The organism is Imperialibacter sp. (genome assembly GCF_040222815.1).
Lineage (GTDB): Bacteria > Bacteroidota > Bacteroidia > Cytophagales > Cyclobacteriaceae > Imperialibacter.
Genome location: NZ_JAVKCH010000009.1, coordinates 57,672 through 173,014, shown reverse-complemented (window position 1 = coordinate 173,014; position 115,343 = coordinate 57,672). Strand labels below are relative to the sequence as shown.

100 protein-coding genes, 1 tRNA gene and 1 other RNA gene (2 of these 102 cut by a window edge) are annotated in these 115,343 nt (G+C 47.3%); 43 read left to right on the top strand and 59 right to left on the bottom strand.

What is annotated here, in order from left to right; translation table 11 throughout:
• The 9 genes from RIF36_RS02430 to RIF36_RS02390 all read left to right on the top strand — a co-directional run.
• On the top strand, positions 1–397 hold the 3' portion of the coding sequence (locus tag RIF36_RS02430) for an HAD family hydrolase (RefSeq protein ID WP_350126694.1). 269 nt of this gene lie to the left of the window's left edge; 397 of the gene's 666 nt are visible here — the last part of the coding sequence; its start codon lies off the left edge, out of view; its stop codon occupies positions 395–397.
• A 119-nt stretch (positions 398–516) separates the two neighbouring features.
• On the top strand, positions 517–978 hold the full coding sequence (locus RIF36_RS02425) for a GNAT family N-acetyltransferase (RefSeq protein WP_350076761.1): 462 nt from the start codon (positions 517–519) through the stop codon (positions 976–978).
• A gap of 62 nt (positions 979–1,040) precedes the next feature.
• Positions 1,041–1,400 (top strand): SdpI family protein, encoded by a 360-nt coding sequence (locus tag RIF36_RS02420; RefSeq protein ID WP_350126697.1) that lies wholly within the window; start codon positions 1,041–1,043, stop codon positions 1,398–1,400.
• Position 1,401: 1 nt separating this feature from the next.
• On the top strand, positions 1,402–2,970 hold the full coding sequence (locus tag RIF36_RS02415; protein ID WP_350126700.1) for a sulfatase: 1,569 nt from the start codon (positions 1,402–1,404) through the stop codon (positions 2,968–2,970).
• A 73-nt stretch (positions 2,971–3,043) separates the two neighbouring features.
• The gene (locus RIF36_RS02410; protein ID WP_350126703.1) at positions 3,044–5,797 is read left to right on the top strand and encodes a family 78 glycoside hydrolase catalytic domain; all 2,754 of its coding nucleotides are present in this window, start codon (positions 3,044–3,046) and stop codon (positions 5,795–5,797) included.
• 41 nt (positions 5,798–5,838) lie between these two features.
• Positions 5,839–6,561, top strand: a complete 723-nt coding sequence (locus RIF36_RS02405) for a class I SAM-dependent methyltransferase (protein ID WP_350126706.1) — start codon at positions 5,839–5,841, stop codon at positions 6,559–6,561.
• 130 nt (positions 6,562–6,691) lie between these two features.
• The gene (locus tag RIF36_RS02400; RefSeq protein WP_350126709.1) at positions 6,692–7,336 is read left to right on the top strand and encodes a SatD family protein; all 645 of its coding nucleotides are present in this window, start codon (positions 6,692–6,694) and stop codon (positions 7,334–7,336) included.
• The gene (locus tag RIF36_RS02395) at positions 7,320–8,027 is read left to right on the top strand and encodes a DUF3307 domain-containing protein (RefSeq protein WP_350126712.1); all 708 of its coding nucleotides are present in this window, start codon (positions 7,320–7,322) and stop codon (positions 8,025–8,027) included. Before RIF36_RS02400 ends, RIF36_RS02395 begins: the two co-directional genes overlap by 17 nt.
• A gap of 55 nt (positions 8,028–8,082) precedes the next feature.
• The gene (locus tag RIF36_RS02390) at positions 8,083–8,997 is read left to right on the top strand and encodes a DMT family transporter (protein ID WP_350126715.1); all 915 of its coding nucleotides are present in this window, start codon (positions 8,083–8,085) and stop codon (positions 8,995–8,997) included.
• A 148-nt stretch (positions 8,998–9,145) separates the two neighbouring features.
• On the opposite strand, the gene RIF36_RS02385 is transcribed toward RIF36_RS02390, so the two are convergent.
• The 3 genes from RIF36_RS02385 to RIF36_RS02375 form a co-directional block, all read right to left on the bottom strand.
• The gene (locus RIF36_RS02385) at positions 9,146–10,822 is read right to left on the bottom strand and encodes an SLC13 family permease (RefSeq protein WP_350126718.1); all 1,677 of its coding nucleotides are present in this window, start codon (positions 10,820–10,822) and stop codon (positions 9,146–9,148) included.
• 88 nt (positions 10,823–10,910) lie between these two features.
• On the bottom strand, positions 10,911–12,434 hold the full coding sequence (locus RIF36_RS02380; RefSeq protein WP_350126721.1) for an FG-GAP repeat domain-containing protein: 1,524 nt from the start codon (positions 12,432–12,434) through the stop codon (positions 10,911–10,913).
• A gap of 110 nt (positions 12,435–12,544) precedes the next feature.
• Entirely contained in the window at positions 12,545–13,255 is a 711-nt protein-coding gene (locus RIF36_RS02375; RefSeq protein WP_350126724.1) for a hypothetical protein, read from the bottom strand.
• Positions 13,256–13,342: 87 nt separating this feature from the next.
• On the opposite strand from RIF36_RS02375, the gene RIF36_RS02370 reads away from it, so the two are divergent.
• From RIF36_RS02370 to RIF36_RS02360, 3 genes are all read left to right on the top strand, one after another.
• Complete coding sequence (locus RIF36_RS02370; RefSeq protein WP_350126727.1) at positions 13,343–13,912, top strand: Crp/Fnr family transcriptional regulator; 570 nt, start codon at positions 13,343–13,345, stop codon at positions 13,910–13,912.
• Positions 13,913–13,978: 66 nt separating this feature from the next.
• A complete protein-coding gene (locus RIF36_RS02365; protein WP_350126730.1) occupies positions 13,979–14,887 on the top strand; it encodes an alpha/beta fold hydrolase in 909 nt (302 codons plus the stop codon).
• A 216-nt stretch (positions 14,888–15,103) separates the two neighbouring features.
• On the top strand, positions 15,104–15,583 hold the full coding sequence (locus RIF36_RS02360) for a hypothetical protein (RefSeq protein ID WP_350076735.1): 480 nt from the start codon (positions 15,104–15,106) through the stop codon (positions 15,581–15,583).
• 33 nt (positions 15,584–15,616) lie between these two features.
• Here RIF36_RS02360 and RIF36_RS02355 read toward each other — a convergent pair whose 3' ends face one another.
• A complete protein-coding gene (locus tag RIF36_RS02355; RefSeq protein WP_350126733.1) occupies positions 15,617–16,267 on the bottom strand; it encodes an alpha/beta hydrolase in 651 nt (216 codons plus the stop codon).
• 183 nt (positions 16,268–16,450) lie between these two features.
• Between RIF36_RS02355 and RIF36_RS02350 the strand changes: the two genes are divergently transcribed.
• Together RIF36_RS02350 and RIF36_RS02345 are read left to right on the top strand one after the other, a co-directional pair.
• Positions 16,451–16,825, top strand: coding sequence for a YciI family protein (locus RIF36_RS02350; RefSeq protein WP_350126736.1), 375 nt, complete (start codon positions 16,451–16,453; stop codon positions 16,823–16,825).
• 74 nt (positions 16,826–16,899) lie between these two features.
• Complete coding sequence (locus tag RIF36_RS02345) at positions 16,900–17,760, top strand: glycoside hydrolase family 16 protein (protein WP_350126739.1); 861 nt, start codon at positions 16,900–16,902, stop codon at positions 17,758–17,760.
• 53 nt (positions 17,761–17,813) lie between these two features.
• Here the strand turns inward: RIF36_RS02345 and RIF36_RS02340 are convergent, their stop codons facing one another.
• Complete coding sequence (locus tag RIF36_RS02340; RefSeq protein WP_350149305.1) at positions 17,814–18,317, bottom strand: hypothetical protein; 504 nt, start codon at positions 18,315–18,317, stop codon at positions 17,814–17,816.
• Between the two features lie 145 nt (positions 18,318–18,462).
• Between RIF36_RS02340 and RIF36_RS02335 the strand changes: the two genes are divergently transcribed.
• The gene (locus RIF36_RS02335) at positions 18,463–18,876 is read left to right on the top strand and encodes an OsmC family protein (protein WP_350126745.1); all 414 of its coding nucleotides are present in this window, start codon (positions 18,463–18,465) and stop codon (positions 18,874–18,876) included.
• A 108-nt stretch (positions 18,877–18,984) separates the two neighbouring features.
• Here the strand turns inward: RIF36_RS02335 and RIF36_RS02330 are convergent, their stop codons facing one another.
• The 6 genes from RIF36_RS02330 to moaA all read right to left on the bottom strand — a co-directional run bounded on the left by RIF36_RS02330 (position 18,985) and on the right by moaA (position 24,049).
• Positions 18,985–19,482, bottom strand: a complete 498-nt coding sequence (locus RIF36_RS02330; RefSeq protein WP_350085925.1) for a cytochrome C — start codon at positions 19,480–19,482, stop codon at positions 18,985–18,987.
• On the bottom strand, positions 19,479–20,702 hold the full coding sequence (locus tag RIF36_RS02325; protein ID WP_350126748.1) for a sulfite oxidase: 1,224 nt from the start codon (positions 20,700–20,702) through the stop codon (positions 19,479–19,481). The genes RIF36_RS02330 and RIF36_RS02325 overlap by 4 nt, the downstream gene beginning before the upstream one ends.
• A gap of 87 nt (positions 20,703–20,789) precedes the next feature.
• Positions 20,790–21,506: an ABC transporter ATP-binding protein gene (locus tag RIF36_RS02320; RefSeq protein WP_350126751.1), complete on the bottom strand. Its 717-nt coding sequence runs from the start codon at positions 21,504–21,506 to the stop codon at positions 20,790–20,792.
• A complete protein-coding gene (gene modB, locus RIF36_RS02315; RefSeq protein WP_350126754.1) occupies positions 21,500–22,168 on the bottom strand; it encodes a molybdate ABC transporter permease subunit in 669 nt (222 codons plus the stop codon). The genes RIF36_RS02320 and modB overlap by 7 nt, the downstream gene beginning before the upstream one ends.
• A 2-nt stretch (positions 22,169–22,170) precedes the next feature.
• Complete coding sequence (gene modA / locus RIF36_RS02310) at positions 22,171–22,872, bottom strand: molybdate ABC transporter substrate-binding protein (RefSeq protein ID WP_350085913.1); 702 nt, start codon at positions 22,870–22,872, stop codon at positions 22,171–22,173.
• Between the two features lie 175 nt (positions 22,873–23,047).
• Complete coding sequence (gene moaA, locus RIF36_RS02305) at positions 23,048–24,049, bottom strand: GTP 3',8-cyclase MoaA (protein WP_350126757.1); 1,002 nt, start codon at positions 24,047–24,049, stop codon at positions 23,048–23,050.
• A gap of 134 nt (positions 24,050–24,183) precedes the next feature.
• Between moaA and RIF36_RS02300 the strand changes: the two genes are divergently transcribed.
• The 3 genes from RIF36_RS02300 to RIF36_RS02290 all read left to right on the top strand — a co-directional run bounded on the left by RIF36_RS02300 (position 24,184) and on the right by RIF36_RS02290 (position 25,518).
• Complete coding sequence (locus RIF36_RS02300) at positions 24,184–24,426, top strand: MoaD/ThiS family protein (RefSeq protein WP_350126760.1); 243 nt, start codon at positions 24,184–24,186, stop codon at positions 24,424–24,426.
• 290 nt (positions 24,427–24,716) lie between these two features.
• On the top strand, positions 24,717–25,127 hold the full coding sequence (locus tag RIF36_RS02295) for a molybdenum cofactor biosynthesis protein MoaE (protein ID WP_350126763.1): 411 nt from the start codon (positions 24,717–24,719) through the stop codon (positions 25,125–25,127).
• Between the two features lie 250 nt (positions 25,128–25,377).
• A complete protein-coding gene (locus tag RIF36_RS02290; protein WP_350076712.1) occupies positions 25,378–25,518 on the top strand; it encodes a hypothetical protein in 141 nt (46 codons plus the stop codon).
• A 69-nt stretch (positions 25,519–25,587) separates the two neighbouring features.
• On the opposite strand, the gene RIF36_RS02285 is transcribed toward RIF36_RS02290, so the two are convergent.
• The 4 genes from RIF36_RS02285 to RIF36_RS02270 form a co-directional block, all read right to left on the bottom strand.
• Positions 25,588–26,079, bottom strand: coding sequence for a PIN domain-containing protein (locus RIF36_RS02285; protein WP_350076710.1), 492 nt, complete (start codon positions 26,077–26,079; stop codon positions 25,588–25,590).
• A 3-nt stretch (positions 26,080–26,082) separates the two neighbouring features.
• The gene (locus RIF36_RS02280) at positions 26,083–26,349 is read right to left on the bottom strand and encodes a UPF0175 family protein (RefSeq protein WP_151998414.1); all 267 of its coding nucleotides are present in this window, start codon (positions 26,347–26,349) and stop codon (positions 26,083–26,085) included.
• Between the two features lie 206 nt (positions 26,350–26,555).
• Positions 26,556–27,809: a DUF819 family protein gene (locus RIF36_RS02275; RefSeq protein WP_350126766.1), complete on the bottom strand. Its 1,254-nt coding sequence runs from the start codon at positions 27,807–27,809 to the stop codon at positions 26,556–26,558.
• A 33-nt stretch (positions 27,810–27,842) separates the two neighbouring features.
• Positions 27,843–28,481, bottom strand: coding sequence for an NUDIX hydrolase (locus RIF36_RS02270; RefSeq protein ID WP_350126769.1), 639 nt, complete (start codon positions 28,479–28,481; stop codon positions 27,843–27,845).
• 76 nt (positions 28,482–28,557) lie between these two features.
• Between RIF36_RS02270 and RIF36_RS02265 the strand changes: the two genes are divergently transcribed.
• Positions 28,558–29,268 carry a DUF8737 domain-containing protein gene (locus tag RIF36_RS02265; RefSeq protein ID WP_350126772.1) on the top strand — a complete coding sequence of 237 codons (711 nt, stop codon included), beginning with the start codon at positions 28,558–28,560 and terminating at the stop codon, positions 29,266–29,268.
• 7 nt (positions 29,269–29,275) lie between these two features.
• Here RIF36_RS02265 and RIF36_RS02260 read toward each other — a convergent pair whose 3' ends face one another.
• Positions 29,276–30,337: a tetratricopeptide repeat protein gene (locus tag RIF36_RS02260; protein ID WP_350126775.1), complete on the bottom strand. Its 1,062-nt coding sequence runs from the start codon at positions 30,335–30,337 to the stop codon at positions 29,276–29,278.
• A 295-nt stretch (positions 30,338–30,632) separates the two neighbouring features.
• Between RIF36_RS02260 and ilvD the strand changes: the two genes are divergently transcribed.
• The 5 genes from ilvD to ilvA all read left to right on the top strand — a co-directional run bounded on the left by ilvD (position 30,633) and on the right by ilvA (position 37,075).
• Positions 30,633–32,309 (top strand): dihydroxy-acid dehydratase, encoded by a 1,677-nt coding sequence (gene ilvD / locus RIF36_RS02255; RefSeq protein ID WP_350126778.1) that lies wholly within the window; start codon positions 30,633–30,635, stop codon positions 32,307–32,309.
• Between the two features lie 10 nt (positions 32,310–32,319).
• Positions 32,320–34,053 (top strand): biosynthetic-type acetolactate synthase large subunit, encoded by a 1,734-nt coding sequence (gene ilvB, locus RIF36_RS02250; protein WP_350126781.1) that lies wholly within the window; start codon positions 32,320–32,322, stop codon positions 34,051–34,053.
• A 12-nt stretch (positions 34,054–34,065) separates the two neighbouring features.
• Complete coding sequence (gene ilvN, locus RIF36_RS02245; RefSeq protein ID WP_350076694.1) at positions 34,066–34,650, top strand: acetolactate synthase small subunit; 585 nt, start codon at positions 34,066–34,068, stop codon at positions 34,648–34,650.
• A 44-nt stretch (positions 34,651–34,694) separates the two neighbouring features.
• The gene (gene ilvC, locus RIF36_RS02240) at positions 34,695–35,738 is read left to right on the top strand and encodes a ketol-acid reductoisomerase (protein WP_350076690.1); all 1,044 of its coding nucleotides are present in this window, start codon (positions 34,695–34,697) and stop codon (positions 35,736–35,738) included.
• A gap of 74 nt (positions 35,739–35,812) precedes the next feature.
• Positions 35,813–37,075: a threonine ammonia-lyase gene (gene ilvA / locus RIF36_RS02235; protein WP_350126784.1), complete on the top strand. Its 1,263-nt coding sequence runs from the start codon at positions 35,813–35,815 to the stop codon at positions 37,073–37,075.
• A 67-nt stretch (positions 37,076–37,142) separates the two neighbouring features.
• Here ilvA and RIF36_RS02230 read toward each other — a convergent pair whose 3' ends face one another.
• The 6 genes from RIF36_RS02230 to RIF36_RS02205 form a co-directional block, all read right to left on the bottom strand.
• Positions 37,143–39,842 carry a T9SS type A sorting domain-containing protein gene (locus tag RIF36_RS02230; RefSeq protein ID WP_350126787.1) on the bottom strand — a complete coding sequence of 900 codons (2,700 nt, stop codon included), beginning with the start codon at positions 39,840–39,842 and terminating at the stop codon, positions 37,143–37,145.
• Positions 39,843–39,864: 22 nt separating this feature from the next.
• Positions 39,865–44,805, bottom strand: coding sequence for a fibronectin type III domain-containing protein (locus RIF36_RS02225; RefSeq protein ID WP_350126790.1), 4,941 nt, complete (start codon positions 44,803–44,805; stop codon positions 39,865–39,867).
• Between the two features lie 53 nt (positions 44,806–44,858).
• Positions 44,859–48,341: a tail fiber domain-containing protein gene (locus RIF36_RS02220; protein ID WP_350126793.1), complete on the bottom strand. Its 3,483-nt coding sequence runs from the start codon at positions 48,339–48,341 to the stop codon at positions 44,859–44,861.
• 421 nt (positions 48,342–48,762) lie between these two features.
• Positions 48,763–50,082 carry an ABC1 kinase family protein gene (locus RIF36_RS02215; protein WP_350126796.1) on the bottom strand — a complete coding sequence of 440 codons (1,320 nt, stop codon included), beginning with the start codon at positions 50,080–50,082 and terminating at the stop codon, positions 48,763–48,765.
• A 5-nt stretch (positions 50,083–50,087) separates the two neighbouring features.
• Complete coding sequence (locus tag RIF36_RS02210) at positions 50,088–50,771, bottom strand: TetR family transcriptional regulator C-terminal domain-containing protein (RefSeq protein WP_350126799.1); 684 nt, start codon at positions 50,769–50,771, stop codon at positions 50,088–50,090.
• 55 nt (positions 50,772–50,826) lie between these two features.
• Positions 50,827–53,154 carry a response regulator gene (locus tag RIF36_RS02205; protein ID WP_350126802.1) on the bottom strand — a complete coding sequence of 776 codons (2,328 nt, stop codon included), beginning with the start codon at positions 53,152–53,154 and terminating at the stop codon, positions 50,827–50,829.
• A 264-nt stretch (positions 53,155–53,418) separates the two neighbouring features.
• Between RIF36_RS02205 and RIF36_RS02200 the strand changes: the two genes are divergently transcribed.
• Complete coding sequence (locus RIF36_RS02200) at positions 53,419–54,024, top strand: GNAT family N-acetyltransferase (RefSeq protein WP_350076674.1); 606 nt, start codon at positions 53,419–53,421, stop codon at positions 54,022–54,024.
• 2 nt (positions 54,025–54,026) lie between these two features.
• Here the strand turns inward: RIF36_RS02200 and RIF36_RS02195 are convergent, their stop codons facing one another.
• Positions 54,027–56,435, bottom strand: a complete 2,409-nt coding sequence (locus RIF36_RS02195; protein ID WP_350126805.1) for a penicillin acylase family protein — start codon at positions 56,433–56,435, stop codon at positions 54,027–54,029.
• A gap of 93 nt (positions 56,436–56,528) precedes the next feature.
• Between RIF36_RS02195 and RIF36_RS02190 the strand changes: the two genes are divergently transcribed.
• Positions 56,529–57,218 carry a nitroreductase family protein gene (locus RIF36_RS02190; protein ID WP_350126808.1) on the top strand — a complete coding sequence of 230 codons (690 nt, stop codon included), beginning with the start codon at positions 56,529–56,531 and terminating at the stop codon, positions 57,216–57,218.
• On the opposite strand, the gene RIF36_RS02185 is transcribed toward RIF36_RS02190, so the two are convergent.
• The gene (locus tag RIF36_RS02185) at positions 57,212–57,730 is read right to left on the bottom strand and encodes a hypothetical protein (protein WP_350126811.1); all 519 of its coding nucleotides are present in this window, start codon (positions 57,728–57,730) and stop codon (positions 57,212–57,214) included. The genes RIF36_RS02190 and RIF36_RS02185 overlap by 7 nt on opposite strands.
• Before the next feature lie 144 nt (positions 57,731–57,874).
• On the opposite strand from RIF36_RS02185, the gene RIF36_RS02180 reads away from it, so the two are divergent.
• Positions 57,875–58,519 carry a hypothetical protein gene (locus tag RIF36_RS02180; protein ID WP_350126814.1) on the top strand — a complete coding sequence of 215 codons (645 nt, stop codon included), beginning with the start codon at positions 57,875–57,877 and terminating at the stop codon, positions 58,517–58,519.
• Here the strand turns inward: RIF36_RS02180 and RIF36_RS02175 are convergent.
• The 11 genes from RIF36_RS02175 to RIF36_RS02125 form a co-directional block, all read right to left on the bottom strand.
• Positions 58,479–59,201, bottom strand: a complete 723-nt coding sequence (locus RIF36_RS02175) for a lysoplasmalogenase (RefSeq protein ID WP_350126817.1) — start codon at positions 59,199–59,201, stop codon at positions 58,479–58,481. The genes RIF36_RS02180 and RIF36_RS02175 overlap by 41 nt on opposite strands.
• Before the next feature lie 30 nt (positions 59,202–59,231).
• On the bottom strand, positions 59,232–60,416 hold the full coding sequence (locus RIF36_RS02170; RefSeq protein WP_350126820.1) for an MFS transporter: 1,185 nt from the start codon (positions 60,414–60,416) through the stop codon (positions 59,232–59,234).
• A gap of 471 nt (positions 60,417–60,887) precedes the next feature.
• Positions 60,888–61,971, bottom strand: a protein-coding gene (gene prfB, locus RIF36_RS02165; protein ID WP_350126823.1) for a peptide chain release factor 2 whose coding sequence is annotated in 2 segments (ribosomal slippage) — positions 60,888–61,910 and positions 61,912–61,971 — 1,083 coding nt in all. Because the reading frame shifts where the segments join, the coding sequence is not laid out codon by codon here.
• Positions 61,972–62,188: 217 nt separating this feature from the next.
• On the bottom strand, positions 62,189–63,253 hold the full coding sequence (locus RIF36_RS02160) for a branched-chain amino acid aminotransferase (RefSeq protein ID WP_350126826.1): 1,065 nt from the start codon (positions 63,251–63,253) through the stop codon (positions 62,189–62,191).
• A 237-nt stretch (positions 63,254–63,490) separates the two neighbouring features.
• Entirely contained in the window at positions 63,491–65,632 is a 2,142-nt protein-coding gene (locus tag RIF36_RS02155; protein ID WP_350126829.1) for a TIM-barrel domain-containing protein, read from the bottom strand.
• Positions 65,633–65,804: 172 nt separating this feature from the next.
• Positions 65,805–67,118, bottom strand: coding sequence for a putative oxidoreductase C-terminal domain-containing protein (locus tag RIF36_RS02150; protein WP_350126832.1), 1,314 nt, complete (start codon positions 67,116–67,118; stop codon positions 65,805–65,807).
• A 76-nt stretch (positions 67,119–67,194) separates the two neighbouring features.
• The gene (locus tag RIF36_RS02145) at positions 67,195–68,571 is read right to left on the bottom strand and encodes a Gfo/Idh/MocA family protein (protein ID WP_350126835.1); all 1,377 of its coding nucleotides are present in this window, start codon (positions 68,569–68,571) and stop codon (positions 67,195–67,197) included.
• Between the two features lie 29 nt (positions 68,572–68,600).
• Positions 68,601–69,575 carry a DUF6807 domain-containing protein gene (locus RIF36_RS02140; protein ID WP_350126838.1) on the bottom strand — a complete coding sequence of 325 codons (975 nt, stop codon included), beginning with the start codon at positions 69,573–69,575 and terminating at the stop codon, positions 68,601–68,603.
• A 198-nt stretch (positions 69,576–69,773) separates the two neighbouring features.
• The gene (locus RIF36_RS02135; protein ID WP_350126841.1) at positions 69,774–70,976 is read right to left on the bottom strand and encodes a LamG-like jellyroll fold domain-containing protein; all 1,203 of its coding nucleotides are present in this window, start codon (positions 70,974–70,976) and stop codon (positions 69,774–69,776) included.
• A gap of 268 nt (positions 70,977–71,244) precedes the next feature.
• On the bottom strand, positions 71,245–71,799 hold the full coding sequence (locus RIF36_RS02130; RefSeq protein WP_350126844.1) for a cob(I)yrinic acid a,c-diamide adenosyltransferase: 555 nt from the start codon (positions 71,797–71,799) through the stop codon (positions 71,245–71,247).
• A gap of 6 nt (positions 71,800–71,805) precedes the next feature.
• Complete coding sequence (locus RIF36_RS02125) at positions 71,806–72,522, bottom strand: ABC transporter ATP-binding protein (protein WP_350076648.1); 717 nt, start codon at positions 72,520–72,522, stop codon at positions 71,806–71,808.
• Positions 72,523–72,823: 301 nt separating this feature from the next.
• Here RIF36_RS02125 and RIF36_RS02120 point away from each other — a divergent pair, with 301 nt between their 5' ends.
• The 7 genes from RIF36_RS02120 (at position 72,824) to RIF36_RS02090 (ending at position 80,385) form a co-directional block, all read left to right on the top strand.
• Positions 72,824–74,209 (top strand): M28 family peptidase, encoded by a 1,386-nt coding sequence (locus RIF36_RS02120; RefSeq protein WP_350126847.1) that lies wholly within the window; start codon positions 72,824–72,826, stop codon positions 74,207–74,209.
• Between the two features lie 21 nt (positions 74,210–74,230).
• Entirely contained in the window at positions 74,231–74,971 is a 741-nt protein-coding gene (gene bla / locus RIF36_RS02115; protein ID WP_350126850.1) for a subclass B1 metallo-beta-lactamase, read from the top strand.
• Between the two features lie 50 nt (positions 74,972–75,021).
• Positions 75,022–75,801: an agmatinase gene (speB, locus tag RIF36_RS02110; RefSeq protein WP_350126853.1), complete on the top strand. Its 780-nt coding sequence runs from the start codon at positions 75,022–75,024 to the stop codon at positions 75,799–75,801.
• Between the two features lie 84 nt (positions 75,802–75,885).
• Entirely contained in the window at positions 75,886–76,224 is a 339-nt protein-coding gene (locus tag RIF36_RS02105) for a YciI family protein (protein WP_350076634.1), read from the top strand.
• Positions 76,224–77,489, top strand: a complete 1,266-nt coding sequence (locus RIF36_RS02100) for an RNA polymerase sigma factor (RefSeq protein ID WP_350126856.1) — start codon at positions 76,224–76,226, stop codon at positions 77,487–77,489. Before RIF36_RS02105 ends, RIF36_RS02100 begins: the two co-directional genes overlap by 1 nt.
• 174 nt (positions 77,490–77,663) lie before the next feature.
• Complete coding sequence (locus tag RIF36_RS02095) at positions 77,664–79,052, top strand: sigma-54-dependent transcriptional regulator (protein ID WP_350126859.1); 1,389 nt, start codon at positions 77,664–77,666, stop codon at positions 79,050–79,052.
• Positions 79,042–80,385: a sensor histidine kinase gene (locus tag RIF36_RS02090; protein ID WP_350126862.1), complete on the top strand. Its 1,344-nt coding sequence runs from the start codon at positions 79,042–79,044 to the stop codon at positions 80,383–80,385. Before RIF36_RS02095 ends, RIF36_RS02090 begins: the two co-directional genes overlap by 11 nt.
• Positions 80,386–80,404: 19 nt before the next feature.
• On the opposite strand, the gene RIF36_RS02085 is transcribed toward RIF36_RS02090, so the two are convergent.
• The 7 genes from RIF36_RS02085 to tsaD form a co-directional block, all read right to left on the bottom strand.
• Entirely contained in the window at positions 80,405–82,900 is a 2,496-nt protein-coding gene (locus RIF36_RS02085; RefSeq protein WP_350126865.1) for a protein kinase domain-containing protein, read from the bottom strand.
• 16 nt (positions 82,901–82,916) lie between these two features.
• The gene (locus tag RIF36_RS02080) at positions 82,917–83,492 is read right to left on the bottom strand and encodes an ECF-type sigma factor (RefSeq protein WP_350126868.1); all 576 of its coding nucleotides are present in this window, start codon (positions 83,490–83,492) and stop codon (positions 82,917–82,919) included.
• Between the two features lie 171 nt (positions 83,493–83,663).
• Positions 83,664–86,282, bottom strand: a complete 2,619-nt coding sequence (locus RIF36_RS02075) for a right-handed parallel beta-helix repeat-containing protein (protein WP_350126871.1) — start codon at positions 86,280–86,282, stop codon at positions 83,664–83,666.
• A gap of 252 nt (positions 86,283–86,534) precedes the next feature.
• Positions 86,535–87,053 (bottom strand): HNH endonuclease, encoded by a 519-nt coding sequence (locus tag RIF36_RS02070; RefSeq protein WP_350096542.1) that lies wholly within the window; start codon positions 87,051–87,053, stop codon positions 86,535–86,537.
• 7 nt (positions 87,054–87,060) lie between these two features.
• Complete coding sequence (locus RIF36_RS02065; RefSeq protein ID WP_350126874.1) at positions 87,061–87,837, bottom strand: C40 family peptidase; 777 nt, start codon at positions 87,835–87,837, stop codon at positions 87,061–87,063.
• A gap of 5 nt (positions 87,838–87,842) precedes the next feature.
• On the bottom strand, positions 87,843–88,310 hold the full coding sequence (smpB, locus tag RIF36_RS02060) for an SsrA-binding protein SmpB (protein ID WP_317487401.1): 468 nt from the start codon (positions 88,308–88,310) through the stop codon (positions 87,843–87,845).
• 46 nt (positions 88,311–88,356) lie between these two features.
• On the bottom strand, positions 88,357–89,361 hold the full coding sequence (gene tsaD / locus RIF36_RS02055; RefSeq protein WP_350126877.1) for a tRNA (adenosine(37)-N6)-threonylcarbamoyltransferase complex transferase subunit TsaD: 1,005 nt from the start codon (positions 89,359–89,361) through the stop codon (positions 88,357–88,359).
• Positions 89,362–89,370: 9 nt separating this feature from the next.
• On the opposite strand from tsaD, the gene RIF36_RS02050 reads away from it, so the two are divergent.
• The 6 genes from RIF36_RS02050 (at position 89,371) to RIF36_RS02025 (ending at position 98,370) form a co-directional block, all read left to right on the top strand.
• Positions 89,371–93,984, top strand: coding sequence for a translocation/assembly module TamB domain-containing protein (locus RIF36_RS02050; RefSeq protein WP_350126880.1), 4,614 nt, complete (start codon positions 89,371–89,373; stop codon positions 93,982–93,984).
• A 40-nt stretch (positions 93,985–94,024) separates the two neighbouring features.
• Positions 94,025–95,332: a cryptochrome/photolyase family protein gene (locus RIF36_RS02045; RefSeq protein ID WP_350126883.1), complete on the top strand. Its 1,308-nt coding sequence runs from the start codon at positions 94,025–94,027 to the stop codon at positions 95,330–95,332.
• A 4-nt stretch (positions 95,333–95,336) separates the two neighbouring features.
• On the top strand, positions 95,337–96,302 hold the full coding sequence (locus RIF36_RS02040) for a Smr/MutS family protein (RefSeq protein WP_350126886.1): 966 nt from the start codon (positions 95,337–95,339) through the stop codon (positions 96,300–96,302).
• 36 nt (positions 96,303–96,338) lie between these two features.
• Positions 96,339–96,737: a hypothetical protein gene (locus tag RIF36_RS02035; protein ID WP_151998364.1), complete on the top strand. Its 399-nt coding sequence runs from the start codon at positions 96,339–96,341 to the stop codon at positions 96,735–96,737.
• A gap of 42 nt (positions 96,738–96,779) precedes the next feature.
• Positions 96,780–97,195, top strand: an RNA gene (gene rnpB, locus RIF36_RS02030) — RNase P RNA component class A.
• Between the two features lie 14 nt (positions 97,196–97,209).
• A complete protein-coding gene (locus tag RIF36_RS02025; RefSeq protein ID WP_350126889.1) occupies positions 97,210–98,370 on the top strand; it encodes a sigma-54-dependent transcriptional regulator in 1,161 nt (386 codons plus the stop codon).
• A 54-nt stretch (positions 98,371–98,424) separates the two neighbouring features.
• On the opposite strand, the gene RIF36_RS02020 is transcribed toward RIF36_RS02025, so the two are convergent.
• Both RIF36_RS02020 and RIF36_RS02015 read right to left on the bottom strand, forming a co-directional pair.
• Complete coding sequence (locus RIF36_RS02020; RefSeq protein WP_255471521.1) at positions 98,425–98,547, bottom strand: hypothetical protein; 123 nt, start codon at positions 98,545–98,547, stop codon at positions 98,425–98,427.
• Between the two features lie 95 nt (positions 98,548–98,642).
• Positions 98,643–99,635: a LuxE/PaaK family acyltransferase gene (locus RIF36_RS02015; protein WP_350126892.1), complete on the bottom strand. Its 993-nt coding sequence runs from the start codon at positions 99,633–99,635 to the stop codon at positions 98,643–98,645.
• 62 nt (positions 99,636–99,697) lie between these two features.
• Here RIF36_RS02015 and RIF36_RS02010 point away from each other — a divergent pair, with 62 nt between their 5' ends.
• Positions 99,698–100,483, top strand: a complete 786-nt coding sequence (locus RIF36_RS02010) for a hypothetical protein (protein WP_350126895.1) — start codon at positions 99,698–99,700, stop codon at positions 100,481–100,483.
• Here RIF36_RS02010 and RIF36_RS02005 read toward each other — a convergent pair.
• Positions 100,476–102,884, bottom strand: coding sequence for an alpha-ketoacid dehydrogenase subunit alpha/beta (locus RIF36_RS02005; RefSeq protein ID WP_350126898.1), 2,409 nt, complete (start codon positions 102,882–102,884; stop codon positions 100,476–100,478). The two genes, RIF36_RS02010 and RIF36_RS02005, sit on opposite strands and share 8 nt — an antisense overlap.
• Positions 102,885–103,239: 355 nt before the next feature.
• Here RIF36_RS02005 and ald point away from each other — a divergent pair, with 355 nt between their 5' ends.
• A complete protein-coding gene (ald, locus tag RIF36_RS02000; RefSeq protein ID WP_350126901.1) occupies positions 103,240–104,355 on the top strand; it encodes an alanine dehydrogenase in 1,116 nt (371 codons plus the stop codon).
• Between the two features lie 57 nt (positions 104,356–104,412).
• Here ald and RIF36_RS01995 read toward each other — a convergent pair whose 3' ends face one another.
• The 14 genes from RIF36_RS01995 to RIF36_RS01930 all read right to left on the bottom strand — a co-directional run bounded on the left by RIF36_RS01995 (position 104,413) and on the right by RIF36_RS01930 (position 114,968).
• The gene (locus RIF36_RS01995; RefSeq protein ID WP_350126904.1) at positions 104,413–104,844 is read right to left on the bottom strand and encodes a type I restriction enzyme HsdR N-terminal domain-containing protein; all 432 of its coding nucleotides are present in this window, start codon (positions 104,842–104,844) and stop codon (positions 104,413–104,415) included.
• Positions 104,841–106,157, bottom strand: a complete 1,317-nt coding sequence (locus RIF36_RS01990; RefSeq protein ID WP_350126907.1) for an MFS transporter — start codon at positions 106,155–106,157, stop codon at positions 104,841–104,843. Before RIF36_RS01990 ends, RIF36_RS01995 begins: the two co-directional genes overlap by 4 nt.
• A gap of 55 nt (positions 106,158–106,212) precedes the next feature.
• A complete protein-coding gene (locus RIF36_RS01985) occupies positions 106,213–106,677 on the bottom strand; it encodes an ExbD/TolR family protein (protein ID WP_151998357.1) in 465 nt (154 codons plus the stop codon).
• 2 nt (positions 106,678–106,679) lie between these two features.
• Complete coding sequence (locus RIF36_RS01980; protein WP_317487413.1) at positions 106,680–107,321, bottom strand: ExbD/TolR family protein; 642 nt, start codon at positions 107,319–107,321, stop codon at positions 106,680–106,682.
• A gap of 1 nt (position 107,322) precedes the next feature.
• A complete protein-coding gene (locus RIF36_RS01975; RefSeq protein ID WP_151998355.1) occupies positions 107,323–107,646 on the bottom strand; it encodes a hypothetical protein in 324 nt (107 codons plus the stop codon).
• A gap of 24 nt (positions 107,647–107,670) precedes the next feature.
• Positions 107,671–108,495: a MotA/TolQ/ExbB proton channel family protein gene (locus RIF36_RS01970; RefSeq protein WP_151998354.1), complete on the bottom strand. Its 825-nt coding sequence runs from the start codon at positions 108,493–108,495 to the stop codon at positions 107,671–107,673.
• A gap of 85 nt (positions 108,496–108,580) precedes the next feature.
• Positions 108,581–108,668: transfer RNA gene (locus RIF36_RS01965), tRNA-Ser, on the bottom strand.
• 91 nt (positions 108,669–108,759) lie between these two features.
• Complete coding sequence (locus tag RIF36_RS01960) at positions 108,760–109,824, bottom strand: asparaginase (protein WP_151998353.1); 1,065 nt, start codon at positions 109,822–109,824, stop codon at positions 108,760–108,762.
• Entirely contained in the window at positions 109,821–110,594 is a 774-nt protein-coding gene (locus RIF36_RS01955; protein WP_350126911.1) for a TatD family hydrolase, read from the bottom strand. The genes RIF36_RS01960 and RIF36_RS01955 overlap by 4 nt, the downstream gene beginning before the upstream one ends.
• A gap of 12 nt (positions 110,595–110,606) precedes the next feature.
• Positions 110,607–111,695: a glycosyltransferase gene (locus RIF36_RS01950; protein ID WP_350126914.1), complete on the bottom strand. Its 1,089-nt coding sequence runs from the start codon at positions 111,693–111,695 to the stop codon at positions 110,607–110,609.
• Between the two features lie 16 nt (positions 111,696–111,711).
• A complete protein-coding gene (locus RIF36_RS01945) occupies positions 111,712–112,347 on the bottom strand; it encodes a polysaccharide deacetylase family protein (RefSeq protein ID WP_350076589.1) in 636 nt (211 codons plus the stop codon).
• Between the two features lie 7 nt (positions 112,348–112,354).
• Positions 112,355–113,563 (bottom strand): GAF domain-containing SpoIIE family protein phosphatase, encoded by a 1,209-nt coding sequence (locus RIF36_RS01940; protein ID WP_350086708.1) that lies wholly within the window; start codon positions 113,561–113,563, stop codon positions 112,355–112,357.
• 11 nt (positions 113,564–113,574) lie between these two features.
• Positions 113,575–113,829 (bottom strand): transporter, encoded by a 255-nt coding sequence (locus tag RIF36_RS01935; protein ID WP_151998348.1) that lies wholly within the window; start codon positions 113,827–113,829, stop codon positions 113,575–113,577.
• Positions 113,826–114,968, bottom strand: coding sequence for a glycosyltransferase (locus tag RIF36_RS01930; protein WP_350126917.1), 1,143 nt, complete (start codon positions 114,966–114,968; stop codon positions 113,826–113,828). The genes RIF36_RS01935 and RIF36_RS01930 overlap by 4 nt, the downstream gene beginning before the upstream one ends.
• Positions 114,969–115,045: 77 nt before the next feature.
• Here RIF36_RS01930 and ruvC point away from each other — a divergent pair, with 77 nt between their 5' ends.
• Positions 115,046–115,343 carry the 5' portion of a crossover junction endodeoxyribonuclease RuvC gene (gene ruvC / locus RIF36_RS01925; protein WP_350126920.1) on the top strand. 263 nt of this gene lie beyond the right edge of the window, so only the first 298 of its 561 coding nucleotides appear in the window; its start codon is at positions 115,046–115,048; its stop codon lies beyond the right edge, outside the window.

The following is a 115,343-nucleotide window of genomic DNA, read 5'->3' as shown; positions in this document are numbered from 1 at the left end:
GATGCCTCACGCCAGAGAAACACTGGACTTCTTTCTTGCAAAAGACTATCCAATGGCCCTTGCCACAGGCAGCCCCCGGCCCGACGTCGACTTGCTCATGGAACGAATGGATTTGGCGAAGTATTTCAAAATCACCGTAACCAGAGACGACGTAAAAGTAAGCAAGCCTGACCCGGAAAGCTACCAGAAGTGCGTCGACTTCCTGGGTTTTCCCAAGGCAGACTATCTTGTTTTCGAAGACACTCCAAACGGTGCGCTGTCTGCGAAAAATGCTGGTCTCACCTGCTTTGCCGTGCAGCACGATGTGCGGGAGCATCACCGGCTGCAACATGCCGACAAGCTCTTCAATGACCTGAAGGCTGCTATGGACTTCCTTAGAGGAAATAAGTTGATTTAGGCAAAGCCGTTGTGTGTCAAGAAAACACATTTCATGTTGTTTTTTATTTCACATTTTGCAGTAAATTAATGGGACAATGGGAGTCGATTGTTTAAACATCAGGAGCAGACTTTTTTTAGATGATAAGAAACTACCTACCCGACGACTACGCCAAAGTAATGGAAGTGTTCAGACTGAATGTACCTCAGTTTTTTGCCAGTGAAGAAGAAGCTGACTTAACGGACTACCTGAAAGAACACGGTGAGAGCTACTATGTGATTGAAGTAAAAGGAGAAATAATTGGGGCCGGTGGCCATCATTATCCACTGCCTGGCGTCGGTCGGCTGTCGTGGGACTTCTTCCGACCCGAAGTACAAGGCAAAGGCTGGGGCCGCAAACTGATCAACCACTCACTCGATGAAATCCGAAGCAAAAAACATGTGAAGCGACTGGAGGTGTGGACTTCCCAGCAATCCTATCAGTTCTACGCCAAGTTTGGTTTCAATGTCCATCGGGTGGAAAAAGATTTTTGGGCCAAAGGTTTCGACCTTTATCACATGGAAATGATCGCCGATAAAATTCAGAGGCCAGCCTTCTTCTAAACCTTCCGAAATACTGGTTTGTCTATAGGGAATTTTGTAAACTGAGTGGCAAAAAACTACCTATGGAGAACCTGTTTTGGATGCATTTTATTCTTGGCCCCTTCTTTCTTGGTATTGCTTTTCTTTTCAAAATATTCCCTCCCAGGAGCATCAATTACCTCTACGGCTACCGCACCAGGCGGTCGATGAAATCAGATACTGCGTGGCAAGCAGCTAACAAGCTAAGTGCCAACCTGATGGTAGGTGTTGGTCTTGCGACTTGCCTGGCTCAGGGCATTTTCTACTCGGTCGGCATGGCCTTCGAGGCCTATGTTGGTTGGTCAAGTGGCGTATTGGTCGTCCTTCTGCTGGCAACGATTCCTGTTGTTGAGGCACACCTAAAGAAGAACTTTGACGAGCAGGGCAACCCTATATCAGAATAACATGAAAAAGTATTTGACCGCTTCCCTGCTACTATGCATCCTGTGCGTGAGCTGTGAACAAAAAGCTAAAAAGAAACCCAATATCCTATTCATTCTTGTCGATGATCTGGGGCACAAAGACCTAAGTTCCACGGGCAGCCAGTTTTACGAAACGCCCAATATCGACAAGATAGCCGCTGAGGGTATGGCGTTCACTCAGGGGTACGCAGCCAGCCGGGTGTGTAGTCCGTCAAGGGCCAGTATCATTTCGGGACGATTTACGGCACGGCATGGTATCACCGACTGGATCGGGGCCAAATACGGCGAAGACTGGCGCACACTCAACAGGTTCGACAAACTGCTGCCAGCCGACTACACGCACTACCTCCCTCACGAATACGTAACCCTGCCGGAAACCTTAAAGGAAAACGGATACAAAACCTTCTTTGCCGGCAAGTGGCACCTTGGCGACAGGGGGTCGTATCCCGAAAACCATGGTTTCGACATCAATGTGGGAGGTTGGGATAAAGGCAGCCCCATGGGTGGCTATTTTTCACCTTATGAAAACCCGAAGATATCAGACGGCCCTGGCGGAGAGAACCTCTCCATCCGTTTAGCGCAGGAAACAGCCCATTTTATCGAGAGCCACAAAGACTCAACTTTCCTTGCCTTTCTGTCCTTCTACGCCGTCCATGCCCCTATTCAAACGGAAGAGGAAAAATGGGCAAAGTACCGCAGCAAAGCTGAGCAAATGGGAATTGCTAAAAATGGCTTTGAAATGGAAAGCGTGCTTCCTATTCGGATAACGCAGGACAATCCGGTGTATGCGGGACTCGTTGAAACCATGGATGAGGCCGTCGGCATTGTGCTCGACAAACTCAAAGCACTTGGCCTGGACGAAAACACGATAGTGGTATTCACTTCCGATAACGGCGGGGTTTCCTCCGGCGACAACTTTTCCACTTCCAACCTGCCGCTGAGAGGCGGCAAAGGCTACCAATGGGAAGGCGGCACGAGAGAACCTTTCTTCATCAAAGTACCCTGGCTGCAAAGCAACGGTGCCAAAAGCAATGTACCTGTTATCAATACCGACTTCTATCCTACCTTGCTGGAGCTGGCGAAAATACCGCTGAAGCCCAGCGAGCATATCGACGGCGTAAGCCTGGTTCCACTGCTGGAAGGAAAATCAATCGCCGAAAGGCCTCTTTACTGGCACTACCCTCACTACGGCAATCAGGGTGGTGAACCCTCCTCTGTGATCAGACTTGGCGATTGGAAGCTCATACACTATTGGGAGGATGGCAGAGAGGAACTCTACAACCTGAAAAACGATGAGGCTGAAAGAAACAACTTGGCTTCGAAGGAAATAGATACACAAGAAAAGCTTAGCAAGCAACTACTGGGCTGGCTGAAAGAGGTCAATGCCAAGCTGCCAGTACCTGACCCTGAATATGAACCAGCAAAAACAATTCAACGTCACGGAGATATTTTGAATAACCTATGGCCAAGACTAGAACAACAGAGAAAGGCCATGCTTACCCCTGGCTGGTCGCCCAATGCCGACTGGTGGGGAAGCAAAACAATCGACTAACAGGACACCACAGTATGGAAATGACTTTGCCTGTTAACATATTTACCTTAGCATCAATGCTTAACCGATACCTATGAGACTACTACTCCTACTTTCGCTGGCTATTCTGGCGAGCTGCACTACGAATGGCAACGAACCTGGTAAAATATCTCCCAGCAACCTCACCTGCGAGTACCTCGAAAACCCATCGGTGGTTGACGTGGCCCACCCCCGGCTAGCCTGGATCAACACTTCCATCGGCAACGAAAGAGGGCAAAAGCAAACCGCCTGGCAGGTGCGGGTAGCCAGCTCAAAAGCAGGCCTTGAAAACCCCGATTTATGGGACAGTAAGAAAGTTGACTCTGAACAAACGGACAGGGTCGAATATCAGGGAACTACTCTGGCCAGCAGAACCGAATGTTGGTGGCAGGTGCGGGTGTGGGACAAAGACGGCAACCCGTCCGGCTGGAGTGAGCCGGGGCAATGGAGAATGGGCTTGCTGGCTGAATCCGACTGGAAAGCGCAGTGGATCGGAGCACCCTGGCAGGGCGAAGAGGCGCTGCCTAAACCCGATGGAGGGCCGGATGGCAGACCCAAGAAATTCGCTGGCCCGGCTCCTATGCTTCGGAAAGAGTTTGAGATCACAAAAGAAATTGACAAGGCCGTGGCTTACGTGACTGGCCTTGGCTACTTTGAATTCTATGCCAATGGCGAAAAAGTAGGCGACGATGTGCTGGTGCCTAACCAAACCAACTACGGCAAGCGCCCCGGCTTGAATACTTCTTATATCAACGTGCAGGACGATTTTAGACGGTACAAAGTGATGTACCTGGCCTATGATGTCAAAGAGCACTTAAAGCAGGGCAAGAATGCCATTGGCAGCATGCTCGGGAATGGCTTTTACAACCCCGCCAAGTTCTGGACAGAGGGCTATGGTTCGCCCCGCTTCCTTGGACAAGTGCATATCACTTACAAAGATGGTACGGAAGAGGTGATCGTTAGCGATGAGAGCTGGAAAGCCTCACAAAGCCCTATTCTCATGGATATGGTTTACTATGGAGAAGTATACGATGCCAGAAAAGAGCAACCGGGTTGGAGTACTGCCGACTTTGACCAGTCTTCCTGGGAGCCCGTAGTAAAGAGAAAAGCGCCTGAGGGGGAGCTGGTGGCACACACTGCCTACCCCGATAAAGTTACCGAAAAACTGGAGCCCGTTTCCATAGAGAAGCTGGACAACGGCAACTACAAAGTCGACTTTGGGGTCGAAATATCAGGCTGGGTACGATTCAATAAAATAGAAGGGCCGGAAGGCCATCAGATCGACATCTCATTCAATGGCAACCTCTACTCTGGCGACAACACCTACATTTTCAACGGAAAAGGCCCCACCTCGTATGCACCCAGGTTCAACTGGTTTGTGTTTAGTGGCATCGAAATCAAAAACTGGCCGGGAGAGTTAAAAAAAGAACACCTTACAGCAGAAGCAGTCAATACGTATGTAGAGGAATCGGCGGTTTTTGAAACTTCCAACCAGTTATTCAACGACATCAACAAAATATGGCGGCGCAGTCAGACAGACAATATGCACGGCGGCATTGCCAGCGACTGCCCGCACAGGGAGCGCTCGGGATACACCGGCGATGGCCAGGTAGCCTGCTCCATGGTCATGCACAACTTTGACACAAAGAACTTCTACTACAAGTGGATACAAGACATGTATGAAGCTCAAAATGTAGAAACGGGTTACGTACCCAACGGCGCCCCCTGGCAGCCAGGTTGCGGCGGTGGTGTGGCCTGGGGGGCAGCCATTTGCATCATGCCATGGGAGTTTTACACGCAATATGCAGCGCTGGATATGCTGGAAGACAACTACGATGGCATGCAGGGCTATATCCGCTACATGCAAACGTGGGTAGATGAGGACGGCATCATGTTCTCTCAACGCAGAAATGGCTCTGGCGAAATCCTCAAGTGGTTCAACCTCGGCGAATGGGTATCGCCCGGTGAGTTGATACCTGATGACATGGTACACACTTTCTACTTCTGGCGGTGCGTTGAAATTGCCTCCAAAACTGCCAGGATATTGGGTAAAAAAGGAGAAGCGGAGGCTTATGAGTCTTTAGCGCAAACGACCACGCAAGCATTTTACAAAAAGTTCTACAATTCAGAAACAGGCTCCTATGGAAAAGGAGGTGGCAATGTCCTGGCTTTGAGAATGGGCGTTCCAGCCGGGCAGTACGACCAGGTGAAAGCTGCATTAATAGCAGATATAAAGGCAGATAACGGACATCTCGACACAGGCATTTTCGGCACCAGGTTCTTCTTTGAAGTGCTAGCCAGCAATGGCCTCAATAACCTGGCCTATGAGGCATTGAACAAAACCGATGAACCAAGCTTTGGGCATTGGCTGGAGCTGGGCTCCACCACTACCCGGGAACACTGGAGCGAAGATGGTTCATTCAACCACCCGATGTTTGGCGGTGGGCTGGTGTGGCTTTACAAGAACCTGGCGGGCATGCAAACCGATATTGCCGACCCTGGCTATAAGCACATCATCTTCAGACCACAGCCTGTTGATGAGCTTGACTTTGTCACTTATTCCAACAACACCATATATGGGCAAGCTGGAATTACCTGGAAAAACCAACCAAATGACTTTCAAATGAACGTTACCGTTCCTGTAGGAAGCACTGCAACCGTCTATATTCCTGCGAGTGAAAAAGAGGCGGTGACCGAAGGCGGTGAAAAAGCCGAAAATTCTGCCAGCGTCAATTTTAAAGGCATGGAAGAAGGCTACGCTATTTTTGAGGTCGGAAGTGGAAACTATAATTTCGTTGCAAAGAAATAAAAGCCGGAACATTCTCTCAGGTTTCTACGTGTTGCTTGCTTGTGAACACGAAAAATCACTACGACCAACACCTGTCACATTTTTACAGCTGGATGGTTGGCGACTTCGAGCAGAAGGCGGCAGAGCAGCAAACATTCTTTGAGAAAAACGGCATCATTCCCGAGTCGTTCGGTCTGGCCATTGACCTTGGTGCCGGCCACGGGCTTCAGGCAATTCCGCTGGCGAGACTGGGCTTCAGTGTCACTGCTATCGACTTCAGTGCTACGCTACTGAAAGAACTTGAGGAGCGCAAAGGCCGCCTGGATATTACGACTATCGAAGCCGATATAACTGACACACACTGGCACGGATCCCTCAAACCGGAGCTTGTTATTTGCATGGGCGACACCATCAGCCATTTGGAAAGCTTTGAACAGTTGGAATCCCTTACCCTAACAATGGCTAATCTGCTGACCAGAGAAGGAAAGCTTATCTATTCCTTTCGTGACTATAGCCAGGCGCTTGAAGACACGCAGCGGTTCATCCCTGTTAAAAGTGATAGTAACAGAATACACACGTGCCTGCTGGAATACCTCGACAATACGGTGAGGGTGACTGACCTGCTACACGAGAAACAAGGCGATATTTGGCAGCAGCAAGTGAGTTCGTACACCAAGCTTCGCCTAACCTCCGACATGGTCAGCGCAATGATCAAGAAATGCGGACTGAATGTGATAAGCGAGGGTGTCCACAACAGAATGAGCTACCTGATTGCTCAAAAGTAGCTGTTGGGGTGCTATTCGAGTTCCGCATCCTATGACTAGCTATTATCTGCTCATAGACAGATAATACACTTTATCTGCTTTAGGACAGATAAATTTGATTATCTGCTTATAGGCAGATATATTTGCAGTAATGAAGAAGAACCTGACAAGCGTCATCACGGGCGACATTATCAACTCACGCAAGGACACAAATACTGCGAAATGGATGAGTGCTTTAACAAAAGCACTAAATAAAGGGGGCAAGGAGCACAAGGATTGGGAAATCTATCGGGGTGATAGTTTTCAACTTGAAGTCAAAAATATTGAAGACGCTTTTCTAACCTGCATTCGTATCAAAGCAGTCATAAAGCAGTTCGAAGATCTTGATGTGCGAATGGCGATAGGAATTGGCGAGAAAACGTACGAATCGCCAAAAATCACTCAATCCAACGGTTCGGCTTTCATTAATTCAGGTAAAACGTTTGAGAAGCTTAAAAAAGAAACGCTGATGCTCAAGTCACCATGGGCTGAGTTTGACCGGCAAATGAATTTGCTTTTTTCACTGATTTCTCAAATAATGGATCAATGGACAGCACATTCGGCTGAAATCGTTATGTTGTCACTGGAAATGCCCGAAGCTACGCAGCAGGAAATTGCCACAAAACTAAAAATTACGCAAGGGCGGGTCAGTGAGCGGCTCAAAAGAGCAGCCTGGGATCAGATTGTCAATGTTGATCAACGATTCAGGGAATTAATAAAAAGCAATAAACAGGCAGGCAATGGCACTTTTTCTTAAGTTTTTACTAGCCCACTTCATTGGCGACTTCTGTTTCCAGCCAGACTCCTGGGTAAAAGATAAAGAGCAGCGCAAACTCAAATCCACCAGATTATATATTCACCTGGTCATTCACCTGGCCGCCGTGCTTGCCGTGCTGGGCTTCGACTCCCATTATTGGTTGGGCATCGTAACTATTGTGTTTACCCATTTCATTATTGACGTTTTTAAAATTTACGCTCAGAAAGACGACAACAAACAGCTGCTGTTTTTCGCAGACCAGATTTTACACATATTAATTCTGCTCGCAGTGGCTCATTTTTATCAGCCCTTCGATATGGACATGAGTGTCCTGATGAATGAAACATTGCTCATTCTTCTGACCTCTCTGGTGTTTGTTACCTATGTTTCGGCAGTACTGATCAAAGTGACTATTTCAAAATGGGCACCAGTGACCGACAATGACAATCATTCATCTTTAGAGAAAGCAGGCCGGTTTATTGGCATTTTAGAGAGGCTTTTCGTTTTTGGTTTCATTGTCACCAATCACTGGGAGGCTATTGGCTTTCTGCTGGCAGCCAAATCGGTGTTCAGGTTTGGGGATCTGAAAGACGCACATGATAGGAAACTAACAGAGTATATACTCATAGGCACACTATTGAGCTTCGGTCTGGCTATCGTTGCAGGCCTGGCTTATTCCTACCTCACCTAGTTCATAGCTAGATTAACCAACTCTCTTTTACTTTTTCATCTACCTTCGTCCCTCTATGCAAGCCATTACTTTAACCGGAAAAGAAAAATGGGTCGCTCTCGGCCTGGCAGCACTTGGCGCTACCATGTTCAGTGCCAAGGCCGTGTTTATTAAGCTGGCCTATCAGTTCGATATTTCATCCATCGACCTTATGTCGCTGCGAATGCTCATGGCACTTCCCTTCTACGCAGGCATTTTGTGGTGGACTAACAGGAAGAAAGCACCAATGGTCATCACCCGCAGGGACATATGGCGCATTATCCTCTATGGTATCATGGGCTACTATATCGCCAGCTATTTCGACTTCTGGGGACTGGAATATGTCAGCGCCAGTATGGAGCGGCTCATTCTGTTCATTTACCCAACGCTGGTGGTGATATTGTCTGCCATTTTCACCAAAAAGAAAGTAACGAAGTGGGAAGTGCTGGCCATTGGCATTACCTACTCCGGCATGCTCCTTGCCTTTTTCGACAAAATCAAAATAGGTGGGGTACATGAAACGCTGATTGGAGGCAGTCTCATTTTTGTGAGTGCGCTTACCTATGCCATTTACCTGATTGGCAGCGGAAGGTTGATCCCCAAGTTTGGTACGGTTCGCTTCACCTCATTGTCAATGATAGTGGCTTGCATCGCTGTCATCTTCCACAACCTCATCGCCAATGGGCAATTGGCCTTGCTTGACTTCCCCTGGCAGATCTATACCCTGGCATTGATGATTGCCCTCATCTCAACGGTGATTCCATCCTTCCTGATATCGGAGGCCATCAAGCGCATAGGCTCTTCGGAGGTAGCCATTACCGGAAACATCGGCCCCATCTCCACCATTATCCTGTCCATGATTTTCCTTCACGAAGTCATCGGCCTCTGGCAATGGGCCGGCACGGCCATTGTGTTGTTTGGGGTAAGCCTGCTATCTAGAAAGAAGGGATAGTATTCTCAAAAACCACTTTATTTCGCCCAACCAGGCATTGCTTCGCTTGTTGTTGTTGTCCTGGCCTTGTGTCCTCACAAGCCACTTCTTCATTCATGACATTTGTTGTGGCCTTGTGTCTTCACACGCCACTTTTTCATTTGTGGTTTTATTTACCAAAAACGACCGCCTTCAGACTTAGCCTTCCCACAAATTGCTTTTGCGATGCTTTGCGAAGACACGAAACCATAACAAAAGCTGCCATTCGTTTTTGGCTCTGCGTCTCACGATGTTTGTGGTTCCGTGTCTCACGAACCATCTGGTCGTGGCCTTGTGTCCTCACAAGCCACCTCATTTCGCCCATCCTGGCACCGCCCCCCCCCATATCAAACACCGGCACAGCCACCAAATAAAGAACAATCGTCAACAACAGAATACTGATCAGGTTCAGCCAGAACCCCGCCCGGGCCATTTGCGGAATGGTCACCAGCTCACTGCCAAAAATGACCGTGTTGGTGCCCGTACCCGACGGCAACATAAAGGCAAATGAACAGGCAATGGTGGCTGGGATCATCAGCATGTAGGGATGTGTGCCACTGCTCACAGCCATGGTGGCCAGCACTGGCAGGAAGATATTGGCCGTAGCTGTATTGGAATTGATCTCTGTTAGAAAAGTCATCAGCGTGATCACACTCAGCAGCACCAGTAGTGGCGACCAGTTGGCTATAAACTGAAGCTCTGTGCCCAGCCACGCCGCCAGGCCAGTGGTTCCAAAGCTTTCTGCAATAGCATAGCCTCCGCCCACTATCATCACCGTGCCCCAGGGAATGGCCTCGGCTTGCTTCCAGGTAATCAGTCTTTTCCCAGATTCAGCCTTGTCGGGCAAAAAGAACAGGAGCAGGCAAGAAAAAACCGCCACCGTAGAATCATGCACCCAGTCGGACACGCCCAGCAGGCTGGCCCACCCTGGCAGCACAAAGTCATCAACCACAATGTCCCTGCGAAAAACCCAGGCAAGTGCGGTAAAGATGAATATCCCAAGCACCATTTTCTCGGCCGGTTTCATCGTGCCGAGTCCTTTGAGTTCTTTCTCTACGATCTCCTTACCCCCTTCAAACTTCCCTTCGATCTTAAAATACTTCACCAGATAAACCCAAATCAGCGGAAGGAAGATGACAATGAGCGGCACACCCAGCAGCATCCACTGGAAGAATGGAATCTCAGGAGCATCCGGGTAAAGTTTTTGAACCATGCCCGCAAAGACCATATTGGGCGGGGTGCCGATAAGGGTGCCTGTTCCGCCAATACTACAGGCGTAGGCAATTGCCAGCATCAGGGCAATTCCGAAGTCTTTGTTGTGTCCTGAGGCTTCATTTTCCCTGCTGATAATAGCCATAGCAATAGGCAGCATAAGCAGCGCCACCGCTACGTTCGCAATCCACATCGACAGGAGCGCCGAAGCCACCATAAAGCTGAACAGCAGCATACGGCGGCTACTTCCAATCAGGTTCATAATGGAAAGCGCAATGCGCCGGTGCAAATGATGAACCTCGATGGCCTTAGAAATAATGAAACCAGCCAGCAGCATCAGCACATAATTGTGACCATAGTTGGCGGCCGTAGTTTCAGCATCGAGAATGCCCAACAGCGGAAACAAGGCTAATGGGAGCAGCGCAGTGGCTGCAATGGGTATGGCTTCAGAAACCCAGAGTGACGTCATGAGCAGCGCTACTGCCGCCGCCCTCATGGCCTGGTGAGAAAGGCCCTCCGGTGTTGGTAAAAAGATTAACGCAGAGAAAATGAGGAGACCTACGATAAGGCCAATTCTCTTACCACTTATTTTCAATTGATCAGGTGTTGGTTAGCCTGATCAATATGCTAAAAAATGCTTAAATTTTTCCAGGTCTGTTGAGAATTCCTGGCTACCAGCTCGCCTACCTTAATTTATTCTCAAGGTACAGCACGTCATTTGATGACGCATTCCATTTGTCGATAAATGCCTTGGGTGTAAACGCCGGAGAATAGGTAAATGAACCCAATATAAGATCTATGTCACCGTCGAGGTCAATGTCACCTGATTCCATCACGATCCATCGTCCGTCGTCGGCATTGGCGAGCGTATGTGGTTGGAAAACAAAGTCGGCCGAAGAGGTATTCTCAAGGTAGATAAACGATTCTTTGGGGTTGTTCTCGAAATCAGGAAAGAAGCAGGAAATGGCAAAATCCACATCGCCATCCTGATCGAAGTCGGCAGCTTCCACCTGCGTGGCACCATACGCTGGGAAGAAAAATGCCTCTTCGAAATTATTCTTACCATCGTTAAGGAAGAGCCTCATGCCATGGTAGGGCTTCAATATGGGCGAATAGTCCGCATTGTCGCCATGAGCTACGGCTATGTCCATGTCGCCGTCGCCATCGTAGTCAAAAAGCTCAAGGTCGCTGGAGCCATATAGCGGATTGAGGCGCAGAATCTGCCTTGCAGCGAAAGTAAGTCCTTTGCCCTGATACAAAATGTAGGCGCCTTCATTGCCCTGCGAAACAAGCACCACGAGGTCCTTAAGTCCATCGTTGTCCATGTCGTGTACCTCCACCTTAATGCAACCGGCATACGGCAACAACTGCGTTTTTTCTCTCCGACCATCTATGTCGGAAATCAAAGTCAGCTGGCCAATCAGGTTGCCAAACTCACAGACAAGAATCTCGTCGGTGCCATCACCATCAAAATCCTCTACCAGGCTAAACACCGGCCGTTGCAAAAACTCAGCTACCTTTCTTTGAGGTTGATCTGCGGTCACCTCCCACAAAGTTCCCAACGACTGTTCAGTTGGGTGCATCTGTCCCATTTCAACAACAAATTCCCGTCCCTTACTCTTGCTAAATGAAACGACAGAGGTTTTAAATGTTTCTTCGATTCGTGCGGAGTCGCCAGGTGCCCACTTCCATATTTGCCCGTTGGCATTGGCACCATACACTCCCTTTTCATCTTCCAAATGTCTGAAATGAGTCACCAGCGACCCTTTAAAGTCCTCAGTCTTAATAAAAGTGGGAGAAAATTGGGTCAGCGCACTACTTCTCTCAACCCTGGCGAGGTCGGCAGGCATAGAATCTGGGGCGTTTTCCAAAATGTATTTCGTTACGGCCTCCCAGTCGCTGTCAGAAATCATCGGTTTTTCCGGATAGACATTGTTGGACTGCAAAAGCATTTTCTCGTTCATGTCCACCCTTCGGTAAGGGTCATATCCCTTGATCTTTACACCCAACCTTGCGCCCATCTCAGGAAGTACAAGCCTTTCCCACACACCTTTGGTTAGTTGGGCCGGGTCTGGCAGGTTGTGGCAGCCACCGCAGTAAGTTTTGTATGTAGCAGCAGGTTTATCAATATTTCCAACACATCCGTCAAGCAGGCAGGCCACAGAAATGATGGCACCAGCCCCAATCACCCATTTTATTCGCTTCATCTTATATCGTACTCCTTCGTCAACAATATTAGACAAATGAGCATGAAAAAGCATGGAAGTTTGACGTGAAGGTTCTTTTAAGCAGGTGAGAAATAGAAAGTCGGCTTGAGCTACCTTCTCAAAGTAACCCCAAGAGAAATTTCAAACCCTTCAAGATTCACCCTGGCATCAGGAAAATTGATGGCTTTGGTTTCCAGGCTCCCCCCCTGCACACCGCCAATATAGTCGCCAGTGAGTGTGGCCGCTGACGCAACGGACAAATAGCTGACCTCGGTTGATACGGAAAATTCTTTGGCTATGTGCCATTCAAAAGAGGTGCCAGCTATCCAGCCCAAGCCAATTTTAGTTTTAATTGTGGCGTCAGCATTGGCAACATCCCAGCCTTCATAATCTCTTAAAGCTCTATCCAGGTTGCCCTCATTCAGCCTGGGGTTGATATGCCAGATGCCAACAGCTCCTCCTCTGATCCGCCAGGTCACAATTTTGGTATCTATCTTGAAAGCCAGCTCCACAGGCACCAGCATAGAAAAGTGCGGGCCTGTCAGCGGCTTGTCGGCCTCAAAAGGGAGCTTGTCCATCGTCAGGCCTGACATGGAATAGATGGAGCCCCCCGTCTCAATTCCCACAGGGCCAAAATAGTAGCCCAGCCCCCTGACGGAAAACGGGCTAACCGGAGCTGACACGTAACCATTTTTTGGTACCAGGTAAGAGAAAGAAATGCCCTGCGCACACAAATCGGCTCCCGCCAGCCAGCTGAATGCCCCGGTCAAAACAATTATTTGCAGTGATTTGTAAACGCTTCTAATTACCGTTACCTTCATTTACGCAAGCTTTTAACACCCATCAATCCTTTTCGAAAACGAAGTTAGGACATAAAGCCTCTTTCTTAAGACTAATCTGCTTTGAATATGAGTGAGGTGCAGAAATTCCTCAAATCCATCTATGACCTCCCGGCGGCGAGCATGCAAAAGCTTGAGGATTGCCTGAAGCCGGTGGAGTTCAAAAGAAAAGAGGTAATTACCTGGGAAGGTCACGTAGAAAAGTACCTTTATTTTGTCCAGGAGGGCATCCAGAAGTCGTACTATATCAAAGATGGAAATGAGCACGTCATTGCCTTTACCTACGCCCCCTCTTTTTCCGGTATACCTGAGTCGTTTTTGACGCAAACTCCCTCAAAATACTTTCTGGACACCATCACGCCCAGCAAACTACTCCGGCTTTCCTACGATCAGCTCCAGTCGCTACTGAGCGAAGACCGCCATTTGGAACGGATGATGCAGAAAGCAACGGAAGCCGTGCTGGCAGGGCTGATCCAGCGCCACCATGAGCTGCTGGCCTTTGATATTGAAGAAAGGTTTACGGCTTTCGTCAAACGAAGTCCAAAATTGCTCAACCTCATCCCCCACAAAGACCTGGCCTCCTACCTCGGCATTAATGCCACCAACTTCAGTAAGCTGCTGGCCCGGGTGAAAATCTGAAATCTTGGTATATACCAAGAGTCATTCCTTTGCTGCTCGATTCCTTTGCTAAAAAATAAAACAGCAATGAAGCAGCAAACTCCTCTTTGGCTTGACGAAAGCCTCTACCCCTTTTCGCACCGTTACATCGACCTTCCCTCTGGCACAATGCACTATGTGGATGAAGGTCAGGGCGACGTACTTTTGTTTGTGCACGGCACGCCGGCATGGTCATTCCTTTACAGAGAGCAAATAAAAACTCACCGTACAAAGTACCGGTGCATAGCCGTAGATCATATTGGCTTCGGATTGTCGGACAAACCAGAAAAATTCGACGGCACTCCTCAAGCCCACTCAGCTAACCTTGCCCTGTTTGTAGAAAAGCTCGGCCTCACCAGTATCACCCTTGTCGTGCATGACTTTGGCGGGCCAATTGGCCTTTCATTCGCCCTGGCGCACCCCGAAAAGGTGAGGAACCTGGTGATACTCAACACCTGGCTCTGGAAAACCAGCGACAACCCTGATGTGCAAAAGGTAGACAAGGTGGTGAACAGCAGGCTGGGCAAGTTCATTTATCTGTACACAAATTTTTCCCCATCCGTCCTGATGAAAAAAGCCTTCCACAACAAATCGAAGCTGACCAAAGCTATACACCGTCACTACACCAGACCGTTTCCCAACAAGGCGTCCCGTTGGGGTCTTTTACGGCTGGCAAAATCCCTTCTGGGGTCTTCCGATTGGTACGAAGAGCAGTTCGAGCAGCTACATAAATTGGAGAGTAAATCCGTTTTGATCCTTTGGGGCACAAAAGATCAATTTATTAAACCGGCGTTTCTGGAGAGATGGAAAGAAGCACTACCCGGGGCAACTATCCGAACTTTTGATGTCGGCCATTTCGTTCAGGAGGAAGCCTCAAAGGAGGTTAGCGATGCCATTGACAGCCTAATGCAACAGAACCAATTTTCGCTGGCTGGCAACACTTTTACCGGAACCTAACTTCAGCATGTAGCACCGTCAGCAAGCAGCGAAGATAATTAGCCACGCAATAGTGATTTTGTGCGCAACTGTTTTCATTTTTGCACTCAGATTGATGCTTCTCTGACATTTGGGCAAATGAAGCATCAAAAGCTAAATGGATACGTAAAATATAATTAATCGAATAACTAATTGAATATTTTAACGTTACAACAAACTAAAACAACAAGTCATTTTATGAAAAAACTGTTTTTATTAGTAACAACCAGTTTAATTATTGCTTCGGCGGCCAACGCACAGAACACAGATTATAAAACAGCCGTGGGGCTCAGGGCTGGATTATCGGCCGGTCTTACGGTAAAGCATTTCCTTAGTCAAAAAGGTGCCCTGGAAGGCCTCGTTTCATCCCGGTGGGGTGGTGTAAACATCACAGGTTTATACGAAGTACACGACATTGCTTTTGACGAGCCAGGCCTTCGCTGGTACTATGGCGCAGGTGGACACGTCGGCTTTTGGGATGGCAATAAGAACCCCTGGTTTGACGATAATGACAATCACAGTGTAATTGGTGTTGACCTTATTCTGGGCATGGAATATACCATCCCCGGCTCGCCAGTCAACCTTAGTTTAGATTGGAAACCCGGTTTTAATCTTGTAGGTTATAGCGGCTTCTGGGGCGATGAATTCGCTCTGTCGTTGCGATTTGCCTTTCAATAAAAATTAAGGGTGGGTGTCCCCGGCACCCACCCTTTAAAATTTTGATGCCAGCCGCATCAATTCCTCTCTGTTCACTTCATGTTTCCCCTCAAACACCAGGCTTCTGGTATTCTTCCCAAATAGCTCCCTGAGCCTTACCTTTTCCTGAGCCAGTAGCTGTTCGCTATAGTAAATATCTTGTCGGCCAATGCAGCCAATCACCTCAGCCTTTGGCGACACAAATGCAAAATCTGCTGGAGTCAGTTCTTTTGGAAAACCTCCCGCCCACAGCACCATCTTGTGAAATGGCCATTTTTTGTGAGCTGCCAACCTGGTGACTGCTGATACGCCCTGAGAAAAGCCGAACAAAATCAATTTGTAGTGATCAAAGTCGATGTCTTCAAAAATAGGATCAAAAACCGCATCGAAGTAGGCTCTTTGATTAGTTAATTCGGTTTCCCTGTCCTCCTTTGTCATCCAGCTGGCCCCCACCCTGCCATAGGTCTGATCGAGGTACAGGCGACTAAGTCCTTGCGGCGCTATAACAAAATGTTTACTAGGATCCAAAAAATCGAACTTTTGAACGAAGAACTCTGCCAATTGCGCATAACCATGGCACACGACCCATATGTATTTGGTGGCAGGTGTTACATTATTGAGTGTGTAATAAGGAGCTGAAAAAGAAAAGGAGACGTGTCGCTGCAAAACCTGATTTTTTTTGAGACGTGAAGGTAAAGTGAAAGTGCGTGCTGTAAAAGCACCGGGCAAATTATACTTGGCCTGTTTTACGTGAATAACAACGCACTAATCAATACGTAAATTTCCTACATTTGACAAAATGATCCGTTGAAAACTATTCGGAAAAAAACGCTTTGTAAAATCCTCTGTATGATAAAAACATCAAGCTTCCTCGTTGCTATGCTATTCCTGACGCTGTCGCATAGTCTGTTAGCACAAAACAGCTCAGACCCGGAGCCACTTTTAGAGTTTGCGGCCGTTTATTCCAACGGTGAAAAATGGGAGGCTGGCAAAACTCCGGCGGAGCAGCCCTACTTTATGGATCATTCTGCTTTCCTGTTCCGGTTGAAGCAATCAGGAGTGATTACCGCCGGCATTAAGATCGCCGATAAAAGCATCATTTTGTTCAAAGCTAAAAGCCTTGAAGAAGCTAAGAAACTGTTTGCACCCGATGTATCAGTGGACGAAAAGACCTACAAACTTGAAGTGCAACCGGCCACGGTGTTTTATAAAGGCTGTATTTGATGTCATTTTTGCCGCAAAGTTGCCTAGCTTTATGTAAGGTGAACAACATTCTTTCCAGCCAAACTGAAAAACCGATGAAGACTTTTCTATCAATATTTTTTGTACTCTGCCTACTGCTGTCCTGCAAGGAACAAGGAAAAGATGAGCAGCAAAAACCAGAGGTACCTGAGCCCAGCGAACCGGTCGCCGAAGTCGACTGGGACGACGCCACCCTGGCCTGGTCTGATGAATTTGACGGCGATGCTGTAGACACAGACAAATGGAAGTTCGAAACAGGTGCCAACGGCTGGGGCAACAATGAATGGCAAAACTACACCAGCGGCCCAAATTCTACGGTCTCAGATGGGTTGCTGAAGATAACCGCCAAGAAAGAAGGGGCTGGTCAAAGAGTGGGGGACTATACGTCTTCACGAATGTTGAGCAAGGAGACGTTCACCTACGGTCGTATGGAGGTGAGGGCCAAAATACCTGAATGGAAAGGCAAAGGCGTTTGGCCGGCGATCTGGATGCTTGGCGACAATATCAGCCAGGTCGGCTGGCCCGACTGCGGTGAAATCGACATCATGGAATATGTGAGCTATGCACCCAACGAGGTTCATTTTACTATCCATAGCAAGGCCAATAACCACGTGCAGGGAACTCAAATTACCACTGGCCCTATGAAGCTGGAGACCATAGAAGAAGAGTTTCATAATTATGGCATTCTTTGGACGGAACGGTACGTCAAATTCTATCTTGACGACATCGACAATGTGAAGCTGACATTTAACAAACCTACCGTACCCACCCAGGACAACTGGCCGTTTGACAAGCCATTCTTCTTTTTGCTGAACATTGCCGTTGGTGGCAACTGGGGAGGTCTGCAAGGTGTGGACGACACTATTTTCCCTTCGACGATGGAGGTGGACTATGTGCGGGTTTATCAGTTCGAATAAGTGATGATGAGTAGATAGCGGCGGCCTTATTGCTCCGTACCTTTTATTTTCAGCTATTTCGCCCAGTCAGGCGTCGGAGTGTCCGGGTCAAACAGCTCATCCAAATAGTAATCTCTTTTATATAGATTATTGCAATTGTTGTCGCCTCCGAGGTCGAAAATACAGGCGTATTGATCAATGACTTCGCCATTCAGCAGGCTTTTGGCATCCCCATTAGGCAGTAGCGCATCATCATGGTCAATCCTTCGCAAAACACAGTGGCCCAGCATGTGTAACATCAATGCTTCCTGCGTGATCTTGTCGCTCCAGCATTTTTTCTCAGCATTGATTTCAATCTTTAGCTGTTTGCCTACAAACACACAGGAACCGCACAAAATGCCCTCAGTGTTTAGACCATATTCAATGATCAGGTTGTTCGACAGGTCAAGCTTAACGCCCCGCTGGGCCGCTTCCGACACTAGCGTGTCAACAAAAGACTGCAACTCGTCGGGAACACTGTAGACCGTTTCCTGCTCTTTGGTGCACGCAGCAAAGAGCATCCAGAAAATAAGCAACATACTCCCGAAAGATAAAAAATGCATTCTCATTAACTTAATACGAGGCTTAGTTACTAGTCAAGTTAATAAATACTAACTTGGATGCGAGCATTTCATCATTGATTTAGCTTACAAATATCATAGTTCAACCAAAAATCCTATTTATATGAAAAGATCAGCAACCGCCGTATGGCAAGGAAGTGGAAAAGAAGGCAAAGGACACCTGACCACCCAAAGTACCGTACTGAATAAAACGCAGTACTCGTTTTCGTCGAGGTTTGAAGAGGGAGTTGGCACCAATCCGGAAGAACTGATAGCTGCGGCTCATTCGGGTTGCTTCGCTATGAAGCTGAGCTTCAGTTTGACTGAGGCAGGTTTTGTGCCAGACACGCTGGATGTTAAATGCCAGGTAACACTGGAAGATGGAGCCATAACCAAATCCCACCTGACTCTCAAAGCAAAAGTAAAAGGAATAAGCGACTCAAAATTTGCGGAATGCGTAAAAGATGCGGAGAAAAACTGCCCCATCTCTAAGTCATTGACTGCAACTATTTCCGTCGAACATACACTGAATGCCTAGTTGATAGACCAGACTACAAAAGTTTAGCTGCGGGAAGAAGGATGTGTGCACATTCCGACCACCTCTGAGGTTGCATGGCAACGGCCGCTCCGAAACTTTTGTAGTCTGCTATTTAGTCCCTTCTAGCTCATACCATTCCACATCAGTCAGGTTGGGTCTTCTGCCTTTGTTCTCAGGCGCATAGTTTTTCGCCAGGTAGTCAAGAATGGCAGCTTCATTCTCGCCCAGGTCCCACAGTTTCTGTGTCCGCTGCATCCAGCGTATCATGCCCTCCCAACCCTCTCTTGTCGCCCTGTTTTGGGTCACAAGGGTGGCTGCGTGGCAGTTGGTACAGTTGGTTTTGGCCAGCTCCCAACCCGCATCGATGATAAAGCCTGTCTCTTCATCTATGGTGCCGTTTTCGGCCTTTGGAGCAACGGCCTCAGCTTTGGCTACAGGCGTTGTCGTTTCCTGCCTGACAATTGTTGGCTTCGGAGACGGTGGCTCGTAGAAAAAGAACAGGTAAGCAGCGCCCAAAGAAAGAATCAAAGCCAGGCTTAAAATCCCTATTAAAGCACCAGTTGCTTTTTTCAACACCTCCAGCAAATCATTTTTCTTCTCCATCATCTTACCTTCACGGCTATTCTATGGCATGCATTGTTCAGGTAGCCCTTGGGGTTCCACCCGGGCACCACCATGGGCTGGCTCTTTCCGTCACTGTCTGTTGCCTTGGCCCATATTTCGTAATAGCCCGTTGCAGGTAGCTTTAACTCAGCGCTAAAATGCTGCCAGGCCAGTCTGTTCGCCGGGCCTTCAAGGTCTGCTTTTTGCCAGGTAGCTCCAAAATCAGCGGATACATGCACCTCTTTCACACTCTTGTCTCCCGCCCAGGCATGTCCACGGACGGAGAGGGTTTGACCAGCCTTTATCATGGCTCCTGTCTTCGGATAGCAAATGATCGACTTCACAGGCATGCCTTCTATGATGCACATGTTTTCATCGGGTACCACCTCGCCGGGGGCTACTGCTTCGCAAGGAACACGGTAGCTATCACCACCCATCTTCTCGCCATCATGCACCACGTTTCTCACGGCAATAGTGCTAAGCCACTTGCCCGAAACCGAACCGGGCCAGCCACCCATCACAAGTCTTAACGGATGCCCGTTGGCCAACGGAATATCCTCTCCATTCATTGCCCAGGCGACAAGGGTTTCATCCTCAAGGGCCTTGGCAATGGGCACCCCTCTCGATATCACTACTTTCTCAGGATCTTTGCTCAGATGCACATCCTTGCCATAGTAGCCGATATACACCGCATCGTCCTTTATCCCTACATCCATCAAAATGTCTTTCAATCTGACGCCGGTCCATTTCGCACAGGAAACAGCGCCAACCTCCCACTGATTGCCTTTTGCAGGCGGATTGAACTCGGCCCGGCCATTGCCGCCGCACTCAATGGTGAGCTGGTAGGTATAAGCTTTGAATTTGTTTTTGAGCTCTGTGATAGAGTAGGACTTGGTCGTTTTAGCAGACTCTCCGTTAATCGTCAGCGACCACTTGGCCACGTCGATAGTCTCAGGCATCAGGCCATTGTTACGCACAAACATTTTATCGGCAGGTGTCACCTTGTCGTCGAGCAGGTGTGGTGGCGTTTCAATATTCCAGGGCCTTTCGCCAAGTACCTTCAAACCGGCGTTTTTACCTGGAAGTATCTCCGGATCAGCCAGCCATTTGCCGACAAACGGGTACTTTTCGGGCACCACGTTACCGTAGACTACCGGCACGCCCCAAACCAATGCCTGACTGCCTAGAAATGATTTTTTGAGGAAACTACGGCGGGTGTTCATAATCTGATTTTTCTAAGATAGCACCAGAAAGTTAACCTTACGAAATCAGAAATAAAATGAAACCGGTGTCGATTGGCGGATAAAGTATCAGATATCCCTGGTTTGTTCTTTTAACCTGAGCAGCTCAGCTTTCAGCACCTCTCTGGGCGCCCCCTCCCTCAGTACTTTTCCATCTTCCAGCCATACCACATGATCGGCCAAAATAGTCGCCTCCAGAAGGTCGTGCGTGGCCATCACTGCTGTGGTGTTGAGCAGGCCAAGCATTTGTTTGAGCTCACCCCTTATCTCGTTTCGAAGGCTGAAATCGAGTGCCGCCATGGGTTCATCGAGTAGCAGTAGCGCTGGCTTTGCCGCCAAAGCCCTTGCCAAAGCCACCCGTTGCTGTTGCCCGCCCGATAGTGAAGCGGGCCGGTCGTTGACCAGGTCTTGTATTTTGAACACTGTCAGAAGTTGCTCCAACCAGGCATTGTCCATTTCTTCTCGGAATCCGTATTGGATGTTCGCTTTCACACTCAGGTGAGGGAATAGCGCATAGTCCTGAAAAACATAGCCTATATGCCTGCGATGGGGAGCAACAAAAGCCGAAGGCGATGACCAGACTGCCTCCGACGCACTTATGACTCCATTATCAGGCTTTTCTAAACCGGCCAGCAGCCGCAGCAGGGTAGTTTTGCCAGCACCACTCGGGCCCATCAGTGCTGTGAAAGAGCCTTTGCTTAATGTCAATTCTGCTTCGAGGGCAAAAGACCTGCCTCTGTCGGCGTATTTCTTTGTGCAATCCAGTGAATAAGCTGCTTCTACCATAGTGCTATCCGCTTTTGAAGCCACTGAACAAGGAAAATGATAACAAGTGAAAAAACCAGCAGCACCATGGCGTACTGGTTGGCGACGTCGTAGTTCATGGCCTCCATTTCATGGAAAATGGCAATCGAAGCTACCCTTGTTTGGCCGGGTATGTTGCCGCCAATCATCAGCACCACACCAAATTCGCCAATGGTGTGGGCAAAGGTCATGATGAATGCTGCGAACAACGACGATTTGATATTGGGGATAAGCACCTTAAAAAAGGTCTGAAGCCTTGTTTTCCCGAGGGTAAACGACGCCTCCATTAACGACTTTGGCAGTGCATCCAGCCCCGATAAAATGGGACTAACCATGAACGGAAGGCTAAAAACAATGCTGCCAAGCAAAATGCCGTAGAAAGAAAATACCATCCGAACGCCAAAGAGCTTTTCAAATACGCCGCCAGCGAAGCTATCGGGCTGCATGGCCACCAGCAGGTAGTAGCCTAAAACTGTTGGCGGCAACACTAATGGAAGGGCGACAATAGCTCTGATGAGGCTTTTTCCCCTGAAAGAAAACATGTGGAGCACGTAGCCGGAAACGACACCTACCAACGCAAGGATTAGCGTCGTAAACACGGCCAATTTCAGGCTCAACCACAAGGGGGCCATGAACTGCTCCATGGTTATTCTGCCACAGGGAGTTCGTAACCAAAATCTTGAAATACTCGGCGGGATTCTTTGCCCAGGAGAAAGTCCTTAAACAATGTAGCGACAAACAGTCCAGGGCCGTCAGTCTTTAAGATGAGCATCGTTTGTGGTATGGGATCCATCCAAATCTCCTCAATCTTAATAAACTTACCCTCGCCTTTCTTCTGACTGAATTTAAGAGAGTTAGAGGTAAAGGCCGCATCGACAGAACCGGCCGCAATGTACTGGTTTACCTGACCGATACTGGTGCCATACACGATCTTATCGTGCACCAGCACCCCCAGCTGCTTCACTTCCAGCCAATCTCTGGACAGCTTGCCGTAAGGGGCCAGGTCAGGATGTGCCAGACCAATGGATTTCACCTTTTCTTGTTTGAGGATATTCTCCGGATCGTCTCCATCAATGCCGTTTTTCACCCACAAATACACAGTACCAAAGCAAATGGTTTGGGGGCCTCCATGTGCCTTGTCTTTGTTGATTACCTCGTCAATGTACTTATCGTCAGCGGATACAAAAATCTCATACGGAGCGCCATTGATAATCTGCGAGGTGAGCGTGCCAGAAGCTCCGGGAATGAGTTCCACCTCGTAGGGGTATCTGCCTTCAAATTTCTTTTCAATGGCCTGCATTGGGAGCAAAAGATTGGAGGCCACCGCCACCTTTATTGACTGCGCCATTATCGAGCAGCACAGCAGCATCAAAAAAATTGTAATATGTATTCTTCTAGTTATGTATCTATTTACCATCTCCCAACTCAATTCTTCCTGCAAAACCTACAACCAAACTTCATTTCCAATTAGTCTTCAAAAACTTCCCCGTCCGCCAGCGTGCAATAACACCAAAAATAGCAGCCTACCCACCTATGGTCGACATGCTTTCCGACACGGCATGTCCTTTTGCTCGCCCTGCCTCCGCTTCAAACCCGTCTTTGGCCCTTTGCCCAAATGCCTTCAGCAAAGCGGCACTGATTTCTGCATCATTGGCACCACTTCTTAGCAAAGCTCTCAAATCAAGCACACCGTCGTCGTACAGGCAGGTCTTCAGCGTGCCCTGGGCGGTCATCCTGATCCGGTTGCAGGTGCCGCAAAAGCTCCTCGTAAAGGCTGCAATGATCCCCACCGACCCTTTGAACCCATCTATGCTATATGTTGCCGATGTTGAAGCGGCTTCGTCTACTCTTCGGCTAAGCGATGGGAAAGCCCTGACCAGCTCTTGATGAATCTTCGCATGTGTCCACACCAGCACGGGATAATGCGAACCCTCGCCATTGAACGGCATTTCCTCTATAAATCTCACGTCCACTTTGTGGGCCTTTGCCAGCATGGCCAGCGGCACAATGTCGTCCGTATTCTGCCCGTCCATCACCACGGCATTGATCTTTGTTTCAATGCCCTGGGCAAGCAGCGCATGAAAAGTGTCCATCACTGCCGGTAGCTCGTCCCGGCGGGTAATGGAGTGAAAGCGCTCACGATCCAGCGTGTCCAGACTCAAATTAACCGACTTGATACCTGCCGCCTTGAACTCTTCTATGTGAGGCAGTGTCAGAACGCCGTTGGTAGTGATATGAATGCCTTCAATGCCTGGAATTTGGTTCAGCTTTTTAATAAAGTACATCAGGTCTTTCCTTACAAAAGGTTCTCCGCCTGTCAGCCTCACCTTCTTTACGCCAAAACCAGCCATGATTCCGACAAGGCGCAGCATTTCTTCGTAGGTTAAGAGCTCCTTCTTGGGCAGGTACCTGATGCCTTCCTCCGGCATACAGTAAAAGCAGCGCAGGTTGCACCTGTCGGTAACAGCCAGCCTCACATATTCTATGGGCCTTCCGTGATTATCAAAAAACTGCTTTCCTTGCATAGTTAGTGTTACAACACGAATTCAAGTTGGTAAAGTTTAAGCTGATTTAGAAATTGTTTGGTGGAAAGAGGGGATTATTCCCCATAATTGGTTGTTGTGTTGAGAAGAGATCACAAATTGATTTACTTTACTGTATGGAGTTAACGATTCAGGCGTTTGGCATAGCGAAGGATATACTTGGCGACAGGAAGACCATGCTGAGCATGAATGATGGAGCTACGGTAGCGGATTTGCTGGCCCTGCTCAACAAAAAGTACCCGGCGTTCCAAAAACTAACGAGCCTGGCTGTGGCGCTGAATGAAGAGTATGCAGAAAAGGAAGCAGTACTTAGCCCGGCTGATACGATAGTACTCGTGCCACCGGTAAGCGGAGGCTGAGTATTTTATGATTGGGGGATTTGTTGATTTGAAGATTTAAGAATGGCTAAATCCAAGTACTTTACTTCATCCACACACCCATTTTCTCTAAAAGAGACATTTAATGCTGTTGCTGAAACCTAACATTGGGATTGAAGCAACGCCCTCTTTGGAGGGTGGGCGAAAAATGGTGGCAGGGTGCGGGCTATTGGCCAGTGCGTTAATTTTTCGATGATTTTTGGTTACTTTTCATCCCATCCGGGAACGGCAAGGAAAAGTAACAGCCTGTCCGGCTTGAGGACAAAAAGTCTATGATCACAATAACAGAGCATACAATAGATATTCATTCCGTCATTGAGGCAGCCCAGGCAGAAGGCGCCGGTGCAGTGAACGTATTCATTGGCACGGTGCGCAACAAAACCCAGGAAAAACAGGTGCTGTCCCTCGACTTCGAGGCCTACGACCCGATGGCTGAAAAAGAAATCCAGAAGATTGTGGACCAGGCCAAAGCCAAATGGCCCGTGATCAAAGCGGTGGTAGTACATCGCAAAGGGCATTTAGAAATCGGTGAGGCAGCGGTAGTGATAGCCGTTTCAACTCCCCACCGCAAGGCCTCCTTCCAAGCCTGCGAATTCATTATTGACACCCTGAAACAAACCGTTCCCATCTGGAAAAAGGAGATTTTCGAAGGCGGCGAGGAATGGGTGAGTGCGCATCCTTAGTTAAGAAAAGTCTTATTTTCCGTTGAGTTAATGACTTTTTGGAGATATGTTTAACGAAATCAAACAGGAGTTTACCAAGCATGAAAAAGAAACACGCAGGCTTTACGATCGTATTATTTGTCTTACTTATTCGATTCTTAGGAAGCAACAGCAGCAACAAATGGGACAACTTCAAAAGAGGCCTTTTAGGTCAACCTGAGATACCAACACAATCGCTGAAGTAGTTTTCACTCTTTCTTCCACAGTTCATATGAAAATAACTAAAAGAGATATCAGGTTTTTCTTCATTGGCCTGTTTACTATATCCATCATAGAATCGATATACGACTGGGAAGGCACCAAACGAGCTGCAAAAGAAGGCTGGGAGGCTGGAATGAGCAGAGCAAGATAGCCACGATTTGTTTTAATATGTTTGGCGAGCTAGCCGTTGCAACTCCTCATCGACAATAGCTTGCTGCTGTCAACCGTCGCCAAGGGTATTTTCTCCAATTTCAGTCAGCACCGTATTCAGAAGCTTCTTTGAGAAAAACCTCCCTGAAGAAATCCATTTTTGAAAAATTGGTCGCAGTTCGACAATGCTTCCATTTAGCTTGGCCTGCATCAGTAGCCCAATGGACCCAATGCACTTTACATTCAGCGACTCAGCGATAGTCCTTGCCTTATTATCGTCGATGAGCAAAAAATCTGCTTTTAGTTCATCGTATAAAATGACAGACTCCGATTCTCCAAAATCCATCACCATTGACAGGTGATTCGTTGACTTTATTTTTATAACCCTCTTTTCAATGTCCTTTAAAACGCTGCGATCAAAGCCTGGATTGTCGTAGACCTGTAATTCCTGCCACACGGCTTCCGCAATGAAATAATCACCAAAAATGCTTTCAATTAAACCAAGCTGCCCAACATGCACAAGAGAAATGATGGCCCCGGTATCTGCCACAACTACTTTCACTGGCTACAGCTTTTTGATCGTCTCAAGATCTGCCATCACTTGCTCAATACTTGGATTCGAGACAGGCAAATTGCTTTTAGCGAGGGATTTTTCAAACTCGTAACGAGTTAAGCCCGACAATTGAATAGCTTTTCCGATGGTTAACTTTCCTTCATGAAAAAGCATGATTGCCACGGCCACCTGTAAATGGTCTTTCAACTCTTCCTCAGATTCGTTCAGAGCCAACATAATATCAGAAGGAATTTCTACAGGTATCGTTACATTTTTCATGGCCGGGGTCTTTTTATTCAAAAATACGACCTTTATTTTAATATTACTGAAGAACACGACGCCTATTGGGCTCAGAAATTCACCTCAAAATAGCTGCTAGGCCGTAACACTCACACATAGTTGGTTGGCTTCGTCGCCGTGCGTCCAGCCTTCTCTTCGCTTTGCGACTTAGCTCCTTTGCGTGCCAATAAAAATTGGACAAGAACCTAAGGCGCCACTGCCTGCATCATCAGCCCACACAAGTAAGCCCCATAAGTGCCTGCCGCATAGCCCAGCACGGCCAGCAGCACTCCCACTGGAGCCAGCGAAGGATTAAAGGCCGAGGCCACAATAGGCGCTGAAGCCGCCCCGCCCACATTGGCCTGGCTGCCCACCGCCACAAAAAAGAACGGTGCTTTGATCAGCTTAGCCACCACCAGCATGATGGTGATGTGGAACAATATCCAGACGAAGCCTACAAGAAATAGTCCCGGGTTTTCGAAAATCGCTAGCAGATTCATTTCCATCCCAATAGTGGCTACGAGAATATAAAGAAAGACGCTACCAAGCCTCGAAGCACCGGCCCCTTCCAGATCACGAGCTTTGGTGAAGGACAGCAACAAGCCCAACGTAGTAGCAATCACCACAATCCAGAAGAACCCCGAGGTGAGACTGTACTCTTCCAGCCCCGGGAAGTTCTCCCCAATCCACGGAGCGATGATGTCTGCACCGAAATGAGAAAGGCCTGTCACGCCAAATCCCACGGCCAATATCATTAGCGTGTCCGACATATTGGGCACCCGCAAAATGCTAAGGCGATAGGTCTCAATTTTCCTTTTCACCTCTTCAATAGCTGAGGTGTCTGATTTAAGAAACTTGTCGATCTTTTCAGCTCTTCCTGTGCCATACAGCAGAAAAGCCAGCCACAGGTTGCCAATCAATATATCGACAGTCACCATGGTAGAGAACATCTCTCCCCCCACCCCAAAAACTTCCCTCATAGCTGTTTGGTTAGCCCCACCGCCAATCCAGCTACCGGCTATGGCCGTCATGCCTCTCCACACTTCCTGCCCGGGTGTGCCCGTCACCACATCAGGTGCAACAACCGAGAATAGCAGAATAGCCAGTGGGCCGCCCAGCATAATACCGACCGTACCGGCAAAAAACATGATCAACGCCTTTGGCCCCAGCTTCATGATCTCTTTAAGATCAACGGACACAGTCAATAAGACCAGGCTGGCTGGCAATAGGTAACGGGAAGCCACAAAATACAACTTGCTGTGAGCACCCGATATGATGCCCATGGAATTGAGTATGGATGGAATGAAATAACAAAGGAGTACGGTAGGCACAATGGAGTAGAACTTCTGCCAGCCAGTGTGCTTGCTAGAGGCCGTACCAAACACGGCTGCCAGTATCATAATGAGTATACCGAATACGACTGCGTCGTTGGTGATAAGAGGTGCGGTGGTTTCTTCCATGGGAGCCTTTTAATCAACTCCCAATATGCCCAATTACCTAATATCCTCCAAAATTTGAAGCAACTCACCCAGCATCATGGCGGTAGCACCCCACACTACCCTGTCTTCGACGGTAAAGAACGGCGACCTGATTTTTATATTAGGGCCAACGATCATGTCCTTCACCGCAATTTCCTGCTTCATCAAGTTGCCTACGTCAGCGGATAATATTTGAGCTACTTCTTTTTCCTCTGGCACAAACCGGGGCGTTGAAAAACTGATCCCAATGACAGGCAGCACTTTGAAGTTGCTGGCGGGGATATAAAGTTCGGACATGGTGCCCAAAACCGTAATTTCACTCGGGTTGGCTCCCACTTCTTCCTCGGCCTCTCTCAGTGCGGTATGCAGCAGGTCTCTGTCGCTCTTCTCATACTTGCCACCCGGAAAGCTCACCTGACCGCTGTGCGCACCGGGGTACTCCGGTCGCTGAATCAACGGAAAGTGAATACCATCCACTCCCGGATGAAACAGGATCAGCACGGCTCCCGCCTTCGCATCCGGCCTTTCTTTGAATGCAAACCGCTCCTGGTTGATGGGGGTGGGCGACATCCGAATTTGTGCGTCGACACCCGGCAAAGGTGCCTTCAGCCTGTCCGACAACCTTGCCTTAAACTCTTCATTCAACTCCCACATACCCAAAGATAATCGATCATAGAATTTTGCTTTACAAGGAATTTGCTAAATTCGTTTGTCAACGTCAAACGATGAAATGGACCCCGACCTCCCGCTAAGGATTTATATCGTATTTTTTCTAACTACTTTTTCCCTTTTTCTGTTCCTCCTTTTCGCTATTGGGTTTAGCGGTCATTCCAAAAGAGTAAGACTCCAATGGCTCACCGGCTTTGTGATAAGCATGTGGCTGGGGGTCACAGGCTACCTGGCCTACTGCGGCTTTTTCCAGGCTTACGAGGCAGTACCTCCCAGAATGATTTTTGGCGTGCTACCTCCCTTGATCACCGTCATTGGGCTGGTGGCATTCGGCGTTTCCAGGCGTTTTCTTTTCCGGATCCCGCTGTTCACACTCACCTACCTCCACATCATCCGAATCACGGTTGAGATCGTGCTTTGGTGGCTGTACAAGCAGGGGCTGGTGCCTGAAATGATGACCTTTGAGGGTGGTAACTGGGATATTCTGTCGGGCATCACCGCTCCCTTCGTTGCTCACTTCCTCAATCCCACTGTCGGCAGACACCGGTTTGTCATTTTTATTTGGAACCTCGCAGCCTTAGGACTCCTGTTCAATGTGGTGATCAGAGGCGTGCTATCGGCACCGTACATAACGCAGGTTTTCTCTTTTGACCAGCCCAATATTGGATTGCTTCAGTTTCCCTTTATCTGGCTGCCTGTTTTCATTGTGCCTGCGGTATTGTTCAGCCACCTCATTGCCATGAATAAACTGGTGAGGAAGTTGAAGAAATAGTTATTGGTTAGCAGTTGTCAGTTATCAGGTTCAAGGCTTCGTCCGTTTGCTCGGCTGCGCTTAGCGCCTCACAGGCCTTTTCTTTTTCTCCCATCGCCAAATAAGCTTTTCCCAGCCACAAGTGTAACTCAGTCATTTTACCATCCATCGAATCAGCTCGAATCAACAACCTCAGTGCCTCCTCATAGTTACCAACTTTATAGTGGTAAATCCCCTTGTTTCTATAGGCCCACGCATTCTGCGGATCTCTCAGCAAGCTGGCGTCGATATCCTCCACGGCTTTGTTCAGGCTGTCCAACTGCAAATAGACATATCCCCTGTTGTTCAAAAAGTAAGCCTCGTTGGGCGATATGTCAATGGCTCTATTAATTAGCTCAAGTCCTTTGCTGTTGTTGCCCTTCGCCGACGCTACCATCGCCAGGGTATTCCACGCATTGCCCTCCTCCGAGTGAGAAAGGAGCCCTTGTTCCAAATCTGATTGAGCCGAATCGAACTTATTCAAATAATACCTGACCGTGCCCCTGTTAATATATGCCTCACCATTGCTGTTGTCCCTCATCAGCGATTCCGTGAAGGCGGCCTCCGCCTGCTGGTACTCTTTGAACTGAAAATGAATAACACCTTCCGAAAAATAAACCCTGGCCGAATCAGGGAAAGCCTTTCTTACGACGGTGATATCGTTGATGGCCTTGTCGTACCGGTTGGCTCCGGCATAAGCCTCAGCCCTGTTCCACACATAGGAGAGGTTTTCGGCATCGATGAGAATGGCCTGATTGAAATCGAGCAAGGCAGAAGCAGCATCTCCCCTTTTCATGTGGGCAATGCCTCTGTTATTGAACGCATCGGCATAGTCGTTGTCCAGCGTCAGCGCTTCAGTGTAAAGCCGGATGGCCTCCTTGTTATCATTCCCCTTCAGTGCCTCATTGCCCAACAGAAAGAACCTGTCTCTGTCGTTTTTCCTTCTTTCGGCACCACACGACGTGATAAAAGCGACCACGGCAATGAGAATGCTGAATTTTGATAATTTATCAAAAAAACTTCTTGAAAATGTAAATTTTATAATGTTCATTCTTTTAAGCACCTCTTTTTTTGAAATACATTGTGAAAAAAACCAAACTAACAATGGGCTAAGCCCGTTGCCGAAAAACAAAATTCTTCTTTTTTGTTGCCAGATAAAATTTTCTGCCATAGGTTTGTGCAACAAGTAACAGAAAGAAAAGATTTATGTTATCCTCGCTTATCATTAACGTCCGTGTCATTGTCGTCATCGTTGGATGCCGGTCGTGAGAATGGAGCGTTAAAACTAAGCACAAAAAGGGCCATTCTCATTACAGAGAATGGCCCTTTTTTAATTGTTTCAGCTCATGTCAAAAGAATTAAACAAACACAGCAAGACAATCACCCAGGATTCGAGTCAGCCGGGCTCTCAGGCGCAGCTTTACGCCCTTGGACTTACGGAGGAAGATCTGAAAAAAGCGCAGGTGGGTATCGTGAGCACTGGCTTTGAGGGCAACCCCTGCAACATGCACCTCAATATTCTGGCCCATCAGGTAAAGAAAAGCGTTAAAGAAGCCGACCTGGTAGGACTCATCTTCAACACGATAGGTGTGAGCGATGGGATGTCTAACGGCACCACTGGCATGAAGTATTCGCTGATCTCCAGGGATGTTATCGCAGATTCTATAGAGGTAGTTAGCCAGGCGCAGTTTTACGACGCCCTGGTGGCGGTGGTGGGCTGTGACAAAAATATGCCAGGGGCTATTATGGGCATGTCCCGACTGAACAGACCGAGTATCATGGTCTACGGAGGCTCGGTTCGCCCTGGGAAATGGAAGGGCGAAGACTTAAACATCGTCTCTGCATTTGAGGCTTATGGTCAGCGCCTGGGCGGCAACATGTCCGATGAGGACTACAAAGGCATTATCCAAAACTCTATCCCCGGCCCCGGTGCATGTGGCGGTATGTATACGGCTAACACTATGGCATCGGCTATCGAAGCAATGGGCATGAGTTTACCCTATAGTTCATCCAACCCTGCCGAGGGTAATCCAAAGGTAAGCGAGATTGAAAAAGTGGGTGCGGCTATTCGCAACCTTATGGAGAAGAATATCCTTCCGTCGGACATTATGACGAAAAAGGCATTCGAAAATGCGATTACAACCGTGATGGTGCTGGGTGGGTCTACCAACGCAGTGCTTCACCTTCTGGCCATGGCCAAAGCAGCAGACGTAGAGCTATCGCTTGACGATTTCCAAAGGATCAGCGACAAGACACCGTTCCTGGCCGACCTGAAGCCGAGCGGAAAATACCTGATGGAAGACCTTCACAAGATAGGTGGCGTGCCAGGTGTGTTGAAAATCCTCTTGAGAGAAGGTTACCTCCATGGCGACTGCATGACTGTAACCGGAAAGACGCTAGCCGAGAACCTGGAAGAAATTGCTGATCTTCAATCGGGACAGGATCTTATTTATTCTTTTGATAAGCCGATCAAAAAAACAGGCCACCTGCAGATTTTGTATGGCAACCTCGCACCCGAAGGTGCTGTGGCGAAAATCACCGGCAAAGAGGGAGAAGTGTTCGAGGGCCCTGCAAGAATCTATGAAGATGAGTTTGCCGCCATCGACGGTATTGGTAAAGAAGTTAAAAAAGGAGAAGTGATTGTTATTCGACAGTCGGGACCGAAAGGCGCACCGGGCATGCCCGAGATGCTCAAGCCGACGGGTGCCGTCATGGGTGCCGGGCTCGGAAAAGACGTGGCGCTGATCACCGACGGAAGGTTCTCAGGCGGGTCGCACGGATTCGTAGTGGGGCATATCACCCCCGAATCGCAGGAGGGCGGCCCCTTGGCTCTGATCAAAAACGGAGATATAATCCGCATTGATGCGACGAATAATTTGCTGGAAGTGAAACTTTCAGACGAAGAGCTGGCAGCGAGAAGAAAAGCTTGGGTAAAACCTGCTTACAAAGCCACGAAAGGAATATTGAAGAAATATATTAACTCAGTAAGCTCAGCCTCACAAGGCTGTGTTACAGACCTTTAATGAACGTAGTATGAACACCTCGACATTAGCGGTTGAAAAAAAGCAACCCAAAAAGACCATCAGAGTATCAGGTTCAGAAGCATTGCTTATGTGCCTGCTCGAAGAGGGCGTTGACTCCATTTTCGGATACCCCGGAGGAGCCATTATGCCGATCTACGATGCTTTGTATGGCTACCAAGACAAACTCACCCATTACCTGACCCGCCATGAGCAGGGAGCTGCCCATGCCGCCCAGGGTTATGCCAGGGTCACTGGCAGAACGGGTGTCTGTTTCGCTACTTCCGGGCCCGGAGCTACCAATCTGATTACCGGCATTGCCGATGCTCAGATTGACTCAACCCCTATGGTCTGTATCACCGGTCAGGTTCCTTCTCATTTACTGGGAACCGATGCTTTTCAGGAAACCGATGTGATCGGCATTTCTATGCCTGTAACAAAATGGAATTATCAGGTAACCAAAGCCGAGGAAATACCGGGGGCTATTGCCCGGGCATTTTATATTGCCAACACTGGCAGGCCCGGCCCTGTGTTGATCGATATTACCAAAGATGCACAGTTTGCGATGGTAGACTTCTCTTACGAAAAGTGCACCAAAATCCGCAGCTATCATCCCTATCCTGTATTGGATGAAAGCAAGGTGGAAGAAGCCGCTGAAATCATCAACAATGCGAAGAAGCCATTCTGCCTCGTAGGCCACGGCGTTCTGATTTCACACGCACAGGAAGCGCTTAGCGAATTCCTGATCAAAGGCGATATCCCGGCAGCATCAACTCTTCTGGGACTTTCGGCACTTTCTACGGATCATCCGCAGTACGTCGGGTACCTGGGCATGCATGGCAACTACGGGCCAAACATCAAAACCAATGAGTGCGATGTGCTGATTGCAATCGGCATGCGATTCGACGACCGGGTAACAGGCGACTTGAAAAAATATGCACGGCAAGCCAAAGTGATTCATATTGAAATCGATCCTTCAGAGATTGATAAAAATGTGAAGACCACTGTGGCGATCAATGCAGATGCGAAAGCAGCGATCAAATCATTGATCCCGAAGATCAAAAAGGCAGAGCACAAAAGCTGGATGGCGGAATTCAAAGAGTGCGACAAGTTGGAGCATGAAAAAGTCATCCAAAAAGATCTTTATCCAACAAGCGGCGAAGTGAAAATGGGTGAAGTAATCAGGCTTTTCAACGAAAAAACGCAAGGGAAAGCGATTTTGGTTACCGACGTTGGGCAGCACCAGATGGTCGCCACCAGGTACTATGGCTTCAACGAAACCGACAGCAACGTGACGTCGGGCGGATTGGGCACCATGGGCTTTTGTCTTCCGGCGGCTATTGGTGCCAAGCTTGGCAAACCAGACAGGCCTGTGATTGCCGTGATAGGTGACGGCGGCTTCCAGATGACCATCCAGGAACTGGGCACCATCTTCCAGTACAATATTGGTGTGAAGATCGTGGTGCTCAACAACAACTTTCTTGGTATGGTGCGCCAGTGGCAGCAGTTGTTTCACGGCAAGCGGTACTCATCTACTGAAATGGTCAACCCTAATTTTCAGTTGATCGCTGAGGGCTATGGCATTCCATGTCAAAAGGTGGTAGAAAGAGGCGATCTTTCAACTGCTATCGACAAGATGCTGAGCACTGATGGCCCCTACTTTCTGGAGGTAGTAGTGGAGCAGGAAGAAAACGTGTTCCCTATGGTTCCCTCCGGTGATTCAGTTTCAAACATTCGTTTAGAGTAAAAGAGCAGTATTATGTCACAGTCATTATATAACGAACAAAACGGGCAGGATCCTGAAAGACTCTTCACTATGTCTGTCCTGACAGAAGACAAATCGGGACTCCTGAACCATATTACCATCATATTTTCCCGCAGGAAAATCAATATCAGCAGTCTGAACGTCTCAACGACAGAGGTAGCTGGTGTAAGCCGCTTCACCATAGTGGTGCATAGCACACGGGAGCAGGCAGAGAAGGTAGTAAAACAGATCAGAAAGCTGGTGGATGTACTTGGAGCATTTCTTTACGAAGAAGACCAGGTGCATTATCAGGAGATTGCCCTGTACAAAGTTCCAACCAAGATTTTCATGGGGGGTAACAAGATTGAAAAACTTGTCAGAGACAACGGAGCACGAATACTTGTCATAGAAGAAGACTATATTGTGCTCGAAAAAACTGGCCACAAAGACGAAACCTCTGACCTTTTCAAGAAGCTGGAACCCTATGGCGTCCTGGAGTTTGTGAGGTCGGGTCGTGTGGCTATCTCGATGAGCAAAAGAAAAACCGAAACCTTTATCAAGGAATTGGAAGAAGTAAAAACCAACCTATTGTTTCAATAGCGGTCATAATGTAAATCCTAATTTTAATAAGAAAACACAAGAAAATGGCAAAGATCAACTTTGGAGGCGTAGAAGAGGAAGTAGTAACCAGAGAAGAATTTCCTTTAGAAAAAGCCAGAGAAGTCCTTAAAAACGAAACCATAGCCGTACTGGGATATGGAGTACAAGGTCCTGGACAGGCACTCAACCTGAGAGACAATGGTTTCAACGTTATCGTTGGCCAGCGCAAAGATTCGAAAACATGGGACAAAGCTGTGAAAGACGGCTGGGTACCTGGCAAAACGCTATTTGAACTGGAAGAAGCGTGTGATAAAGGAACCATCTTGCAATTCCTTCTTTCTGATGCAGGGCAAATCGCTTTATGGCCAACTGTGAAAAAGCACCTTACCAAAGGCAAAACACTTTACTTCTCTCACGGCTTCGGCATCACTTACAAAGAGCAGACTGGCATTGTGCCTAATGCTGATACTGATGTGATCCTGGTAGCTCCTAAAGGATCTGGCACCAGCTTGCGTCGTCTATTCCTTGAAGGAAAAGGCTTGAACTCAAGCTTTGCTGTACACCAAAACGCATCTGGTAAAGCAAGAGAAAACGCTATTGCCCTCGGCATTGGTGTAGGATCAGGCTACCTGTTCGAAACTGATTTCAGAAAAGAAGTGTTCTCTGACCTTACTGGCGAAAGAGGCACATTGATGGGTGCTTTAGCTGGTATTTTGGAAGCACAATACACGCTGCTTCGCAAAAAAGGACACTCACCATCAGAATCATTCAATGAGACGGTGGAAGAACTAACTGAGTCCCTTATCAAGCTGGTAGCTGAAAACGGCATGGACTGGATGTATGCAAACTGCTCAACGACTGCCCAGCGTGGTGCGCTTGACTGGAAAAACAGGTTCCGTGATGCCGTAGCTCCTGTGTTCGACGATTTGTATGAAAGCGTAGCAACTGGCAACGAGGCTCGCATCACTATCGAAGCAAACCGTCAGCCGGACTACCGTGCGAAACTTGAAGTTGAGCTGGCTGAACTTCATAATTCAGAAATGTGGCAGGCAGGCGCTCAGGTGCGCAAGCTTCGTCCGAAACAGTAAATGGTAAATGGTAATCAGTAATCAGGTGACACCGATTACTGATTACCGATTACTTGATGCATTTACCTCCCCCAATGTCCTCCACACAATCTCCCCTCGTTGCCGCAGACAAAATCCTGCAGGCCAAAATCACGCTCAAAGACGTTGTCCCCCCCACCCCGCTGCAATTCAATCAGCAGCTTTCTGAAAAATATGGCGCCAGGATTTACCTGAAGCGGGAAGACCTTAACATCGTTCGTTCTTATAAGATACGAGGGGCCTTCAACAAAATTGCTTCGCTGTCGGATCAGCAAAGAGCCAACGGTATCTTCTGTGCCAGCGCTGGTAATCATGCACAAGGTGTTGCTTATGCGTGCTTCCATCAGAAGATCCATGGCAAGATTTACATGCCCACTCCCACGACCAGTCAGAAGATCGACCGGGTGCGGATGTTCGGAAAAGAGTTCGTTGAAGTAATTTTGATCGGCGACACGTTCGACGATGCCAATTCCCAGGCCGTTAAAGACTGTGAAGCCGCTGGCGGCACGTTTGTTCCTCCTTTTGATGACGAGAAAGTGATTGAAGGCCAGGGCACAGTGGCGGTGGAAATACTGGACGAAATTTCCGAACCCATCGACTACCTGCTCGTTCCCATTGGCGGCGGCGGGCTCTCTGCCGGTGTTGGGAGCTATTTTAAAGCATTGAGCCCAAAGACAAAAATCATTGGCGTAGAGCCCCTGGGTGCCCCGGCCATGAAAAAATCGCTGGAAGCAGGTCATGTGGTTACATTGGAGCAGATCGACAAGTTTGTGGATGGCGCCGCCGTGCAAAGCGTTGGCAAGCTCAATCTGGAAATCTGCAAAGAGGTGCTCAACGAGGTAGTACTTGTGCCAGAAGGCAAGGTATGTACTTCCTTACTGGAGCTTTACAACAACGAAGGCATCATCGTCGAACCAGCGGGAGCCCTTACCACCGCAGCGCTCGATCTGGTAGCTGATCAAATAAAAGGCAAAACGGTTGTTGCTATTGTCAGCGGCGGCAACAACGATATCATCCGGATGGCAGAGATCAAAGAACGGTCAATGCTGTACGAAGGACTGAGACACTATTTCATCGTTAAGTTTCCGCAACGAGCCGGTGCCCTCAAAGAGTTTCTTGTGAATGTGTTGGGGCCGAATGATGACATCATACTTTTCGAGTACACCAAAAAGACAGCCCGTGAAAACGGCCCGGCCATGATCGGCATAGAGCTAAAAGATCGGAACGACTTCCAAAGCCTGCTCGATAGAATGAAGGCCTATAACATCAACTACCAGCTACTCAACAACAAGCCTGAGCTGTTTGGGATGCTGGTTTGACAAAGAACATTTTGCTTGCGAAACAAAAAAAAGGCCCGAATCCGGGCCTTTACGTTGTTGTGGAAATCTAGTGTTTAATGAACCTAAAGTCTTTTCGAACCTTGCTATCGAATACCCGCAAATAGTAAACGCCAGCAGGCAAGTCGGCCAACTCAATCGAATTCTCATCCACCCTCAGCTGTACTTCCTTCACCAGGCTTCCTGAGACATTTGATATTTGCACCAACTTGTCGGCATGAAACACTTCATTTAGCGATTTCAGTGAAATTCTTTCCGTTGCTGGATTTGGATAAACGATGATATTACTGAGATAAGCCTCGTTAATACCCGTTATCGTCACATTCACTTCCGCTGAGGTACTGGTACATCCACCAACATCCACCAACACCTTAAATACGCCACTGTCCTCATTGGGAAGGTTATTTCCTTCCGTAGGCAATTCCTGTCCATCTCTGAACCAGGTGTAAGTAGCGCCGGTTACCAAAGAGGTTGATAAGCTTTTTCCTTTAGAAGCGACGGTAATCACTGGCAATGCAGGGTTAACACAAATCGACTGAGTAGCAGTGGTAGCGGCGTTGTAATTGCCATTACCAGGCTGACTGGCCGAAATTGTTAGCGGACCGGCACCCAGCAGGGTTACGGTATTCCCTTCAAGGCTTGCGGCACCTTCGACAGAAAAAGTGATTGGCAGCCCACTGGACGACGAAGCCTCAAGAGTAACAGTGCCCTCTTCCAGGTTCACATCTTGCAGCGCTGTAAAGCTAATCGTTTGGCTGGCCTTTGCCACTTGTATAGTGACCGACGCATCCGCTGCGGCGTAGCCATCATTCCCCGCCTGTACTGCATCTATGATGAGCTCGCCAGCCCCCGTGATAGTCACCACATTTCCGGAAATAGTAGCAGGCCCGGTTACAGTAAGCGCTACAGCTAATCCGGCACTGGATGTGGCTGTTACTTCGAAAGCAGGGTCACCAAATGTCTTATTATCTATCGCAGCAATTGTAATCGTTTGGGATAACTTATCAATTGATCCGTCGCAGTTGTTGTCCTTGCCATCAGGCAAAGCGGGAGCGCTTGGATAAACGTCCTTATCGGCGTCGTTGCAGTCTGTGGCGTCGGCCACAAATCCCTCCGGCTTACTACATGATTTTGACGTGGTGGCCGTATCACCAAATCCATCTCCATCCGCATCTTTGTACCACACTGTATTGGGATTGACATCCGCCTTGGCATCATCGCAATCGCCAGACACCAGCACATATCCCTCTGGTTTTGTGCATTGTGTCTTTTTGTCGGCTTCCAATCCGAACCCATCACCATCTGCATCAGCGTACCACACAGTCGTCGGATTGATAGCTTCCTGGCTGTCGTCGCAGTCACCTGCTGTTAAGATGTATCCAGCTGGCTGTGCACATTGGGTTTTCGTCACACCTTCGTCTCCATAGCCATCCCCGTCGGCATCGGCATACCAAACAGTTGTTGGTTTGATAGTTTCTTTGGTATCGTCACAGTCGTCAGCATTCGCCACATACCCGGCAGGGGCAGCACATTGTGTAAGGCTAACGGCTGAATTTCCGTAGCCATCGCCATCGCTGTCCTGGTACCAAACGGTGGTTGGTTTGATGTTAGCATCAGTATCGTTACAGTCGCCACTTACCCGCACATAACCGGTGGGCTGCGTACACTGCGTTTTTGTGTCTGTATCTGTGCCATAGCCGTCACCATCGGCATCGGCATACCAAACTGTAGCCGGATTGATAGTGCCGTCGTTGTCGTCACAATCTCCGTCGCACTTCTTGTAGCCATCGCCATCCACATCCGAATCGGCTACAAGGATGTTGCTGTTTTGAGCCACCTCCTGCCCATCGTCGCAGCCATCGTCGTCGGTGTCGGCCAGGTTCGGATCTGACTCATAATCGTTCACTTCTTCTCCATCTTCGAGGCTGTCCTCATCAGTGTCCTTTACCAGTGGGTCAGTACCATAAACATTCACTTCATCACCGTCGCTGAGGCCATCATCATCGGTATCGGATAGCAAAGGATCGGTGCTATAAGTGACTAGTTCCTCATAATCATTTAATCCATCATTATCGCTATCAGAAAGCGTGGGATCAGTACCGTATGTAATGACTTCATCATAGTCACTAATTTCGTCTCCATCTGAATCGGTAAGCGTCGGGTCACTTCCATATGTATTTACTTCATCGCCATCCTCCAGACCGTCATCGTCAGAATCTATCAGTGTCGGATCGCTGCCATACACGTTCACTTCATCGCCATCCTCAAGGCCGTCATCGTCGGAGTCTTTGAGGGTAGGGTCACTGCCATAGGAATTGATTTCGTCATAATCACTGAGTCCGTCATCGTCTGAATCTGAAAGTGTCGGGTCGGTACCATAAGTGTTCACCTCCTCAAAGTCATTCAGGCCATCGTCGTCGGAATCCGATAGAGTAGGATCAGAACCGTAGGTATTTATTTCCTCGCCATCTTCCAGCCCATCATCATCTGTGTCCTTCAAAGTTGGGTCAGAGCCGTAAAGATTTACCTCATCTCCGTCATTCAACCCATCGTCATCGGTGTCGGCAAGTTCAGGATCAGTGTTGTATATATTGATCTCATCATCATCCGTCAGCCCATCCCCATCAGTGTCGGTGGTTACATAACTTTCCAGGGTAATCTCATTGCCTGCGGAAGTGGCCAAAAAGGGAGCCAGCAGCAGCAAAAAGGCAAGAGTACTCCATATCGTTGGTTTGTATATCGAACTCATCGTAGTGGTAGTTTGGGTTAGATTAGTGGGTCAGAATGATTCTCCTGCTAATTTCCAGTCCTTTGCCATTCGAAAGCTTAAAGACATAGATGCCAGAAGGTCGATCCCTCCCCTGCCAGACAAACTCAGCCTGCTCTTCTCCTTCGAGCCACCCGTCAAACAGGTGTTGTACCTCCTGCCCGGCAAGGTTAAACACTGACAAAGAGAAGTAGTCACTTTGCGGTGGTATAAGCCGGAAAAACACCTGATCAGGTGATGGGTTTGGATAAATCACCAATTCAAAGGCTGCCAGAACTTCTTCAAGTCCCATGGCTACTTCAGTATCATCTTCTTCAGCTACCCTGGCACCTGGTTCGGCAATGGTTTGGAAAGTAGACACTGACGAGAACTGGCTGCGCAACGAATTATCACCTGAGCAAATTGTACGCACTTTCCACTGGTATGTGGTCAGCGAAGTCAGTCCAGACAGGCTTATCGATGCAGTGGCTGAAGTTGCCGCCGTCCAGATAATGTCGCCCTGCTTGCGGTACAAAACTTCATAGCTCAGGGCACCACCGGCAGCCCCCCACGACAAATCGGCGGTGGTCTGCTCGGTGACGCCAACCGTTAAACCGGTTGGAACCGCACATGCCGTGGCACCAGTAGTGCTAAACTCCAATATGGAAGAATACGGGGACACCAGGCTGTTATCCGGAGCACAAAGAGTTCTCACCCTTACCTGGTATGGCATACCCGACGACAAGCCAGACAGGCTTAGCGAAGCGGTACCTGCAAGCACCTGCGTCCAAATGGTAGTACCTTTTACTCGGTAACGAACGTCATATTGATCTACGCCCGCAGCAACAGTCCAGGTAATCTCAGCGCCCGTGTCGGTGATGGCCGACGCTGCGAGGCCAGTTGGCGATTCACATGACACTGGGCCGGTGGTGGTAAAAAACTCAACACCAGAATACAACGATTTCAGTGAGCCATTGGCGGCACAAACAGAACGTACCTGGAATTGATAATTGGTGCCCGTTTGGAGCGAGCCGAGGCTGATCGCATTCGTGCCAACATTCAAGTTTGTCCAGATGGTGGAACCACTCACCCTGAACCGGACGTCATAACTCAAGGAACTAAGGTTAGCCCAGGTTATCTCTGCATCTGTATCAGCAGCACTAACGCTAAAACCGGACGGCACATCGCAACTTGGTAAGCCATCGGTGGTGAACTCTGCCGGCACAGAGTATACCGACGACAGCACAGGATTGGTGCTACAGTTTGATTTCACAGAGAACTGATAAGGCATGCCTGGCTCCAGCCCGGTGAGGTCGTAACTATTTGCACCGGCTGTAGCAAGTGTCCATAAACTGGTACCTTTTACCCGATACCTCAACCCATAGCCATTGGCTGCTTCTGCTACGGTGGCCCATGAAACTGTGGCCGAGCTCGATGTAATATTGGAAGCAGCAAGATTAACAGGAATTTCACAGCTAACAGTCCCAGAGGTTTCGAACGAAACCAATGAGCTGAACAGACTCTGAATACTTCCATCTGCCGCACAAATTGCCTTAACCTGCACCTGATAAGGCATACCTGATTCAAGGCCGGTGAGGACGTAGGAAGGACTGATAATCGGAACCATCGTCCATATGGGTGTCCCAGCGATTCGATAGCGAATTTGGTAGGATGTCGCACCGACATCGCTCCAGGTCAAGCTGGCCGACTGATCGGTTATAGCTGACACTGACAGGCTGGTCGGCACTTCACATGAAACAACTCCTGTTGTTTCAAAGAACGCTGTGGAAGCAAAAGTCGAAGCTAGTGTTCCTTCGGCATTGCAAATGGTTCTTACAGTCCACATATACGGCATTCCACTTACCAATGAACTAATATTCAACGAATTGATGGCGGTCGTTTGATAGCTCCATGTGGTAGTTCCCTCCAACCTGTAACGTACCTGGTAGCTGGAAGCGCCCCCCTGAGCGGCCCATGTCAAAGTCGCATCGGTTGTGCCTGGAGTAGCTGCCAAATCCGCTGGAGTCGTACATGCAGCCGCACCCTGAGTGGCGAAGATGTAGGTGGTCGAATAAACAGACACAAACGTACCATCAAGGGTACAAACCGATCTTGCCTGCACCTGGTAGGAAGTGCCTCCGCTAAGCCCCGTCAATTGCTTGCTGTTTGTTGGACTCTGTATATAACTCCAAACCGTCGTGCCCTGCACACGGTAACGAATGTCGTAGGCTACCGCTCCCGTGCTGGCGGTCCAGCTTAAATCAGCCGTGTTGGTGGTCACTGTAGCACTCAGCCCAACCGGAGTCACACAACTTGGCGCACCCGTGGTAGTAAACTGATTGACAGTTGTGTAGACTGAACTCAGCCCTGCACTCGAATTGCAGACAGCCTTAAGCATGTACACATAGTCAGTACCTGGTTCCAGATCAGTCAGATCAATGCTCGCCATGGCTGTTGTGGCAGTCGTCCAGATGGCGGTGCCGTTGGGCTTGTACCTGATCTCATATGACTCAGCCGATTGGTCGGTCCAGGAAACTGTAGCCGACGAAGCAGTGATGGCCGAAACCGACATGCCTGCTGGTGCCGCACAACTCACGGCGCCAGAAGTAGTAAACTCGTACACGGATGAATACAGCGTCTGAACAGCTGCACAAACTCCTCTTACCTGCACCTGATACGCCATACCAGCCTGCAGGCCGGTGAGGCTGGCGCTTGCAGAAACAAGCCCGGTAGTGGTTGTCCAGATAGTGGTTCCTTTTAGCCTATAACGAACATCATAGGTCACGGCTCCTGTATTGTTCCAGGTAATGTCCTGCTCCGTATCACTGACACTGACGTCGCTCGCTATGACAGGCACCTCACAAGCAGGTGTACCCAATGTGGTGAACGATTCCACATCCGTGTAAGCCGACGTCAGCACCTCAGACCCAGTACAGGTCATGTTCACCTGAACAAGGTACTGCACACCAGGCTCAAGAGCAGTAAGTTGAAGGGAGGTTCCCCCTTGAACTACCTCCTCCCATGTGAGCGTGCCCAATGGTTTATAACGGATTTTATAAGTGAGTGCATCTCCGGCTGGGTACTGACCTATGTTCCAGCTTAAGTCGGCACCGGTGGACGAAACATTCGAAACAGTGAACGACACAGGCGTATCACATATCTCCTGATACTTGTATTTGCCAACAAACATAGATGTGCCTCCGCCTGACTGCAAGGTGCTGAGCTGGCCAAACTCAGCAGCTCCCAAAAAGCGGCCGGTGGCGTAGAGATTGTTCTCAAAAACTGACACAGCCCGGTTGGACACCAGATTGTTAGACTTGCCTTCAATTTTGTCCACCCGAAGGACTGCTCCAGAGGCATCGTAGTGAGCAAAGAATCCAAAACCGTTGCTCACAGCTTCCAGAGACGGGGGAAATGACATTTCATCAATTCCCATAAAACCGCTAACGACGATCTGCCCGGCGCTGCCTGTTGCCATGGCCAGCACGCCGTCGTTGCCGGCTCCACCCATTGAGCGCACCCACTGCGTGGCACCGTCGGCACTACTTGCAGCCAACAGGAAACCCTCTCTTCCACCCGCACTACTGACAGGGCCAATAGTGGGAACAACCAGAGAACTGCCATCGAAAAAGCCGCCAACGTACACATTGCTGCCATTTACTGCTACTGCATAGGCGTTGTCGCTTTCGGGTGTTGATGCTTGCTTCACCCACAAAGGATCGCCAGAATTATTGAACTTAGCGTAGTAAATGTCGATTGTACCGCTGACTGACAAGCCAACACCGGCTATGCTGGGAGCGCCGCTAAAACCACCGACAACGTATATATTGCCCTGCGCATCAACAGTCAGATCATTGCCTGAAACACCTGATTCGGCAGACACAGGCCTGGTCCTCACAAAGTTTCCGTTCGGTGAGATAGTGACTATGTGTAAACCAGCGTTGAGCGCACTGCCTCCAAAGGTGCCGTTTACGCTTGAAGAGCTGTATAGCAGGTGAATGTTGCCGCTGCCATCAAAAGAATGCGAGGTGATGAGGTCGTTGAGTGAGCCTCCTAAAGACTTGGCCCATATCAACTGCCCATTGGCGTCCATTTTCAGTAGGAATCCGTCAGTGCTCCCCTGTGAATTGAAAGTGGGCCCGTTGGGAATGGTCAGCGTTCCGCTAAAATAACCACTAACATACAACACGCCATTGGCATCAACTTTTACTTCCTCCACCGATGCGCCACTAGCTGATGATAGCTGTCGGCCCCACATGATATTCCCGTCCGCATCATATTTGATCACAAAGCCGTCGCTGCCTCCCGCTATCACCCAGCTTTCCGCACCAACGTACAGGTCAGCGTCCACACGCCCTCCAACATAGGTATTGCCATTGTTGTCATTGGCAACGGTGCGACCATACGAGGGAGAACCCAGGCTACTTGCCCAGGCCCACCGGTTATCGAGCACCCCGGAAAAGGTGGCAGTGCCGTCGTAGACATAATCCGATTCTTCACTGGCTCCCACAGCTTTCAGCCTGTAAAAGTAGTAGGTGTCTGGAGTGAGGCCGGTATTAGTGTATTCAGTGCCATTGGCACCGACAGGAATGCCTACTAAGTCTGTGGAGAAATCGTCTGATGTAGACCTTTCCAGTGCATAGTGAGTTTCATTGTTAGCGTTGTCAATCCAGCTAATGTGAAGTGACGTCTCACTCAAAGGCAATACCAGAAAGTCGGATGGTGCCTGGGGAAAAGCGTCATTGGCAATGGTATGAATAAAGCCAATATTCATTTGATAATTACCACCTGAAGCACCCCCCGCCACAGACTGACCTGCCACGCCAAAGTGCTGGATGTTTGTGCCAGTTGACTTGCCACCCCCGTTCGACGTTGTGTGGCTCTTCTGCACTAGCTGCGCCTGCGCACCTTCGTAGAGAAGCCCAATACCTGCGAGCAGTAAATAATATCTTAAGTTTCGTTTCATAGTCATTCAGTTTTTAAGTCCAACTTGATTGAGTGGATTAGGTAGTTGAATGACTACTCTTGTTTCCCTATTGAAGTGCTGTTTTCATCCGAAGGTTTAGAAGGTGCCTGTAGCAGATTGACTAGCGATTTCACACTTGCCTCCAGCTCAGTAATTCGTTTTTCATTACTTGAAGCGGTCGCCAACTCCGTTTTTAGTGAAGCGTTTTCTGTTTTAAGTGTTTCGATCTGAGTATTCAGCTCTTTGATGGCTTCGATAAGCACCGCTACCATTTGAGAGTAGTTAACAGACTTCATTCCTTTGTCGTCGGTGTGTACAAACTCAGGGTAGACTTCTTCAACTTCCTGGGCAATGACACCTATTTGAGCACTCTGCGATTTGGCCTTATCAATCCAATTGTAGGAGACTCCACGAAGTTTTAAGGTGTTAGCAAGCGAGTTTTTCAAAGGCGTAATATTCTCCTTGAGTCTCCGGTCTGAAGTAAGCTGAACGCCTCCAGCATAGACAGAACCTGAGACGTGGATAGTACCCATTAAACCGTCCATCGAAATGGAATTGGTGTTGGTGTTGTCCTTCAAAAATATATAACCAGAACTTGCACTTGTTGCAATTCTAGCCTTTTCACTGCCCAAATGATCTAGAGCGAAGTAAGCCTCATCACTTTCAGTGCCTGTAAATCCTAGTTTGAACTGTGAGGTGCCATTAATACTTGTCGTAGAGCCGGTTACCTCCTCCCTTACATTTAATAGTCTCGCCTGAATACCGCCGTCTTGAGCAATATAGGCTCCATCAGTAGCAGGATTAGCTCCTTCATTAGTGGAACCAAAATAATTTCCTACCTGCACATGTATGCCAGCATTTAGGTAGTCTTTATCAACAGATAGTTCACTAATGCCAGGCACGTCCACCGCAACGCCATTGGCATCCATTCTAAAGTCTTTTCCATCGGAACTTCTGAGGTGCATTACGCCAATGTCATTACCCAACCCGTCATCCTCAAAAGAGAGCCCAACGAGTCCATTTTTCACGTTTATACTGCCATCACCACTTAGCGTAACGATGTTTTGATTATTGACGTCATTGACATTCAAGAAGCCAGCATCCCCGTTGTCACCCATTTCAATCGAGTTATTAGCCTGATTGCTACCCTGAGCCACAGCTATCATAGAAGATGACCTGACTCCCCATTGCCCATCAAGGGTAGTAAAGCTTCCATCAGCACTATTTGTTAAATTTATATGCCCTGAATAGGTAGATGCTCCATCGTCATTTACCGAGGCCTGTATGCGGGTTTGGTCATTTGCATCTCTTAGCTCCAACGCACCTTGTCCGTCGTTCCCCCATTGGCTTTGAAGAGTAGCTCTCTGTAAATTCAAATCTTTCATGGAACCGCTAATACCGTTGGCATCAATTCTTATGTCCTTACCATCTGTGCTTCGGAAGTTGACAGCGCCCAATTCATTGCCTAACCCATCGTCGGCTACCTCCATCCATACCAAGTCCTGATCCGGCGTATTACCCCGCATGCGCAAGTAAGGTCTCCCCGCCCCATTCGTGGGATCCTCCCAGGATTTGGCCCCGATTTCCACGTTGCTCACTCCATCGTTAGCCTCTAGTCGCAAAGAACCCCATTCCTGGCTCCCATCCTGATTGACCTGTAGGCCTGCTTGGCTGTAAAACCAGCCGTTTCCGTCAGGCTTATTGCCAAACAGTGATATATGCCCCAAATCGCTGTCCTGGTAGTTTTGGCCACCAATAATAACGTTGGGAGACTCTTGTCCGCTTAACTGAAGACTACCGGACCATTCTGTGGGAGCATTTCCGCCCGGATCATTTGTGAGATAGGCAGAAACGAAGCTCCTTGGACAAGTAGCACAATTGACGTCATTGTACACTGGGCCAAATAGTGAAAAGCTGCCAACTGTTTCTGACCCTGCTTTTTCTACTCCTAAGGCAACTCTGATATTGTCTTTTCCCGCTTCAGCATCGCCACGCAGGTCAAGGTAGCCCTGTAAACCTGGTTCCCAATTTTTTTCTCCGAAATTGCCATAGTCCTGGTTGATACCCGTGGCAGAAATGCTTCCCCCCTGGCCATCGACAGAAAGTGTGCCGGTCACCTTCACATCTCCTTCAAACCATCCTGCCCAATTTTCGCTTGTGGCACTTAGCGCTTTGCCGTATACGCCAATATTTCTTGTGGAATTTACAGTAGATGATAATCCGTATACCCCAATATTTTCACTTCCACCACCAGTATCTCCATTTGTCCTTCCTCTGAGGCCGATGTTCTGAACGGGGTTACTACCAGCTGAAAAATCACCACCGAAGTTGTTGCCAGGTCCGGGTGTGGAGTTGCCGGAAATACCCCGCACACCAACGCTAAAGCTAGATGGGCCGTTGGCCTCTCCACGCAAACCATAGATTACTGCCGTGGTATTTCCCTGATCAGAATTAGCCTGACCATAGACACCATAATTGAAACTTGCGGAGGTTGCCGAAACATTCGCCACCCCTCTTACGCCAGTGTTTCCACCTTCAATTGCGTTGCCAACCCCCATGACTCCATTGTATTCCGAAACGCCAGCTCCCCCGGAATCAAAAACTCCCGTGCCATTTGCCTCTCCTTTTAGGGCTACAATGTATTCTCCTGTCGAGCTGTCCTGGGTTTTGGTAAAAGTGGACGAGCCGCTTGCACCGACGTCCATCACCAGATTTCCATTGATCTTTACATCGCCATCGAACCAGCCCGCCCAGTTTTCTGTGCCTCCTTCTGCGAGTCCAACCACACCTTTGTTAATACCTGTTCCTTTGGCCCAGCCTAGCATTCCCTTATTCTCCACCCCACCTGTAATTTCACTCCAGCCAACCACGCCTATATTGTCGGCCGCTCCAGCATCACCAGTAGCTCTGCCCCAAACACCAACATTTCCATTCAGGTTGTCTTTCGCTATTGCCATAGCTCCATAATTATAAGAGCCCCATGAGCCTTGAAAGTCCGTAACAGAACCATCACCAGCGCCAAGTCCAAAGCCATAAAGGCCAACATTTATTTTTCCTGTTCCCTCACCTTGACCGTAAACGCCGTAATTGTCCCCATCAGTGCTCGCATATCCCTCTATGGCTGCCCAATTACTTGCTGGGCCGGATATTTCACCCAAAACCGCAGGTCGATCCGTACTTCCGTCCATTTCCTTCGAGAACTTCCACTCCTTAATACCAGCATAGAGGGTGATAGGAGATAAACTTGTCGCCCCGACCGTAATTTCAAGCGTTCGCTCCGCAACGTCGGAGAATAGCTCGTCGGGCAAAGCGACAATGTCGCCTAACACAAGTGAATAAAGACCATCCTGCACCTGCACATTGTTGTGTGTTTCCGTCCATAAGGATCCGCCGCCACCCGGTATGTTAAAAACGAAATCTCTGGTACCTGTCACCGGTGTTCCGTTTTCAATAAGCTGCCCCTGAAAAGGGAGCTTCTGTGAGAACACCGCAAATGAGGTTAGGGCGATTAATAATGTTGTTAGAATGGCTTTCATAAAGTGGTATGTTGGTTGCTAAAAAATCACTTCATAAAAATAAAGTCGTGTCGGAGCGATGTCAATACTCAATTTGGAGTATTTATAGATGGTAATTGAAATTGTGATGACGCTCAAAAAAATCGCTGTGGCTACATTAGAATCCAAAACACAATCAGTTCCAAAATAAAATTTCGGATTACAAACATTTGCGATACATACACATCCTTATGAGGCATAAAAAGCAAACCAGAAGAGAGAAAGAGAAAAAAATAGATACTTTATCAGTAAAGTGTGATAGCGAATAATTTATAATTATTCCAATAAATCCAGGCAACCATAGCCCGTAAAATTAAACACAGGAAATTGTTGTTGCCAACAGAAAAGTGGCGTTAGGGAGAATGTAGGACATTCTCCAAATGTGACAAATCAACTGCTTTTACTAAGCCACTTCAGCCTCCAGCCACTCCGGTTTCGTCGTCTTCACCTCCGCTCCCAGGTCATGAAGCAGATTATAGAGCCCAAAGTAAGTCCTGTTGATGTACAACCCATGCCTTGACCCTCTCGGATGTTTGGAATTCTTGAACTCCTTGCGCTTAGAAATGCCTTCGCCCAGGTCGAAGATTTTCTTAAAATACTCTTCGTTGGCAAAATCAAATGACTCTTTATGAAAAGGAGCGCCCAATAGCTGCATCATTTGCTTAAATATGTCGATGTAAAGAATCTTGTAGTCAGCCGGATCATCTTCATACAGAAAACATAAATCGTGGAATGCGGCCACCAGCTCCTCTTCCTTCCAGAGCAAGTCTTCCCTCATCAGTTGAAAATAGGTTCTGTAAAAATCCTCAGGAATCACTTTCACACAGCCGAAGTCTATCACCCCCAGTCTGCCATTTTCCATCATGAGGAAGTTACCCGGATGAGGGTCGGCATGCACCTGCAGGAGGTTATGCACCTGATGGTTGTAGAAGTCCCACATCGCCTGACCTATCTGGTTTCGCAGGTTCTGTGAAGGATTGGTTTTCAAAAATTCTTTCAGGTGCAAACCCTGTAGCCAATCCATGGTCAAAATCCTTTCCGACGAAAGCTCGGAGTAATACCTGGGAAAGGTCAGGTTCGGTATATGAGCACAAGCATCTGAAATTTGCTGTGAGCGAAGCAACTCCAACTTGTAATCGGTTTCTTCCAACAGCCGTTCCTCTACTTCTTCCATATAGTGATCAAGCTCCTGCTCGTTGAGCTTCACAAGCCTGAGGGCAAAGGGCTTCACGAGTTTAAGATCGGATCTTACGCTGCCAGCCACTCCCGGATACTGCACCTTCACAGCAAATTCCCTGTCACCAATCGTGCCCTTGTGCACCTGACCGATGGACGCAGCATTCACCGCACTTTTGGTAAACGACTCAAAAGCCTCAGTTGGCAACTTTCCAAGCTGCTCCTTGAAAGTCTTCACCACCAGTGGATAAGACAACGGAGGGGCACTGTACTGCGCCATGGAGAACTGATTTTGATAAGCCGTCGGGAGGATATTCTTATCCATGGCCAGCATCTGCGCCACTTTCAGGGCACTTCCTTTGAGTTCGCTCAGCGAACCGTAAATATCTTCTGCGTTGGCCTGATCAAGATTCTCACGGGAAGCATCTCCGGTGATGAAGCGCTTGGCATAATGCTTAACATAGTTACCCCCCACTTTGGCACCAGTTTTTACAAACTTCGACGCTCTTTCTACTTTTGATGTGGGGATGCTGGATTGTTCTTTCATTTTGATCAGGCTTCTTTCTTCGATTGATAAATAAACTTTGCCAGGTCTAGCAGTGAATCCACAGCTCCCCGCCCCATGAGGTCAAAAGCCAGGTTAACGGCCTTTTCTATCGCAGCGTCCGTTTTTTCAAAGCCTTTGCTTTCGTCTTTGTGCCAAAAATTCAGGATGAACAAAGTTTGCACCCACATGGCTTCACCATATCTGTCGCTGATAAAAGGCCGGTTGGCAATTTCGTCCGTATCCTTTCCCTCAATTACCAGATTGTTGGCCCAGGAAAGAAACTCCGCCTTGAACGATTTAAGGAAATAGGGTGTCGATGTCGGGTGCTTCACAGCCTGCATCTGCCACAGGATATAGCTCCTGTTTCGCTTCAGCTCCTCAATCAGTGTATAGTAGAATGCCAAAAGCTTCTCCCTGACAGAGTACTCTTCGTAAACCTTTTCTGATTCAATAGCCTGGATGGTGGCACTGACAAAGTCATGCCAGATACCCTTTTCAATAGACTCAAATGAATTGTAAAACTCATACAAATCTTCTTCTTTCAGCTTGAGCGACTTGGCAAACAAAAAAAAGGAAGATGGTGCTGAGCCATTTTCCAACACATGCTCTTTGTATTTGGCCCTGATTTCGCTGCTTTGGGGTTTTTTGGCCCCAGCTTTTGCTTTAGGGACCTTAGCTTCTTTTTCCATAGCATCATAACCAGCTTTTCACCTAAATGGTTAGCTATGGTGTGAAAAAAAATTATTAGCCTATGACGCTGTTCGTTATGTATTTGTTCACCTTCTTTTTCAAGTCCTCCGGATCAAATGGTTTTATGATATGGTCGTTCATACCGAATCGCTTTACCTTATCCCGGTCTTCCATCATGGTAGAGGCTGTGAGGGCAATAATGGGTGTGTTAATTCCGAGTGCCCTTATTTGTCTCGAGGCTTCGTAGCCATCCATGACAGGCATTTGCAGGTCCATCAAAATCAGATCGTATTTTTTGTTCTTGACTTTGTCAACAGCCTCAGCGCCGTTGGCCGCTATTTCGATGCCAAATTCCCATTTCTTCAAAAACTTCTGTGCTACCAGCACATTGACTTTGTTGTCTTCAACAAGAAGAATATTGGCTCCTTTATTCCCTGGTTCACCTGAATCCGCCAGCGTTTCATCTTCTTCCACAGCGTGATCCACAGTTTCAAACCTTTGAATAAAGTAAAACTCTGAGCCCTTTCCTTTCTCGCTGTTGAGACCGAGTTGTACCCCCTGAAGGTTAAGCAACCTTCTGGTAATTGTTAAACCGAGCCCGGTGCCCCCATATTCTCTGGTCACTGAGGTGCTTGCCTGAGTGAAACTGTCAAATATTTTCTGCTGGTCGGCCATAGAAATGCCTATACCCGTATCCTTTATCGCAAACCGGAGTGTTATATGGTCTTCATCTCTGTCCAATTCATTCACTATTAATTCAATACCACCTTCTTTGGTGAATTTCAGGGCGTTGCTGATCAAATTGCTTAACACCTGACTTGTCCGTGTCGAATCACAGAGAATAGATTGAGTTATCGTTTCGTCAACCGATACCTTGATATAAAGCCCCCGTTCATCGGCTATCCTTTCGAAAACCTGCTTCAAGCGAGCCGTTAGCTGCCTGATGTTGACAGGCATTTTCTCGAACTCAATCCTGTTGGCTTCAATTTTATTGAGATCGAGGATATCGTTGAGGATCACAAGCAGGTTCTCAGCAGAAAATTTGAGTGTATTGAGTGCTTCTTTGTGTTCCTTTTTTGGTTTGTCACCAATCATATAGTTGGTTAGTCCTATTACGGCATTCATTGGCGTTCTGATTTCATGCGACATCATCGAAAGGAAGTCAGACTTGGTTCTCGACGCCTCCTCCGCCTCTTCCTTGGCTACCCGCAAAGACCTTGTCACTCTGAAGAACATGTTCAACGACTGAAAGAAAAAGAATGAAATAAACCCAATGAACGTAAGGAGTCTGTTTTCGGGCTCCAGTGCCAGGTAAACATATATTTTGTAGATAAACACCAGCAGCACTACCATGGTGCTAGCCAAAGCATAATTGGCTCCGTCCCGATTAAACCTGGCAGCAGCGGCATACACATAGGAAACGTAGGCAATTACAGCGACCATCACGAATAAATAGGGCTCCACAAAAAGTGTGAAAATGGTGCTCGGCAAAACAAGGGTCAGCAGGCTCAGTAAGCCGGAAATACCTGCAAACCCACCCAAAATAATCAGGTTGCCGTCTTTTGGAAAAAGGGTGTAGGAGTAGATAGCAAACAATGAAGGCGCCAAAAACAGGGCCAGGTACTCAAAATGCAAGGTCACAGTCCAGGGAATATCAGGATACAGAATGTGCAGCGCATAATTATCGGCACCGAAAAACCTGTAGCTGAATACCAGACAAAAAAGGCCAAAGGCGATGATGTAGTTTTCTTTTTGCCCAAACAGGTAAAGCCCCAGGAAGAAAAGACCTGCCATAATCAGGCAACCGGAGAGCAACAGGTCGTAGCTGATATTGAAGAGGCTGTCATGCGTAATTCTATCCCGTGCTCCCAATAGAATGGGTTCCCGGGCTCCTCCTTTCGAATGATGAAAATTGGAGATATGGAGCACTAACTCCAGGGTATCAGAGCTGGGAAGGATTCTCAGGGTTTTGGGAATCCAATGAGGCTCCGAAGTTTCTTTGGTGTTGCCCACCACGCCATTTTCCCCCAGCAGTTGACCATCGACATACAGATCGTAGTCACTGTAGAAGTGACTGATGGCAATTGACAACGGGGGAGTTTGCTTGGGTAAAAGTAACTTGACCCGGTAGGTGGCAAAGCCCTGGCTCGATAGTTCTACACCACTAGCAGTTTTTGAATCGTTCCAGAGCTTGGGGAACATGAAGTAATCAGGTGCTGGAGCAGCGTATTTGAACTGCTCTGGGGTTATCAATCTTTCCCAATAAAACTCCCACTCGCCCTCAAGTTGTGCTTTCCCCTGCGAAAAATCGAATTCCCTAAGGTCAATAATACCCCTCTCCGCTTCCCGGGCCTGTGCCCCAAAAGAAAGTCCAACAAACAAACAAAAGAATTTGACCAGGCTCCGCATCGCTCGAAAATACGCTGCAATTTATGTATTTATAGTGGCGCACCGATAGTGCTGTAATATTTTATAGCTTTTCGACATTTTTCAGACACCCTATATGACCACAAACGGTTTCAATTAACTCCGAAACGGTTGGTTGGAAAAATATGATAGCAAACTTTCGCATCAATAGTTTTTACGAAAATTGGCAAAAGGCTTACATTTGATTCGTTTGATTTTTTAATATAGTCAATCGAATTGATGAACTCAGTCCCTTCCGAATACCCACCGCTCCCAGTAGCGTTAGAGGGTGAGCATGTAATCGTTCAACCGATGCTTCCTGAGCACCTCGCCAGCCTTTGCGAAGTTGTCAAAGACGGTGAACTGTGGAAGCTTTGGTACACACTGGTACCCTCACCAGAAACAATGGAAGCCTGGATGCAAAAAGCTTTTAAGGAGCAGGCCAGCCAAACCTGCCTGCCTTTTGTGATTTACAGCAAGACACATCAAAAGATAGTTGGCGCTACCCGTTTCCTGAGAATCGAGAAAGCCGTACATCGATTGGAAATAGGTTCCACCTGGTATGCAAAGTCTGTTCAGCGCACTGCGATTAACACCGAGTGCAAGCATTTGCTCCTTACACACGCTTTTGAAAACCTAAAATGCATTGCTGTGGAGTTTCGAACACACAGAATGAATGCAGCATCGAGGGCAGCCATCGAGCGGCTTGGCGCTCAACTCGACGGCATCTTCCGAAATCACTATATCATGCCCAACGGCACCATGAGGGATACCGCAGTTTACAGCATACTTGATACAGAGTGGCCCGCAGTAAAAAGCGGGCTGGAGTACAAGCTGGGCAAATAGCCTTACCTCGGGCTCATCTTGTAGCTTTCTTCAGCCACTTTCATGATCATCTCTTTCGAGTAATAAACAGGGAAATATTTGTCATTCGCCCAAAGGTCGAAGAGGTTCTTGTAGTATTTGCTATCCGGATCACCCGACTGCCCGGGCGAATTGATACCCATCGACCGGTCCCAGTTTTGGGTATCCATAATAATGCGAAATGTAGCGCCATGGGTTTGATTGTCGCCGGATCCTGTCACTCCAGGTGTGAGGTGGTAGCCTCCCCGTGGTGCAGGGCCAACATCCAATCTTTTTCTTACGTCGGCAGACACCGCCTCACTCATAGGGTGTTTAATGACAACGTGATGATTCTTCTCCTGCCCATACTGCCACTTGTTTTGATCCTTACCCAGCTTTTGTTCCAGCTGAGCGATGGCGGTGGAAAGAGAAGAAGTCAGCAGGTCATCTCTTCCTTTGACCGGATCACTGCCAAAAACAGGCGGTGGTGCCTGCAGCCAGCCGATCACCTTAAACATGGAAAGCCCTGAAATGTGTGCCCTCGCCTCTGCCGGAATCATCAGGTTCTTCATTCTGGCATTGATCTCTTTTTCCCAGGCTGCGTAAATGGCAGCCGTTGTTGAATTCTTATCGAGCACAAAATCCCAGGCCAGCAGTTTGTCCCTTGCAGCATTTGTCTTTGTATCAGCAATCGACAAATTTTTCAACATAGGCACTATTTCTTTGGCAGGAAGCGCCAGGTAGTCCGTTTGCATAGCGGCCATGTCGCCAAGGCTCAGTACCCTACCGGAAGCGATGATCTCCTTCAACCTGTCTCCCCTGTACCCGTCACCCCAATCAAAAGTGATTATCTCAGGAAACTCATAATCGGTTTTCGTTAGGTTCTCATTGGCGGTAATCACGTAGCCTTCCGCCGGATTGTAGCTATGAGGCTTGGCTTTGATTGGCAAATAACCATCCCATTCGTAGCGTCCGTCGCCAGGTACAGGCACCATGCCGCTGAAGTTCTTACGGATCGGCGCAATGCCCACAGCCTGCCAGCCGATGTTTCCTTTCCGGTCGGCCCAGATCATGTTTTCCCCGGGAATATGGCTGTAGTTGCAAGCCTCCCGAAACTCCTCCCAGGTCTTCGCCTGGTCCATCCTTAAACTAGCCAGGTAGGGAGCGCCGCCCACCTCCTGCCACCCACAACGAACGGCATAAGCGACATGCTTATCTGCTTTTTCAAACACTACAGGGCCATGGCGGGTGTATTTCAATTCAACAGTGACATCGGGCCGGTCTTTCACTTTTATCGTCTCAGTGATGATTTTCATATCTTCCCAGCCGCCGTTGTATTTGTACTGGTTAGGGTTTTCCGGATTTGTTTCATACACATACAAATCTTCGCTATCGTTGGTAAAGACCGTCAGTCCCCAGGCACCATACTCGTTGTGTCCAATAGAAATGCCGGGAATCTCAGGCTCACCAGCCCCTATCACATTCCAGCCTGGGGCTACCAGGTGCGACCAGTATCGAAGTGATGGTGCAGCGAGGCTTCGATGCGGATCGTTGGCGAGCATTGGGTAGCCACTCTGAGTACGTTCGCCGCTTACTACCCAGTTGTTACTGCCAACAGCGTTTCTGAGTTCCTGCCTGTCAAGCGCAAAGTCGTCTTCCCATTTAGCTGCCAACTCGCTGTACTTCTCCATACCCTCCCTGGCGCTGGCTTGCACATCTGAGGGTTGAAATTTGACAGATTTCCGATAAGCATTGTAAAGCTCAAGGATATCTTCGGTCAGCAGCGACTGGTCGATAACCGGATCCATGTTCAGATCCGGATCGAACGGGTGATAGTACTCTATTTCCTTAAACTTTTCGGCTCCAATCGCTGCCACGGCCCTGGCTGCCTTCAGTTCGTTACCAATATTACCCAACAACCCCTGATGCCTGGAAATAACGACTTCTGGCGTCCACAGCTGCGGTTTTGTATTCAACAGTTGAAACTCGATGGGCAGGTTCTCCGGAGCTGCATTGGCTTCGGCGATATAGGCATTTACCCCATCTACAAAAGCGGGGATGATTTCCTCACCTCTTTCATGATAATGGTTCATTTCTGCTTTCATGTTTCCCCGAAACTTGAACAGCCTCGTGCCTATGTCCCTTTTTATTTCCCTTTCTCCCAGCAGTTCAGCTACTGTACCTGTAGCCTGCCTTCGCCAAATTTCAAACTGAAAAAGGCGATCCTTAGCCGCCATGTAGCCCTGGGTAAAAAAGAGGTCGTGCTCATTCTCAGCATAAATATGGTTGATACCCCAGGGGTCACGGTATACCTCTACTTTATCCTGCAGTCCGGAAACTGTTAGCTGTTGAGCATGCGATGTAAAGAGGCTGAAAAGTAATAGTAAGGATGGGGCTGCTATTTTTTTTAACATCAATTCTGAGGTTTACGAATGGTTGTCTAGATTTGAGAAGGTATAAAAATTAAGCCCGACAAGAGGTTGCATTTTTTTATAAAGCCCAAAACGATGACTGAGGAGACAATAAAAGTTATAGACGGATACGAGCATGTGCAGTACCACCCGAGGGCATTTACCCCGGAAATCACCCTGCAAAAGAGCCTGCACTTTTATCAGGACATGGACTTGCGACGAACCGTTAGGGATTTCTCCGACAAACCAGTTGATCGGGCAGTGATCGAGAACCTGATAAAAACCGCCTCTACAGCACCTTCGGGAGCACATAAGCAGCCGTGGACATTTTGTGCCATTTCAGATACGAGTATCAAAAAAGAAATAAGAAAAGCAGCCGAACAGGAAGAATACGATAGCTACCATGGCCGCATGAGTGACCGCTGGCTGAAAGACCTCGCACCTATAGGCACCAATTGGGATAAACCCTTTCTTGAAACAGCTCCATGGATCGTTGTGGTCTTCAAAAAAGTGTATGACAAGGATGAAGAAGGCGAAAAGATCAATAATTACTACGTAAATGAATCGGTAGGGATTGCCTGCGGGATGTTCATTACAGCGGTGCACATGGCTGGATTGGTAACACTGACACACACGCCCAGTCCCATGAATTTTTTATCGAAAATACTCGGGAGGCCCGACAACGAAAGACCCTATTTATTGTTGCCTGTTGGTTATGCGGCCGACGAGGTTTATGTGCCTAAGCTGGCAAGAAAGGCGCTGGAGGAAGTTGCTAAGTTCTATTGAGCAGGTTCCAGGCGCAGGGCTTCCTTGAAATCAAGTCCAAATTTCACCCTGTCATGCATATTCCTCATAATTCTTCTGGGGCCCACAATAATCATATTGTGATTTTTGAACTTTACAGTAATGGTAACATTCTCCATCCATTGATTCAGCGACACAATTCCACTGATTTCAGGATCGAAAACCATCACCTGGTTTTTATCTTTTCTCAACTCGTAGCCTTCCTTCTGAATCGCTTCGGTGATCAGCTTACCCAGCTTTCTCTTGGTGACATGCGTAACTTTCAACGTCGAGTGTCTGGTGAGGTAAGCAATACCGCCTGCAAGAAAGAACGGTAGCAGAATAAACCGGTAGAGCCCCTGGCCGACAATAATTCCTTCAAACGACTGATCCATTAAATAACTCGCCAGAACCGCCAGAACCGCCAGGATAACTATTAGCAGACTAAAAACTTTAACAAATACCTGGGGTTCGAATCGTCCTAGTGAATAAGTAATCTCTGGTTTTTTATCCATTCCTTGGGGCGTATTAACGTGGCTGCAATAATAACTTTTGAAAATGACTTAATTCAATTTCATTTTCAATAAATCTTACAACGGCCATTTACTATTTTGACAGAAAAGAACATCCCAAGACAATTAATAGCTAACTTAGTTCTAATGAGGCCACTTCTCCCCTTCCTTATTTTAACTGCCATGCTAAGTTGTGGACAAAAACGCTCTTCCACCGAGCCAAGCGATAAAGCTGTTTCATCAGTAAACGGTGGGGTCACATTAATTCCTGCTGCCGATAGCAAGACGGCCCTTGCCCTGAACGGCTACCGGGATGTCATCGATCTTACGGGCTACGAAGACCTGGGTAGTTTTCATTTTCGCAGGCTGCATTTCTATACCAGAAAGAATCCGGGGATCAAAATTGGCCCTGCCAACGTAGATGAAATCACGGCTTACTTTATCGATCGCTATGCAGTGAAAATCAGGTACAAGCTGTCGGAAGACGTGGCAGCATATCTGGTTGATTCGCTGACAACCGACACAGAGCGGGTAAAAGACATGAACAAAAACTGGTCGAAACAGCGGCAGATCAAATGGAACTACTTCAGCAAGATCATTACGTATCAAAACAAGTGCCCCGACGACGACCTCGCTCTGACGCTCACCAACGAAATATGTGACAGCCCCTACTGGCTTTATGTAGAATTGCCCGGCTACAAGAAAAAGGTGGCAGAGTTGAAGACCGTTGAAAATGCTGTTTATGAGTACCTCATCGACGTCCCTTCGGGACAGTCTTCTTCGCCGGACTAGGCACCCCGTCGTAGTGTGCCAGCACCCCCTGAACAATCAGCGCTTGAGCGGCGATATAGCTCACCATTACCCAAAACCCCGCCATGGGAAACGGGCCGACGAACTTGCTCACTGCCAGCATAGAATCGGATACAAGAAACGCTATGGCTCCGAAAAACAACAGTGAGAAACTCGTTTCGTTGGTTCTGTTTTTCCTGATCACTGCCATCAACAACATGCCCACCAAGCAAGCGCCGTAAAGGATAACCGGCACCTTGAGGTTGCCAAGGAAATTCCAGAGCGTATACAGCATGAAAAAGTAAAAGATCACAAGTAGACCCACACTAAATTTTGTTCGCCACTCCATCTTTTTCTTTGAAGGATTTTTAAGCTGAGCAAAATTGAATGCGTACATGATCTGTGCTGCGAGAAATGCGCCAAGACCAAGCAGGAAATACATTTCAGCCTTTTCCTGATACATAAGCAATGAATCGCCCAGCCAGCTAAAAACCAGCGCCGCCAGAATGCCTACCCTAACCGACTTGTCAACCGCCCCGCTACTCAACCAAAAATAAAAGGCCAGCAACGGCATCAGCAAGGGCTTAGTCCAGTGGATTAGTTCGGGGTTGTCTACGCCCACCGCCCACAGGTGCACACCTATCGAGAGAAGGAAAAGGACAGAGATCAGGTTTCGGGTGTTCATTGTCTGGGTTTTGGAACAAAGTAAATAAAACTATGGCCGCAGTTGGGAGGGAATCACGTCTTTTTTCTTGCCGATGAGCTCCACAAAAACCCAGCCCAGAAAGGCTACGAGGCCTACGAATGAGAACACATAAGGCATGTGAGAAAAGTCGTTTCCGTACAACCAACCTGCCAGCAACGCCCCCAAACCTATGCCCACTTCCAGGGCTATATACATGGTGGCAATGCCCCTCCCTCTGTGATGCTCATCACTCAGGTCAATGGTCCAGGCGTAGATAGTTGGCGAGTTCATGCCTGTGCCGATGCCAAACAAAACAGCACCCATAAGGAACTGCCATACGCTTGTAGAAAAGCCGGTCATGATCATTGCCGCCACCAGAAAAAATATGGAGAAGCGCAGCACAGCCACCCTTCCGTACTTATCCGATGCTTTTCCCGCAATAAAACGGATGCCCAGGGAAGCTATGGTAAAGGTGGTGAAGTAAAGACCCCTGTTGCCCATTCCCAGGTAATCGCTAAAGTCGGGGGCCAGGGTAAGCACAGCCCCAAAAGGCAGCATGGTGAGCAATAAGGTAACCGATGGATACAGCACCCTCGGCTCGTACACATCAGCCCAATTGATTTTCAGGTGATCGGGGCGAAACTTCTCTTTATTGACCAGCGTCTCTCTCATGCCAGCCAGTATAACCACTGACAACAGCGCCATCAATGAAGAGGTATAGAACATAGTATTCAGCGACGCTGCTGAGGCAATGTAGGAACCTATAGCAGGCCCGATGGCCATCCCCATGCTTCCAAAAAGGCCAAAAATGCCCATGGCTTCTCCCCTTTTCAGGATCGGCGCAATGTCTCCTACATAGGCGGCCGTGCCGGTAGGTTTGAAACCGGTGGAAAAACCATGAAAGAAGCGAAGCAATAGGAAGGCCCATACCACGGTGACATGGGGATATACCAGCGCCGCCAATCCACTGACCGTAGCGCCAAATACCATCACGGGTACTCGTCCTACCTTATCGGCCAGCTTGCCACTGAACGGACGGCTGAGTCCGGCTGTGAGAGTAAAAACCGAAATGATGAGACCCTTGTAATCGCCACCGCCAATAGAGGTCAGGAAGGCGGGCAGCTCCGGGATGATCATGTTGAAGCTGCTAAAGAAAAGGAGACTACTGAAACACAATAGCATAAACTGCCATGTGTAAATCTTTTGCTGGGTCATAGAAAAAATCGACGGGTAAAGGTAGAACCTTCGGGAAGGTTATTCAAAAAATTGGAAGGGTTTGATTGAGTAAAGAGGTCGCTCTGTACAAACCAGTAGCCTCTTCACTGCCCGTTCAGGCGGGTGTCTTCACCGCCGGTTAGATTGCATGCAACACTATAGAAGCACAAAACATCACCCTACGGTCATTGCGAGGAAGTCGCAAGGAGTCTACCTATGTCGATAATTAGTTTACGACCGAAACAATCTGTTTATTAAGATTACGCTATGAAATGGACAGATTACCGCAACTGCCACAAGATTAAAGACATAATCAATAAGTGCCGAGGCAGCTTCGCAATTACCGATGAGTGGCGTTGGGTGGTCTAATAAAACCATTGTTCCGACGTGTGTAACACATGCCGGAACAACGAATCCCATCGCAAGTGAGCGTTCCCGTGAGTGTCTCCACCTACGAAGCATCCGATGAAATTAAGCCTCCTTCCCCATCAAAAACGCCTTGATGTAGTCGTCGAGGTCGCCGTCCAGCACGTTTTGCACGTCGGTGCGCTCCACGCCGGTGCGGGCATCCTTGATTAGTTTGTAAGGGTGCAGCACGTAGTTGCGGATTTGCGAACCAAAGTCGACCCGCATCTTGCCGGCTTCCACCTTGTCTCTCACCGCATTGCGTTTCTCCACCTCCATTTGGTAAAGCCTTGATTTCAGCATTTGCATGGCCAGCTCACGGTTGGCCAACTGCGAACGTTCCACCTGGCACACCACCACAATGCCCGTGGGCTTGTGCGTAAGCTGCACCTTGGTTTCTACCTTGTTTACGTTCTGGCCACCAGCACCACCTGACCGTGAGGTATGAAGCTCCACATCGGCCGGATTGATTTCGATCTGAATACTGTCATCAGCCACCGGATACACATAAATGGATGCAAAAGACGTATGTCTTCTTCCACCAGAGTCAAACGGTGAAATTCGCACCAAACGGTGCACACCTGTTTCAGCTTTCAGGTAACCGTAGGCGAACTGCCCTTCAAACTCTAGTGTCGCTGACTTCAAACCCGCCGTTTCACCAGGGGTGTAGTCGACCTGCCTTACTTTATAGCCGTGCTTCTCTCCCCACATGATGTACATCCGCATAAGGATTTCCGCCCAGTCGTTGCTTTCTGTTCCACCTGCTCCTGGATTGATCTCCAGCATGGCACTCAGCTGATCTTCTTCTCCGCTGAGCATCTTCTTCAACTCAACCTCCTCTAGCTGCGCTGATACTTTCTTGTACTCGGCATCTACATCCTCCATCTCAGCCTCACCGGCATTATAGAATTCGTAGAGAGTTTCTACATCCTCCAGAGAAGTTTTCACTTCTTCGTAGGCGTCGGTCCACACTTTCTGTAGCCTGATTTCTTTCAACAGTTTTTCGGCTTCACTGGGTTTATCCCAAAAACCAGGCAACACTGTCAGCGCCTCGTTGTCTTCTACTTCACGTTTGCGGTTATCGTAGTCAAAGATACCCCCTCAAAGCCGCTACCCTGGCTTTCACGTCTTTCAACTGTTCTATTGTCATGGTTTTAAGTTATTCGTTAATGGTTATTTGTTAGTGGTTTTTGGGTTATTAGTTAATGGCTATCTGGCGGACAATGCCCCGACTTCTGATAAGAAATTGGCAACCGATTGTTGAGGTGAGCGCCCCTATTAACTAATAACTTGTAACCATTAACTCTCCCCCAACAAAAAATCCACCCCTTCGAAAAGCAGATGGATTTTGTGATATGTTACTATGGTCAGATTCTGTAAATCCAGCCGTGTGTGTCTTCTATCCTGCCGTACTTGATATCATCCAGCGTTTTCAAAAGCCTGTTCGACAGTGTTCTCGACTCCTCTCCTGGTAGCTCAAGGTCGCCGTCTTCAAAACCGATGTGGCTGATCTTCGCAATAGTTGCCGCCGTACCGACTCCAAAGGCTTCGTTCACCTTGCCGTCCAGCAACGCCTGCTTCAACTCTTTCACATATACTTTGCGCTCTTCCACAGGGTAGCCCCACTCTTTGGCCAAGGTAATCACGCTGTCCCTGGTAACGCCGTCGAGGATTGTTTCTCCAGCAGGTGCAGTACAAAGCACGCCGTCGATCAGGAAGAACACGTTCATGGTGCCAGACTCCTCAAAGTATTCGTGCGAACCTGCGTTAGTCCATAGCAACTGGTCGTAACCTGCTTTCTGGCCCTGCACCATTGGGTACAACGCAGCGGCATAGTTACCAGCTGTTTTGGCGCTGCCGGTACCTCCCGGAGCAGCCCTTGTATATTTCGTCTCCACTTTCACCTTCACCGGTCTGGAGTAGTAAGCACCCGCAGGGCTGGTAAAAATGATGAATTGGTAAGTCAATGATGACCTGATACCTACGAATGGATCGTTGCCGAATACAAACGGGCGGATGTACAGCGAGGTACCCGGCTTGTTGGGCACCCAGTCTCTGTCGAGCTTCAGCAGCTCAGTGAGGGCACTCATGAACATCTCCTCAGGAATCTCAGGAATGCACATTCTTACGGCACTCTTGTTCAGTCGGGCCGCATTTTTGTCAGGACGGAAAATCAACACATCACCATTGTCTGCCTTGTACGCCTTCATGCCTTCAAAAATTGACTGGCCATAGTGCAGCGTGGTGTTGGCAGGGCTCATGGAGAGGTTTCCATAAGGTACAATCCTCATATCAGTCCACTGTCCATCGACATACTCTGCCATAAACATGTGGTCAGAGTAGCTCTTACCAAATTGAACATTATCCATGTCCAGTTCCTTGATTCTGGACTTCGCCACCTGGGTGATCGGAAATTGAAGGGTATCTATCATGGCCTCAACCTATTATTGAAAAAGTAAAATTAGAAATTTAATCTCTAAACGATGGTATAACGAGCGGGAAGAATCTTTGGTTTTTTCAAAAAATTTGGGGCAGGGTGCAATTAAGTGTGCCAGTTTCTTATTCAATGGGGCCATCAGCGTACTTCACTGACACAAGCGTTCGCATGTACTGTGGTTCTTGTGGTTAAACCCACAACCACACTGCGTCTGACAAAGCACGATTTGAAATCACCTCACAGTCATTAGCTGCCAATTTATACTCCCATAACCAAAGACATTACCTTCTATCCGTTTCTCACTCCCCATTTGGCCCTTTTCCGGGTCAGCTTTCAGCTCGGTCAACGAATAATCACCCTTTTCATAATTGAAGGTCTCGCCGTCATCGTCGTACAGCAGGAAGGCACCCGGCGCTTTGCCGTAGTACCTCACTTGCAATGCCAGCTGCTCACCCGGCTTGGGCGCATGGAGCCGGGACTGGATCATGGGAATGATGCCGCCATCTTTCACAAAAAGCGGGATGGTGGCCAGCGCTGTTCTGATCTCAATCACTTCATTTTCGCCTGCATAGTCGCCTGTGTAAAAGTCGTACCATTTGCCTTCTGGCAGAATAACCGTTCGGGAAGTTTCACCTGTAAACACTGGAGCCACCAGCAGGTTATCACCAAACATAAACTGGTCTTTGATGTCTTTCCTGACAGCCAGGTTGTAGGGGTTGGCGGTGTCATCCAACTGCCCGGCTTTCACCTCTTCCTTTGCTCCAAAGCCTTCCACTAGTTGCATGGGTCGAACCGGTGGCGTGCCATTGAAATAATAGTCGGCAAATGTGGAGTAGATGTAGGGCAGCAGCTGCATCCTGAGCATGGCCACCTGCTGCACTTCTTCATACACCTCGGGGTACGACCACGGCTTGGTACCGCTCGACCACGCATTTACCATCGCCATGGGCGAAAAACACACCGACTGCATCCTGCGCAGCCATTCTTCACCTGTGTCGGACTGCCTTACTTCGGGCGTCCAGAGCACCCCAGAAAACCCAGAGTTGATAAGAGCCGTGATGAAATCCCGGTGGTCGTAGTAGTCGTTGTACAGCACAAAGGGAAGGCTGGCGGCTCCGGCATTGGAGGCCCTTACCAGTCCGTAAGTCCTTTGGTTATTTTTGTGGTACAGGTCGGCAATCATCTCCTGCATGAGCAGTCCATACACCTGCCGCATTTGCTCTGCGCTGGTGCCCGAAGGAAAAGTGGCAGCATCGGGCCAGAGCCAGTTATCGTAGCCATCCACTTCGTCTATTTTGAGCCCCGAGACGCCAATATCAAGCTGATGCGCATTGTAGGACTCCAAAAACACCTTTCTGGCAGCCTCTATGGTATAATCTGGCACAATGCCATTCCAGACCAAATGAGTACCTGAATAGGGCAGCATCGGCTGGTACAACTTCGCTTTGGGTGCTATATAGGGGTTCATCCACAGGTTTGTTCTCACGCCCTGGTCAAGCAGTGCCTGCACAAACTTTTCTGGTTCAGGAAATCTGCCTTCGTCCCATTCATAAGAGCAGGGATACGACATGTTCATCCAGCCAGGCTCCAGCCCGATAAAGTCGAGCGGAAACTCATTCTCTTCGAACTCCTGCACTTCGGCCAACACCTCCTCCGCTGTATGCTGTGTATGGCTGCGGTAGGTAAAGCCCAGGCCCCACTTGGGTGGCAGGACTCCCCCACCCTGATAGAGGTTATATTTCCTTATAGTATTGACGGGTGTCTCTCCATTGAAAACGATCACCTCCGCACTTTCGTCGGGAATAACGATTTCCACCACATCCGATTGGGGTTGGGCCTCCCAATTCTTTTCGGTGTTTCGGTCATAGACATAAGGCTTATTTTCGCTGTCGAGCCTCACGTTGCTACCCACGTACACAGTCATGTAGCTGGCAGAGTTGATCAGCACACCATAGCCTTTGCTCGACACATAAAAAGGTACTGGTGCATGGGTCCTGCCATTGTCTTTGCCGCCGTAGTGGTCGACCTGCAAATGGTAGATTTTTCCCCGCCGATTGACGCTTTTGAACTGTAGGCCCAGTCCATAAATCTGCTCATCGTCGTCGAGCGGCAGTTGGATCACTATTTTGTGATCGGATTTTGTGATGCGGATTCGTTCTTTGTCGAATGGAAAAACTGTGGCTGCGCCGACATTCAGTCTGGTAAGGTTGGGAACCGCCCCGGCCGCACTCAGCAGATTGATCTTGCCTTTTTCACCGATGGAGTATTTCCAGACGCCGTTGGCTTGCTGCTGCCAGTCTTGCTTCTCAGGCTCCTCACAGGCGAAGCAAATAACTGAAATCGTGGCAAGTAGAAAGAAGTTTTTAAGGATCATACAGGTTGGAAGGAATAAAAGACGATAGATCAATGCGTTTACCCGTGACATTAACGGCCAAAGGGTTAATTGCCAAAATGATACACCTCAATTTCAAAAGGCCTGACTGTAGTACCACCAGCTATCGCTGTGGGCGCCACAGCCGGGCCCGTAATTCAACAATGCTACAACATCACTTAGTCGTGGCCATTTCCAATGCTTTGATATTCGTGAAGTACTTCACCTTCATGAATGCCTTTTCCCACTCAGGCATGCTCCCGGCCTGGTAGTACTCCAAAAACTTTTCGGTTACCTGGCCAAAGTGTGCCTCATGACCATTGTGGTAAGAATCGGGGATATCGACAATGTACTCTCCTCCCTCCTGCTTTGTCAATCCGATGCCCGGGTATTTCGCCTGCAACATTTCGTTGATCGCCTTGGCCAATGCCTCGTCCTGGTCGCCTAGCAGTTTCACGTACAACGTGGCCCGGTAGTTTTCGTCCGCTCCCTGACGGATCATCAGGTTGGCCCTGGTGCCCCGCATCATGCTGTAGTGTGTATCGGCTGATCCCTCTGGTGCCTGATAGTTCCAAATCACACTTACTTTGGCGTGTTTGCCACGTAGGGTGTAGTTCATTTCACCATTGCTCAGCACTTCCAGCTTGCCGTCTTTGATGTATTCGCCAAGGAACGCTGGAAATTCTGTAGCACCCGTCACACCTTTAAAGTCATCGAGCGTAAGCACAGTAGGCCACAGCTTTGCCGACATCATATTGACATCTGTGGTATCGAGTATTTGTTCGGGGAAGGTTTCCCACTGCACCAGGTCTACCAGGTGAGTGGTAACGTCCACGATGCCAGTTCCTTCTACCTTCACATCAAAAAACCAGTCGGGCCTCACTAAAGGCTTGCCAGATACATATTTAAAGAAGTGATGCACACTTTCCTTAGTAATGGCTGGGTTGTCCGGCGTGCCATCTTCCAGCTCACCAAACACTTCAGGCATCATAGAAAGCTGACGCTGCAAAATGGTAGTAATTTCAAACCTCTCGGTCATGATATCATACAGCAGCAAGTTCTTTTCTTCTGCCACCTGAAAAGCCTTGAGCAACTTGGCATAACCCGCCTTGTCTACCACCAGCGGCTTGTCGGCATATACGTTGATGTCGTTTTCAATGGCCTTCAGCACATAGTCCACTTTATGGTCATTCTTACCCGCCACCACCATCACGTTACCTGGCTTTTTAGTGATCATTTGCTGAAGAAAATCAGACCCTTTAGTCACTTCAAGCTTCCATCCCGTAGGGCTCTCCGCCCGGGTATTGTAGCCATTGATTCGGGCAAGGTAGTCGGTCAGCTCCGGGCCGTCTGGCGCAAATACGTAAATAGTGGAGTCCACCACCGGATACATCGACTTGTGGATAAGACCGGCGTGAAAATGCCCTGGCTCCAGTGTCATAATCCTGATTTTTCCGTCGTCGGTAGATTCTTCCGTGCTCTCTTTCATCGTTCCTGATTGGCAGCCTGCAAGAAAAAGGGCTGCGAGAGCCCCTGAAAATAGTTGATTGAGTTTCATTTATACTTTATCCTTTCATTTTAACATTATCGGTTCCGTAGGGCGCTCTTTGCGGCCTGCTTAAGTAAGTATTGGCCTCGTCGTCGTTGACAAAGCGCTCTGTTTTGGAATCCCACTCCAGCCTTCTGCCAATTTTCATGGCTATGTGACTTGTCAGACACACGGAACAGGCCTTATGCCCCATTTCTACGGGAGATATGGGCTCCTTGCCAGACTTGATGCATTCCAACCAGTTGCCATGATGCTCCTCGCTTTCATACAAATGAATCTCACCCGGTTCAATCACGGATTGCAGAATCTTAGGGTCAGAAGCATCTAACGCCTTAGCGCTATTCTCAGCTGCAACCGGATCCGAAGCAGAAGCCACATAGTCACCCCTCGACACCCAAATCCAGCCATCAGTTCCTTCGTAGCGGATGCCATTCGGGTAGCCACCTGATGTAAATACGTTGATGCCATTGTCGTACTCCTGCTTCACCATGAAGTCGCCGTGTACATTCCAAAGGCCAGACCTTGGGAACTCGGCCACGGCCTCAATGAATCTTGGTCCAGTGTATTCTGTATCCATACCCCAGGCAGCTGAATCGTAATGGTGCTGACCCCAGCCAGTGATCATGCCGGCTCCATACTGCTCACAACGCAACCAGCCCGGACGGTCGTAGCCTTCTACCGGATGCACACCGATTTCGGTGTAAGGAACCTCTGGTGTAGAGCCAAGCCAAGCATCGTAGTTCAACTGCTTTGGCACGGGCATCGCTGGCGCTTCAGGACCTGCCGGGTCACCAGGCAGACCAATTCTTACGGTGTGCAGCTTGCCTATTCTCCCGTTGCGAACAAGCTCCGCAGCCACTTTGAACTGCTTCATAGAGCGCTGTTGAGTGCCCATTTGAAAGGTCACATTGGATTTTTTCACCAAATCAGCCAGTTGGCGGCCCTCCTGGATTGTGAGCGACGTCGGCTTTTGGAGATAAACGTGCTTACCAGCCAATACAGCCTCCATGGCAGGCTGAGAATGCCAGTGGTCAGGTGTACTTATAATGACAGCGTCTATGTCCTTGTTCAAAAGCATTTCCTTGTAATCGCCGTACTGTTTCACATCGACGTAAGGCTTACCCATTTTTTCTGTATAGAACTTTTCAACGTGCTCCTTCCCCTCCTTCATGCGCTTGCTGTCGAGATCTGACACAGCGACGAACCGAGCTACGTCGTGCTGCCAGGTGCCAGGCATGTCGTGCCCTCGGGCAATACGACCGCAGCCAATCTGGCCAATATTGATTTTGTTGCTTGGCGCATCTTTTCCGAAAACGGAAGAAGGCACTATGGTTGGGAAACCCAGCACGCTCGTTGCCAAGGCTGTGTTTCGGACAAATTCTCTTCTTTTCATAGGTGTATAAGTAGTCTAAGGGTAAGTATTTATAGTTTCTTAGCGAATGCCTCCCAGTACTGCTCTGCCTCCTCATCAGTCAGCGTACCGTCAAACACCACCATTCTGTATTTCAAAGTGTATTTCTTTCCAGGCTCAATCTCCCAGGGCTCATACCTGATGGGGCAAAATTCTATATAGACATTTTCTTTTCCTCCGTTAGCATCCACTGGCCACACCCGCATTGGTTCGGGGTGAGCCCTGTTTTCCGGGTAGCTAAGAAATAGTATACCACTTTTTCCTTCCTTTGCTCCAGAAACTCCATGTACCATTACCCACTTCCCCCCTGTTCCATCAGCGTTGGTTCTATTGTACCCTTCTGACGTAAGAATCGTACTGTTACCCTGATTCCAGACCTCAGTAGCACGATAGCCAATGCCACCTCCATAGCGGTAGGCTTCCAACATAATAGTTGTTGACAGTGGTGTGGAAATGGTCGTTGTGTAGTCGACCAGGTACCTTCCTTTGTCTGCGCTTTGTACCCGGATGCCTAAATCCTCCTCAATAGCGACTTGAGGTCCGTTTGGCGCCAGCAGGTCAGTGTGGTTCTGTCGAACTACTACTTCAGCAATATTCCCTTTAGATGTCTGTGAGATTATATGATCAAAATCAACCCTACCTTTTCCATCGCCCAAGTTCCAGAAGTCCACTTCCCTGCCTTTTACCTTGGTCTTCGTCCATGGGCCCCAAATGCCCAGGTGATGGTAATGGTCGGGTGGTTGAATGCGGGTAAGTACCTCGCCAGAAGGTGACTTGAGCGGGTGGATAAAGCCAGATTTGCGAAACTCCTTCTTCACTCCTTCCGGCACAGTGAGCGTGGCCGTTTGGTAGGTAAGCACCTCCTTTCCCCTTAACAGAAAATCAATACCTGTGGTCGTCTCTTTTATGCTTACTTTCTGTGCCTCAGCGCATGCAAAAAGGCCAAATAAAGCAGCAAGGGACAGAAGAGTCTTCTCCAGCGTCATCCTAAATTCAGTATCAGAGGTTGAGATCAATGAAGATACTAAATTTTCCCACAGGTTTGTCCCGGTACAATTTTTTTACATCAGCGGAAGCGGATCAACAGTAGTTGCCACTGTGGCAAAAATCAATTAACAAGTATTTGTGCTAGTAGGCAAAACTTGTTCGAAGAAGATTAGCGGCTAAAGGCCTCTTGCGTGGCTCTAAGGAGTGAAAGTCGACTCATTTTGTTCGAAGAGCTGCAGGATTTCACTCTCCGAAAGCGCACGATTATAAATTGTCACATCGTCGATATCTCCCGAGAAAAAGTCGCCTCCAATTGACTTCCCTATAAAAACTTCCTGGTCTCTGTCGACGATCGATTCTCCTATCCATTCTTTGGAAATCATCTTCTTCCCATTCCAAAAGGTGGTAAATGTCTTGAGATCATAAGTAAATGCTAGGTGTTGCCACCCTTCCATATAGGTACTCATGGGGCTTTCAGCCAACACATATTTCTGTTCTCCTAATTTGATAAAGACTGCGCCAGAAAACACTTTATTTCTCAAAGAAATACGATAAGCATCATGAGTAACTATCCCCCCAGGCGTATCATCATTCGCTCTTACCCAAACAGAAACTGTTATTCCTTTAGAAATCTTAAACAGCTCATCTCTATAATATATAGCTTGATTTGTCCCATTGAAACCCCTCGCCTTGTCGGGGGTTTCGAATCGATCCGGCACTTTAGAATTAGAGGAGTTTGATTGAATGCCATTAACTATGGAATTGACATTTGCGCCAAAGGGTGCAAAAAAAACCAATCCTTCGGTGGAGATACCAACCTCCTCGACAACGGAAATTTCTTGAGTGCTGACAGTTTGATGGTCACCTACCGAAACTGACACTTTACCTGATACTGTACTGTTAGGTATTTTCACAAGCATCAACTCTGTATCGGAATAGAAAGGATCGGCAGAAGTTTGAAAATTAAATTTTACGAGGTTGTCAGAATTAGTTTTGCTAAAATGTCTCCCAAGAATAGACAATGTATCTCCTCGCCTCAGAGTTGTAGGAGACATCATGGAAATTGAAGGGGTAAATGTGAATAAAGGCCCTGCAATTTTGGTTACTCCAACATTGATACTTACCTCACCTGTTTCCGCTCCTTCTGGTGTCACTACTCTAACTTCATCTACTTCCGATGAAATGATTTTGGCCCTAACCCCTCCAAAAAGAACATCATAGCTTATTAATACCTCCTCAAAATCTTTAAGAAAAACTGACACAGTGTCCCCCGTTTCTCCAAATTCCGGCTCCAAAGACAAAATTTCGGGAACTAGCTCTGGCACTTCTGCTTCTTTCGCACACCCGACTACCATCAAGACAACACACAAAAATTTAAGTACACTCTGAGTTTTAAACATCGCAACCTATTATATTAAAATAAGGTCTAAAATATATAAATTTGGCAATAAACAGGCCACTATTGATACTAATTTAATGATAAAAAAGCACCCATATCAAAATAGTTGTAATGAGAAATAAAAATTGGAAAGGAAAAAATGGTGAATATTAGACGAATATTTTTCTAAACTACTCAACGTCAGAAATATATGGATCAGCCCTAAGGTAGGCCTTCCGGCATCTCGCCCAACGATTGCAAACGGGAAGAGCAACAAGCAAGAAGCGTTCTTATTTGATGGCCCTCGGCTTCCACGGAGTTTCCTCCACTCCCAGCTCCTGCGCCATCATTCGGCAGAGTACAAATAGGTAGTCGGAAAGGCGGTTAAGAAACTGGACAATACTTTCTTCCACAGCCTGTTGTTCTTGCAATCCAATAACCAATCGTTCGGCCCTGCGGCAAACACAGCGAGCGATGTGACCATGCGAAACCGAAGGATGGCCACCTGGCAGAATGAAGTTTTTCATCGGAGGCAGCAAGGCATCCATTTCATCCATGGCGGCCTCCAGCCTGCTTATCAATGTTTCATCAACCTGTGGAACAGGGAATTTGGTACTTCCCGCCTCCATAGCCAGGTGAGAACCGATGGTAAAAAGTTGCTCCTGTATCTCAATAAAAAAAGGAATTCGGCCTTTGTTAACTTCCTGATCCCTCAGCAGCCCGATATAAGAATTGAGTTCATCAACAGTACCGTAAGTCTCGATCCGAAGATGCGCTTTCGATACCCTCGTACCACCCAAAAGAGAGGTGGTTCCTTTATCGCCTGTTTTGGTATAGATTTTCATTCGATATCAGACTGGCTCTGACACATGGCGGGTAATGTTCTTATTTTGAGTATCAGATTCAATCAAACCGTCCCTTAACCGTATCACTCTATGTGCATAAGTGGCAATATCTTCTTCGTGTGTCACCATAATGATGGTGTTGCCTTTGTCGTGCAGCTCCTGAAAAAGCTCCATGATGCTGTAAGAGGTCTTCGTGTCGAGGTTACCGGTAGGCTCATCCGCCAGAATAATCGAAGGGTTATTAACAAGCGCTCTCGCAATAGCGACTCTCTGGCGCTGCCCACCAGATAGCTCGTTGGGCTTGTGCTTGGCCCTTTCAGCAAGTCCCACACCCGCCAGCGCTGCCATGGCTTGCTCTTCCCTGTCTTCACGATTCATACCTGCATAAATAAGTGGAAGGGCCACATTCTCAAGAGACGACTGCCTCGGAAGCAGGTTGAAAGTCTGGAAAACGAATCCGATCTCTTTGTTCCTGATTTCCGCCAGTTCATTTTCGGTAAGGTCGCTAACGTCATGATTATTGAGGATGTATTGGCCACCGGATGGCGTATCAAGACACCCCACTATGTTCATCAATGTAGATTTTCCTGAACCTGACGGCCCCATAAATGCCACATATTCACCCCTATTGATGTCGATGGTAATGGACTTAAGAGCGTGGATAGTTTCGCTGCCCATTACATACTTTTTGGCAACTTCTTTGGTTTGAATGACTGCACTCATGAACAAAAGGGGTTAGGAAATTTTAATATACAATAATACCTCGAACGATTGGAAAATACACAACGAATCTTTTAGTCGATACTTTTTAATTTACCAATGGTTTCATACTCACGTTAAACCTTAACGACGAACACTACCCTATTTGTTTACTTTCCTGCCAATGAATTACAGTATTGGTCTGTATTTTTTTCAGTCTCACCACTATATTGCGATCTCTTGTCTGGTTGCGACTAACCGTCGGCCATAGCAATACCCTCACTGATCGGGCAAATCCGAAAACATTGAAAACAAAATACCGAATATGAAACACGTCGCTCTCCTACTTTTCTCCTGTCTGTTCATTAGCAGTTTGCAGGCCCAAAAAGTAAAAACTGACGAACAGGATGTCGAAATGCTTCGCAAAATCTACGACGAAGCACTTGCCAGAGGCGAGTCTTATCAAATGCTGGACTTTCTTACCGGCCAAATCGGCGCCAGGCTCGCAGGTTCACCAGGGGCTGCAGCCGCAGTAGACTGGAGCAAAGAAACCATGGAGAGCTTTGAGTTTGACAATGTGTTTCTGCAAGAGGTGATGGTTCCTCACTGGGTAAGAGGCCAAAAAGAAATTGGTAAGATTGTTAACTCTAAAATGGGCTCCGTTGAGGTAAACGTGGTGGCGCTGGGCAACTCAGTCGGCTCCGGGCCTAATGGGGTGGCCGGAAAAATAGTTGAGGTGCAAAACTTTGACGAGCTGGCCGCTCTTGGCGAAGCCGGTGTAAGAGGCAAAATCGTCTTTTTCAACCGCCGGATGGATCCTACATTGATCGAAACGTTCGAAGCTTACGGCGGCGCAGGCAACCAAAGAGGTGCAGGGCCATCTGAAGCTGCTAAATATGGAGCAAAAGGTGCGGTTGTTCGCTCGCTAACCAATGCACTGGACGACCACCCGCACACTGGCAGCACCAACTACACGCCTAATCTTTACAAGCTGCCAGCGGTGGCCATCAGCACCAACGATGCCGACAAGCTGAGCAGGATGCTGAAGGACGATCCTGAGCTTGAGTTTTACTACGAGACACATTCCCAAATGCTCCCAGACAAGCTGTCTCACAATGTTGTGGGTGAGCTAAAAGGAAGCAGCAAAGCCGACGAGTACATCGTTGTTGGTGGCCACCTCGACTCATGGGATCTTTCCGAAGGAGCCCACGACGATGGCACAGGCTGTGTGCAATCTATCGAGGTACTGCGGATTCTGAAGGCCATTGGCTACAAGCCAAAAAGAACCCTGAGAGCGGTGATGTTCATGAACGAAGAAAATGGCCTTAGGGGAGGGCGGAAATATGCCGATTTGGCTGCCGAAAATAAAGAGAAACACATTGCCGCCATGGAATCGGACCGTGGTGGCTTCAAACCGCTTGGGTTTACTTTTACTGCTGAAGACAAGCAGGTAGAGCGCATCAAAGGCTGGGCGCCATTGTTTGTGCCTTATCAAATTTACAAGTTTGACACCGGAGGTGGTGGCGCCGACATCAGCCCACTGGCAACGCAAGGTGTGCCCATGATTGGCTTCTACCCCGACCCGCAACGCTACTTCGACTACCACCATACGGCGATTGATACGTTCGACAAAGTGAGCCGGAGAGAGCTGGAGTTGGGCGCTGCCACCATGGCGGCTTTAACCTATTTGATTGATAAGTACGGGCTTTAAGAAATTACTTATTTGAGATTTATGATGACGGATTATTTGGCTGGAAGAATCAAGAAGTTTCTCCCTCTCATGGCAATATTGTTCTGTTTCGGAACTGCCAATGCACAGTTTCAAATCGAGGTGAAAAAGCACAGTAATTCGATTTACATTTATGAGTCATACGGTGCCTACCAGGGTGGTAAGGTCGGTGCCAATGCCGTCATCTTTGTGGGCAAAGACAGCGTGGTTGTCATTGACACGCCCTGGGACGACGACCAAACCATTCAGCTCCTTGACTGGATTGACAGAGAAATTAAAAAGCCTGTCGCCAGCTTTGTTGTCACGCATTTTCACGATGACCGTATAGGTGGCATTGATATCCTAAAGCAGAGAGGTATTCCGGCCGTAAGTTCGGAGCTAACGGCCAAACTGGCCGTAGAAAATGGTATTGTTAAGCCAGACGTCCTCTTTAAAAACGACACCACCATCGCCCTGGCAGGAGGCAAAATTGAGGTTTTCTATCCGGGAGCTGGTCACAGCCCTGACAACGTGGTTGTTTACTTCCCTTCGGAAAAACTCCTGTATGGCGGATGCTTTTTAAAGGATGCTTCAACTACTTCACTTGGCAACCTGGGAGATGCAGACGTAGCCGCCTGGCCTGTGAGTCTCGAAAAAATGAAAAAACGTTTCCCCAAACCAAAGATGGTCATTCCGGGCCATGGCGGACTGGAGCCGGGGGCTATTGAGAATACGGCGACGCTGTTAAAACAACAATCTAAGTAGTAATCGTCTTAGATTTAAGCGGCCTTAACAAGCCAATTAAAATAGTGCATATGAGCGTTATCAACCTACTCGGCATCCCATTCGACGCCAATTCCTCTTTCATGAGAGGGCCGGCACAAGCCCCTCCCCTCATTCGCAAAGCCCTTCACTCCGACTCCTCCAACTATTACAATGAAGGAGGTCAGAACGTATCGGATCTTATCAACGACCGTGGGGACATTCCGGCAGTAGTTCCTTATCAGGGCCTGCAAAAAGAGCTGTCAAAAGTATACACCCATGGCGACAAATGGATCTTCCTCGGTGGCGATCATTCTGTCACCTACCCTATCCTGCAAGTGGTAGCTTCACACCACCCCAAGCTCTCCATACTTCACCTCGATGCCCATTCCGATCTTTACGATGAGCTCGATGGCAACCGCCTATCCCATGCCTGTCCATTTGCAAGAATCATGGAGGATGGCCTGGCACAAAGTCTCACACAGGTTGGCATCCGGACGCTTAACAAGCACCAAAAAGAGCAGGCAGAAAAATTCATTGTCGATATCATTCCAATGAATAAATGGACAGATGACTTAACGGTCAACCTAGAAGGGCCTGTGTACCTGAGCCTGGATATTGACGTGCTTGACCCAGCCTTTGCTCCGGGCATTTCTCATTATGAGCCGGGCGGTGCCACCACCCGACAGGTAATTGATTTCATCCAGCGCCACAAGCACCTGAACATCGTTGCCGCCGACATTGTAGAATACAACCCCGTTAGAGATGTGAACGATATGACAGCATTTGTAGCTGCCAAATTTTTGAAGGAGCTGGTCGGCATAATGTCCTAGTCTCAAAAAGAAAATTCGTGAGATAGTTGTCCAAAAAAGCATGACCACCTTGTCTACAGGAGAAAAACACTTAAATTTTACCTTATGAAAAAGTTTTTGATCCTGATTAGGGAAGACCTTGCAGCAATGAACGAAATGACTCCAGCACAGATGGAAGCTGATATTTCTGAATATGTTAAATGGAAAGAAGGTCTCGAGAAAGAGAACCGTCATGTGATGAGTGACCCTCTGGAAGGCTCTGGAGCCATGGTCTACAAAAATAAAGTTGAAACCGATGGGCCCTTCATTGAATCGAAGGAAGCCATCAGTGGCTTTTTCGTTTTCCTCGCAAAGGACATAGACGAAGCGATCAGTATTGCCAAGACCTGCCCTATTTTCAAATACGAAGGACTCGTGGAGCTAAGGCCCATCATGGACTTTTGATGCAACAAGAACAGGCCCCTTATCATTTTGAAACACAAAAGCTGGTCAGCCATCTTTACCGGCAGTGGTACGGTAAGATGGTGACCTCCCTGGCCCGGTACTTTGGGCTTCAGCAGCTCGAGCTGGCCGAAGACATCGTGCAGGAGGCCTTTGAGTCGGCCATCAATCATTGGGAACAAAAGGGCATACCTGATCAGCCAGTAAACTGGCTCTTTAAAGTGTGTAAAAACAAGGCGATCAATGCCCTGAGAAAAAAGCGTTTTGAACCACTGCCAGCTGAGTCTTTTCTCAATACCGGGGAGGAAATCAAGCTTGAGGCGCTTTTCCTCGATAACGAAATTGAAGACAGTCAGCTACGGATGATTGTAGCTTGCTGCCATCCCTCCTTTTCTATCAAGAACCAGCTCATTTTTGTGCTGCGGCATGTGGCCGGGTTAACAGTCCGGCAAATTGCCCGTGGCCTGGTTATGACTGAAGAGGCCGTGGCCAAATCTATTGTTCGCTCAAAACAATTGATCCTTGAAAAGAACCTCTCCTTTCCCGATCCGAACTATTCAAAGGTGATGGAAAAACTGGACGAGGTGCATTTAATCATCTACTTGCTATTCAACGAAGGATATTCTTCCACCGATAATGATTCCATCATTAGGGAGGAGTTGTGCTTTGAAGCGATTAGACTGATCAAACTGGTGACAGACAAAGAAAAGCTGAAAACAGCAGATTCATTGGCCTTGTTTTCGTTGCTTCTTCTCCATGCCGCCAGGTTTCCGGCCAGAGAGGATATTGAAAAGAAACTAATTGATCTTGAAAGTCAGGATCGGCGACTTTGGGATCAAGAGATGATAGCCCTGGGCCAGCAGTATTTCAGGGAATCTATTCAGGAAAAAAACTACAGCAAATACCAGGTGGAAGCTGCCATTGCCTACGAACATGCGCAGGCTCCCTCCTTTGAAGAGACCGATTGGGCAAGCATTTGCGAACTATACGAATACCTTTTGCGCAGCGATCCCAGCGCAACTATCCAACTGAATTGGCTGATCGCCATCTTCTATAGCCAGGGCCCATTGTTTGCTTATGAAAAGCTCCATGAGTTGGATGCCAAAGGCAGCCTGGTGCAAAACCAATACTATTTCTCTCTGCTGGGTAAAATATACATGGCCATGGACGATACTACGCTGGCGGCTAGCTGCTTTCGCCAGGCCATCGAGCTAACCACCAGCCTGCCTGAGAAAAAGTATATCGAAAGGCTTCTTGCAACGCTTTGATTGGTCGGCGTACATCAGCGACCTCAACTGTCCGCCAGCGAACAACTATTTTCTATATCAGTATTTCATCACTTTCTTTAAGCATTGATATTCAAGCAATTGAGATTGCTTTTACTTCTCTAGGTAAAAGGTATTATTATTGTTTAAAATGGAGTGGGCAAAAGCTGTGTATAAATGAAAAAGAGTAACCAGGCAGGAAGAATTCTGATTGTTGACGACAACCCCGACGTGTTGAGTGCCGCTAAAATATTTCTGAAGCGACATTTCCTGGAGGTGGTGACAGAGAAAAACCCTGAGTCTCTTCCCAATATTCTGATGAATGAAACTTTCGATGTCATTCTCCTGGACATGAATTTCACGAAAGATGTTAGCTCGGGACACGAAGGCTTTTTCTGGCTCGACAAAATCCTCGAAATGGATCCATCGGCCGTTGTGATACTGATCACCGCCTATGGTGATGTGGAAGTAGCAGTAAAGGCCATCAAGGAAGGTGCAACGGACTTTGTGCTGAAGCCCTGGGAAAACGAAAAGTTGCTGGCCACAGTTTCTTCCTGTATGAGGCTGCGTGAGTCGAGGCTGGAGACCAACAAACTCAAAGACAGACAAAAACAGATCAACGAGGACCTGGATACCAAGTACCAGGAGATTATTGGCAGAAGCGATGCCATTATGAAAGTGTTCGACACCATAGAAATGGTAGCGGGAACAGATGCCAACGTGCTGATCCTCGGCGAAAATGGCACAGGCAAGGAGCTGGTGGCACGGGCTATCCACCGCCATTCGAAACGGGCTTCCGAAGTGTTTCTCAGCGTCGACTTGGGGGCGGTGAGCGAAACACTATTCGAAAGCGAGCTATTTGGACATACAAAAGGTTCGTTTACCGATGCGAGAGAAGACCGTGCAGGACGCTTCGAAACAGCTTCTGGTGGCACTTTGTTTCTCGACGAAATTGGCAACCTGTCGACACCACTCCAGGCCAAGCTACTCTCAGTGCTACAGTCGAGGCAGGTTACCAGGGTTGGCTCCAACAAAGCCAAACCTATTGACATCCGCCTCATTTGCGCCACCAACATGCACCTGTACGACATGGTGAAAAAGAGCGAATTCCGGCAGGACCTACTCTACCGCATCAACACCATCGAAATCAACATCCCGCCATTGAGAGATCGCCTTGACGATATTCCTTTGCTTGCAGAACACTACCTCGGGCAGTTTACCAAAAAATACAACAAGCCCATCCGGTCGCTTAGTCCTTCGGTGCTGAAAAGAATGCAAAAGTACAGCTGGCCGGGAAATGTGAGGGAATTGCAGCATGCCGTGGAGCGGGCTGTGATTATGAGCCGAAGTATGGTACTTGAGGCAGACGACTTCTTTTTGAACCAGGGTGGCAAAGAGACTGACGAGGCAGCAGTAAACCTGGATGCCTACAACATAGAGGAGATGGAGCGTATCCTCATCCGCAAAGCACTCAAACGCCACAATGGCAATATTACCCAGGCGGCTCAGGAGCTGGGGCTGACCCGCTCTTCCTTGTACCGCCGAATGGAGAAATATGATTTTTAACAGCTTCCGGTTTCAGATATTTCTGCGGGTAGCTTTTATTGGGCTATTGACAATGGCCTTCATTTGGCTGATCGAAAGCAGTAAATATGTTAGTGCTACCATTATTTTTTCGGTGGGCGTTTTCTCTCTGTTCAGTCTGTTTTACTATGTCGAAAGCACCAACCGCAAGCTGACCCGTTTCATTGAATCCATAAAATACGACGACTTCATTATTGGCTTTGATGCTGACAACCGGGTTGGGAGGTCTTTCAAACAACTGAACCAGGCAATGAAAGAGGTGCTCGATGCTTTCAGACTTACCAGAAAGGAAAATGAGGAAAACCTTCAATTTCTGGACACCCTGGTAAAAAACGTGCAAGTGGGCATTTTAAGCTACGACGATACCGGCGAAGTGGGGCTCATCAATCAAATGGCAAAAAAGCTGCTGGCACTTGACAACCTGACAGCGCTGAAAGACCTTTCCGCAACCGACCCGGAGCTTTACACCCTGCTAAAGTCAATTCCAACGGGGGGTAATACCCTCTACCGAAAAAATGAACTTGTTCACCTGGCCATCCACACCTCCCGATTGAGGATAAGAGGGAGGGAACTAACACTTGTTTCTCTGCAAAATATTCGGTCGGAGTTGCAACAAAATGAGCTGGAGGCCTGGCAAAACCTGACCAAAGTGCTCCGGCATGAAATCATGAATTCGGTGACGCCAATTTCTTCTTTGGTTTCCACGCTAAAAGAGATGTTTGAAGAGGAAACTCATGCCGACAACGAGGAGCAAATGTCGAAGGAAACAATTAGCGACATTAATGAGGCCCTTCAGGCAATAGAGAACAGGAGTCACGCTCTCAAAAAGTTTGTCCATGCCTACCGGGACTTCACCCAGATTCCAAAACCGGCACTGAAGCCCGTGAAAGCAGCGACACTGCTGGCCAGGATCGAAAACCTGTATTTGGCAGAAACGAAGGCCAGCGAAGTGACCATTGCTACAGAATTGGACGACGATGAAATGACTATGATTGTGGACGACGAGCTACTGGAAATGGTACTCATCAACCTGGTGAAAAATGCGATTGAGGTATTAAAGGATCAAGAAAATGCAAAGGTCATCGTGAGGGGATATACCAACGATCAGCTACGCCCTGTCATTGAAGTGGAAGACAATGGGCCCGGCATTATTCCGGAAGCCATCGACAATATTTTCATTCCGTTTTACACCACTAAGCCTACGGGGTCTGGCATAGGCCTCAGCCTGTCGAGGCAAATCATTCACATGCACGGAGGCACCCTGGGTGTAGAATCAGAGGTTGGAAAAAAGACAGTTTTCAAAATAGAGCTATAAGGCGGCAAACATCTGGCTGCTATGGCTTAGGCTGAAGAGCAGCCCATTCGTCTTTCAACTTCTGATGGTACGGGTGGTCTTCTCCTAATACTTCCTTGCTTAGTTCAATGGCCTTCGTATAATTGAGTTTGGCCTTTTTCATGTCGTTCAACTCGCCGTACAAATCCCCAAAGTTTGAATAAACATCGATTATTTTTCTGCTTTTCGCCCCCAGCTTGTCGAGATAAATGCTGAATGCCTTTTGGTAACTTCGCTCAGCCTCATCAAACTTCTGCATTGCCTGCCAAGTCATTCCCATGCTCACATAGTCGCCTGCTACATAAGGATGATCGTCACCAAAATTATTGACATCAGCCGCAAGCACCTTTTCATAGTAGCTCAGCGCATTCCCAAAATCCCGCTGTCCAAATTTTGAATTTCCGAGATTGTACAACACGCTTACTGTGTAATTGTGAAAGGGGCCAAATTTTGCCAGGTAGGCTTCGTAAGCCAGAAGCTGCAAAGAGTCTGACTTAGCATAGTCTTTCAGCTTGTAGTAGGCAGATCCCAAATTCGCATAGGAACTAAGCGTACTTGGATGATCAGGCCCATAAATTCGAAAGTTCTCATCCAGCAAGTCCCGGAGTATCTGCACCTGTTTTTCAAAGTCATGAAGTCGGCTATATACTAATGAGAGGTTGTTTAAAGCAATAAGCTTCAGGGTAACATCTTCACCCTCGAATTTCTCACCCAGTTCAACTGCCGCCAAACTCGCCTCAAGTGCCTCTTCATACTTTGACTGCTCCCGAAGGTTGCTGCTGAGATAGTTGTAGGCAAACCCCAGTTGAATTTCCTTTTTCAGGCTCCCCCCTCCTTCGGTGTGTCCTGAAGCAATGGCGTGTTCAATGAGAGCAATTGCCTTTCTCACTTCACCCTCCCCTTGCTCATATTTGCCTTTCAGGTACAGAACATACCCATGGTCTTTGTAAGACATTGCCAATGCCAATGGATTGACCTCTTTTTCCCGTTCAAGATGGCTGATCGCCAACTGAATGGTTGAATCAGCCTTATCGTACTCCGACATGTCCCGGTAGTAGCCAGAAATCTCATTGTATAGTCTGCCAATTTCAAGCGCACTTCCATTGTGTTCCCGATAATATTGGAGGGCATCGAAGAAAAAAGATCCCGACTCCTTCCACAAACCCAGCCTTTTGTATAAACTACCCAGCTGCACCTGTGCCGAGGCTTTGATCTCAGGGTCACTGATATTATTGATCTCCTTCTCGCTATTTCGGAGCAAGGCAGCGGCCGTCACCTCTTCTCCCTGCACCACCCCTGGGTCATTTGCCTCGAATATTTTAGTCAGAAACTCGTTGGAAGCCATCACCTTTTGCTGCTCCCTTTCCAGTGCTCGCTTCTGAATTTGAGTAATGATAGCAGCGCCCATTGATACTATCACAATGACTGCTACAAGTGCCGAGGCAAGTGTGTTGCGCCTTAAAAACAGGCGGGAGGAATAACCCCAGCTCGCCTCTCTGGCGGACACCGGGAAATGGTGAAGATAATTCTGAAGATCAGCGACTAAATCCGTCACTGTCTGATACCTCTGCCCGGCATCAACTGCCATGCACTTTACAATAATTGCATTCAGGTCCGCCTTAATGGCCGGGTTAAGGGTCGTTGGGGTCTGAAACTGCCCGTTCTGTATCCTTGAAATCACTGCGCCTCTCTCATCGCCTTCAAACGGCATGCGCCCGGTGAGCAGCTCATACAAAAGCACTCCGAGCTGATAGATGTCGGACTGAACGGACAACGGCTTGTGCGAGAGCTGTTCGGGGGATGCGTATTTCAATGTGCCGCCAAAAGAAGTATCTTCCTCCAACTGGTCATCAAAGAGTTTTCCAATGCCAAAGTCGAGCAGTTTGACCTGGCCATCATCTGTAATGAGAACATTGGAAGGCTTGATATCTCTATGCAGGATGAAGTTGTTGTGGGCATGAATTACCGCACGACAGACCGGGATCATAACATGGTTAAGCGTCTCAGAAATACTTAGCCGATGCTGTTGGCAATAACGATTAATAGGCAAGCCATCCACATATTCCATGATCAGGTAAGGCGACTGATCATCTGTAATCCCTCCGTCAAAAATGCTTGCTATGTTGGGGTGATTTAGCGAAGCCAGTAGTTGCCGTTCCGCTTTAAAGTATTGTTCGTATTTGTCAGTGTTGAGCAGTGGCGAAAGCACCTTTATTGCCACTTGCTGATCAAACAGGTTGTCAGCTCTTTTCGCTTTGTAAACCACTGCCATTCCTCCAACACCAGCCTCCCCTACCACCTGGTATTTACCAATAATGTAACCCACTGGCAACCTTATTTCCAGGCTGTCGGAAAGCTCTTTTGAAAGGTTATCTTGCAACACTTCAAAAAATGACTCAGCGTCACCCTGATGCCCCAGTAAACCAGGCAATGCCTCGGCTGTGAGGTTCATTTTTGTTAAAAAATCGATCCATTCCTCCTGGGAATATTGCTCCATGTCGTAGACTTAGAGATTAGGCTGCTGATGGTGAAAGCTGCATGTGAAGCCAGGTCTTGGCCATGCTCCACGACCGCTTGACTGTGGAAGGGCTAGTGCCCAATATCTTTGCTGTTTCATCGATGGACAGTCCAGCAAAAAAACGGCATTCAACAATTTTTCCGTAGGTAGGCTCCCTTTTCTCAAGCACTTCCAAAGCTTCATGTATTTTCAAAATAGCCGTTCCTGTTTCTTCAGTAAAATTTATGTGCTCTTCAAGGTCATCAATTTTCAAATGACTGGGTTGATTTCCTCGCTTGTCGGTCTGCTTTTTCAGGCATGCGTTCACCAAAATTTGCCGAATGGCTTTGGCCGCCAGATTGTAAAAGTGCTCTTTACTTTGAAGCTGGCTCAGGTCAGCTTTCGAGAGTTTCAAATATGCTTCGTGCACAAGTGCAGTGGTGTTCAGGGTTTCTTGTTGCCGAAACTTAAACCTCAAATGGTGGGCATTTTTCCGAAGCTCATCGTAAACAACGGGAAAGAGTTCATCAAGGGCTTTTTGGTCACCTTTATTGATCCTGTCTATCAGTTTCACCAGCTCCGCTTCACCCATCGTTTGATATAATAAATTAGATGCCTATTAACTCTTTGAAAGTATAAAGCTATAAAGAATAAATAGAATATTCCGTATTTAATCTACGGGCGGAAGCATAAAAAACCCGATCCTTTTGGATCGGGCCTTTACAAGAAATTCAGCTGCCTGTGTTTATCGATAGGTTTTTACCTATTCCTGATTATTTCCATTTGCATTGCCAGTGAAAGTGTTGCCGGCTGCCGCACCCGCAAAATCGTTGGTCACGCCCTTTGAATAGATTCCGTAGCCACTGCTGTTGGAAATGGTGGAGTTCGTTACCGTTACCTTTCCGTCTGAATTCACGGCAATATTGGCTGGAAAATCGGCTCCATTAAAGTCATGCGGTGAGTTCCCCCCGTAAGCGATATTGCAAAAATCAAACTCATTGCTGGCATCTGTTGACGAAAAATAAAATCCTTTCCAGTGCAGTCCACCATCGATATTTGACGAGGTGAAAGTGATCCTGTTAGTGGAAGTTCCTTTTGCCGTAAATGCGCCATCAACCAGAATCTGGACGTCTTCGTCCATTTTGAAAGAAGCACCTGCTTCCACAGTAACTTGTCCAAACACCCTGATATTTCCGGTAATTCTGTAAGAAGCGCCGGTGGTCAACGACTTCCAGGTGACCACTTTGTCCTGGGCCAGGTCACTTCCAAACACTTCCACGTCGGCAAATGAGTTGTTGGTGAAGGTGCTTGCTCCATCCATGGCATCAAGTTCATCGGCTGGTATACCTACACCTCTTTTGTTGTCAGAAAAGCTGTTGGTTCCAAAACTACCTATCTGCCCACCCGACTCATCGGCGTAGATTCCATAGTCTTTATTGTTGGTAAACGTAGAGTTGGTCACCGATACCTTGCCGGTGATATCCACGCCAATGGCAGCTGCAAAATCGGCTCCCGAGAAATCGATGGGAGAATTACCGGCGAACGAAAAATCGGTAAAATCAAAGTTATTGAGGCTACTGGCAGAGCTGATGTAAATGCCCTTCCAATAGAGCTCGCCTCCTGGGTTTGATGTCGTAAATACAATGCGGTCGGTGGCAGTTCCCACGGCTGTGAGCGACCCAAAAACCCTTACCAAAACATTTTCATCAAAGTTCACGATAGCTCCGGCGGCAATGGTGAGCTTACCCTTTACATCCATGTCGCCCGACAATCTGTAGGCAGCACCTCCACTAAGTTTTTTCCATGTCGACGTTTTGGATTCCGAAAAATCCGACTCAAAAATTTCAACATCAGCATTGGTATTGTCCGTGAAAACAGAAGCACCGTCTATCATTTCGGCCTGGTCAGCTGGCAAGCCAACCGCCCTATCGTTCAAAACAAACGTATTGCTCTCAAAAGCATCTATTAGTCCGCCTGCGTCGTCGGCGTATACGCCGTATCCTTTGTTATTGGAAAAAGTGCTATTTTTGAATGCCATTTTTTTACCAGGTTCAATACCAACACCAGCAGAAAAGTCCTCGCCTGAAAAATTCATCACCGAATTTCCAGCATAAGAAAGCGTGACATGGTTCAATATATTTCTGCCATCTGCCGAGTTCACATAAATACCTTTCCAGCGAAGTGCGGAAGCTCCATCGGATGTTGTGAATTCAATCGGACTTTCCGCTGTGCCGGCAGCAATGAATGCGCCGTCGACGGTAATCTTCACATCCTCATCCAAACCGAATTTAGCTCCCGGAGCAATAGTAAGCACCCCGTTCACATCTATGTCCCCCGAAACTGTATAACGAGCATCGTTGCTTAATGCTTTCCAGGTTATTTCCGTGGCTTCGGCAATTGAGGAGGAAAAAATTTCAACATCAGCATTTGCTGAATTGGTAAACGTAGTGGTATTGTCGACACTAGCTGCCGTCTCAGCCCACACGGCCATGCCGTTTTCATTGTCAACAAAGAGGTTGTCCTTGAAGGTGTTCAGTTTCCCTCCATCGTCGTCGAGATAAACTGCATATCCTTTATTGCTGGCAAACAGGCTATTTTCAATCTTGATATTTCCGCCTCCATTTACACCTACGCCAGCCTTATAGTCAGCTCCGTTAAAATCCATTGCTGTGTTGCCAGCGTATGAAACTTCGGCGTACTTAAGTATGTTCTGCGCACTGGCTGACTGTATGTAAAGCCCCTTCCAAAACAGATCAGCCTCTTCGTTGGCTGTTGTAAAAATGATGGAGTCGGCTTCGGTACCTGCTGCCAGCAAAGTGCCACCCTGCTCAATCTTCATCATTTTATCTTCCTGGAAATGAATAACGACCCCTGGCTCTACGGTGAGAACAGCAAGCACTGACACATCTCCTGTTACCAAATAATCAATAAGTGCAGGGTCAAGATTGATGTTTTCAAGCGTCATGTCGCTGTCTATAAATCCGCTAAGCTCCACATAACCAGGTGCCAGAGCATTTATAGTCACCGTCTTGGTATCGCCTACGCCTTCATCAGCATTCGAAATTTTCAACTGGACTTCATAGTCCCCCTCCACGTCAGGGATCAAAGAAGCAATAATGGCATCGGCGTTGGTTATTTTGGTTGTGCTGCCACCAGGCTGCGACAGCAGCGTCCACTCGGCAGTGAAGCCAATCGCATCCGCATCTACTGAACCACTTGCATCTAGGGTAATTTCTTCATTCACAGCCGGGTTTTCCGGGCTAAATTCAATATCTGCTTCCAGCTTGAACTTCGAGGGTTCCGGTTCATCGTCCCCACAACTTATTGCAAACACTAACATCACCAAACAGGTGAGCATTCCGACTAACTGTTTTACTTTCATATTACATGGTCTTTTTATGTGATCAAATTCCCTTCACCCCCTACTACAGGAAAAGGAGTGAAATCGGGTCAGGCCACTTAAAAAATCATGAATTTATTTTTCCGGTCACATCGGCCAGCCTTTGAGACACAGTTGTCGGCTCACCAAAAGCATTTGTCTTCTTCGGCAGGACCCTAAAAATGGAGGTAACAAAAGGACACCTCAAAAGATGGCTGGATCGTTGGGGAGATGTAAAGAGGAAAATGGGGTGGTCTATAGCGCCTCCGACTTGAGTTGCAAAAAAGGTCGCCACTCGTCGAACACACTGCCATTGGAGGTCTTTAAAAACATGATGTAAGACGGCTTGAAAGGCTCTTTTCTAAGTTTCATCCCGACTTCACCGGGCGCATAATCGCCTTTCTTGGCATTGCAATGTTTGCAGGCAGTAACAAGGTTTTTCCAGCTGGAGGTTCCTCCTTTCGAGCGAGGAACGAGGTGATCAAGGGTGAGATCCCGGTTGGTACCGCAATACTGGCATTCGTGGTTGTCACGCCGGAAAACGTTTTGGCGAGACAGTATAACTCCTTTGTAGGGGACACTGATATACCTGGATACTCTGATGACCGATGGGGCCTGATAAGAAGTGTCCACAGTATGCAGAAAAACGTTGGGAACAGGCGAAATCATTTCAGCCTTATTCAAAAAGACAAGAAGAAATGCTCTCTCCACCGAACAAACAGTCAAGGGAGAATAGTCCTGATTAAGAACCAACACGTTCCTCTTTAAGCTCATGCCTCTTCTACATTTTGAGGATCCTCCTCACCGCCACTAGCTGCCCTTCTCTCATTTCACTGGTTAGACCCTTGTCATCAATATTAACAATCTTCACCGAATCAGTCACTATCACCGCCTGTTCTTCTCCTATGTTGATGCCCGCCTTTACTTCGTCTTTAACACTCCAAACAAGTAAATCCCCGGGCCTAGACTCACTCCACGAATCAACCTGATCGCCCGTGGCGGCAAGTTGCTTTAAACTCCTGGGTACCGGATATCCCACCATGCGATACACCTGCTGCACAAGTCCAATATCATCGATGCCATAAGGAGACCTTGCACCAGCTCTGTAAGGGGAGTACATATACTTCTGCAGGATTTCACGAAGAAAACCATAATCACGACGCTGACCGAGGCTTTTCGAGTTTCCGTTGAACGCCAACTGCTCCTCTATTTTGAATAGCTCATTGGTGGAAATCGGCAGCACACTTCCTATAAGGATGTTCAGGTAGTGTTTCTTGAAGAAGATATTCGCTGTCAAATCCGTGCAAACTTTGTAGTCAGAGTGATTGATCTGCTCAAAATACTCCTGTGTGATTCCATAGAAATGCACCTTCAAAATCCACCCAACCACTCCATCAAAATGGATTTTTACCTTTATCCACTTTTTGTCCTCACTTGCTTCCAAAACCTCATAGTGCTCCCCAAAAAGAAGCTCGCTTAGCTGAAGCGAGTGAAAGGATGGTTCGCACATAACCGGCACAAGGCATAATCTACAAATTCCCTTTTCGGTCTCAATCATAAGGTTTACAGTCTAAGTCGGTCTAGCTCTCGCTTGCTATCCCTCTCTTTGATACTTTCTCTTTTGTCATGAATTTTTTTACCCTTTGCAAGGGCTATTTCCATTTTAGCTAGTCCTTTGTCGGTCATAAAAAGTCTCACCGGCACTATGGTAAGGCCCTTTTCTTCCATTTTTGATTGCCACTTCTCAATGTCCCTCTTTTTTATCAGGAGCTTTCGCTCTCTCACAGGATCATGGTTGAAATGGGTGGCCTCGGCGTATGGGGTAATATTCATCGCCTTGATAAAGATCTCTCCCCTATTGAAGTAACAATACGCTTCCTGCAAACTGGCTTTCCCTTCCCTAATGGACTTGATCTCAGTCCCCTTGAGCACAATGCCTGCTACAAGCGTATCAATAAACTCAAACTCGAAACGGGCCTTCTTGTTTTTGATGTTTACAGAGTTTGAAAATCGCTTATCGTCCTTTGCCATTCAATATTTAACTGAGCGTTTTTATAAAAACTAAAATAGCATAAAATTAAAATTTCATCCTAGGCATTGGGGCAACATCCATCGATGAAAAGTCCTTTTCAAGGTATTTGAAATGGGCTGTCATGGCAATCATTGCAGCATTGTCGGTACAATACTCAAACTTGGGAATATACACCTCCCAACCCAGCTCAGCACGTTGATTTTCAAGTGCTTGCCGAAGCCCTGAATTAGCTGCCACACCTCCGGCAATGGCAATTTGGCTTATCCCTGTTTGCTTTGCGGCCTTCTTCAGCTTCTGCAAAAGCATGTGGATCAAAGTGTGCTGGACACTGGCGCAAATGTCGTTGATATTGTTTTCAACAAATGTCGGGTCGGTCTTTGTTTGGTCTCTCAGGAAGTAGAGGATGGCCGTTTTTATGCCGCTGAAGGAGTAGTTCAAGCCTTGCATTTCTGAGAGCGGAAATTGAAAGGCCTCCGGATTGCCTTTTTGCGCCAACTTATCGATAAACGGGCCACCGGGATAGGGCAGTTCCAGCATTTTGGCCGCTTTGTCAAACGCCTCCCCTACTGCATCGTCCTGCGTTTCGCCTATCACCTGCATGCGCATGGGTGACTCCACCAGCACTATCTGCGTGTGCCCGCCGCTTACTGTAAGGCACAGAAACGGAAACGCCGGTTTTGGGTCTTCAATAAAATGCGCCAGGATGTGGGCTTGCATATGGTTAACGGCTATCAGAGGCACCCCTAACCCCCAGGCCATTGCTTTAGCAAAGGAGCTACCCACAAGCAAAGCACCCAATAATCCAGGCCCTTGCGTGAACGCAATGGCATCTAGTTGGTGTTTATCAATACCTGCTTCTTTCAAAGCCTGATCTACTACAGGCACAATATGCTTCTGGTGTGCTCTGGAGGCCAGTTCTGGTACCACACCACCATATCGTTGGTGAACAGATTGCGTAGCAATAATATTATTAAGAATTTTACCGTTCCTGATCACAGCGGCAGAAGTCTCATCGCACGAAGATTCGATCGCTAAGATGGTCGGGGACATACAGTTGATTTGAACTATAAAACTAAAACATCTGTCATTTTCTATGGTATTGGGAAAGCCTTCTACTGGTTTTCACTTACCATTTTACTTTTGCTGATTGGCTTGTTTATCACGCTGCAATCGTCGGCTGTTCAAACATGGCTGGTTTCCTACGCCTCCAAATCCTTCTATGAACAAACAGGGCACAAAGTTACCATTGCAAAAGTGGATGTCAACTGGTTTGATGAAATTACCCTTGATAGCCTGGAAGTAAAGGATCTCCAGGATACCAGCATGATTACCATAAATAGGTTGTTGGTCGATTTTAGCCTTCTTGATTTACTACGTCCCAGTCAGCTACATTTTGACGCCGCCCGAATAACCGGAGCCGATGTACGGCTGGTAAAGTTCGCCGACAACCAACTCGACAACATCTCCTTTCTCATCAGCCAATTACGGCCCAAAGACACTACTGCCCGAACTTCGCTGCCACGTCCGATAAGTGTGAGCCGGATCAAACTGGAGAAAAGCCGGTTCTCTCTCAATGACATGAGAAAGGATAGCATTGAGGTAGGCTTCAACTACTACCAGTTTACCATCGACAGCATATTCAGCGACCTTAGCAACTTCTACCAACGGCTGGATACTGTCAAATTCAGGGTAGACAAGCTGGCCGCCGGCGAGAAAAGCAAAAAGCTGAAGGTCAACAGCCTCCAGACAAACTTTCTGCTCACCTATCAAACAATGGAGCTCTCTGACTTAGACCTGCATACCCAACACAGCCATTTACGGGACTATGTCAAGTTTGAGTTTTCCAACCCTTCCAATCTCACCTATTTTGTTGACAGCGTCAACATCGTTGCTCATTTCGACAGCACGACAATAAGCAACCGGGATCTGCGACACTTTTCGCCCTACCTCGAAAAGTACGATGATACCTATTCCATATCAGGCGACTTCAGCGGAGGAGTTACCAATTTTAGCTTGAAGAAGTTTAGTCTGTTTTTCGGCGACAATAGTCAGCTCTTTGGCAATGCCAGCTTCAATGGCTTGCCCAACTTTATGGAAACCTTTATTGACCTCCGACTTGATCAATCGACGCTACTGGCCAACGACCTTGGCATCTACATGGATAGTGAAGACTATTACATATTGAATCGCCTCGGTTTCATTAGGTTCGATGGCAGGTTCATTGGTTTTCCCACCGACTTTGTGGCCAACGGAAATTTTGATTCCAGGCTCGGAAGTGCCAAATCCGATGTCAACCTGAAGCTCCCGAGCACGCCGGAAGAGGCAGTTTACAGTGGCTCTCTTACAGTCAGAAACCTCAACCTGGGCACTTTGGCAGGTGACTCCGAACTTCTCCAGAAAGTAAGTTTTTCCGGAAGTATCTCTGGCAAAGGCCTCACACCCTCGTCTGCGGATTTTTACCTGAAAGGCAACATACAAAAGCTCGGACTCAAGGGCTACGACTACGTGAACATCAAAACTGATGCACGACTAGCCGCAAGCTTTTTTGAAGGGAAGCTCAGTATCGACGACCCCAACGTAAAGCTTCAAGTCGAAGGCTCGTTTGACTTCAGAAATCAGGTCAATATGTTTAAAGCGAACGCATCGCTTGACACACTCTTTCTCTACCCTCTGCAGCTTACTTCCAACGATGTGTTTCTCAGGGGGCAAGTCGACCTTGACTTTCAGGGACTTGAAATCGACAGTATTACCGGCAGTGCCGCTATACACAACCTACTACTTGAAGTTAACGGAAAACAGTTCAAGGCGGACAGTATCCTCGCCACTTCACAAAGAAGCCAAACACAACGTTCGTTTAATATTCTCTCAGAGCATCTGAGTTTAAGCGCTGAAGGCAACTTTGATTACACAACCCTGTTTGCGGATTTATCGGAAACATTTGATGAATATGAGCTGGCATTCAAAAATAATAGTGACGACATTGAAAGCTACTACGCCAGCAAGCCAACAAAGGAAATATCGCCGTACAAAATACGTGTTGATGCGACACTCAGGGATATCAACCCATTGACGGATCTCTTCATCAAAGACTTTTACATAGCTAAAGGGACGCAAATTGAAGCTGGTTTCAACAAGAACATCTCTTCAGTTGCTTCACTTTACACTGCCATTGATACCCTAACCTTCAGGGAGTTCTCCTTTATTGGAAACGAGATAGACATCAATACCAGCAAAGCGGCAGACAGCACAGACGTGCTATCGATGTTTTACATATCCTCGATGCGACAGCTGCTCAATAACAGAGATATTACTCAAAACAACTACATAGAGGCGATCTGGAGTAATAACCAAATTGATTTTCAAACCAACGTAGAGCAGCTCAATACCACCAACTACGCCAGGGTATATGGGGATCTTCAATTTCTTCCAGACAGGACAATTATAACAGTATACCCCTCTGATCTTCAAGTGCTTGAGGGAAAGTGGCAGTTTTCAGATAACAACCAAATTGTTATCACTGATGAAGCGGTTGCCTTTGAAAACCTGAAGCTTTCGGCGGGAAATCAGGAAGTGGAACTAACTGGCTATATCAGCGACTCGACAAATATTCCGCTACGAGGACGGGTCACGAATTTTGCTCTGTCTAACCTCAACCCGCTCACAACTGTCCCTCTGGACGGAGTGGTAAACGGGCATGCCACGCTTATTAACTACGGTGAGGGTTCCATTGTTGAAAGCGACCTTAAAATTGACAACTTTTTTGTCGATAGATTTTTAGTCGGAAACCTAACCGGTAAATCATCATGGAACGATGCATCCAAACAAATACTGTCGAGGCTTACCGTAATAAGGGAAGGCAAAAATATCATTGGACTTAATGGCTACTATGCCCCACTCGACAGCATAAGCCCGCTCAACTTCACTGCCGATTTCGACAATGCTAACATTAATATCCTCGAGCCCTTCATCGACGAAAACTTTAATGACATCAAAGGCACTGCCAGCGGAAAATTCAGAGTCTCCGGCAGCCCAACTTACCCTATTCTCCGGGGAACCGGGACGCTTCGCAATGGGGCAGGAAGGATCAAGTACTTAAACACTACATATAGCTTCAATGGAGATATCTTCTTTGACGATAACGAAATAGGTGTCCGGAACCTCGACGTCCGAGACGAGCAGGATCATCGTGCTTCATTGAATGGAGGTATTTTCCACGATGGTTTTAGAGACTTTGTGCTGGACTTAGAAGGGCAATTGAATAACTTTCAAGTACTTAACACGGCTGCTGCCGACAATTCCTTGTACTACGGCACCGCTTATGCCACTGGCTCAATCAACTTTTTGGGCGCTATATCCAACCTCAACATCAGCGCCAAAGCTACCACAAATAGAAATACACGGATTTTCATTCCGCTGGACGAAAGCTCCGACGTACAGGTTGAGGACTTCATCTCATTCGTGAACTTTAGCGACACAACCAAAGTAGCCGATGAGGAATCGGATATTGACGAAGAGAAGTTCTCTAATATTCGCCTCGACTTCGACCTTGACATCACGCCTGACGCATATTGCGAGCTTATCTTCGACATAAAATCCGGCGATATCATACGAGGAAGAGGCAATGGCAAGCTCAACATGCAAATTGACACCAACGGGGATTTCTATATGTTTGGTGATCTTGACATCGAGGAAGGGGGGTATAATTTCACCCTTTACAATATCATCAATAAGGAATTTGAGATCGTTAGCGGAAGTAGCATCTCCTGGTCGGGTGATCCCTACAAAGCCCAGATGGACATTACTGCTGGCTATCGGCAAAACGCATTGTTATCCCCAATTCTAACCAATATAGATAGCGCTACGCTAAATACGCCTGAGCTGAAGAGACGGTATCCTACAAACGTACAAATGAAGCTCAATGGGGATTTGATGTCACCAGACATCGCCTTCGATATTCAGATAACTGGCTACCCTGAGACCGCTGGTGCCAATAGCTATCCTTTGGGCACAACCATCCAGGGGTTTAAAAATACTGTCAAAACCGATGAGCAGGAAATGAAACGCCAGGTGTTCAGCCTGATTATCCTGCGACGCTTCTCACCCATCAATAGCTTCAACGTTGGCACCAACTCTATCGGCAGTAGTGTGAGTGAGTTTGTCTCCAACCAGCTCAGCTATTGGATTTCTCAAGTGGATGAGAACCTTGAAATCGACATCGACCTTGCCAGCCTTGACAACGATGCCTACAACACGTTCCAACTTCGGCTTGCCTACACCTTCCTGGATGGCCGACTGCGGGTTTCCAGAGATGGGGGCGTTACCAGCACCACTACCCGCAACGAACTGGGGGCCATAATGGGCGACTGGACGCTTGAGTACCTGCTTACACCCGACGGCAAATTGAGAGCCAAAATGTACTCCAGAACCAGCGTCAACAGCCTCACGCAAAACATAAGTAACCAGACCAATACCAAAGCGGGGTTCAGCCTCCAATACATCCGAAGCTTCAACAACTTCAAAGACTTGATGCAGGACGTGCGTGTCAAAAACAGGGAAGAGCCCGAGCCACCGGAAGAGGACAAAAAGACCTCATTCAACTTCAATTCGGATAAAATAAAGCAAGAGGAAGACGATGTAAACGGCCACTCCCCCTTCAATTTTTCCGAGCTTTAATAACTAAATGAGCACTGCGCAGTTAGTTTAGAAAAAACTTATGCCAACTCACACGGCTGTCAATATTTTCTGGTTCCGGCGAGACCTCCGACTCACCGACAACACCGGCCTTTTCTACGCACTAAAAGACGAGTTACCCGTTCTTCCCATCTTCATTTTTGATCCACAGATATTATCAAAGCTTGAAGAAAAGACGGATGCCAGGGTTTCGTTTATTCACAGCACGCTGTTGCAGCTAAAGAAGCAGCTAGAAGACCACGGAAGCTCACTACGTATCCTTTGCGCTTCACCGGAAGCAGCATTTTCACAGCTGACGACGGAATATGACATCAAAGCCGTTTACACCAACAGGGACTACGAACCCTATGCCAACGAAAGGGACACCACAGTCCGCTCGCTGCTCACGGAGAAAGGGATAGGTTTTTACTCCTTCAAAGACCATGTGATTTTTGAAAAGGAGGAAATATTAACTGACACTGGTGGCGTATATAAGGTTTTTACGCCTTACAAAAACAAATGGCTGGCTAAGTGGCAAAACTTACAGTTGGAAGCGTTTTCCATCACACCTTCGTCAGCGAATTTCCACAAAACCAAACCTTATCCTGTCCCCACCCTCCAGGAAATGGGCTTTTCAAAGAGCTCTATTGTCATCCCACCTTCAACCTTCGATGAGTCGGTTATTGCCGCCTATGACAAGAAACGTGACTTCCCTGCCATCGAAGGCACGTCCCGCCTCGGCATTCATTTGCGGCATGGCACTATCAGCATACGGGCAGCTGTGAAAAAAGCAGCGAACCTCAATCAAACCTGGTTGAATGAGCTTATATGGAGGGAATTCTATCAAATGATTTTGTCCAACTTTCCTCACGTGGTGCACAACGCCTTCAAACCTCAGTACGACCTCATTCCCTGGAGAAACGATGAGGAGCAATTCCAGCAATGGTGTGAGGGAATGACCGGCTACCCAATAGTAGATGCGGGCATGAGGGAATTAAACACCACGGGGTATATGCACAACAGAGTGCGCATGGTAGTTGCCAGCTTCCTTACAAAGCACCTACTGATCGACTGGCGATGGGGAGAAGCCTGGTTTGCCAGGAAACTGCTTGACTTCGAGCTGGCCTCCAACAATGGCGGCTGGCAGTGGGCAGCAGGCACAGGCACGGATGCTCAACCGTACTTCAGGGTGTTCAACCCGGAGTCGCAAACAGACAAGTTTGACAAGGACAAAGCATATATCCGCCAATGGGTGCCGGAATATGACAGCAAAAATTACATAAAACCGATTGTTGAACATAAATTTGCCAGACAAAGAGCCATAGAAACTTACAAAGCGGCGTTAAAGTAACTGTATGAACATAGGGGACAAAGTAAGGCTTCTGAGAGGAACTGAAGAGGGAGTTATTATCAGGGTGATTAACGAAAACACCTATGAAATAGAAATAGAAGACGGCTTTTCCTTCCCCGTGCTTAAGAGTGAGGTCGTTTTGGTGAGTAAAACGGAAGCAGAGCACTTCAAAAAGGGCAACGCTGCACTGCAAAGCTCTTCCGGCCAAAAATCATTTGTTAAGGAAACCCAGGCGGTTGCGGAAAAAGGAATTTATCTTGGCTTCGAACCAAAAGGAGATATTTTCATAGTCTGGCTGATCAATAACACAGATTACGAGTTGGTTTTCAAGATAGACGAGCTGGTGAAAGGCACTACAATAGGGCTGCACGCCGGTCATCTTGAAGCAAAGTCGAGCCAGCCGATAGCATCCAAGTCTTCTCAAAACTTCGACAACTGGTCGGACATGCAATTTACCTGCATGTATTTCCAAAAAGGAATCTACAAAAGTAAGCCAATGCTGAGCAGGGTTGTCTCGTTCAAAGCGGCAGCTTTCATGCACAAGAAGGGTACTATCCCTATGACCTCGAAGGAAGGATATGTTTATCAACTGGATGATAACCCTGCAAAAATTAACGCTGACGAGATAAAAAACAGCATGCTTTCTGCCAAAGCAACGCCAACACCGAAAACAGATCAGAAACCCGGCTCTCACGAGGTAGATTTGCATATGGAGAAATTAACAGGCCAAAAAGAAGAGGTACCTACCTCGCAGGCTCTCTCCTACCAACTGGCTATTTTTGAGAAGGAACTTGACTCTGCCATTGCTGCAGGCAGAGACGAGATAACGTTTATCCATGGCGTAGGAAACGGTGTTCTGCGTGAAGAAATCCACAAAAGGCTAAGTAAAATGAAAAATATCTTGTACTTTCAGGATGCCCAGAAACAAAGGTTTGGCTATGGCGCTACACTTATCAAATTAAAAGACTAACTAGCATTTTTTAAGCCTAAAATAAAACATAATACTATGGACGTAAGAAAGTTGATGGAGGAACTTGCCTCTGAAATTAACGGCCAATATTCAGAATATGATGATAACCGATCAGTTGTGATCGTTCCTCTTCCCGACGGTAGGTTCCAATCGGTGCGTGGTGGCAAAATTGATAACAAAAAGTATGGCAAGAGTGTCATTCAGATACTGTCCAGAGTATGTCGTACTGCCGAAAAAATTGATTATACCAAAGTGCTTGCGCACAACGTTGACCTAATCAATTCGAAGTTTGTGGTGCTTGGCGATTTCCTAATGGTGGAAACCACATTGTTTGACGACACAGTACCTCCACAGAAATTGAAGGAAATGATCCTCGAAACAGCCAAACTAGCCGATGAGTGGGAACTTGCCATTACAGGCAAGGATGTCAACTAATAAGCATCTTTTAGTTATCAAATAAGTTTAACTATTTAGGAAAATGTGATCCGCCTTATCGCCTTGTTCAGAAAGTATTCTGAGCGGGGAGGAAAGTCCGGGCAATGCAGAGCACCGTACTTCCTAACAGGAAGGGGCATTGTTGGCGACGACAGTGCTACAGACAGTGCAACAGAAAATAAACTACCCGTAATGCTTCTGCATTGGGGGAAAAGGTGAAAAGGTGGGGTAAGAGCCCACCGCCTCAATGGTGACATTGGGGGCACGGTAAACCTTACGGATTGAAAGATCAAATATGCCATGATTCAGGGGCTGCTCGTTCCTGTAGGTTGCTTCGGCAGCCTCGTCGTGGTGGGTAGATTGATAGAACCAGGTGGTGACGCCTGGTCCAGATAAATGATAAGGGTCTCCCGACTTGTCGGGAGGCACAGAACCCGGCTTACAGGATCATATTTTCCTATTTTCATTACCTATGGCAAAAATTCTAATAGTAGACGACGAGAAATCTATTCGCTCTACCCTCCGGGAAATTCTTGAGTACGAAAAATTCAAAATTGACGAAGCAAAAGATGGCGAAGAAGGCCTTGAAATGCTCAAACAGGGATCGTACGACCTCGTGCTTTGCGACATAAAGATGCCAAAAATGGATGGCCTTGAATTGCTTCACAAGGCGATGGAGGAAGGAATTGACTCGCCGTTCATTATGATTTCGGCTCATGGCACAATAGATAGCGCTGTGGAAGCCACCAAAAAAGGTGCTTTCGACTTCCTTCAAAAGCCTTTGGACTTGAACAGGCTGCTGGTCACACTCAGAAATGCACTGGACCGCAAAGAGCTGGTGAATGAAACCAGGGTGCTGAAGAAAAAAATAAGCAAGACTTACGATATCGTGGGCGAGTCGCCGAAAATTGAGGAGGTCAAAGCAATGATTGAAAAGGTAGCTCCCACTGATGCAAGAGTGCTGATTACCGGCCCGAATGGCACAGGCAAGGAGTTGGTTGCAAAATGGATCCACGAGAAAAGTAATCGCTCGTCGGGCCCGATGGTGGAGGTAAACTGTGCGGCCATTCCATCCGAATTAATTGAGAGTGAGCTTTTCGGGCACGAGAAGGGCTCCTTTACCTCGGCTGTAAAACAACGGATTGGGAAGTTTGAGCAGGCTATCGGAGGCACGCTATTCCTTGACGAAATTGGCGATATGAGCCTTTCGGCCCAGGCCAAAGTTCTACGTGCCTTACAGGAAAATAGAATTACCCGGGTAGGTGGCGAGAAGGAGGTAAAGGTAGACGTAAGAGTAGTAGCTGCTACCAATAAGGACTTGAAAAAGGCTATTGCTGAAAATCAGTTTAGAGAAGACCTCTACCACAGACTGAGCGTAATTATCATTCAGGTGCCGGCATTAAAAGACCGCAAAGACGATATTCCACTACTCGTGGATAGGTTTATAGCAGACATTTCAGCAGAATACGGCTGGGCACCAAAACCAATAGACGATGCCGCCATTAAGCAGCTTCAGCAATTTGAGTGGACGGGAAATATCAGGGAACTAAGGAATGTGACGGAGCGGCTGATGATCATGTCATCAGGCAGTATAACAGAAATGGACGTAAAAAAATATGCGGTACTTACTTAGCAAGAACCGCATATATTCTTTCAATAATTTCCAACCAGGTCGAGTACTTTCCAATTAAAGCCTTTGAGCAGGCTTTTCTTTCTGCACGTCCGACTTAGCGTAAGTAGGACACGTCTTCTGAGTACAAGCACCAAGCATGAAAACAGCTACAGCAAACAACAGTAATTTAATTTTCATAACGAAACGGCTTTACTTAGGTTCTTAGAAGCTCTAAGATATATATATCTACACATATATCAAAACACTTTAAGTTCCGAAGCATGAGGTAAGGGCTATTGTATCAGCAAATTGCATCCCCTCACATCCGAATTATCGAACCTGCCAAGCACTTCAAAATCCCCTTTCGTGTTAGTTATTCGGCCCAAATCCTTTGTTTCAATAAAGCAGCACGAATGAATGTTTCCAAGGTCAATAATATTTAAACCTCCCACTCTTTTTTCCTGCAGATACGAAAACGGATCATTAATATCACGAACCATCACCTTCATCGATGGTGGGCAAACGAAGCCAGCCCCTCCATCCGAATAGGCCTGCGACATTAACTCTGTCATCCCATACTCCGAATGTATCCGCTCCACATTCAATCGTTCACTCAACATAGCATGTAACTCAGCCCTTGTCAGCTCCTTCCCTCTCCCCTTCATGCCTCCGGTTTCCATAATGATAAAGTCGCTAAGGTCAAGCTGACGCCTTTCAGCCAGGTCAATTAGGGCAAAAGTGACTCCAATTAGCAACTTTTTACCATCCTGCTTTTTAAGTTTTCCTATCACACGCAAAAGGGCACTGTCATCCTTCAGAAAGAAGCCTGAGAATTTTGAGCCGGTGAGCTTTATGAAGTGCTCAATCATATAAATAAGTGAGGATCCACTTCTTTCCAGGTAAGAGGGCAGCAATGCAACAATATGGAAATTTGAGAGCGGCCCATACATCGACTCAAATATTTCCTTCGTTAGTTTCTCGTAGAATACAGGATCATCGAGGTAATGGGAGCTTTGCACGGAACCAGTGGTGCCGCTACTGGAAAACATAAGGGAAGAATCCCATTCACCTGTCTTTATAGCATGATTCTTGAAAAATTCAATCGGAAGAAAGGGAATATCTTCCAACCGGCTGATTTTTTTTGGGTCTTTAGCTAAGTATGAAATATACTTTTTGTAGACGGGATTGTGTTGGGCCTGCCATTTAAAAATATCCAGAGCGAGGACAGTAAAATGATCATTATTCAGGTTTAAAAGGCGGTCTCTAAAACTAAGAAGCTCGGACATGTGTTTAAATTGCGAAAGATGATCCAATTTTAATAATTTTATAAGGTAAGTAAGCGATGGAAATGAAGAATAGATTATTAAAAAGTCTTGTTCTGGGTGTGGTAGTGATGGGCTTGGCGTGGGCATGCCAGCCGCCAGACGAGCTCCCTATCATTCCAAAAATTTCCTATAACAGGGTCGAGTTTTTTGACGAGGCAACTGGCTCAGATTCGCTTATTCTATATATCAATTTTGAAGACGGGGACGGAGATATTGGGCTGAGAGGATCTGAAGAAAACTATCCGTACAACAAATACAACTTTATCATTGATTCTTCGAACCCAAGAAAGTTTGTTTTTATCGGCGGAGATAACTACACGCCTCCCTTCTATAGTGCCTTTGACGAAAACTTTAATCGGCTACCTCAACAAACGTTGTTTTCGGAAACGGATATCAGAAGACCATACAACTGTGAACAATATGAGGAAGTTGAATATTTCCCTAGTCAAACAGCAACTACTACTAAAATTGACACATTCCTGGTCGCAAGAAATCCTAATAATCAGAATATATTTGTTGACTTTTATCGAAAGGTCAACGGGAATTATGAGTTTTTGGACTGGGCCAATGTGTTTTCTTCCAACGGGTGTGGTGGTAATTTCAACGCCAGGTTCCCAATCTTCGACACTGACAACCTGGGAAAGTCTCTGTCCGGCACCCTTCGCTATTCCATGTTATCCGCTGGATTCGGGATCGTTTTGAAGAAAGATACCTTCAAGCTGAAAGTCTACATCAAAGACAGGGCATTGCACGATAGCAATGTGATAGAAACCCCAGATTTGACGCTTGACAATATCACACTCAATTAAATATCTCAGGATACTTTTCAGGATCTGCTTCGGCCATCATCTCATACACCTTATCAAAGACGTTTTCCACATTGGGCTTAGAGAAGTAGTCACCATCTGAGCTATACGCCGGTCTGTGCTCAGCAGAGGTGATAGTACCTGGCTGTGAGTCAAGGTATTTGTACCCACCCTGCTCTTCGAGCACTTTTTGCATCATATAAGCAGAGGCACCTCCCGGCACGTCTTCATCTGCAAAAATGATACGGTTAGTTTTTTTCAGGGATTCAACAATGGAATGGTGGAGATCGAAAGGCATCAATGACTGCACATCGACCACCTCACAAGAAATACCATACTCCTCAAGCAGCTCTGCAGCTTCCATCACAATCCTGCACATGGAACCGTAGGTTACAATGGTCACATCAGACCCTTCCCTTATTACCTCAGGAACTCCAAGCGGCGTTCTTATGTCGTCGATATTTTCCGGAAGCCTCTCTTTGAGCCTGTAACCATTCAAACACTCAATAACTATCGCAGTGTCATCGGAGGCCAGCAAAGTGTTGTAGAAGCCGGCTGCTTTGGTCATGTTCCTGGGCACGAGCAGGTATATGCCTCTGAGAGAGCCCATGATCATGCTCATGGGTGAACCTGAGTGCCAAACGCCTTCCAGTCGGTGACCCCGTGTCCTTATAATCACAGGAGCCTTCTGGCCTCCCTTCGTTCTGTACTGAAGCGTTGCCAGGTCGTCAGACAAGGTCTGCAAGGTAAAAATCAGGTAATCCAAATATTGTACTTCTGCAATGGGCTTCAGTCCTCTCATAGCGGCCCCAATACCTTGTCCTATGATGGTGCTTTCCCTTATTCCTGTATCGGTTACACGAATCTCGCCATGCTTCGCTTGTAGTCCTGCAAAGCCCTGGTTCACATCACCAATTTGTCCGACGTCTTCTCCTATCGCAAATATTCTCGGATCCTTGCTAAATGCATGATCAAAGAAGGCCTGTAGTACTTCTCTACCGTCAACTATCACACTGGCGTCATTGTAAACAGGCGCCACCTCCTTCACATTTACCGCTCTTTGCTCCGATTCGCTATACAAATGGCTGCTGTATTGCTCACAGTGTTCGGCGTTCTTAATCTTAAGCCAATTGATAAGGTGCTGTCTTTCTTCGTATTTCTCACCTCGCATAAGGTACAAAGAGCGCTTAACAGCCTTTACTACGTCCATCTTCAATGGATTCAGCGTTTTCTCCAGCGCCTTGTTGATAGCGCTGATTTTCGCACCATTTTTGCTTACCCCTGCAGCATTTGCCAGTAAATTCGATGCCCCCTTCAGGTCTTCCTTGATACTGGCTACATAGGCCTTCCAAGCCTCATTCTTATCGGCTTTTGCCTTCTCCCTGGCACTTTCCTCCAGCCTTTCGAGGTGTTCCAAAGTGGCCATTTCATTTTCCAATATCCACTCTCTGAATTTCTTTATGCAGTCGAATTCCTCCTCCCAGTCAAGTCTTTCTCTCGATTTATATCTTTCCTGCGAACCGGAAGTAGAATGCCCCTGAGGCTGGGTCATCTCTTTTACGTGAACGAGCACCGGAACATGTTCATCCCGTGCGATCCTGCCTGCGTGGCGGTATGCCTGAACGAGCTTTTCATAGTCCCAGCCATTCACCACGATGATTTCATACCCATTTTCGGAGTTATTCCGCTGGAAGCCAGCCAATACTTTAGAAATATCCGATTTGGTAGTATGATACTCCGCAGGCACCGAAATTCCATATTCATCATCCCAAATAGAAATGACCATAGGCACCTGTAGTACCCCGCCTGCATTGATTGTTTCGAAGAAGTGTCCTTCCGATGTAGATGCGTTGCCAATAGTGCCCCAGGCTACTTCATTTCCATCAATAGAAAAGTCTTCAAAGTGTTTGAGTGCAGGATTGTTTCTGTAAAGTTTGGAGGCATAAGCGAGGCCGAGCAGACGTGGCATTTGGCCCGCCGTACATGAAATATCCGAACTGGAGTTCTTCATGTCTGTCTGCGTTTTCCATTCGCCCTTTTCATTGAGGTACCGTGTAGAAAAATGACTATTCATCAAACGGCCACCAGAAGAAGGGTCAGCAGAAAGGTCGGTGTGAGCATAAAGCTGAGCGAAGAACTGCTGGATCGTTAGCTGACCAATGGCCATCATAAATGTTTGATCCCTGTAGTAACCAGACCTGAAATCGCCATTTTTGAATACCTTGGCCATCGCTACCTGAGCGAGTTCTTTGCCATCGCCAAAAATACCAAACTTCGCCTTGCCCATGAAAACCTCCTTCCTTCCCATCAAACTAGCTTCACGGCTTTCGCAAACCAAAAGGTAGTCGTCGAGAATTTCGGCAACAGGCACGCTGATTTCTTTCTTAGTCTTTACTACACTCACTATTATGCTGATTTAAAGGATAATGTTGTCGATTGCAATGAACGGACTCTCAAAAGAGGTATTTCAAATATAAGCATAAAATTACACGTTTTCAATTTTGTTAATCGCATGAAAAAAATACAACTACCTGATAATCAGTGGAAATTATGGTTTTTAAGGAATAAAATTTTTGCAAATGATCGTTCGGGCAAAGAATAGTTTGTTGGTATCAATCGGTAAGAAATTTTAGTATTATTCAATGAAAGGTGGACGGTTTTGTCAACTTCGAAAATCGAAGAGTTTCAAAACAATTATTCATTCATGTTCATATATTTGTGGCCTTTCCAAAAAAGCGACATTAACTAACAATACGATCATGATAATTGGGGTTCCAAAGGAGATTAAAAACAATGAAAACAGGGTTGCATTGACCCCTGCAGGCGTAACTGAATTATTAAAGAGAGGCCATGAGGTTCATGTGCAGTCTACTGCAGGAGAAGGCAGCGGGTTCACTGATGATTCTTACAAAGAGGCCGGTGCCAACATACTTCCGACCATTGAAGCTACTTACCAGAAAGCTGAAATGATCATGAAAGTGAAGGAGCCTATCGAAGCAGAGTATTCGCTTATCAAGAAGGATCAATTGCTATTTACCTATTTCCACTTTGCCTCTTACGAACCCCTCACTCATGCAATGATAAAGAGCGGGGCTGTTTGCCTTGCCTACGAAACAGTGGAGAAAGCCAATGGCACTCTGCCCCTTCTCATCCCTATGTCGGAAGTAGCTGGTAGAATGTCGATACAACAAGGCGCCAAGTTTCTGGAGAAACCGATGAAAGGCAGGGGTATTCTTCTGGGTGGTGTGCCTGGCGTGCGCCCGGCAAAAGTGATGATTCTGGGTGGTGGCGTAGTGGGTACTGAAGCGGCGAAAATGGCTGCCGGCCTTGGTGCTGATGTTATCATACTTGACCTGAGCCTCCCAAGGCTGCGCTACCTGGACGACGTGATGCCTGCCAACGTTAAAACCTTAATGAGCAACGAATACAATATCCGTGAACTCATCAAAGATCATGACCTCATTATCGGTGCAGTGCTTATCCCTGGAGCAAAAGCCCCCAAGCTTATCACCAAAGACATGCTGAAGGAAATGCGCCCAGGCACGGTAATGGTGGATGTGGCGGTGGATCAGGGTGGCTGCTTCGAGACAACCAAACCGACTACCCACCAGGATCCGGTTTTCATCATCGACGATGTGATTCACTACTGCGTCGCCAATATGCCTGGCGCCGTTCCTTACACTTCCACGCTGGCACTTACCAATGCCACACTGCCATATGCTATTCAGCTGGCTGGCAAGGGATGGAAGACAGCCTGCAGGGACAACAATGAACTGAAACTTGGCTTGAATGTGATCAACGGAAAAGTGGTATACCAGGCAGTATCAGAAGCCTTCAATTTGGCCTATACAGACGTAAACACATTCCTGAATTAATTCGATCTGAAGAGGTTATTGAAGAAGAGGTTGTTCTAGATGCGGACAACCTCTTTTTTACTTATAAGGAGGGATATCGCTGAGAGATACCAGGTTATTCCTTTCCCTTTCAACCTGGAGACAAATCATTTCGTTACCGTTGGTAATGACCAATATGTTTGCGTCCAGCTCTTTGTTATAAGTCGCCACCTGAAAAATTGTCTCCCGACTTAGCTTTACATCTGGCGCTTTACACTCCACCAGAATGTGAGGTTTGCCGGCGTTGTTATACACCACAAGATCTGTTCTCTTCTGCCTTTTGTTGTAATGCAAGCCGGCTTCTATCGACATCAAACCCTTTGGGTAGTGGAGTTCAGCCATGAGATAATTTACCATCTGCTGCCTGACCGCTTCCTCAGGCGTCCAAACGAGGTACTTCCGTCTAAGAAGGTCGTAAATGAGCGTCTGTCCGTCCTTTTCAATTACAAGTGGTCTGGTTTCCTTGCTCATTTAGCTTCTTCCGCTTTCGGAAGCCTGATAATCTTAAAATTGGTTTGTCTCAAGAAAAAGAGACCCAAAATAAAAAACGTAGCAAGGGCAAGTGTGCTGTTTCGCATGCTGCCAGTAAGCTGCTCTATCAATCCATAGGCAAATGTCCCAATCACAATTGACAGTTTTTCCGTCACATCATAGAAGCTAAAATAAGAAGCGTGGTCAATGGTGTTCTCAGGTATCAGCTTAGAAAATGCCGACCGGGACTGTGACTGTATACCCCCCATTACCAGCCCGACCACAGTGGCTACTACATAAAACTGCATAGCGGAAGTAACAAAGTATGCCCCAAGGCAAACCAAAATCCAGATCACAACCATTATCGACAATGATATTTTGTTGCCCTTTATCTTCGACACGTAGGCGAACAAATATGACCCGGCGACGGCTACTACCTGTATAATCAACACGGTCAGTATCAGCTTTTCGCCAGGCAACTTCAGCTCTTTGTCGCCAAAAGTTGCGGCCAGAAACATGACGGTTTGCACGCCCATGTTGTAGAAAAAGAAAGCTTTGAGGTAACGCCGCATGGAAGGCAACTCCCTTAGAGACCTAAACACTTTCCGCACCTCCTTGTAGCCATGAGCCAGAAGCTTGCCAGCAGGCTTTCGATTGTAGGGATTGGTGGGTAGAAAATGAAAGGGAATTAGTGAAAACCCTAGCCACCACACCCCTACCAGCAAAAAGGCAAATCGTGACGCCTCTCCCCCATTAGCAAACCCAAACCAATCAGGAAAAGTAATAGAGATAAGGTTAAACAGAAGAAGCAGCAGGCTACCGGCATACCCCATGGCGTAGCCTTTGGCGCTTACGATATCATACCTGTCGGAAGTGGTGATCTCAGGCAAAAAAGCGTTGTAAAAAACCAGGCTTCCCGAGTAGCCAATACTGGCCACAATAGAAGCGAAAATACCCAGCTCAATGTTGCTCCCATCGAAGAAATAAAGCGTTATACACGCAGCTGCGCCGATATAGGTGAAGATTCGAAGAAAGAGTTTCTTCATGCCTCCATAGTCAGCGATGCCCGAAAGCAAAGGAGAAAAGAGTGCAATAGCCAGGAACGAGAAAGAGATAGAATAGGAATAGAGAACCGTATTGGTGATCTCCAGCCCTAAAAACTGTACCTTCTCACCACCAAAAAAGTTTCTCGTGACGCTACTATAATAAACTGGAAAAATAGTGCTGGTAATCACCAGGTTGTAGACTGAATTAGACCAGTCGTACATGCACCAGGCATTCACCACCTTGTTATTCTTAAGGTTCAGGTTCATTGCAAAAAAAAAGTCTTCCCCAAAGGAAAGACTTTTATATGATTATCAACTATGATTATTGGTTATCCATACCTTGAAGGGAGCTGTAAAGCACCTTCCTGGCATTAGCTTCTCTCAGCTCCTGCTGCACATCAGCTACAATACCCATTTTGGCTTCAATATCCACCTTCATTGACATTGTAATCTGATCTCTTTCCACTTCGCTAAGCTTGTCCTTTTCAGTATTTACAAACTGCACAACATCCTTAGGCGTAATAAACACATCATTCACCTGAATCTTAGGTTCAGTACCGAAAGTTGCAGCATTCTTAGGAGGGCCTATATAGATGTAGCTCACCAGCGACTTGCGCTCAATTTTCGACAACTGTGTAGCCCTCGGCAAATGTTGTTCCACCAATAGCTCTGTTTCCCTCATCACGGTGGTTACCATGAAGAAGAACAAAAGCATAAAGATGATATCAGGAAGAGCGGCTGTAGGTATTTCCTGAGAAGTACCCGAACTCTTTTTAAACTTTCCCATAATTAACCTCCAATTTTAGTAGGCTCCGCAATAGAAATCGCTCTGGGCATTCCTGAACGAGCCTGATCATACAGCTTCTTTTGCTCCGGATCTTTCTGATCCAGTTGAAGAAACTCCTGAGCAGTTTTGCCTATTCTCTCACCATATACCTCGTTGTAAGCGGCGTTTACTTCGTCCAATACAGTAATGTAAAGTTCGTAGCTCGTACCTCTATCTGCCTTGAAGGATACAATTGCTTTATCCGGGCCATCAGACGAATCCTTTCGTCTTCCATAAGCGCTGACAAAGCTCTTCATGGGTGCCGGAAGGTCGTTGTAAACCATCATGGCATCTTCTGAGGGGCGTCCAAAATTAAGGATAAACTCCTTGATCATTGGCTTCAGCTCTTCAATATCGGTGAGAGGCTCATCTTCAACAAGCAGCAAATCTTTCGAGTTAGCTTGTATTTTGAAGATATTCCTGTCATTCTCCTTCACCTCTGGTGGTGGCTGGTTAGGATCCGGCTTCGGTGGCAAAAGCATCGCAATACCTTTGTCATTTGCCATCGTGGTAGTTACCAGAAAGAAAATGAGCAAAAGGAAAGCAATGTCAGCCATAGAACCGGCATTTACCTCCGTACTAGGTCTGTTTTTCTTGCTTGCCATATTACTTAACGATTTTTGAAATTTCCGTATACACGATTCCTACTAAAGCTACACCTGTCAACAGGTACATCATAATCAAAGAACCTCCAACCAATTTAGACAATCCTGCGTCGACGTTATACTTTGTATACACTGCTGTTACCTCATCGCCTGAAATTGCATATCCCAAACCGAAAATAACCAACAAGATAAGAATACCGACGGCCGACATGGCCAATGAAGACAGATCGTCCAAGGCGTTGATCAAAGGCAATATGATCGCTGCTAGTAGCGCTATTCCTACCAGAATGTAGGAGCCGATCAATGCTATATCAATAAAATCCATTTTTGCTGTCTTTAGATGTTAATACTACTTAGAAAGATTGTGCTTTACAAGGATGTCTACCAATGTAATAGAGGCATCTTCCATTGAGTTCACAAGAGAGTCGATCTTAGAAATAAGGTAGTTATAGAACAACTGAAGAATAACAGCTACGATAAGACCACCTACCGTTGTCAAAAGGGCGATTTTGATACCATCGGCCACAAGAGCAGGAGAAACGTCACCAGCTGCAGCGATTGCATCAAATGCACCAATCATACCAATTACCGTACCCATGAAACCAAGCATAGGAGCAAGAGAGATGAATAGAGATATCCAAACCATTCCTCTTTCCAGTTTACCCATTTCAACAGAACCGTAAGCAATGATTGACTTCTCAACCATTTCAACGCCTTCTGACATTCTCATTAGTCCCTGAGTAAAAATTGAAGCAACAGGGCCTTTGGTATTTTTACAAACTTCTTTTGCTGCCTCAACACCTCCTGAAGCCAGCGCATTCTCAACGTTAGCAAGAAGTTTTTTGGTGTTCGTGGTAGCAAGGTTCAATGTAATGATACGTTCGATGGCAACGGCCAATCCGAAGATCAAACACAAAAGAACGATACCCATAAATTCCCAACCACCGGCGATGAATTGCTCCTTTACAATTTGGTGAAATGATTGCTCTGGCTCATCGACTACTTCTTCCATCATTGGAGCGGCTACAGGCTCAGGCTCGGCAACGACCTCTTCCACAGCAGCAGAGTCAACCATAGCAGTACTGTCTGAGGAAACTTCATCCTGAGCAACTGCATTGAATTGGCTGAATGCAAAAACGCCTGTTAGCAACAGCGAAGCGAATAACTTTTTCATAGTTTAAATTTTAGTAAATCGTAAATTGGTTACAGTTAGTAAAAGATAGTTTGTTTTCGTTTAGAATTCTCGTTTATAAATTCTGCGGAGAGAGAGGGATTCGAACCCTCGATACCCTTTAGAGGTATACACACTTTCCAGGCGTGCTCCTTCAACCACTCGGACACCTCTCCAAAGTACAATTTTTGGCGTCTAGCAGCAACAAATAAATCAAGAAAAAACTCTTTATGCAAATTTTGATATTAAATTTACATAAGCGTAAAACTAGCTCATTTCCCCTGCAATTGGCACTATTAGCTTCTTTTTAACTTCCTTGGTATTCTTCTCTTTTGCCAGCAGAAACATTAGTTTGGTGATGGCAGCTTCAGTTGTAATGTCCTGACCGCTGAGTACTCCTATTTCCTCCAGAATCCTGCTTGATTCGTAGCGTCCCTGAATTACTTTCCCTCCTATGCACTGGCTTACATTAAAGATAACAATCCCTCTTGTAACAGCGGAATGAAGGCTTTTTATGAACCAGTCGTAGTTCATTGTATTACCCGACCCATAGGTTTCCAGCACAACGCCCCGAAGTCCGGGCGTGCCCAATATACTATTGACTACACTCTCACTTATGCCAGGAAAAAGCTTTAGGATGGTGACATTATTGTCGAATCCCTTATGAAGTTTGAGTTTAAGGCCAGGACGAAAGGCCATGATTGAGGACTTGTTGTATTCGATAGTAACGCCCGACTCAGCCAAATATGGGTAATTTTCCGACTCGAATGCCGCAAAATGACTGCTCCTTAATTTTTGTGATCGGTTACCTCTCATCAGGTAAAAATTAAAGTAGATAGCAACTTCAGAGATAATCGGTTTGTCTTCTTCGAGCGTAGAGGCTATCTCGAGCGCCGTAATCAGGTTCTCACGGGCGTCTGATCTGGTCGATCCGATAGGGATTTGTGCACCGGTGAAGATAACTGGCTTGTTAAGCCCATCGAGCATATAGCTAAGTGCCGACGCTGTATAAGCCATGGTGTCAGTTCCATGAAGTATTACAAAGCCATCGTACTGAGAATAGTTTTCGTAGATAATATAGCCTATGTCCTGCCAGTGTGAAATATTAATATTCGAGGAATCGGTGGGCTCAGGAAACGAAATGACAGTAATTTTTAGGTCGAGGGCCTTCAGCTCGGGAATTTTATCAATCACCAGGCCAAAGTTGAAAGGAACGAGAGACCCTGTTTCGTCATATGACATACCGAATGTGCCTCCGGTATATATAATAAGGATGCTGCTTTTTGGATTCAGGCCACTTGCAGTGGCGATGTTTACAATCTTATAGTTCATGGACGATAGCTGAAAAGTTGATTTGCATTCCTTGTGGTTGTTTCAGCCACCTCAGCCAGGGAGAGTCCGGTTAGTTCAGAAACCCGCTGTGCAACAATTGGAATGTAGGAAGGCTCGTTTCTTTTGCCCCTATGCGGCACTGGTGCAAGATAAGGAGAGTCTGTCTCCAAAACCAGCCCATCGGCACCCAGCTTGGGTAAAGCTGCATCGAGTCCGCCATTTTTAAAGGTGCTTACTCCTCCTATTCCTAAAAAAAATCCTAATTCCAGTATCCGCCTGGCCTGGTGTTCATTTCCCGTAAAGCAATGAAAGACCCCATTAAGCCGCTTGTCTTTAAGAGATTCTACCAAATCAATTGTCAGGTCAATCGAGTCACGACAATGAATAACTATAGGCAAGCCATACTCTTTTGCCCACTGGCACTGTATGCTAAACGCTTCCTTCTGATAGTCGAGGAGCGTTTTATCCCAGTAAAGATCGGTGCCTATTTCGCCAATAGCAGTAAACTTTCGCTTTCCCAGCCACTCTTCGGCTATCTTCAACTCTCTTTCAAACCCCTCCTTTATGGAACAGGGGTGTACTCCCATCATCGAAAAACAGCGACCCGGATAAGCATCTTCCAGTGCAAGCATGCTATCGATAGACTCACTATCGATATTTGGCATATAAATTCTCTCTACACCACTCTCAAATGAGCGGGCCACCATCTCGTGAACGTCTTCTGAAAATTTTCTTGAATATATATGAGCGTGGGTATCAACAAACTGCATCAAATGTCGGGGCTAATAATGTCTATCCTTCCACTTTATTCCTGAAGGCAAAATGGAAAACAAAAGTGTGGACAAAGATATAATAGCCGAGTAGAATTCGAAGAGAACAAGTGTACCAATTTTTACAGGCAGTCCCGACAGGCGTACAGTTTTGTAAACAAACCATGATTGAACAGCGCTCTTTGCAGCAATCAAAAGTATTGACCAGGGGTGGAGTACAGCCAATGCAATGGCCAACGGATAGTAGAAGGCCTGAAGTCCCAAAACAGCCACGATGGCCACAGGGAGTTGGACGGCTCCACTCATCCACCTCTTTCGCTGACGCAAAAGCCCCTTGATGCTAGCTGCGGGTAAAGTAATGCCGGTGACGGGTGGGCTAATCAGCTGCCTGAAGCCATATCCTTTGGATAAAACAGCCCTGGTAAGCTGAAAGTCTTCCGTAACTGAGAAAGGCATGTTCTCATAACCACCTGTTTGATGATAAGCATTTGCTAATACAGCCATGTTGTTGCCCATCCCGGTCACGGGCGTGCCCAGGTCGGATACGACCTTCATCATTCCGATGGCGTATGCCCAGTCGATGGCCTGAAAGGAAGCGAAAAGGCTGTTTTCGTTTATCGCCGTGTAGCCTGTTACCATGCCCGTATCTTTTTCAAAAGCTGCTACCATCGCCTGGCACCATGTGGACGGAAGCTGCATGTCGGCATCGGTTATAAGATAGACTTCGCCGGATGCCTTTCTGGCTAGCTGTGCAAGCACATTTGCTTTGCCCCTGGCTGAGCCCATTTCATGGTCAATATTGAATACTTTTAGCAGAGAGTGCTCCCTTTCAAATGAGCGGGCGATAACCTCTGTCTTGTCGGTGGAGGCATCGTTTCCTATGAGTATTTCTATCTTATCCGCAGGATAGTCCTGATCCAAAAGGCTTTTGATGCACCTTGGCAACGTTGCCTCCTCGTTTCTCGCCGCTACCAGAACGGAAACCCCTGGAAGGTTCGTATCATCGAATAAACTTGTGGCAACATCCCTGCTTGAATCGCCCTTTAAAAAGAAAAGCAGCAATGTGTCGATAAGCAACACGCTACAGACGAAAAAAATCAAAATCAAACCGATTGTATCACTCAATGGCACAGAACTGATAACCTAGTGAAGAAAAATGATCCAGAAATTTCGGTAGCGAGTACTTGATTCGGGCTTCTGCTTTCACATTTTCGTGATAAATGACAATAGAGCCGGGTTTGGTTCCTTTTATTGTTTCTACATGGCATTTTTCGGGACTTAGTGATTGATCAAAGTCACCAGTTAAGTAGTCCCACATGATTATGCGGTAACTGGCAGATATCTTTTTTGCAAGGGAAAAGGTCAGCTGCCCATAAGGTGGCCTAAACAGTCTGGCGGGGTCTCCTGCTCCACATTCAACAATAGCTTTCTCACAAAGCGCTATATTGGCCATATAGTCTTCATGAGAGTTTCGCCATCCTTTCAGATGGTTGAAGGTGTGATTGCCGATACTGTGTCCTTCATCGCTGGCCCGCTTAAACAGCTCCGGGTGTTTTTTGATATTATTGCCAACATAAAAAAAGGTAGCCCTGGCACCAAATTCTTTCAAAGTGTCGAGCACCCAGGGAGTAAGCTCAGGAATCGGGCCATCGTCAAAAGTCAGGAATATCTTTTTTTCATTGTCATCAAAATTCCAGATCGCCTGAGGAAACAACTTCTTTAGCCAACCGGGAGTTTTTCTGAAGTAGAGCAAACCAAGTCTAGCTTATGATTTTACAAGAAAGCATGGTGATATCGTCCCGGTAGCTTTCTGCACCCTTGAAATCTTCGAGTGACTTGATCACTGTTTCGTGTATCCCTGCCAGAGACTTGTTGGTCATGTCGCAAAGCGCTTCCATCAGTCTTTCCGAGCCATATTCCTCACCTTCGGCATTGAAAGTCTCAGTGAGCCCGTCGGTGTAGCAGAAAAAGTTGAAATCCTTCAGCCCGGTAACGGTGCCTACATTCAAAAAGGGCAGGTCTTCAAAAATCCCCAATATCGTTGTGCCTTCTTCCAGTGCCTGAAAACCACTCTTTGTAAATAGAATGGGAGGATTGTGTCCACAGTTCACATATTTCATCTGCCCGGCCTCGTGATCATAAATGGTCATGAAAAAAGTGATGAAGTTTTCGCCATTGCTGTTGAACATGATCTGGCGGTTCAGCTCATACACTATTTCCCGCACATCGTAGGTCTTCCTGACTATCACTCTTAACGCCGCCTGAAAGTTTGACATGAGCAATGCCGCAGGTACGCCTTTCCCCGATACGTCGGCGATACACAATAAAAACTTCCCATTACTCAGCTCCACATAGTCGTAGTAGTCGCCGCCAACATTTTTGTGCGGAATATAAGTGGCTTCTATCTGCAGTTTTTCCAGCTGCGGAAGATTTTTGGGGAAAAGGAAAGTCTGCACCTGTCTGGCAATCTCGAGTTCCTTTCTGTAGGCCTCTTGTTCCAGTTGTCTTCGTGCCAGCTTCTTATTTTCAATAGCCACCAATATGATATTGGTCAGTGCTTTGATGAATGTGAGGTTGTGAGACACCCCCTGTTCCGTTTGCGCATCGTCTTGCTTACCCAGGAAAACAACTGCCAGCAGCTTTTCTTTGTGCTGAACGGGGAATGCCATGTGAAACTCCGACCAAAATGGTTCATTCGAGTCGAGTTCAACTTCTTCGGGCAAGTTCTGGTAACATGGCGGAAGCTTTGGAATCTTTTTATTGCCTACACCAAAGCTGAGCTTGCAGTCCCACTCGTCCTCCATCACATACAGCGCAAGCTTCTTTACTTTGAGGTTTCCGAGAAGGGTAAAATGGTAGATTTTGTACAAAGAGGCTTCCGCCAGGTTATTGTTGATAGCCTGAGTGATTTCGAGCAAAGAATTCAGTTCCAGCTCTTTGAGATCTTGTTGCGTAACTACAGACTCCATTTTTACTCCTATTAGCGCCCATTGTGAGCGAGCAGGCCTTCCTTGCTGGCCAGATAAAAGTAGTTCTGAAAGTTGTGATCCAAGTTGATTTGCTGATCCGATATTTCAGCAGCTACACTTTCATAAACTTTCAACCATCCCTTACGGTACAAATCGGTGAGGGTAGACTTAAGGTTTTCCACTGACAGGTTGGTTGCGTTCTTCAATTCTTTGAAGTGCGTTACGAAATACAACTCGTCCAATACATCAAACTCCAGGTCACTCATGGATACACCCTTCCCTTCCAGTGATATTCTCCAAAATTAGAAGCTATAGCAAAAAATACGGCATAAAATGGGTAAATAATTTCCATGAGAAGAAAGTACTGCCCCAGCCCACTCAGGTTGAAGTTTCGACTGATTTTTCGGCTGAAACCAAACTCTGCCAGCCATTTTACGGCGATTGGGATAAGCAAGACTGGGTTCATTGAAATTAAGAAAAGGCTAAAAAGGCAGATGAAGCCCAGGTTGCCCGCCACCACAGCTACGGCCAGCTGGCGAGGCCACGGAACAGTGTAGGTCTTCCACTTGCCCGCCCAGCGTCTTCGCTGGTGGTACAAGGCTCTCAGTGATGCCGGTCTATCAGTTGAAACAAGTGAGTCTTGATCTTTATTGTAAAAAGCGCCATTCGGATACTTTCTTTGCACCGCATGCAACATAAACTCATCGTCGCCAGAAGCAATTTGCTGGTTATTGTCAAAAGGATGGAGCTCTTGTATGAGTTCACGCCTATAGGATAAGTTAGCGCCACTACACATGGTTGGTTTTTGGATCAGGTTGGTGATGGCGGCGACACCCGTCAGCGACATTGCCTCCAGGTTCAACAGCGCAGACGCCCAGTTTCTGCCTTTAAAGCAAAATGCACCAAAGACCAGCTTTGCTTCCTCATAACGTGTGTAATAGTTGATGTGAGAGGCTACCCAATTCGGCTGCACGTTGCAATCAGCATCAGTCAATACAAGTATGTCTGCTGTCGATAAAGCTGCTGCTGCCTTTATTGCCTGCTTTTTTCGGCTCCCTTCGGCAACTGTGGCTTCGAGGTGAATAGTTCTGAAAGCCAGATCGGCGTCTGCCGCAAAACTCTCAGCCTTTTCTACTGTGTCATCGTCAGACCGGTCGTTGACTAAAATCACTTCCAGGAGATCGTCGGGATAAGTTTGAGCTTTGATGTTGCCCAGAAGTGACACGATGGACGCTGCTTCGTTTCTGGCCACAATAACAATTGATACTGATAGATTGCCAGTCGTTCCCGTAGTCTCTGGCGCAGTGGGAACATGTTTCCACTTGCTCCAGCAATAAGCTATGAACATGCTGTATATGACAACACCCACAGCAGCAATGATCCCGAAAATATCAATAGCCAACATCCGGGTTTGAATTTAGGGAGGATTTATGTAGCATCACCCAAATTTTAAATAAGCTTATCGCAAAAGCTACAGCAGGTTTGAACAAGACTGTAAAAGAAAAAATCATTTTGGGGGTTGACCCAGGCACCAGCATTATGGGCTATGGGGTCATTATGGTGCAGGGAAACAAACTAACATTGTTGCAGTTTGGTGTGATTCACCTGAGCAAGTACTCAGGTCATGAACTGAAACTGAAGAAAATTTTCGAAAGAATAACGTCTGTCTTAGAGGAGTTTCATCCCGATGAGGTAGCGTTGGAAGCTCCCTTTTTTGGTAAAAACATCCAGTCGATGCTAAAGCTTGGAAGAGCGCAGGGTGTGGCCATGGCCGCAGCAT

Bases quoted from the DNA above. Each gene is read 5' to 3' on its own strand.
- moaA (WP_350126757.1), bottom strand. From the start codon at position 24,049: ATGCAAGGAAAGCAGTTTTTTGATAATCACGGAAGGCCCATAGAATAT.
- RIF36_RS02035 (WP_151998364.1), top strand. From the start codon at position 96,339: ATGGACGTAAGAAAGTTGATGGAGGAACTTGCCTCTGAAATTAACGGC.
- RIF36_RS02150 (WP_350126832.1), bottom strand. From the start codon at position 67,118: ATGAAAGAGAGCACGGAAGAATCTACCGACGACGGAAAAATCAGGATT.
- RIF36_RS02410 (WP_350126703.1), top strand. From the start codon at position 3,044: ATGAGACTACTACTCCTACTTTCGCTGGCTATTCTGGCGAGCTGCACT.
- modB (WP_350126754.1), bottom strand. From the start codon at position 22,168: ATGGAGCAGTTCATGGCCCCCTTGTGGTTGAGCCTGAAATTGGCCGTG.
- ilvA (WP_350126784.1), top strand. From the start codon at position 35,813: ATGTCCTCCACACAATCTCCCCTCGTTGCCGCAGACAAAATCCTGCAG.
- RIF36_RS02100 (WP_350126856.1), top strand. From the start codon at position 76,224: ATGCAACAAGAACAGGCCCCTTATCATTTTGAAACACAAAAGCTGGTC.
- RIF36_RS02070 (WP_350096542.1), bottom strand. From the start codon at position 87,053: ATGAGCTTAAAGAGGAACGTGTTGGTTCTTAATCAGGACTATTCTCCC.
- RIF36_RS01995 (WP_350126904.1), bottom strand. From the start codon at position 104,844: ATGAGCAAGGAAACCAGACCACTTGTAATTGAAAAGGACGGACAGACG.
- RIF36_RS02125 (WP_350076648.1), bottom strand. From the start codon at position 72,522: ATGAGTGCAGTCATTCAAACCAAAGAAGTTGCCAAAAAGTATGTAATG.
- ilvN (WP_350076694.1), top strand. From the start codon at position 34,066: ATGTCACAGTCATTATATAACGAACAAAACGGGCAGGATCCTGAAAGA.
- RIF36_RS02195 (WP_350126805.1), bottom strand. From the start codon at position 56,435: ATGTTAAAAAAAATAGCAGCCCCATCCTTACTATTACTTTTCAGCCTC.
- RIF36_RS02415 (WP_350126700.1), top strand. From the start codon at position 1,402: ATGAAAAAGTATTTGACCGCTTCCCTGCTACTATGCATCCTGTGCGTG.
- RIF36_RS02185 (WP_350126811.1), bottom strand. From the start codon at position 57,730: ATGGATAAAAAACCAGAGATTACTTATTCACTAGGACGATTCGAACCC.
- RIF36_RS01940 (WP_350086708.1), bottom strand. From the start codon at position 113,563: ATGGAGTCTGTAGTTACGCAACAAGATCTCAAAGAGCTGGAACTGAAT.
- RIF36_RS01970 (WP_151998354.1), bottom strand. From the start codon at position 108,495: ATGAAAAAGTTATTCGCTTCGCTGTTGCTAACAGGCGTTTTTGCATTC.
- RIF36_RS02345 (WP_350126739.1), top strand. From the start codon at position 16,900: ATGAAGACTTTTCTATCAATATTTTTTGTACTCTGCCTACTGCTGTCC.
- RIF36_RS02290 (WP_350076712.1), top strand. From the start codon at position 25,378: ATGAAAATAACTAAAAGAGATATCAGGTTTTTCTTCATTGGCCTGTTT.
- RIF36_RS02095 (WP_350126859.1), top strand. From the start codon at position 77,664: ATGAAAAAGAGTAACCAGGCAGGAAGAATTCTGATTGTTGACGACAAC.
- RIF36_RS02275 (WP_350126766.1), bottom strand. From the start codon at position 27,809: ATGGAAGAAACCACCGCACCTCTTATCACCAACGACGCAGTCGTATTC.
- RIF36_RS02120 (WP_350126847.1), top strand. From the start codon at position 72,824: ATGAAACACGTCGCTCTCCTACTTTTCTCCTGTCTGTTCATTAGCAGT.
- ald (WP_350126901.1), top strand. From the start codon at position 103,240: ATGATAATTGGGGTTCCAAAGGAGATTAAAAACAATGAAAACAGGGTT.
- RIF36_RS02265 (WP_350126772.1), top strand. From the start codon at position 28,558: ATGGACCCCGACCTCCCGCTAAGGATTTATATCGTATTTTTTCTAACT.
- RIF36_RS02335 (WP_350126745.1), top strand. From the start codon at position 18,463: ATGAAAAGATCAGCAACCGCCGTATGGCAAGGAAGTGGAAAAGAAGGC.
- RIF36_RS02380 (WP_350126721.1), bottom strand. From the start codon at position 12,434: ATGAAGCGAATAAAATGGGTGATTGGGGCTGGTGCCATCATTTCTGTG.
- RIF36_RS01985 (WP_151998357.1), bottom strand. From the start codon at position 106,677: ATGGGAAAGTTTAAAAAGAGTTCGGGTACTTCTCAGGAAATACCTACA.
- RIF36_RS02300 (WP_350126760.1), top strand. From the start codon at position 24,184: ATGGAGTTAACGATTCAGGCGTTTGGCATAGCGAAGGATATACTTGGC.
- RIF36_RS01990 (WP_350126907.1), bottom strand. From the start codon at position 106,157: ATGAACCTGAACCTTAAGAATAACAAGGTGGTGAATGCCTGGTGCATG.
- RIF36_RS02160 (WP_350126826.1), bottom strand. From the start codon at position 63,253: ATGATAGATACCCTTCAATTTCCGATCACCCAGGTGGCGAAGTCCAGA.
- speB (WP_350126853.1), top strand. From the start codon at position 75,022: ATGAGCGTTATCAACCTACTCGGCATCCCATTCGACGCCAATTCCTCT.
- RIF36_RS02390 (WP_350126715.1), top strand. From the start codon at position 8,083: ATGCAAGCCATTACTTTAACCGGAAAAGAAAAATGGGTCGCTCTCGGC.
- RIF36_RS02085 (WP_350126865.1), bottom strand. From the start codon at position 82,900: ATGGAGCAATATTCCCAGGAGGAATGGATCGATTTTTTAACAAAAATG.
- RIF36_RS01935 (WP_151998348.1), bottom strand. From the start codon at position 113,829: ATGAGTGACCTGGAGTTTGATGTATTGGACGAGTTGTATTTCGTAACG.
- RIF36_RS02210 (WP_350126799.1), bottom strand. From the start codon at position 50,771: ATGGAAAAAGAAGCTAAGGTCCCTAAAGCAAAAGCTGGGGCCAAAAAA.
- tsaD (WP_350126877.1), bottom strand. From the start codon at position 89,361: ATGTCCCCGACCATCTTAGCGATCGAATCTTCGTGCGATGAGACTTCT.
- RIF36_RS02225 (WP_350126790.1), bottom strand. From the start codon at position 44,805: ATGAAACGAAACTTAAGATATTATTTACTGCTCGCAGGTATTGGGCTT.
- RIF36_RS02075 (WP_350126871.1), bottom strand. From the start codon at position 86,282: ATGAAAGTAAAACAGTTAGTCGGAATGCTCACCTGTTTGGTGATGTTA.
- RIF36_RS01930 (WP_350126917.1), bottom strand. From the start codon at position 114,968: ATGTTGGCTATTGATATTTTCGGGATCATTGCTGCTGTGGGTGTTGTC.
- RIF36_RS01975 (WP_151998355.1), bottom strand. From the start codon at position 107,646: ATGGATTTTATTGATATAGCATTGATCGGCTCCTACATTCTGGTAGGA.
- RIF36_RS02320 (WP_350126751.1), bottom strand. From the start codon at position 21,506: ATGGTAGAAGCAGCTTATTCACTGGATTGCACAAAGAAATACGCCGAC.
- modA (WP_350085913.1), bottom strand. From the start codon at position 22,872: ATGGCGCAGTCAATAAAGGTGGCGGTGGCCTCCAATCTTTTGCTCCCA.
- ilvB (WP_350126781.1), top strand. From the start codon at position 32,320: ATGAACACCTCGACATTAGCGGTTGAAAAAAAGCAACCCAAAAAGACC.
- RIF36_RS02400 (WP_350126709.1), top strand. From the start codon at position 6,692: ATGAAGAAGAACCTGACAAGCGTCATCACGGGCGACATTATCAACTCA.
- RIF36_RS02375 (WP_350126724.1), bottom strand. From the start codon at position 13,255: ATGAAGGTAACGGTAATTAGAAGCGTTTACAAATCACTGCAAATAATT.
- RIF36_RS01960 (WP_151998353.1), bottom strand. From the start codon at position 109,824: ATGAACTATAAGATTGTAAACATCGCCACTGCAAGTGGCCTGAATCCA.
- RIF36_RS02135 (WP_350126841.1), bottom strand. From the start codon at position 70,976: ATGTTTAAAACTCAGAGTGTACTTAAATTTTTGTGTGTTGTCTTGATG.
- RIF36_RS02340 (WP_350149305.1), bottom strand. From the start codon at position 18,317: ATGTTGCTTATTTTCTGGATGCTCTTTGCTGCGTGCACCAAAGAGCAG.
- RIF36_RS02140 (WP_350126838.1), bottom strand. From the start codon at position 69,575: ATGACGCTGGAGAAGACTCTTCTGTCCCTTGCTGCTTTATTTGGCCTT.
- smpB (WP_317487401.1), bottom strand. From the start codon at position 88,310: ATGGCAAAGGACGATAAGCGATTTTCAAACTCTGTAAACATCAAAAAC.
- RIF36_RS02020 (WP_255471521.1), bottom strand. From the start codon at position 98,547: ATGAAAATTAAATTACTGTTGTTTGCTGTAGCTGTTTTCATGCTTGGT.
- RIF36_RS02010 (WP_350126895.1), top strand. From the start codon at position 99,698: ATGAAGAATAGATTATTAAAAAGTCTTGTTCTGGGTGTGGTAGTGATG.
- RIF36_RS02175 (WP_350126817.1), bottom strand. From the start codon at position 59,201: ATGAACACCCGAAACCTGATCTCTGTCCTTTTCCTTCTCTCGATAGGT.
- RIF36_RS01955 (WP_350126911.1), bottom strand. From the start codon at position 110,594: ATGCAGTTTGTTGATACCCACGCTCATATATATTCAAGAAAATTTTCA.
- RIF36_RS02360 (WP_350076735.1), top strand. From the start codon at position 15,104: ATGAAAAAACTGTTTTTATTAGTAACAACCAGTTTAATTATTGCTTCG.
- RIF36_RS02370 (WP_350126727.1), top strand. From the start codon at position 13,343: ATGAGTGAGGTGCAGAAATTCCTCAAATCCATCTATGACCTCCCGGCG.
- RIF36_RS02040 (WP_350126886.1), top strand. From the start codon at position 95,337: ATGAACATAGGGGACAAAGTAAGGCTTCTGAGAGGAACTGAAGAGGGA.
- RIF36_RS02215 (WP_350126796.1), bottom strand. From the start codon at position 50,082: ATGAAAGAACAATCCAGCATCCCCACATCAAAAGTAGAAAGAGCGTCG.
- RIF36_RS02170 (WP_350126820.1), bottom strand. From the start codon at position 60,416: ATGACCCAGCAAAAGATTTACACATGGCAGTTTATGCTATTGTGTTTC.
- RIF36_RS02155 (WP_350126829.1), bottom strand. From the start codon at position 65,632: ATGATCCTTAAAAACTTCTTTCTACTTGCCACGATTTCAGTTATTTGC.
- RIF36_RS02145 (WP_350126835.1), bottom strand. From the start codon at position 68,571: ATGAAAAGAAGAGAATTTGTCCGAAACACAGCCTTGGCAACGAGCGTG.
- RIF36_RS02105 (WP_350076634.1), top strand. From the start codon at position 75,886: ATGAAAAAGTTTTTGATCCTGATTAGGGAAGACCTTGCAGCAATGAAC.
- RIF36_RS02425 (WP_350076761.1), top strand. From the start codon at position 517: ATGATAAGAAACTACCTACCCGACGACTACGCCAAAGTAATGGAAGTG.
- RIF36_RS02090 (WP_350126862.1), top strand. From the start codon at position 79,042: ATGATTTTTAACAGCTTCCGGTTTCAGATATTTCTGCGGGTAGCTTTT.
- RIF36_RS02190 (WP_350126808.1), top strand. From the start codon at position 56,529: ATGACTGAGGAGACAATAAAAGTTATAGACGGATACGAGCATGTGCAG.
- RIF36_RS01980 (WP_317487413.1), bottom strand. From the start codon at position 107,321: ATGGCAAGCAAGAAAAACAGACCTAGTACGGAGGTAAATGCCGGTTCT.
- RIF36_RS02230 (WP_350126787.1), bottom strand. From the start codon at position 39,842: ATGAGTTCGATATACAAACCAACGATATGGAGTACTCTTGCCTTTTTG.
- RIF36_RS02260 (WP_350126775.1), bottom strand. From the start codon at position 30,337: ATGAACATTATAAAATTTACATTTTCAAGAAGTTTTTTTGATAAATTA.
- RIF36_RS02065 (WP_350126874.1), bottom strand. From the start codon at position 87,837: ATGATTGAGACCGAAAAGGGAATTTGTAGATTATGCCTTGTGCCGGTT.
- RIF36_RS02395 (WP_350126712.1), top strand. From the start codon at position 7,320: ATGGCACTTTTTCTTAAGTTTTTACTAGCCCACTTCATTGGCGACTTC.
- RIF36_RS02045 (WP_350126883.1), top strand. From the start codon at position 94,025: ATGCCAACTCACACGGCTGTCAATATTTTCTGGTTCCGGCGAGACCTC.
- RIF36_RS02420 (WP_350126697.1), top strand. From the start codon at position 1,041: ATGGAGAACCTGTTTTGGATGCATTTTATTCTTGGCCCCTTCTTTCTT.
- RIF36_RS02015 (WP_350126892.1), bottom strand. From the start codon at position 99,635: ATGTCCGAGCTTCTTAGTTTTAGAGACCGCCTTTTAAACCTGAATAAT.
- RIF36_RS02180 (WP_350126814.1), top strand. From the start codon at position 57,875: ATGAGGCCACTTCTCCCCTTCCTTATTTTAACTGCCATGCTAAGTTGT.
- RIF36_RS02080 (WP_350126868.1), bottom strand. From the start codon at position 83,492: ATGGGTGAAGCGGAGCTGGTGAAACTGATAGACAGGATCAATAAAGGT.
- ilvD (WP_350126778.1), top strand. From the start codon at position 30,633: ATGTCAAAAGAATTAAACAAACACAGCAAGACAATCACCCAGGATTCG.
- RIF36_RS02295 (WP_350126763.1), top strand. From the start codon at position 24,717: ATGATCACAATAACAGAGCATACAATAGATATTCATTCCGTCATTGAG.
- bla (WP_350126850.1), top strand. From the start codon at position 74,231: ATGATGACGGATTATTTGGCTGGAAGAATCAAGAAGTTTCTCCCTCTC.
- RIF36_RS02330 (WP_350085925.1), bottom strand. From the start codon at position 19,482: ATGATGGAGAAGAAAAATGATTTGCTGGAGGTGTTGAAAAAAGCAACT.
- RIF36_RS02365 (WP_350126730.1), top strand. From the start codon at position 13,979: ATGAAGCAGCAAACTCCTCTTTGGCTTGACGAAAGCCTCTACCCCTTT.
- ilvC (WP_350076690.1), top strand. From the start codon at position 34,695: ATGGCAAAGATCAACTTTGGAGGCGTAGAAGAGGAAGTAGTAACCAGA.
- RIF36_RS02350 (WP_350126736.1), top strand. From the start codon at position 16,451: ATGATAAAAACATCAAGCTTCCTCGTTGCTATGCTATTCCTGACGCTG.
- RIF36_RS02130 (WP_350126844.1), bottom strand. From the start codon at position 71,799: ATGAAAATCTATACCAAAACAGGCGATAAAGGAACCACCTCTCTTTTG.
- RIF36_RS02325 (WP_350126748.1), bottom strand. From the start codon at position 20,702: ATGAACACCCGCCGTAGTTTCCTCAAAAAATCATTTCTAGGCAGTCAG.
- RIF36_RS02025 (WP_350126889.1), top strand. From the start codon at position 97,210: ATGGCAAAAATTCTAATAGTAGACGACGAGAAATCTATTCGCTCTACC.
- RIF36_RS02270 (WP_350126769.1), bottom strand. From the start codon at position 28,481: ATGTGGGAGTTGAATGAAGAGTTTAAGGCAAGGTTGTCGGACAGGCTG.
- RIF36_RS02220 (WP_350126793.1), bottom strand. From the start codon at position 48,341: ATGAAAGCCATTCTAACAACATTATTAATCGCCCTAACCTCATTTGCG.
- RIF36_RS02200 (WP_350076674.1), top strand. From the start codon at position 53,419: ATGAACTCAGTCCCTTCCGAATACCCACCGCTCCCAGTAGCGTTAGAG.
- RIF36_RS02280 (WP_151998414.1), bottom strand. From the start codon at position 26,349: ATGAAAAATGTAACGATACCTGTAGAAATTCCTTCTGATATTATGTTG.